The organism is Hathewaya histolytica, from assembly GCF_901482605.1.
GTDB lineage: Bacteria > Bacillota > Clostridia > Clostridiales > Clostridiaceae > Hathewaya > Hathewaya histolytica.
This window is the reverse complement of sequence record NZ_LR590481.1, coordinates 1,553,527-1,668,869: the sequence shown is the minus strand read 5'-3', so window position 1 is coordinate 1,668,869 and position 115,343 is coordinate 1,553,527. Positions and strand designations below refer to the sequence as shown.

Genomic DNA, 115,343 nt, shown 5'->3' with positions numbered 1-115,343 from the left:
ATGGGGAAATCTAAAAAGAATATTATACTTCTTATTTTAGTGGTTATTCTTGTTATCTCTCCATTAATAATTAATTCTAAGGCTGAATTTTTAGGAGCAGATGATAAAGCAGAGGAAGCTATAACGGAAATTAATCCTAATTATAAACCTTGGTTTGAAAACATTTGGGAACCACCTAGTGGTGAAGTTGAGAGCCTTATTTTTGCTGTACAAGCTTCCCTTGGTGCAGGAGTAATTTGCTACTTTTTTGGATATTTAAGAGGGAAAAAGAAAGTTATTGATACAGCCAAAAAAGGTTTGAAATGTGAAAAATAAAGAGTAACATAATTCTAGATTAGCCCATGAGTTTCTCATGGGCTTTTATATAGTAGGATGCTTCTTTGAAAATTAAAATATATAATGTATAATTCATATTAAATAATAAGTTATTCTAGTTAATAACTTTATTTAATAAATTAGGAGGTTTTTTTGTGGAAACGTTGATAGACAAAAAGGCTATTAAGAAAGATAGGTCAATAAGATTTTTTACAGTTTTATTAGGTACACTTATTTATTCAATATCGGTTAATATGTTTATAACTCCTCATAAGCTAATTGCAGGTGGTGTAGCTGGTATAGCGCTAATTATTCAATATATAACTAAGATTCCTTCAGGATATTTTGTATTTCTCATAAATATACCACTATTTATAATTGGAATTAAAGAGCTTGATAAGGAATTCGGTGTATATAGTTTAATTGGTATGATTTCTATGTCAATTTTCTTGGTTATAACTAAGGATATTACATCAGTATTTAAAGTTAACGATATATTAGTATCTACTATTTGCGGTGGAGCATTTTGTGGATTAGGCATGGGAATAATATTTAGAAGTAGAGCATCTGAAGGTGGTACAGATATAATATCTGTTATTGTAAAAAAACGTTATGGGGTTAAAATTTCAACTATAACATTTATTATAAATATTTTAATAGTATCAGTGGGTGGATTCTTAGGTACATTTGAGATTGCTGTATACACCATAATATCTATGTACTTAAAATCTATGGTTTTAGATAAAGTTATAGAAGGATTGGATAAGAAAAAACTTATATTTGTTGTGACAAGGGACCCAGAAGGGGTTAAAAAAATCATCTTAGAAAAACTAGGTAGAGGCGTAACTTTTCTTCATGGAGAAGGTGCTTATACAGGGGAAACTAAAAAAATGATATATTCTGTAATGAGTTCAAAACAATTGGCTAGATTCAAACTTCTTATAAACACAGTAGACTCTAAAGCAGTAATTACTATTATGGATGTATCAGAGGTAGAGGGGAAAGGGTTTAAAAAAGCTGCATTTTAATATATTGTAGTTTAATATGAGAAATTAAATAGTATTTTATACGAATTCTAAATAGCGCTATATTATTAGTGCTATTTTTATTTCTGGGACAATTATATTAAAGTTACATATTATATATAGAAATTAATTTTAGGGGGAAAAAATTTGGTGCTACAGAAAGAAAAGTTTAACTTTAAGACTGTAAAAGGAATATCTTTAAACCAATTAGATCAACATTATGAATTATATGGGGGATATGTAAATAAGACCAATGAGATATGGGGTATACTTGATACGGAAAAAAACTTTGGTGAAGGAAATCAGATATATAGCAAGATGCGCTCACTAATGAAAGGGCAAAGTTTTGCTTTAGATGGTGTAAAGTTACATGAATTATATTTTCAAAATATATGTGATAGCGGAAGGGGGATTTCTATTCAACTTTTAAGTAAAATAAAGAGGGATTTTGGAAGTTTTGAAAGATTTGAAGAAATTTTTAAAAAGACTGCACTTTCCGTACGTGGATGGTGTATATTAACTCTTGAACCAAAGGATTCTAAACTTCATGTGCTAGGGTTAGATGGCCATGATGAGGGCGTGGTTTTATGTTCCATACCTTTGATTGTGTTAGATGTGTATGAACATGCCTATATGATTGATTTCGGAATAAATAGAAAAGCTTATATAGATACCTTTATGAAAACTTTAAACTGGGACATTGTAAATAAAAGATTATTTATGGGAGAAAAAATTTTGAGTCACATGAGTATGATAAAATAGTATCATTTTAAATTCTTAAACATAGATTAATAGTGTAATTTATTTCAGGAGGGTTATGAATGAAAATAGATTTAGATAAATACGATAGCCTCGAGTTAAGTAATGAAGATTATGCCATGGTTCCTATTGAGATGGATATGGAGTTTAAAGTTGGGGAAGAAGAATTGGCTAGAAGTTCAGATGAAACATATGTAGAGGATTTTATGGAAAGTTATTTTGAACAAGACCTATATAGAGATGAAGACTCGGAAGAGTTTGATGAGGAAGAGTTTCAACAAGAGTATGATATGTGGAGTGAAGAAGAAGAGAGAATTTTTAATGAAGAATATATTAAAGTAGATGAGGAAAAATATGAGGAATTCGAAGATGAATTTTTTAGAACAGAAGATTCAATAAAACCTAATTTTGGTGTGCCTCTATTTATAGAAGAAAGATATTTAGTTAATGAGGAATATTATAGGAATGAAGAAAACATGATATCAGAAGAAAAAGAAGATATGGAGAGAGATAATCGAGTCGATAGAATATTTATGAGAATTGCGAGAAGTAATCCAGCAATAATAAGAAGGTTAGTTAGGTGTGGTATACCACGACGTGAAGCTGAAGCAATTGTTAAAAGTATTATTAGATTAACTTTGATGTATTCTTAAAAAGTATTTAGAGAAATAGTGCTTGTATAAATAGGTTTCTGTTATTACATAGAATACCTTTGTATAAGTGCTATTTTTTTATGTTTTTATAATTTAATAAATTAAAAGGAAAATATTAAAATGCGTAGAATTTTATTACTTAGAGGTGGTAAGGGCTATGTTGTATATGGATTTTGAAGCGGAAGGTATAAAGGTTAGAAATGTAGTGAAAGACGACATTAAAACAATTAATGATGAGATAATTAATAATAATTGTTTTATGCAAAATACTAATGTTTTAAAAAAAGAAGATTTATATGAAAGATTTTTAGAATACTATTTAACTGAAGGAGAAATATTTCTTAAATTTTTAAATAAAGAAGATGAATTCCTAGGATTTTTAAAAGGTAGAATAGAGTTTAAAAGTTGTAATATGGCATGGATTAATTGTCTTTTTATAAAAGAAATATATATAAAGAATGGACTTGCCAATAGTATACTAAAAAACATCATAAAATTTTTAAGGAATTATCATGATGTAAATACTATATACACTGGTGTTGCAAAGGATGAAAAAGAATATTTGGATTTTTGGAAGGGGAATGGATTTCAAGTTTTAAGGGTATCAAAAGAATTTTACAATATAAACGAACAAAAAAAAGATATGATTATTCTAGGAAAAAGTTTCATGGTATAAAGTAAAAACTTATATATATGTGAAATTGTATAATTTAGTAATAAAAAAAATTATCTCTCATAGAATTTAATAGAAATAACTTTTACAATGGAGGGATAAAAATGAAATATACTAGATATAACATAAAGGGAAATAAGAAACCTAAAAATTCTAATAACATAATTATTTTATTAATAATAAGCGTAATAATTGCTTTTTTATTAGCAACAATATTTAAAAGTTTTATATTTAATAAATCTGGGATTGGAGATAAGCTTCCGTCTATAAGTCTAGATAATTTAAAAAAAGAGTTTAATTTGAAAAAAGAGCAGAATAAAACTGACAAAGATATTAAAAGTAATATAGATAAAGATAAAAATAAATCAAAAGAGCAGGAAGTAAGTTCGAAAAATAGCACTAAGGTAAAAAACGGAAATGAGCATGAGAGTATTAATAGTAACGAAGGGTCGTATATGACATTTTATAGTGTTCAGTGTGGAGTTTTTAAAAGTGAGGAAAATGCAAAACACGTTCTAAGTTCTGTTAAAGAAGTTGGAGCTCCCTTTATATTGAAAGAGGGAGATTTATATAAGGTCATAAATGGAGTTTTTTTTCAAGAGGAATCAAATAAGGTTATAGAAGAACTTAAAAAAGGTAATATTGAAGGTGCCAAGTTCAAGATTACAATATCTAAGGATAATACTAATACAGAGCAAATAGGAAAATTGTCAGATGCATTATTAAAAGTATTAAATAAACTAAATGAAAGAAACATAAAAGAAATAAAAACGGATAATATAAAAAAGTGGACAGCCGACTTAAAAGAAGGAAATAAGAAAGAAAAGAATTATACTAATTTAGTGAGTTTGAAAAAGCATATAAATGAGCTTCCAAAAGAGTTAAAAAAAGATAATTTAAAAAGTAATTATGAATTTTTATTTAAACTTTTTAAAGATATAAAATAATATGTTACACATAAGAGGATGGCTTTGGCTATCCTTTAGTTTTCTTTAAAATTTCTTTAATAAAGAATTACAAAAGCTTTACAAATTTAAAAATTTTATAAAATGAATATATACATACTTGTTTATAAATTTATTAAATGATAAACTATATAAGATGTAAAAAGAAAAGAGTTTTTTGACAAATAACTCTATTTCTGTCTTAAAAAGACAACTAAGATAAAAAAGTTTAATACAAATATATATTAAATGTAATATTTTTGGCAATAATTTAATTAGGAGTGATACTGTGGAAATTATACTTGCCTCTGCTTCACAAAGAAGGCAGGACTTATTTAAAGAATTAGTAGATAATTTTATTGTAGTGAAAAGTGATTTTGATGAAGAGACCATAAGCTTTGAAGGTAACCCTGGAGAATACGTTAAAAAAGTATCTAAAGGAAAGGCTTTAAAAGTTTATGATAATTTAAACAATCCACAGGGAAAGGTAATTATTTCGTGTGATACAGTGGTTTATCATGAAGGTAGGATCTTGGGGAAGCCAAGGGGGGCGGAGGAAGCCTTTCACATGCTTGAAAGTTTGAGTGGGAGAACACATGAGGTTTACTCCGGATTTACTATATATAATTGTGAGTCGAATATAATAAAAGAAGATTTCCAGTGCACAAGAGTAACTTTTATGAATTTATCTAAAAATGAAATAAATGAGTACATTAATTCAGGAGAACCTTTTGATAAAGCGGGTGCTTATGGGATTCAAACTGGTGCATCCAAGTTTATAGAGAAAGTTGAAGGGTGCTATTTTAATGTGGTTGGATTACCACTAAATAAATTATATTTAACATTAAAGGGTATGGGGGTAATTGTATAATAGAAAGGTGATAAACTTTGAAAAATATAACCTTAAAAGAATTACCTCAAAATGAAAGACCTAGAGAGAGGCTCCTAAGATATGGGCCTGAGGCACTAACGAATAGTGAGCTTATAGCTATAATTTTAAGAACTGGAAGCAAGGATGAAAATGTGCTGTCTTTAAGTGCTAGGATAATAAAAGAAAGAGGCGGACTAAATGGTCTTTTAACATCCACAAAAGAAGATTTTACTGATCTTAAGGGAATAGGTAGTGCAAAAGCATCGCAGCTTATAGCTATAGCAGAACTATCTAAACGTTTTAGAAGTTATAGGTCTGGTGAGAATTATAAGATATGTTCTCCTAGAGATGCTGCAGAATATGTAATGGAGGAGATGAGGTACTTAAAACAAGAAATATTAAAAGTAATTATGCTTAATACTAAAAATAAAGTTATATATGAAAAAAACGTATTTCTTGGTTCTGTTAATTCATCCATTGTTCACCCAAGGGAGATATACAAGGAGGCGATTATTAAAAATTCAACTTCTATTGTAATCTTTCATAACCATCCTTCTGGAGATCCTACACCTAGTAGAGAAGATCTTAATGTTACAAATAGGATACAAGATAGTGGACGGATTTTAGGCGTAGATTTACTTGATCATATAATTATTGGAAATGGAACTTATATAAGTTTAAAAGAAAAAGGAATATTGTAAAACGAAAGGAGAAAGTTAATGGGATTATTTGGGATTTCAAGAGATATGGGAATAGATTTAGGTACTGCTAATACTTTAATATATGTTAAGGGTAAGGGAATAGTTTTAAGAGAACCTTCCGTGGTTGCAATAAATTTAGATACTAATAAGGTTTTAGCTGTAGGGAATGAAGCAAAGGAAATGATAGGTAGAACACCAGGAAACATTGTTGCTATACGTCCTATGAAAGATGGTGTAATTGCAGACTTTGACGTTACAGAAAAAATGCTTAGCTATTTTATAAAAAAGCTGTGTACAAAATCAGCATTTGCAAGTCCAAGAATAGTAGTTTCTTATCCTTCAGGTGTTACGGCAGTTGAAAAGAGGGCTATTGAAAGTGCTACTAAAAATGCAGGAGCTAGGGAAGTTCACTTACTGGAAGAACCTAGAGCAGCGGCTATAGGAGCTGGACTGCCAGTTAATGAACCAACAGGAAGTATGGTTGTAGATATTGGTGGAGGAACTACGGAAGTTGCTATACTGTCTTTAGGTGGAATTGTTACAAGTCAATCCTTAAGAATTGCAGGGGATGAACTTGATAATTCAATAATAGCTTACATAAAGAAAAATTACAGTTTAGCTATAGGTGAGAGAACTGCAGAACAGATTAAAATTAATTTAGGGACAGTATTTAAAGAAGCTGATTCTGAGGAAGAGATAAAAAGTATGGTTGTAAAAGGAAGAGATTTAGTTACGGGTCTTCCTAAGGATATAGAGATTACAGAGGAAAATGTAAAAGAAGCCTTAAGAGAACCAATAGAATCCATATTAGAAGCAATAAAAGTTACGCTAGAAAAGACGCCGCCAGAATTAGCATCAGATATTATGGACAAGGGAATAACCTTAACAGGTGGTGGTGCATTATTAAAGGGATTGGATAAATTAATACACTATGAGACACTTATGCCTGTAAGTATAGCAGAATCACCGTTAGACTGTGTTGTCATAGGTGCCGGGAAAGCCTTAGATAATATAGGTATACTAGATAAGAAAAGAAGATAAAAATGAAGTTTCTTAAAAAGAATAGGCTAATTATAATAATACTTATATTGTGTGTGGGGTTTTTAGTTCTTATAGCATATACAGGTAAAAGGGATAATATAAATATGGTTGGTAATGGTGTGGGCGTTATTTTAAATCCGATCCAAAGAGGTTTATATAAAATAAATTCAAAGATAAAAGGCACAGTTAATTTTGTTTTTAATTTTGGAAGTGTAAAAAAAGAAAATGAAATGCTATTGGAAGAAAATAATAAATTAAAGGCTAAACTTATTGAATATGATAATTTAAAAAGTCAGAATGAAAGATTAAGAAAAATGTTAAATTATAAAGAGAAAAATGACTATGATTATATCGGATGCGATATAACGGGGGTAGTTGGAAATAGTTATTTAGAAGGGTATATAATTAATAAGGGTTCTGATAGTGGAATAAAAAAAAGAATGGTTGCGATAACCCACGAAGGACTAGTGGGACAAGTGACTTCAGTTGGAACTAATTGGGCTATCGTGCAAACAATAGGAAACGAAAACGTATCTATAGCTGCATTTAATCAACGTTCTAAAGATAATAATGGAATAGTAAAGGGATGGAAGGATCAAGGTAACAATCCAATGGCTAAGATAGAAATGTCTAATTTAGAAGCTGACATAAAAGAAGGGGATAATATAATAACATCAGGTTTAGGTGGAATTTATCCAAAGGGCATTTCCATTGGCAAGGTTACTAAGGTGGAAGAGGATAAAGGGCAATTTGTTAAATATGGCATAGTGAATCCTTCTGTAAAGCTGAATAAACTAGAGGAACTATTTATAGTTGTTTCCAGGGAACAAAGAGAAATAGAAGAAGTGAAATATTAAGGAGAAATCACTATGAAAAAATTTTTTACAATAGCATTATGTGTAGTGGTATGTTTAATGTTGGATAATACATTAATGCCTTTTATAGCGATTAAAGGATATTTTCCAAGTCTTCTTTTAGTATTTGCCATATCCTATTCTATATTAAATGATATGGAGCATTCTATAATAATAGGAGTTACTACAGGATTGCTTCAGGATATTTATTTTAATGGAACACTTGGGGTAAATGCACTTTCAAATTTAATTGTTTGTATAATAGCAACTCAAATAGGAAGGGCTATTTTTAAAGAAAAGTTTTTGATGCCAGTTATATTCAATTTTGGATTAAGCTTATTAAAAGGAATTATACTTATTGCTATAACATTTTTTATAAAACAAACTATTACACTTAAGTCTGCTTTTTACATAAGTTTGTATAATTTTGTAGTAGCTATATTTATGTACCAATTTTTATTTAAGCTTTCAGAAAAGTCTTTTATGAAAAATTATTGGAAATTTTAAGGGTGGTATAAATGAAAAAGAAAAAAAGAGCTTTTAATAGGTTTAATGGTTTTTTAATATGCTTGGCATTTATATATGTTACTCTGATTTCAAGGCTTTTTTATCTTCAAATAGTAAAGGGTGATTTTTATAATGAAAAAGCCAACTTTAATACACATAAAATGGTACTTAAGTCTGCGCCACGTGGAGAAATTAAAGATAGAAATGGCAACATATTAGCTACAAGTAGGCAAAGTTCTATGCTTATATTTACTGAAACAGAGGAAAGTAAGAAGAATTTTTATCCTACAATGAAGAAAGTAATTAAAATATTAAAGGAGAATGGGGCTGGGCTTGAAGATGATTTTCCTCTTAAAATAGATCCTTATAGATTTGAATTCAATACATCTAATCAAAGCGCTATAGAATGGAATGAAACCAGATTTAAAAAAGATAGGGGTATTGATGAAGAAATTCTAAGAAAACATTTTGGAGATAAAAAACTTGCTGATTTAAAAGAAGACCAAAAAAAGTTAATAGATAATGAGCTTAAAAAATACACCGCAGAAGAAGTTTTTGATATTTTAGTAAAAAAAAGATATGAAATATATGATCTTGTAAAAGAAGATTATTTTAATGAAAAGATGAATAGTTTTTCTAGCAAATCTGATGTAAATAGAGAAAAAATTAATAAGGAATTAGAGAAGGAATGGAAAGGCTTATCACGAGAAGTTAAGACTCAGTATCTAAAGCAAAAGAGTGACTTGAAGACTATTAGAGATTTTGTTCTTATAAAGGACAAAATAAAAATGCAAAGTTTTTCGGGATATAAGCCAGTTATAATTGCTAATGACTTAAAAGAGGAAACTGCTTATATTTTTGAACAGTTACAATCAGAATTGCCAGGGGTATCCATATTAAAGCAACCAATTAGGGAATATCCTAATAAAGATCTTGCATCTTCTATTCTGGGATACATAAGAAAGATAAATTCGGATGAAGAAAATAAATATGCAGAAAAGGGCTATGATGCAAGTTCTGATTATATTGGAGCAGCTGGTATAGAGGAAAAGTATGAAGAACTTTTAAGAGGAACTAAAGGTGAAGAAAGTATAGAGACAAATAAGTATGGAAGAAAGGTAAAAAGTTTAGGAGAACAGACTCCTTATCCCGGAAATAATATACACTTATCCATAGATAAAGATGTTCAGAAAATAGCTGAAAAAGCCCTTGACGATCAACTAAAAAGATTACAACAGCTTAAAGATAGGAAACCTAGTGGAGAAAAGGACGATGTTGATAAGGGGAATGCAACTAGAGGCGCTGCTGCAGTTATAAATGTTAAAAATGGGGAACTCATAGCCCTTGTAAGCAGGCCTGGATATGATCCAAATTTATTTACAACTCCAGGAAAACTTTCTCCAGAGGAATACAAAAAATTCTTTAGTCCTGATTTAGAAAGTTTTGGTAGAAATTACATAAAAGAGAGAGGGTTACTTAGTCTAAGTACAATTAATGGAAAAAATATCTCTTCCATGAATCCAAAACAAAAAGAAGATTTTATATTAGATGAAATGTTCCCATTAGCTAAAGGAATAGAAGGAAACAAAACCATAAGAGAGGATATATATGATATATATCCAAAACCATTTTATAATTATGGTACAAAATCATTAATACCACCTGGTTCTATTTTTAAACCAGTTACGGCTGTTGCAGGACTTGAGGAAAATGTTATTACAGAAGGTACAAGGATATATGATGCTGGTCCATATAATAAAAGATATAGGCAGTATAAAGGTGCCAGTTGGAAATATAACTTGTATAAAGGAAGTCATGGAAATCAAAACTTGATTGAAGCCTTAAGAGATTCTAATAACTATTATATGTATGAAATTGGGGATAGACTTTTTAGTAAAGGCGGCGTAGAAACAAAACAAGGTTTAAACATGATTGCAAAATATGCTTGGCAATTTGGATTAGGGGCTGATCCAGATAAAAATCCTGTATATTCAACTGGAATTGAATTAGATGAGAACTTTGGACAGGTATATAATTTTGAAAGTGGTAGAAAGACCTTATCTGTTTTGTATATGTATAATTTATATGATTTTCTAAATAAGGGAACGGCTTCTATTTGGGGTATAAATTATAAGGGAATAAATATTGTTCCAAATTCTAAGGACGATTCTAATGTTAATGAGATAAAAAAGAAACTTAGTGATAAGATAAAGTTACAAATGATTAATAATAATAAAAATATGAAGAATGCGCAAGTAGAGATAAAAAAACTTTTAAAAGATTTAATTAAGTTTTCAAAGGATTTAAATTCAAAGAGATATACGGAGAAAGATATAGATGGTATGGTAAATGCTATTCAATCTTCTATAAATGATGCTGCTGGAGAAATAAAAAGTGGTACTAATCTTTACAATGCATCTATAGGACAAGGATTAAATCAATTTACCCCAGTACAACTTGCCAATTATGTAGCAACACTTGTGAATGGTGGTAATAGATATAAGGTTCACCTAGTGAACAAAATAACTGATCCTGATGGTAAGGTTATAAAAGATTATTCTAATAAGCCGGAAATAGTAGAAAAGACTAATATAAGTCCTGCTACTGTTGCTTCTGTAAAAAAGGGAATGCAAGAAGTTACTTCAGAAGGTGGTACAGCTGCTAATGTATTTAAAAACTTCCCAATTAATAATGGTGGTAAGACTGGTTCCTCTACTTTTAGTAATACTCAAAATGAAGTAGGAAGAACTTCTTATGGTAACTATGTAGGTTTTGCACCTTTTGATGAGCCAGAAATAGCAGTAGCAGTAGTCCTCTTTGACGGAGGACATGGAGCATACGCAGCGGAAGTAGCAAAAGCTGTATATGAGGGATATTTTAAGAATGAGATATTAAAGCAAAAGCCAAACTATAAATTTGAGTATCCTGATATTTTAGGATTAAAGAAAGATGAGCCTAAGAGAGAGAATAAAGAAAATAAAAACAACACAAAAAAGGAAGAAAAGTTAAAAAGATAATAAAAAATAGTCAAAACTAAGGATAGAAATAGCACTGTACAGTGTACAGTGCTATTTTATTTATTTTATTAGCTATATAAGAAGGATTTTAATTTTTTTTGTTGAAATATATTTATGTGGTTGTTTTGGAGGGCTTTTATGAAAAATAATGGAATTGTATTAAAAGGCAATCGTGAAGGTTTAAATATTATTATAAATATGAATGCTTTTAATGACTTTAGTGAAATGTCAGATATGCTTATTGAAAAGCTTTCGAAATCAAAGAGATTTTATAAAGGAAGCACTTTGAAAATTACTACAGAACTGAAATACATAAATGAAAAAGATTTGAGAAAGCTAAAAGACATATTGTTTGATGAGTTCTTAGTAAAGGATTGTGTTTTTGAAGATACTGAAGAAGAAGAAAATAAGGTTTTTAATGGAGTTATAGAAGGAAGAACAAAATTTATCACAGGAGCTATTAGAAGTGGTCAGATTATAAATTATCCTGGAAATATAGTCATTATAGGTGATGTGAACCCAGGCGCTGAAATATATGCAGAAGGCAATATTGTTGTATTAGGATCATTAAGAGGGCAGGCACATGCAGGAACAAGTGGCAATTTAAAAGCTTTTATTGCAGCTTTAAAGTTACAACCACAAATAATTCAGATTGCAAATATAGTGACGAGGGCACCGGAAGATGGTGTAAAACCTTCTTATCCAGAAATAGCTAAAATAAGACAAAAATATATAATTGTAGAACCTTATTTACCTAACAAATATTTTTAGAGTTGGAGGGAAGTTTAATGGGTGAAGTAATAGTTATTACATCCGGAAAAGGTGGAGTAGGAAAAACTACAACTACTGCTAATATAGGTACTGCATTAGCGTCTCTAGGGAAAAAAGTAGTAGTTATAGATGGAGATACTGGACTTAGAAACTTAGACGTTTTAATGGGTCTTGAAAATAGAATAGTATTTACCATTTTAGATGTGATTGAAGAAAGATGTGCTTTAAGAAAAGCTTTAATAAAGGACAAGAGGTTCGAAGGTTTATATCTTCTTCCTACAGCGCAATGCAGAGATAAAGATGATATAAAAGCAGATGATATGCTTAAAATAACTAATGAACTTAAACAAGATTTTGATTATGTAATTATGGACTGTCCTGCAGGTATTGAACAAGGGTTTGAAAATGCCGTAGCAGGTGCTAACAGAGCTATTGTAGTAGTAAACCCTGAAATAACATCTGTTAGGGATGCAGATAGGGTTATTGGGAAATTAGATTCTAAAGGTATTTCTAATAATTCTATTATAGTAAATAGATTAAATTACGAGATGACTAAAAATGGTGATATGTTAGGTGTAGATGATATAATTGAATGCCTTGCTATTAAACTTATAGGCGTAGTTCCAGAAGATAAATCTGTTGCCATTTCTACTAATAAGGGAGAACCTATTGTTTTAGATTCTAGTGCTAATGCTGGAATTGCATTTAACAATATAGCTAGAAGAATAATCGGGGAAGATGTTCCTTTCCAAGAATTTGGGCAAGAACCTCATTCAGGTTTTTGGGCAGCTATAAAAAAATTGTTTAAAGGAAAATAGGAGGTAATAAATGGATTTGCTGAAATTTTTTACAGGGAAGACTTCTACTAAGGATTCAGCTTCTAATAGATTAAAACTTATATTAATTCATGATAGGGCTAACGTTTCACCAGAACTTTTAGAAAGAATTAAAGTAGACTTATTAGAGGTTATTACTAAATATGTGGAAATAGATACTCAAGAGTTGGATGTAAAAGTCACAAGAACGGAAGAAATAGAAGGAAGTTCACCAGCCTTAATTGCTAGTATACCGATAAAGAGTATTAAAGAATAATAGTTAGACTGTGAATTCATTAATTTTAAATGAACTTCACAGTCTTTTTTATATAAGATAAAAATTTATGTTATAATCTATTTGTAAAAAAAATTGGAGGGGAAATTAATATGTTTGAGAGGCTAAAGATGAACTCGAGACTTTGGAAAGAACTAGATTATACTATGCTTATAACTAGTATTTTAATAGTTCTATATGGAGTTATAAGTATATATAGTATAGTAGGAACATTAAATGCAAAAAAACAGCTAATATGGCTTATATTATCATTAATAATTACATATATAATTTTACACTTTGATTATAGGGTTTTAAATAACTATATACCTATTTTTTATTGGGGATCTATAATTTTATTAATACTAAATAACTATGTTTTAGGGTCTGTAGTAAATGGAGCAAGGGGATGGATTAAGTTAGGGCCTATTAATATACAATCAGCAGAAGTTGCAAAACTAGCTTTAACTCTAATGTTAGCTAAAAAATTAGATGAGATGGATGGAGAGATAAATGATATAAAAAACTTTTTTATATTGACCGGATATGCTCTCATTCCAATGATTCTAATAGTGGTTCAGCCAGATATGGGGATGACCATGGTATGCTTTTTTATAGTACTTGGTATATTTTATGCAGCAGGGCTTAATTCAAAAGTTATATTAGGAGGACTTATAAGCTTAGTTTTATTGATTACCATGGTATGGAATTCTTCTCTAATGCCTAACTACTGGAAGGGTAGACTTTCTTCTTTTATTAACCCAGAAAAATATGAAAGCACATATGGTCACCAAATTATACAATCTCAAACAGCTATAGGGTCGGGTCAGGTATTAGGGACCGGATTTTTAAAGGGTAAACAACTAAAGTTTGTACCGGAAGCACATACAGATTCAATAAGTGCTGTTATTGGGGAACAATGGGGTTTTATTGGAATGTTAGTTTTATTAGGTCTATATGGAGTATTATTTTATAGAATAATAAAAATTTCAATTACATCTAAAGATATTTTTGGATCAATGATATGCGTTGGCATAGTTTCCTATTTCATGTTTGCAATAATAGAAAATTTAGGTATGAATATAGGCATAATGCCAGTTACTGGTATAACTTTACCATTGGTAAGTTATGGTGGTAGTTCTTTACTAACCAATTATATATCTTTAGCATTAGTTTTAAATGTAGGTATGAGAAAAAAGAAAATAAACTTTTAATAAAATATTTTTAGCATTATATATTATTATAAAGCCATGGTTAAATAATTTTTACGATTTAGCTATGACTTTTTTTATTTAAAGATATATGAGTTTACTATCTATCATATATGAAAAGCAAGTTAAATATAATAGATAGAGAAATATTTTGGGGGGATAATCTTGGGGAGTTATAATTCTTGTTATGAAAGATATTATAAAAATATAAAAAAAGGTAAATGTATATCTAAAAAAAATTTTATTAATAATGATATTAGTATAAATAATAAAAGATATTATGATTATGAGTTATATAGAAATAAGAAAGTTAGAAGATTTAGCAAGGCGTATATGCAAAAAATCCTAATAAGACATCTTTTTGGTACGTTCTGCCTTTTGATCATAAGTATATCATTTAAATTAAATGTGACACCTAATAGTGAAAAGATATATAAAACTATTAAGAAGGAAATACAGAAGGAGTATGGAGTGAATGATTTTTTAAATGGTGTAAGAAGTTTAGATTATGAATTAGTAGGAGATTGTATTAATAGAGAGATAGATAAGATAAAAGAACTTGATATAAAAGAAAGACTAGATTTTTTTAGTATAGAACCTTAAATATGAAATTAACAATATATAGTGGAGGTAGATTTGATAAAATTTACAAAAGCTTTTTTTATATATTTTTGCATACTTTCAATAATTGGATTTAAACGAGAGATACTATTTTCTCTCATTTTTGTTTTGATTCACGAATTTACCCACTATGTAGTTGCTAGGATGCTTAATTTTTCTGCATATGATATAAAAATATTACCTTTTGGGGCTGTACTTAATCTTAAAGATATAGATGACGCTGAACCATTAGAAGATTTAATAATTTCTATATCAGGACCTTTAATTAATATAATTCTATCTATAATATTTTATATATTATATTTTAAATTTAAAGTAGAAATATATTATAGTTTTTATATAAGCAATCTAGTTTTGGGTATATTCAATTTAATACCGGCATTTCCTCTAGATGGAGCTAGAGTGCTTAGAAGTATATTAAGTATGAAGACTATATACAAAATAGCAAATACTATAACTTTAAATATAAGTATTTTTTTGGGGAGTCTAATGTGTATTTTATACTTTATATGTTTCTTTAAAGGGGTAAATAGCATAAATCTAGGGTTAATTTCTCTACTTATAATAAGGACTTCTATAAAGGAAAAGGAAAGGGTGGCATATATAATTATGGGGGATATTATAAAAAAAAGAGTGAAGTTTTTCAAAAATGGATATTTACAAAACAGGAGTATTTCTATATTTTACAAGAAAGATTTGATTAAAGCCCTAGGTCTTATAGATAAAAATAAATATAATATGTTTTTAGTTTTAGATGAAGAATTAAGGTTAATTGGTACTATTTATGAGGATGAAGTAGTAGAGGCTTTGAAAATTTATGGTAATATAACTTTAGAGGATTATATCAATATGGAGAATTAATTGTTTAAACTAAATAACAGTTTTTTAAAATTATATAATGTGATAGAATTATAAGATGTAAAAGAACATAAGGAGGAATCTTGATGAACAAAATTTCTGACCACATTTTATATAAGGTAGAGAAACCTGCTAGATATACTGGTGGAGAGTTTAATTCCGTAGTTAAAGATAAAGAAAATATAGATATTAGATTTGCTTTTTGTTTTCCAGATGTTTATGAAGTTGGTATGTCACACTTGGGTAGTAAAATACTTTATTATACATTAAATCAAAGAGAAGACACTTATTGTGAAAGATGTTATGCTCCTTGGCCGGATATGGAGTTAGAACTTAGAAAAAATAATATACCATTATTTACTTTAGAAACAAAAGATTCTTTAAAGCAATTTGATATCATGGCTTTTACCCTTCAATATGAAATGAGCTATACTAATGTATTAAATATGTTAAATATGGCAGATATTCCTCTAAAATCTGAAGAGAGAGATGAAAACGATCCTATAATATTTTTTGGAGGACCTTGTGCATATAACCCTGAGCCTCTCTATGCTATAGCAGATTTTTTTGCTTTAGGAGAAGGGGAAGAGGAATTAAATGATGTTTTAGATATTTTTAAAGTTTATAAAAAAGAGAAAAAAAGTAAAAAGTGGTTTTTAAGAGAACTTTCAAAAATTCAAGGTATTTATGTTCCAAGTCTTTATGAGGTTACTTATAAGGAAGATGGAACTATAAAAGAATTTAAGCCTAAAAGTGATGAGGTTCCACAGGTTGTTAAGAAGAGAATTATTACAAATTTTTCTGAAGTAGAATTTCCAGATAAACTTATTGTACCTTATACAGAAATTGTTCATGATAGAATAACTATTGAAACCTTCAGAGGATGTACTAGAGGATGTAGATTTTGTCAAGCAGGAATGATATATAGGCCTGTTAGGGAAAAGTCTAAGGAGAAACTCCTAGAACAAGCTGAAATTCTTATTAAGAATACAGGATATGATGAAGTTTCTTTAATTTCATTAAGTATATGTGATTATTCTAATATAGAAAATTTAATAAAAGAGTTAGTAGAAAAGTATGGTGAAAAAAAGGTGGGAGTATCGCTTCCATCCATAAGAATAGATTCATCATTTGTAGATATATTAAATGAAATACAAAAGGTAAGGAAAACAGGACTTACTTTAGCACCTGAAGCAGGGACTCAGAGGATGAGAGACATAATAAATAAAGGAGTTACAGAGGAGGATTTAATAAATTCAGTCAGTGTAGCATTTAGATCTGGATGGGCTACAGTGAAACTGTACTTTATGATAGGATTACCTTATGAGACTATGGATGATGTTGTTGGTATTGCAAAACTTGGAGAAAAAGTTGTCGAACAATATTTCAATGTTCCTAAAGGAGAAAGAAAAAAAGGTTTAAGAGTGACCTTAAGTACTTCGATTTTTGTTCCAAAGCCTTTTACACCATTTCAATGGGCAGCTCAAGATAAGATGGAAGATGTAAAAGAGAAAATTACTTCTTTAAAAAGCAATATCAAAAGTCGTGCGATCTCTTACAATTGGCATGACTCTCCGGTAAGTTTTATGGAGGCTGTAGTTGCAAGAGGAGATAGAAGAATTTGCGATGTTATTATAAAGGCTTATGAAAAAGGTGCCAAATTTGATGGGTGGAATGAATATTTTGATTTTAGTATTTGGGAAGAATCCTTTAAAGAATGCGGGGTAGACCCAGAGTTCTATGCATATAGAGAACGTTCATATGATGAGATTTTACCCTGGGACTTTATAGATGTAGGGGTAACTAAAGATTTTTTAATTAGGGAGAATGAAAATGCTAAAAATGTAAACGTTACACCGGATTGTAGGGAAATATGTTCAAATTGCGGTATAAACAAAAACTTTAAAGAAGGGAAGTGCTTTGAAGGTGCGTTACTTGATAAAATTCACAAAAAATAGCGAAATAAAGTTTATATCCCATTTAGATTTAATGAGAACTATACAAAGAACTATAAGAAGAGCTGGAATAGATGTACAGTTTTCTAAGGGATTTAACCCTCGCATGAACCTATCATTAGCACAACCTTTGGCAGTTGGAGTATATTCTCATGGCGATTATTTAGATCTTAATCTTTTAAGTGAAGAAAATGAACAAATTATAATAGAAAAGTTAAATAAAAATGCACCAATTGGAGTAAAATTTTTAGAGGCTATAAACTTAGGGGATAGAAAGGTACCGCAATCTATGGCCACTGTAGAAGCTGCGGTGTATGTTGTAAGGTTTCAACTATTACATAAAAATATAATTGAAGAAGAGTTTAGGCAATTACTTGAAATGGAAAAGTGGGAAGTCATTAAAAAGGGAAAAAGTGGAGAAAGACTTGTAGATCTAAAGCCTATGCTAAAGGATATTAAATTCTATGAAGAAGAAAAAGAATTAATGTTAAAGATTTTGGTAAGTTGTGGTTCGAGAGAGAATTTATCTCCACAAATTTTAGGAAAATTTATAACCGAACATTGTAAATCTATAGATAAGGGTAAATTTATAGATATTAGAAGAGAAGAAACTTTTGCTATGAAAGAAAATAAATACATACCTCTTTCACAATTTTATAAAGAAGAAAAGTAAGTGATAATATGAAAAAGATATTTATAGAAAAAAATTTACAATACCTAAGAGTTTCTATGGTAGACCAAGGTGGAGAACTATCTCTTTTTATGATAGAAAAAGATGATGGCAATCCTAAAGTGGGTGAGATTTATCTTGGTGTTATAGAAAGTATGGTTCCGGGAATAGAATCTTATTTTGTTAATATAGGCAAAGATAGAAATTGTATACTTCCATTTAAAAAGTCTCATAAAAATCTAAAAATAGGTGACTATATTATAGTAGAAATACTTAAGGAAGAATTAAATGAAAAATGCGCAAAGGTTACATCTAAGTATTCATTAGGTGGAGATGCTATAGTTTTGACATTAGGTACGGGAAAAATTTTTTATTCAAGTAAGATAAGAGATATAAATTTTAAGAAGAAAACAAAGTCCCTTATAAAACCTCAAAATATGGATATAGTGTATAGAAGTAAGGCAGAAATATTAAGAGAAAATGAACTTTTAAAAGAGTATGGAGCTTTAAAAGAAAAATTAATTAGTATAGCAAAAAAAGGTGAATATTCAAATAGGAAGTGTTTACTATATAAAAGTCACGGTATTCTAAAGGAACTATTATCTATATTAAATTTTGAAGAGAAAAATGAGATTATATTAAATGATAAAGAAATTCAAAGCTTTTTTCAGGAATATAAATTAGATTTAAAGGATGAGTATAAACAAAATTTAAGTTTGAGTTATATTGAGGATGAGTGTCTTTTTAATAAGTTTTCAATAGAAGATAAGATTTTAGAATTAATTGATAATAAAGTTCTAACTAAAAGTGAAGGAAACATAGTAATTGATAGAACAGAAGCTATGACTTTGATAGATGTAAATTCTGGAAGAGAAGGCTTTAATGGTGCTATAGTAGGCAAAAACAATATAAACTATGAAAGTGCTGAAATAATACCAAAAGAAATAATAAAGCGAAATATAAGTGGCATTATAATAGTAGATTTTGTGAATACTAAGAGTGAGAAAGAAAAAGAAAAAATTATAAAAATACTTAAGCATGGATTCAAAAATGATAGAAATAAGGTTAATATATATGATTTTACTGAACTTGGACTAGTTCAGATAGTAAGAGAGAGAAGGGGTAAATCGGCTTATGAATATCTAATAAGTGATTATAGTGGTAAGCTTATTAGATATGAAAAGCTAGACTTTAATTATTTGTTATTTTATATAAGAAATAAATTAAAAAGTCTTTATATAATATCTGAAGAAGATTATATTTATATAGAAGTACCATCATATTATGAATTAGAATTTACAAATTTAAAGGATTACATAAGTAGTTATCTAAATTGTAAAAAAGCAAATATTTATATAGATTTTAAAGAAGAATTTCATGATATAAATATTAAAAGAATCTATTTAAATGAAGAAAAAAAATCTATGAGTGGGATGAAATTTTAGTAATAAATTATCTTTACAAAAAAATATATATATGATAAAATGGCTTTTGTAGGCCGCACACAATGGTTTTTTTAAACGTTAATATTAACGTACCTAAGTGGCGAGATTGGATAGAGGAGGTGCTTTCGATGTACGCAATAATTGCAACTGGTGGTAAGCAATACAGAGTTCAAGAAGGAGACGTTTTATACGTTGAAAAATTGAATGCTGAAGTTGAAGCTACTGTTGAATTAAATGAAGTTTTAGCAGTAGGTAAAGAAGAAGGTTTAGTTGTAGGTAAGCCTGTAGTTGAAGGAGCTAAAGTTGTTGCTAAAGTGTTAGAGCAAGGAAAAGCTAAAAAGGTTATAGTATTCAGATACAAACCTAAAAAAGACTACAGAAAGAAAAAAGGCCACAGACAACAATATACTAAACTTCAAATTGAGAAAATTGAAGCTTAATAATGATTACTGCAAACTTTAAAAGAAAGCATAATAAGATTTTTTCATTTAAAATTTCAGGCCATGCAGGATATAAGGATCCAGGTTATGATATTGTTTGTAGTGCTGTATCTGCTATATCCTTAAGTATAGCAAATGGAATTACAGATATATTGTACATAGAGCCTTTAATTAATACAGGTGATGGTCTTTTGAGCTTAGATTTAAGCCATGTATCTTGTGACCAAATTGAAAAGTGTCAAATTCTATTGGAGACAATGCTTTTAGGAATAAAGACTGTGGAAAATGAATACGGAAAGTATATTAAGGTAGTTGAAGAGGAGGTGTAACGTCATGTTATTAATGAACCTTCAGTTATTTGCTCATAAAAAAGGGGTAGGTAGCTCTAAGAACGGAAGAGACAGTGAATCTAAAAGATTAGGTGCTAAACGTGCTGATGGTCAATTTGTTCTTGCAGGTAACATTCTTGTAAGACAAAGAGGAACAAAGATTCATCCAGGTCTGAATGTTGGAAAAGGTGGCGACGATACTTTATATGCTAAAGTAGACGGCGTTTTAAAATTCGAAAGAGTTGGTAAAAACAAGAAAAAAGCAAGCGTTTACCCAGTTGAAGTTGAATTAGAAATAGCTGAGTAATATATGTTAATAAAGCACCCAATTATAGGGTGCTTTTTTAAAATTAAATTATAGGAGTGTTTATAGGTGAATTAGATTTTTAAATGGATATATTTTGGATTTAAGGCACTCGTGAGATGGCTATTTTCAATTTGCGTTGGAACTTTTTTTAGAAAATAAAAATGCTTCACACAAAAATACACCTTGATATGGGAATAGAGCAGTTTTATAATGTTCATTTTAAATACAACTTTTAAAATAAGTATATAGTTTTAAAAAACATAATTATGGATATATTAAAAGAAGATAGCACAAATTTTTATATTTATACATTAAGATAGGAAAGGTAATTTATTTGTGTATCTAGTTTTAGGGACTATGAAACTCACATAACCTTTTCTTGAGTCAATATATAATATAGTTTATGAAATAACTAAAAAAGAAAGATGATTTACCAATTAATTTTTAAAAATAAGTAAGGTAAGGTGAAAAAATGTTTATAGATACTGCGAGGATTTTTGTTAAATCAGGTGATGGAGGCGATGGTGCCATTGCCTTTAGAAGAGAAAAATATGTAGATTTAGGTGGTCCTGCTGGTGGTGATGGAGGAAAAGGTGGAAATGTAATTTTGGTAGCCGATAAAAATATGACTACACTAATGGATTTTACTTATAAAAAAAAGTATTTGGCTGAAAAAGGGGACAATGGAGCAGGTTCTAAATGTTACGGAAAAGATGGAGAAGATTTATATGTTAAAGTTCCAATGGGAACTGTTGTAATAGAGTATGATTCAAACAAAGTAATGAAAGACCTTTCAAATCATGGAGATACTTGCATAGTAGCTAAAGGTGGAAAAGGTGGAAAGGGAAATGCAAAATTTGCAACACCTACAAGACAAGCACCGCAATTTGCTGAACCAGGCATGCCAGGGGAAGAAAGATATATTAAGTTAGAACTTAAATTACTTGCCGATGTGGGCTTAATAGGATTTCCTAATGTAGGTAAGTCTACTTTACTGTCTGTAGTTTCTAAAGCTAGACCTAAAATAGCAAACTATCATTTTACGACCTTAAAACCTAATTTAGGAGTTGTAGCACTTAAAGGTATAGAAAGCTTTGTTATTGCTGATATTCCTGGATTAATTGAAGGAGCGGCTGAAGGTATCGGACTTGGAATTGACTTTCTGAAACATGTAGAGAGAACAAGACTTTTAGTACATGTGGTTGATATTTCAGGAATAGAGGGTAGAGATCCAGTAGAAGATGTTAAAAAAATAAATGATGAATTAAAGAAGTATAGTGTGAAGTTATGGGATAGACCTCAGATAATAGCTGCGAATAAGTCTGATATGCTTTATGATGAGGAATTATTTGAGAGTTTTGAGAAAGAGATAAAAAATTTAGGATATAACAGAGTATTCAAAATTTCTGGAGCAACAGGTGAAGGAGTAGAAGAATTAATGAAAGAGGCTGCAAGAGTTTTATCTACAATACCTGTTACAGAATTGGAGATATCTGAAGAAGATAAGTTTATTGAAGAGGAAAAGAAATTTACTTATGAAATAGATGATTCTGTTGAAGGTGTATACCAAATTACAGGAAGCTTTGTTGATAGGGTTCTTTATGCAGTTAATGTTAATGATCCTGATTCTTTAAGATATTTCCATAAGGTGCTTAAAAACAAGGGTATTTTTGAGGAATTAAAATCAATGGGAATAAAAGAGGGTGACCTCGTAAGAGTAAATGATTTTGAGTTTGAATATTTATTATAATTAGGAGGACTATGATGATAACTTCAAAAGAAAGAGCGTATTTAAGATCTCTTGCACATAATATAGATCCTATTTTTCAAGTTGGTAAATTAGGGATAGAAGATAGCTTTTTAAGCCAAGTAAGAGACGCTTTAGAGGCAAGGGAATTAATTAAAATAAACGTATTAAATAATAGTGGAATTACTGCAAGAGAAGCAAGTGAAATACTATGTGAAGAACTTCAATGTGAAGGTGTACAAATTATAGGTAATAAGGTTGTTATATATAAAAAGTCTACAAAAAAACCTAAAATTGAATTATAATATTAGTAAGTGCTAGATAACCTAGCACTTACTAATTATTTACCTAATTATGAAAAGGAGTAGTTCTATATGCTTAAAAAAGGTATTTTTGGGGGCACTTTTGATCCTATACATAATGGGCATTTAAATATAGCCTATGAAGCTTTACATAGATTAAAAATGGATGAAATATATTTTGTTCCTACCGGAAATCCTCCTCATAAGAATCTAGGTAATATAACATCAGCTAATTTAAGATACGAAATGGTTAAAATAGCTATAAGGGATGAAAAGGCTTTTAAGGTTTCAAATTATGAAATTAAAAAGACTAATAGGGGATACACGTATGAGACCTTAGAATATTTCAATAATAAAGAAAAGAATACTATATGGTATTTTATTGTTGGAGCTGATTGCTTATTTAATATAGAAGATTGGAAAAATACATATGATATATTCAATAAGTGCATTCTTGTAGTCTTTGGAAGAAAGGGGTATAATGAAAAAGAATTACTAGAACAAAAAAAACATATAGAAGATAAGTATAATACAAGTATAATATTTATTAATACACCACTTTTAGAGATATCATCCACGGAAATAAGAAATAAAATAAACGAAAATATCAGAGTAGATTTTTTAATGCCCAAAGGTGTATACAATACCATAGTTAATTTTAATTTATACAAGTAAGGCTTTAGGCGGTGAGGTTATATGTGGACAGAAAACGAAATACAGCAGTATCTTAAAAGATTTTTAAAAAAAGAAAGATATGAACATACTTTAGGTGTAGCAAAATCAGCAGAAGATTTAGCAAGAAGGTATGGGGCTAATATAGAAAAAGCTAGGTTAGCATCCTTAATCCATGATGTAGCCAAGTACAAAAGCAATAAAGAAATTCTTACTATCTTAAAAGAAGAAAATATCAATATAGATTATGTTATAGAAAAAAATCCTCAAATTATGCATGGGACTTGTAGTGCGTATATAGCAAAGCATGAAATGGGCATAGAAGATGAGGATGTTTTAAATGCTATAACCTATCATACTACTGGAAGAGAAAATATGTCTTTACTTGAGAAGATAGTCTATCTAGCTGATCTAATTGAATGTGGCAGAGATTATCCTGGAGTTGAAAGTATCAGAGAAGAATCAATAAAAGATTTAGACAGAGCTCTAATATTATCTTTTGATAATACAATTAATTTTGTTATTAAAAGAAAAGGATTAGTACATCTGAACACTATAAAAGCTAGAAATTATTTATTAAGCAATATTTAGTGAGGTTATCTATGAGAGAAAAAAATGTAAAAAAGAAAGATGTTAACAATAAAAAGACAGTTAGGAATAAAAAGAGAAGGAAAAAGAAAAAAGTATTTAGAAAAATTATTTTCCTATTAGTAATTTTTTTGTTAGGTATGGGAATATATACGTTATATAATATAAGTAAACTAAATAATAAGGCTGAAAAATTAGAATCAAGTATGCCTGAAAATAAGGATTTTGTTAATATCTTAGCAATGGGGGTAGACATAGGAGATCCTAAAAATCCAAATGATCCTAAAAGAACTGACACTATGATTTTAATTAATTATAACATTAAAAATGATAGACTTGCTATGATATCTATTCCTAGAGATACTTATATTGAAATTAATGGGCGACCTAAAAAAATAAATCAAGCCCATGCTATAGGTGGAGTTAAAACTGCTGTAAGTGAAGTAGAAGAACTTTTAGATCTTAAAATAGACTATTATGGAAAGATAGATTATTCCGGCTTTAGAACACTTATAGATGCTATGGGTGGAGTCGATATGGAGATTGAAAGAAATATGAAGTATGATGACGAAGGTCAAGATTTACATATTGATTTTAAAAAAGGCACTACAGTTCACTTAGATGGGAAAAAGGCAGAGGAGTTCTTTAGATGGAGAAAAAACAATGATGGTACAGGATTTGTTGATGGAGATATTGGAAGAATTAGAAATCAACATCAGTTTATGAATAAGGTTTTTGAAAAGATAAAAAGTCCTTCAATAATACCTAGAATTCCAAGCATAGTAAACACCTTACCTGAATATGTAGAAACTAATATGAGCTCTACAGATATTTTAGCTTATGCTATGAAATTTGCTAGGGTAAGCAAAGAAAATATGTATGTAAAAACTTTGGGCGGAGAAGGTAAATATATTAAAGGGATATCTTATTTTATCTATGACCCTAAAGCAAGTTCAGAAATACTAGGAATGATACATAATCCAGGGTATACCCACATTGTTAAAGATAAATTTAATATAAAAATATTAAACGAAACTAATAAAGTAGGATTAGCTAAAAATATGAGCGAAAATGTATCTAAAAAAGGATATAAAAATATAACCACAGGAAATATTACAGGTACAGATAAAACAAAGATTATTTTTTATGGTATAAATGAAGATACAGCAAAAATAATAATGAAAGATTTTAATATATCTAATGTTGAATTTAAAAAAGAAAAAGAAGGTGAGTTTGATGTGGTCGTGTATTTGGGACATGATCATGAATATATAAATAATTAACTTAGGGGGAATTTATAATGAAAGAAATTATTTCTACAGAGAAAGCACCAAAAGCAATAGGACCTTATGCACAAGGGGTAAAATTCCATGAATTTATTTTTACATCAGGTCAACTACCTATAGATCCAATAACGGGAGAAATGGAAGTTAATGATATACGAAGAGCTACAGAGTTATCCATAAATAATATTAAATCTATTTTAGAAGAAAAGGATAGCTCTTTAGATAAAATTATAAAAGTAACTATTTTTGTAAAAGATATGAATATGTTTACAGATATAAATGAGGTTTATGGAAAATTCTTTAGTGATAATTCACCAGCAAGATCTTGTGTTCAAGTAGCTAAATTACCTAAAGATGCTTTAATAGAGATAGAAGCAATAGCTTACGCATAGAAATATATATAGTTTTAACAATTTGGAAAGGAACTTTTAAAAAATAATGAGGAGCAATTTTTTACAAATAAGAGTAACGGAAGAACTGGATAAAGTAAAGCTTAGAAATTATCTCAAATACCATGTAGGCCTTTCTAGTAGACTTATAAAAAAGGCTGCTATGGAAAAAAGAATCTTGGTAAATGAAGAAATTATAAAGCTTAATTACGTAGTAAAAAAAGAGGATGAAATAAAGATTGATTTAAATAGAGAAGAAAGTCAAAATATAACTCCTCAGAATATTCCTATTAATATTATTTATGAAGATGAAGATATTATAGTAGTAGATAAAGAACCTTTTATGGTTGTGCATCCAACTAAAAGTCATAAAGAAGGTACTTTGGCAAATGGAGTTCTTTATCATTTTAAAGTGAATGGTGAAGGTTGTATAGTAAGGCTTGTAAGCAGACTAGATATGGACACTTCGGGGCTTGTAATAATAGCTAAAAATCAACATTCTCACATGAACTTAGCTAAAGATATGGAAAACAATAATATAGATAAAATTTATCTTGCTATTGTGCATGGTAAGTTAAGTGAAAAGAGTGGAAAAATTGACTTGCCTATAGGTAAGCCTTCTTTCGAGTCTATAAAAAGAGAAGTAATGAAGGAAGGTCAAACATCTATAACTCATTATGAAGTTCTTGAAGAGTATAAGGATGCTTCTTTGGTTAAGTTAAAGCTAGAAACAGGAAGAACTCATCAAATAAGGGTTCATTTAAGTCATATAGGTCACCCTATATATGGAGACGCCTTATATGGAAAAGAAGAAAATGAGTTAATTCAAAGACAAGCATTACATGCATATAAATTAAAATTTCTTCATCCTAAGAATAGAAATCAAATGAATTTAGAAGCTTCTATACCAAAAGACATAAACGATTTATTAAAAAAGCTTAAAGTTAGTAAAATTTAGTTTTACTAACTTTAAGCTAATTTTTTTGAATCTACCTACGACGTGTTTTTCTAAGATTTTTTTTATAGGAACTATTTAAAGTTCTTCTTGATCTTTTATATCTTTTACTATTTGATATTATAGTTAGTATGATTAGTACTGCTATAATGAATAGTATAAAGTATATAAGATATTTTAGTATTTTGTTTTTAAAAAATGAAGTGTTTTTAGATTGTGAAAATACAGATTTTATAGAAGTATGATCTTCATTGCTTACGAGCTTTATAGGATAATCTTTTCCTGCATAATTTAATTTTAAATCTGTTATAAAATCACCTTTTTTAATATCCTTATCTTTTAAGTTTAAGTCTCCTAAATTGAGAGTTGGTATGTTTAATTTTTCATCTTTGCCATTTAAAATGGAAGAAAAAACATCTCTATCGGATACTAAAGAAATATTTTCATTTTCACTGATTTTATAGTTATATAGTGGTTCATTTTTTGAAACTATTTTTTTTGTTGTAAAGTTATTAAAGGCATAGTTAAATAGAACGACAGAATCCTTGTAAAATTGTTTATCTTTATCATGAATTAAAGATACAATATACTGTTGATTTTCTTTTTTACTACTTACAACATAAGAATGTAGGGAATCAATAGTATAACCTGTTTTTGCAGCTTCACAAAATTCATAATATTGTTTTCCAGTTTTATGAATAAGTTTATTACCATTCCATAGAGGTCTTGGATTTTTAGATTTATTAGTGGGAGGTATATTATACTGAGGAGTTTTAGATATCTCTAAATATTCCTTATGCTTTGTAACCTCTTTCATTATTAAAGCTAAATCACGAGCTGTTGTTCTATGCTTAGGATCATAAAGCCCATGAGGATTAACAAAATTAGTGTTTGTACAGCCAAGTTCTTTGGCTCTTTTATTCATTATGTTAGCAAATTCTTCTTTACTTCCACCTATATGGTCTGCAAGGGCTGTAGCACAGTCGTTTGCAGATGATAAGAGCAGAGCATATAATAAATCTTTTACCTTGAATTTTTCACCTTCGAATATGTATATTTTAGAACCATCTACATTTTCACAGTTTTTCTTTACAATAACTTCATCATCTAATTTACAGTTCTCTAAAGTCAAAAGGGCAGTCATTATTTTTGTTGTAGATGCTGGAGCGTATCTAGCATCTATATTTTTCCCGTAGATTATTTCTCCAGTTGACCCATTCATTATTACAGCACCGTCTGCAGAGACAGTAGGTTCCTTAGGTAGTGGATTACCTAAGACTGTTGTTAAATTTAATCCTAAAACAGATAAGGATAAAAAACAACTAAGTAAAAAGTACAAAATATTTTTATGAAACCTTTTCATAAAGTCACCTCAGTTAATTAAAAGAATTATATATTAATTAGTATATCAAAAATATGTTAAGTTTACGAGGAGATTTAAGATATAAATTTAAGAAATTGGCAATAATTTTACTATATACTAATTAAATTATAGGAGGTAGTTATGAAAAATAAAGAAAAGATTTTTGGTTCTATTGGTATTCTCCTTATTTGTGTAATTTTATTTATTGGAGGATATTTCATTAATAATAATAAAAATAATCAATATAAAGACATTTTTGATGATTATGATATGGAAAAAACTGAAACAGTATATAAGTCTAAAAACCCTAAGGATATAAAGCAAAATAAAAATAATAAGGATAATCATAAAGACGGGAGCGAAGAAGTTTCAAATCATAAAGGTGAGGAAGTAAAAGGAGACGAAGATAGTACAATAAAAGTGGATATAAAAGGAGCTGTAAAAAAACCTGGAATATACACTTTAAGTGCAGAAAGTAGGATTTCTGACATTGTGAATATGGCTGGTGGATTCTTACAAGAGGCAGAACTTATAAAGGTGAATTTATCAAAAAGATTACAGGATGAAGATTTAATTTACATACCTAAAAAAGGTGAGAATATAGACCCTAGTATAGAAGCTGCTTTAACACAGGGGATAGATAATAAAGCAAATAAAGAAAATAGCCATAAGGCTAATGCTAAAGATAAAAGTGAAAAAATAAACATAAATAAGGCAAGCGTAGAAGAGTTAAAAACATTACCTGGTATAGGTGAGACACGAGCTAATAGTATTATCCAATATAGAGAAGAAAAAGGTGGATTTAAGTCTGCAGATGAACTTAAAAATATATCAGGCATTGGAGATAAAACTTTAGACAAATTTATACATAAGGTAGACATTAAGTAATTATTATTATAAAATATGCTTGAATACTCAAACTATATTTTTATATATAAAAGAGTGAACAAATGAGGTGATACTTATGAATAAAAGACTGACAGAACTTTCAAAAACTTCTGGATGAGCAGCTAAAATTGGGCCGGAGACCCTTTCAAAGATATTAAATAAATTACCTAAAATGGAGGATGAAAATCTTTTAGTTGGTATAGAAACAGCTGATGATGCTGCAGTGTATAAGCTAACTGATGAACTTGCAGCTATTCAGACTTTAGATTTTTTTACTCCTGTAGTAGATGATCCATATATGTTTGGACAAATAGCAGCGGCAAATTCCTTAAGCGATGTTTATGCAATGGGAGGCAAACCCTCTGTAGCTTTAAATATAGTATGTTTTCCTAATTGTCTAGACATAGATATTCTTGGTGATATACTAAAGGGTGGTGCTGATAAAGTTAAGGAATCTGGAGCGGTTGTAATAGGTGGACATTCAGTTTCTGATGATGAGCCCAAGTATGGTCTTTCAGTTATGGGAATTGTACATCCTGATAAAATATTAAAAAATTATGGCTCTAGGCCTGGAGATATCTTAATTTTAACTAAACCATTAGGAACAGGAATACTTAACACAGCAATTAAGGCAGGATTAGCATCAGATGATGCATATAATAAAGCTGTAAAGGTTATGAGCACCTTAAACAAATACTCTGCAGAAATTATAACTAAATATGAAATTTCAGCTTGTACTGATATTACGGGCTTTGGAATAATGGGACATTGCTATGAGATGGCTGAAGGGTCTAATGTCACACTAAAGATTTATAGTAGCAAGTTACCATACATAGAAGAAGCTGAAGAATATGCTAAAATGGGATTAGTTCCAGCGGGAGCATATAGTAATAGAAATTATTTAGAGGGAAAATATGAAATAAGAAGATCACAATCATGGATAGATGATTTATTGTTTGACCCACAAACTTCAGGAGGATTATTGGTTTCATGTTCTATGGACGAAGGGGAAAAGATAATTAAAGAATTAAATACCTTAGACATAAAGTCTTCTATTATAGGAGAGGTAACAGAACTTAAAGATAAATATATTATTGTGGATTAAAGGAGAATATGGGATATATATGAATAGGGAATTATTAAGAAGTCTACCTAAAACTGATGAGTTATTAGAAAATGAAAAGATAAAACAGGCATTAAAAAGCTCTATGAGAAATGTTGTTGTACAGTCTTTAAGGGATTCCATAGATTTTTATAGAAAAGAGATTTTAGAAGAGAAGATAGAAATCTTTACTACAGAAGAAATAATAGATAAAACTCTTGATATACTAGAAAGTAAAAATAGTAATAAACTTAAAAAAGTTATAAATGCTACAGGTACTGTTATTCATACTAATCTTGGCAGGTCTATTCTTTGTAAGAAGGCAATAGAGTCTGTAATAAGCGTAGCAGAGAATTACAATAATTTGGAGTATGAGCTTTCTACTGGGAAAAGGGGTTCTAGATATTCTCATATAGAGGAACTGTTAACTCAAATAACCGGAGCAGAATCTGCTTTAGTAGTTAATAATAATGCTGCAGCAGTAATGCTTGTTTTAGATACTTTATGTAAAGAGAAAGAAGCTATTGTATCTAGAGGAGAATTAGTAGAAATAGGAGGATCTTTTAGGGTTCCAGAGGTAATGCGTTATAGTGGAGCTACACTAGTGGAGGTAGGAACTACAAATAGGACTCATATCTATGATTATGAAAACAATATAACAGATAATACAGGTGTACTCTTAAAAGTTCATACGTCAAATTATAGAATTTTAGGATTTACCGAGACAGTACCTCTAGAAGAACTTGTTAAATTAGGTGATTCTAAAGAAATACCTGTAGTTGAAGACATTGGTAGTGGAGTTTTAATTGATTTTAGTAAATATGGATTTACATATGAGCCTACAATTCAAGAAAGCATCAAAAAAGGGGTTGATGTAGTAACCTTTAGTGGGGATAAGATGCTTGGTGGACCACAATGTGGTATTGTAGTAGGAAAGAAAAAATTTATAGAAAAAATGAAGAAAAATCAAATCACTAGAGCATTAAGAGTTGATAAGATGACATTAGCAGCCTTAGAAGCTACGATAAAATATTATCAAGAAGAAAAAGAGGCTATAGAAAATATACCAACTTTAAATATGTTACTTACGGATAAGTTGAAATTAAAAAAAGACTCTATGAGATTGAAAAGAAGATTAACAAATAAAATTAAGAAGATTCAATTTAAAGTAGAAGAAGACTATTCAATGGTAGGTGGAGGTTCTATGCCTACTGAAACTATAAGCACCTATGTAATAAAGGCTAATTCTGAGGAAATTAATGCAGAGAAAATAGAAAAGTTTTTAAGAGAATATAAAATACCTATAATCGTTAGAGTTTATGGTGGAGAAGTTATAATGGATATTAGAACTTTATTTGAAAAAGACTTTAGTACTATTGTTGATGCATATACAGAGTTAGAGAAAACAATTTAATAAGGATTTTATTTTAGAGGAGGGTGCTTATGAAAAATATAATTATAGGGACAGCTGGGCATATAGATCATGGAAAGACAACATTAATAAAAGCACTTACTGGTAAAGATACAGATACTTCAAAAGAGGAGAAAGAGAGGGGCATTTCTATTAATTTAGGATTCACTTACTTTGATTTACCCTCTAAAAGAAGAGCAGGAATTATAGATGTACCTGGTCATGAAAAATTTGTAAAAAATATGCTTGCAGGTATAAGTGGCGTAGATATTGTTTTAATGGTTATTGCAGCAGATGAGGGTGTAATGCCCCAAACAAGAGAACATTTTGAAATTCTTCAACTTTTAAATGTTAAAAAAGGCATAATAGTTTTAACTAAAACTGATATGGTTGATAGTGAATGGATTGAGATGATAGAAGAGGATTTGAGAAGTTATTTCAAAGGTACATTTTTAGAAAATTCACCTATTCATAAAGTGTCTTCTAAAACAAAAGAAGGAATTGATTTACTTATAGGAGATATTGATAAATTAACGGAGGAAATATCTGAAAAAGATGTGGAAGGACACTTTAGACTTCCAGTAGATAGAGCATTTTCTGTAAGTGGTTTTGGTACAGTAATCACGGGTACCATAATTAGTGGCTCTGTAAGAGTTGGAGATACAGTAGAAATTTACCCCAACAATATAAAAACTAAAATCAGAAGTATACAAATCCATGGGGAAAGTAAAGAAGTTGGAGAAGCAGGTCAAAGATGTGCACTTAATTTATCAAATGTTAAACTAAGTGAGGTTAAAAGAGGAGATGTTATATCTGGAGAGGGGCTTATGGAATCTTCAATGATCATTGATTGTAAGCTTTATTATTTAAAATCGATGGACAAACCTCTATTAAATAGACAAAGGGTAAGATTATATCATGGTACTAATGAGATTCTGTGTAGAGTAATAATTTTAGATAGAGAAGAATTAAATCCAGGTGAGAGTACATTTGTTCAATTAAGATTAGAGAGTGAGTTAACATCTCAGAGAAATGATAGATTTGTAATAAGAAATTATTCCCCTATGTATACTATTGGTGGTGGAATTATTATAAACCCTGTGAGTAAGAAGACTAAAAGATTTGATAAAGACTATATTGAAGAGTTAAAAATAAAAGAAAGTGGAAAAACAGAAGGAATATTAGAAAGTGCTATTAAAAAAATGAGCAAAGATTTTCCTGAGATAACTACACTTGTTAAGGCTTTAGGTAAGAATGAACAAAATATAGAAGGAAATATAGAAGAATTAGTAAGTCAGGGTAAGGTTATAAAACTAACTTCCGTAGATAATCCCATATATATTCACAAAGATTATATAGAAAGTAGAAAAAAAGATATAATTAATATTTTAAAAGCATATCATTTAAAGAATCCACTAAAGATAGGAATGGGAAAAGAGGAAGTTAAAAATAAAATATTTGGTATAAAACTAAAACAGAAGGCTTATGACGAGATTTTAAACATTTTAAAGGAAGAAAAGGCTGTAAGGTTTAGCGAGAATTTCTTGTTCTTATATGACTTTGATATAAAACTTAGTAAAGAACAAGAAGCAATAAAAAATAAAATAATATATGAATATAAAAAGGGTGAGTTTAATCCTCCTAAAATATCAGATATAATGAATGATGAAAAAGATAAGAAAACATTTAAAATGGTTTATGATATGTTAGTCGATAATGGAGCCTTAATAAAGCTTTCTTTAGATAGTATTCTTTTAAAGGAATACTATGATAGGGGTAAGGATAAAATAGTTAAGCATATAAAAGAAAAGGGGAAATTATCTACATCAGAAGGTAGGGAGATACTAAATACTAATAGAAAAACTGCGGTATCACTTCTTGAACACATGGATTCACTAAAAATCACTAAAAGAGTAGAAAATGACAGAGTTCTATTTTAGATTAGATTAAATAATACTTTAATCTACAAAACATACTAAAAAGAATGAAGAAGTTATCTAAAAATACAAAAAAATCATTGATTAATAACTATCTATATGATATACTAATGCTTGTGTTAAGGGAGTAGATAGGTGCTGGTGTGCCTGCCAGTCTTCAAAACTGAGTTGTCGTGCTAAGACCACGATGGGTGGGTTCGATTCCCACATACTCCCGCCAAAAAATGACATATAATGACGGGTTAGGATACATATTTTATTTGCTATCCGACCCGTCTTTTTAATTATATAGAAACTTATTATTTAAATATAATGGGAAGTCACAATTTATGTGACTTTTTATTTTTTTGGTATATATTTAATTTTTTTATATTTCGATGCAAAAGGTATATATTTTATTTATTTTAATTAAAAATAAAATTAAAATAAACTAAAATGTTTAATATGATGATATAATATAAAAAGATGTTTAATTAAATTATAATCATAATTTTAATATATTTATGAATTTTTATATTTATATAAAGGGTGGGGACTATATGAAAGATTGGTATAAAACTTCATACAAGAATGTATTGGAGGATTTACATTCAGATTTAGAATTAGGACTTAATTATGATAAAGTAGAAAGAAATCGAGAGGCTTATGGTAGAAATATTATAAGTAATCCTAATAGTACTTCCATGTTTAAATTATTTTTAAAAGAAATTTTTCAAGCATGGTTTATTTGTAGTATTATTCTTATGATAATTTTATATTATTTAAATCTTAGATATATATTTGTTATTTCATTTGGTTTAGTTGGTATTTTATTTTTATTTTTTTTAATTTTAGACTTAGAAGAAGAAAAAAAATTAAATTCTTTAGCGGTATTAAATGATGCTACTGCTAAGGTTATAAGAGAAGGAAAAGAAGAAATAATTAGGGTAGAAGATCTAGTTGTAGGTGATATAGTATTTTTATTCAAGAATAGTTATGTACCAGCAGACATAAGGGTAATTGAAGTTAATAAATTAAAAGTAAACGAATTGCCTATAACAGGAAAGGACTATTTAGTGGAGAAGTTCCCTGCAAAGTTAGAGGGAGACTTAAGTATAGATAAAATGAGTAATATGGTATTCAAATCGACTATAATAAAAGAAGGTAGCGGATTAGGAATAGTAGTTTCTACAGGAATGGATACTAAAATAGGTTCTTTTATGAAAACATTAAGCCTTCACGAGAATCATAAAGAGTTTTTCATAAATGAAGTAAGAAAAGTCATGAATAAATTTGCTTTAGCCGGGATAGGTTTAAGTTTATTATGCGGTGTTTTTGGATACACCTTAGGTGTAGAAAGACAGATACTTACAGAGATTATAGCTACTTTAATTTTTGTAACCTTACCTGTACAAAATATAATAGTGTTAGTTATCATATTATTTATATATATGAAAAAGAAAAGAACGGATGGAGTTTTTTTGAAAAATATTTCTTGTATAAAACATATAGCTAAAACTCAAACTTTATTTTTAAATAAATATGGTATATTAAGTAAAGATGAGATGATTATAAGAAAAATTTTTGTGGATGATAAGTTGTTGTTTATTAAATCTAAAGGTAGTTTTGAAATACAAAAAATATATAAGGACCAACAGGAAATAACTAAAAAAGATATTAATAATTTTAATTACGCTACTTTAGAGAGACTTATTAATATTTCTTTACTATGTAACGATTCCGATTATACAAGAGAAAATGAGGAGTTTAAGGGAGCTTCTAAAGAAATAGCAATGATAAAATTTGGACTTAATAATTATATAGATAAAAAAGAATTAAATAATAAATATAGTAGGATATTTAAAGTTCCTATAGAAGGAAATAATGGTATAAAAACTACAGTAAATAAGGTTGAAAATAATTATAGGGCAAATGTAGTTGGGAATCTGGATGTGATTTTAGAAAATTCAACCCATATATTAAAAAGTGGTATAGAAGTTGAACTTAAAAATGAAGATTTAGACAAAATAAAAGAAAGTGCACTAGATATGGCTATTGAGGGGATGGAAATTACAGCCTTTGCTTATAGAAACTTTAACTATGAACCTTCTAAGGATGAAAATATAGAAAGCAATCTTGTATTTGTAGGGCTTATAGGTTTTCTAAACCCTATAAAAATAGAAACATATAGTTTTAAAGATACCTGTAATGATTTAAATGTTAATCCTATAGTATTTACAGATGATAATAAAATGGTGGCGAAGGTATTTGGAAAAGAAATCGGTATTATAGGTGATACTAATGAAATTTATTCTGGCGTAGAATTTGATTTTATGTCTTTAAAAGAATTAAATAATGTTGTTTCTAAGGAAGTTTTATTTTCTAAATTAGATGAACATCATAAAGAGATAGTAGTAAAAGGCCATAAAGATAAAAAATATTATACTTTAGCCATAGGAAATAAATTAATTGATTTGCCTTATATGAGTAAGGGAGATATAAGTATTTCTATGGGGAAAAATAGTAGCAATATTGTTAAAAAAATAAGTGATGTGTTCATAGACGACTTAAATATAAATAAAATATTTAAATTAATATTTGAGAGTAGGTTCATAACTAGATTTTGTAAGACCTTAATCTATGAGACTTTCTTATGTTCTAGTATTTTTATTTTTTATTTAATTTTATCTTTAATTTTAAATAAGGGTAAAATATTATCTTTATATGAGGTGTTTTTGATTAATATTCCTTTAGTAATTACCAACTGTATAGTAATACTTATGGAAGATAAAAGGAGTATTTTTAATAGAGAAGAGCCTAGAACGTATTATGGTGAGAAAGATTATAATCTAAACCTTTCTTTTTTGTTAATGAAATCTATTGGTATAGCTTTGATATCATATGTTTTTTATAGTTATAGTGTGAGTAGGTTTATAGATATACCTAATAGTCTTATATTGTTTTTTAATTTGGGTATTGGAATAGTTTTTACACCATTAAATTTAATAAACAATGGAATTATATTTAAGAATCTTGTATCTAATATACTAGTTATTTTAAATATACTATTTATGTTTTTTATTACAAGTGTATTAGGAAGTATGAAAGGGTTTAGTTTTATTATGTTTAGTAAAGAACACTATGTTTTTATTACGGCAATATTAATCATTCACTATATATTCAGTCTTTCTTTTAAAAAAGTTTCTTATGCCATAGAGGAAATGTACATGGATTATTATTAATAAATATGCAATTTCAAAATTTTGCAACTTAAGCAGAATAGGAGTTTTTAAGAAAAGTGGCTTAGTAATTTACTAGTTATGGTTTATAAATATAACTGTAGGGGTATAATCTTACTATTATTATTTATTTGGAGATAATAAAATGAAGAATGAAAAAATATTAGTAGGAAACCCTATAGTTTATTATGCCATAGCTTTATTTTTAGGAAGTTTTAGTTTCACAATATTCTATGAAACTGTTATTATTTTTGTAGTCTTTACTACAATCTTTTTTTTGTTTATTTACTTTACTATTGATATAAAATTTTCCAATATAATAGTATTATTTTATATTTTAGGATATTTTTTTAATATATTTTATTTTTCTTATAATTTGCCTAAAAAACATAGTGAATTAGTTGTAGATATAACATACGATAGAGGATTTTTCAAAAGAGGAGCTTTAGATGGAAGATATGTTAATTTACTAGGTTGTAATAAGGAATTAAAAAAAGGAGATAAAGTATATATAAAAGGAGATTTTGAAAGAAATATAGATATTTCTGCAGGAGTAATAGGTGAAATTAAAGTAAACAGTTCAAGAAAAATAGGTGAAAGCAGACTTATAAAAATAAATAATATAAAAGATAAAATGTATAAAGAATTTAACAGTATATTAGGTGAGGAAAATACAAGCATATTAATGGCTCTTGCATTTGGAGAAGAGGATTATATATCTTTGGAAGATAAAGAAGATTTAAAGACCTTAGGGGTGGTTCACGCCATTAGTGTATCTGGTTTTCATATGATTATAATATTTAAAATTTTAGATTTTATTCCTATGCTAGGTATTAAAAGTTTTATAGCATTTTTATATGTTATTTTTACTGGAGGAAAACCATCTACCTTACGTGCTTTTCTAATGATATTAATTTTAAAACTTTCTCCCAAACTATTTAAAAATTATAGTGTGTTAGGAGCGCTAAGCTTTTCAAGTTTACTTATTCTATCTATACGACCATATTATGTAGTGAATCCAGGATTCGTACTCTCTTATTTATCTGTAATTGGAATAATTTTATTTAATAAAAAGATAAGTAAAAAACTATACGTTCTTCCTAAATATCTAAGAGAATCTTTAAGTTTAACCCTATCTAGTCAAAGCCTATCAGCACTATATTCTATAGTGTTATTCAAAGAATATTCTTTAGGTGGATTTCTGGGGAATATTTTCTTAATTCCTATATATTCTATACTAGTAATTTTGGGTAATATAGCCTTAATATGTAGAATGGTAACTCCTTTATTTAATTTTATATGTTATACTATCTTATCTTTAATGGAAGGGTATAACATTGTAAAAAAAGTTCTTCTTTTAATAGTACCTTCTAATATAAAATTAGATTATTTTCATGTGATTTCTATCGTAATTCTATTTATATCATATATTCTAATAAAAAAAGGGTATAAATATGCTAAGTTTAGCACAATATCAATTTTAATTTTTTATTTTCTTTCCACATTTAGCTTTACTCCAGAAATCCATTTTTACAATTTAGGCCATAAGGAATGTGCTATAATAAAATATAAATGGGATAAGATTGCTATTTGTAAGGATCTAGATGATTTAAAAAGAATAAAGGAAGTTGTAGATAAGAGTTTTATAATAGATAATGGAACTACAGAAGAGATAAGTTTAAATAACTATTTTATAAAGGGGAAAACTAACAAAGCTTGGGGTGACAACTTGGTTATAGAGGTAAACAGTGAAAAAAACAACTCTGTAATAAGCACATTACCACAAAAACCTTTGAAAAACTTCTATAATAATTGTAAAATAATTGAGGTTAAAGGTAAAAAACTTTATAATAATTATGGGAAGGTATATGCGAAATTATACTTAATAGAATAGACACCTTTAGGGAGGTAAAAGTTTTGATTCACAATAAGGAGTTTTTAAGGAACTTAAAAGAAGGGAAAATAAATAATTCCTATATATTCTGTGGAACAGATGAAAATATGATTAAAGAAAGTGTAGAAAAAATAAAGAAAAAAGTTTTAAGTACAGATTTTATGGATTTAAATTATGTGGCGTTCCATGGCGATAAGGTAACAGAGGATCAAATATTAAATGCTTGTGAAACGCTACCTTTTATGAGTGATAAAAAAATAGTTTTAATATATAGAGCTTCATTTTTAGATGATAAAGAAACTAAGGGTGAGGGTGAGAAGGTATATAAATTTCTTCAAAAATACATAAAATCTGTTCCGTCCCATTGTATGTTGATCATGTATTATGTGTTTGGGTCAGACAGAGATAAGCCAAGCACTAAAGTTAAGAGATTAGATGGGGTAGCGACCTTAGTAAGAATAGATAAGTTGAAGGGAGAAGAATTAAAGAATAAAGTTAATAAGATTTTTGAAAAAAAAGGAAAAATTATCGGTAAAACAGAGCTTGCTATATTTTGTAATGAAGTTCAAAGCAACTTGTATATAATAGAGAATGAAGTTGAAAAGTTATGTACATATACAGGAGAAAGAGAAATAAAAAAAGAGGATATATATATATTAACACCTCAAAAAAATGAGAATGATATTTTTAATTTAGTAGATGCCATATCCCAAAATAATATAAAGAAATCATTAGAAATATTAAATGAATTAATATTTCGGGGGGAAGTACATTCTCACATATTATATATGATACAAAGGCAGTATAAACTACTTTTAGACGTTAAGTTAAGAGTCCTAAATGGAGAACATAAAGATAAAATAGTTGCTGAGTTAAGGCTAAACCCTTTTATATGTGAAAAGCTTATTTCACAGTGCAGAAGTTTTTCATTAAATTACTTGAAATCTATGGTAGAAGAAAGCTTGAGATGTGAAAAAAATATGAAGACAATGTCTTTAGATTTGAAGACGGAAATAGAAATGCTTATAGTAAAAGGTGCTATTATAAAAAAAGATGCTTAAGGAAAACATATAAGTTATAATTTATAGCTTATATGTTTTTATATTTATAAAATAATAACCGGTGGATTCCACCGGTTTTTAATTATGCCATTGCGTTTAATTTAATTGCAAGTCTAGATTTTCTTCTAGAAGCTTTGTTTTTATGTAGTATGTTTTTTGTTGAAGCCATATCTAAAGCTTTAACTACTTCATTAAACTTAGCTGTAGCATCTTCTTTGTTCCCAGCTATAACAGCAGCTTCAAATTTCTTTATAGTTGTTTTTAAAGCAGACTTAACCATTGTATTTGCAAGAGCCTTATTTTCACTTACTCTTATTCTTTTTTTAGCAGATTTAATGTTTGCCATTCCTTTCACCACCTTATCATCTAATCACATGAATATAACTATACAGCTTATAAAACTGTTTAATAGTTCATATTAACACGTGATATTATAGCATTATTTTGCTATTACTTCAAGTATTAATTAAAACTTATTAAATTGGAATACTAATATATTTTTAGGAAAACATATTTATAAGAAAAGAAAACTTGAAATATAAAAAATATTTGTTTTATTATAATAAGGAGTGATATCGTGTTAAAAAATATTAGAACAGATTTAGCCCTAGAAGCCCAAGAAATGTATAAGGAAGAAAACAAAAATTATATTCCTGGGACTGAAGTTAAGGAATATATAGAAGATGGTATTAAAATTACTGATGTTAGAGTTGTAAGTGAAGAAGGGGAAGAAATAATGGGAAAACCAAGAGGATCATACATAACTATAGAAATTCCCGATTTTGTTTATTATGATAACAATTCTATGGAAGATATAAGTAAGGTTATGGCGAAGACTTTACAGCCCTTAATTAAACTTGAAGATAGTATGACTGTACTTGTAGTTGGTCTTGGAAATTGGAATATCACCCCTGATGCTGTAGGGCCTAAGGCGGTATCTAAGCTTATGATAACAAGGCATTTAAAAGAACTTGTTCCAGATAGTATAGATGAAGGCGTAAGACCAGTTTGTGCCATAGCACCTGGAGTTCTAGGTATAACAGGAATAGAAACTAGTGAAGTTATAAAAGGCGTAGTAGAAAAAATTAAACCTAATTTAGTTATATGTATAGATGCATTAGCATCAAGAAGAACTGAGAGAGTTAATAAGACTATTCAAATAAGTACTACAGGCATATCACCAGGGGCTGGTGTTGGGAATAAAAGAACGGAAATAAGTGAAAAAACATTAGGAGTACCCGTAATTGCTGTGGGGATACCGACAGTAGTAGATGCGGCTACACTAGCCAATGATACTATAGATCTTGTGTTAGATCAGATGATAATGAAAGCTGAAAAAGGCGGGAAGTTTTATAGTCTTTTAAAAAGTATAGATAAAAATGAAAAAGAATTAATGATAAAAGAAATATTATATCCATATGTAGGAGATCTTATGGTTACACCTAAAGAAGTAGATATGGTAATAGAATCCATAGCAAAAATTATTGCAACCGGGGTTAATATAGCTCTTCAACCTGCACTTGAATTAGAAGACATAAATAAGTATATAAATTAAACAGTAATATTGGAAAAAACCTCCTCATATACTATATAGAAAGTTATATATGGGGAGGGGTAAAATGAGTAACAAAGGCGTTAAGTATAATATAAGAAAAGGTAAGAATAATAGATGCGTTTTTAACAGAAACATAAATATTTCACAGAAGAAAAAAATATATTCTTTTTTTATTCTAAGTATATTTGTTGTAAGTATTTTAATTCCAAACAGAATCAATGCAAGTACGGGAAAGGGAAAAAATGATTTTCTATATACAAATTTAATAAAGTTTACTTTTCCGAATATAAAGATTATAAGTAAGGATAAAAATGTTAATCTCCTAGGGTTATTGTTGGGAAAAAAAGACTCTGAAGATTTAATAAAAAATGAGGTTTCTTACTTGAAGAATTATAAACAAAATAAGGGTGCTTTAGATAGTGCGGAACAACATAATTCAGATGAAGATGATAAAGATAGTGAGGCGCTTTTTATTCTGGATGATAAATCTGTCACAAAATTTAAAGATAATGTACAAGAAAAAGAGATAGTTACTCAAGATAGTAAGAATTTTAAAAACTCTCCATTTAAAAATGAAAAAAGGCCTGAAAAACCTCAAGTATTAATATATCATTCCCATACACATGAAGGTTTCATTCCAGGGAAACCACAGGAGAATAATAATGAATATAATATAGTTGCTGTAGGCGAGACATTGAAGAATAATTTAGAACAAAACTTTAATGTAAATGTAATTCATGATAAAAGTGTCCATGATACCACCTACACGAGAAGTTACCAAAATTCAGGAGCGACTTTAAGTAAATATCTAAAACAATATGGGGATTTTGATTTGATAATAGATTTGCATAGAGATTCCTTAAACTCTAAAGAACCAGTAGTATGTAAAGTCAATGGAGAAAATGCTGCTCGTTTTATGTTTGTTGTAGCTACAGAAAATCCGAAATACGCTACAGGGAATAAAAAAGTAGTAGAAAACTTAGTTAATATATCAAATAAAAATTATCCAGGACTTATTAGAGGTAAATCAATATTTGCATATAGAAGAGGTATGGGATACTATAATCAAAACAAAAGTTCAAATTCAGTTCTAATAGAAATGGGTGCACAATGTAATAATATCAGTGAAGTTAAAAATACAGCAAAATATTTATCTCCTATAATTGCGGAATATCTTAAAACAAAAAAATGATATTTAAATGAATAAAATTAATAAAAAAGTACATCCTTATAATGATAAGGAGGTGCTTTTTTGTTAGCTAGAAAAAAGAGGAATGTAACATTTTTAATTGTAGTTTGTATATTTGTGATAGGGTTTTTAAAGATTAATTTTGAAATAACTAAGACTTTAGGTGAAAACAATACTTCACCGATAAAAACATATTATAATCAAAATCCACTTGCGCTAAAAATAGATTTTAAAAAATATAAAATACAACTAAGTAAAGATATTATGTTACAATTTAAAGAAAACCTACAAAATATCATAAAGTAATTGACAAATACTCTCTATTTTATGATATAATTTTAACTGTCAATTCTAAAGAAAAGTAAGCCTTCTAAGTAAAAAGAAGGTTTTAATTTTATTATTGGGGGTAAAAATATGGAAAGTAATAGACAGAAATATATAAGAAATTTCTGTATAATAGCTCATATAGATCACGGAAAATCAACACTAGCAGATAGATTATTAGAAAAGACTGGAACTTTAACTCAAAGAGAAATGGATAATCAAGTATTAGACAATATGGAACTTGAAAGAGAAAGAGGAATTACAATAAAATCACAAGCTGCTAGATTAGTATATAAGGCTAAAGATGGAAATGAGTATATATTAAATTTAATTGATACTCCGGGGCATGTAGACTTTAATTATGAAGTTTCAAGGAGTCTTGCTGCTTGTGAAGGTGCTCTACTTGTAGTAGATGCAACTCAAGGAATTCAAGCACAAACCTTAGCGAATTGCTATCTTGCAGTAGATAGTGATTTAGAGATTTCACCGGTAATAAATAAAATAGACTTGCCAAGTGCAAGACCGAATGAAATAAAAGAAGAGATTGAAGATGTAATTGGTATAGAAGCTAGCGATGCACCACTTATATCTGCAAAAACAGGACTAAATATAGAAGATGTATTAGAAAACGTAATAGAGAAGATACCAGAGCCTTCTGGTGATGAAAATGCACCTCTTAAAGCCTTGATATTTGACTCTTACTATGATAGTTATAAAGGTATTGTAAGCTATGTTAGAATAAAAGACGGTGTTGTAAAAAAAGGTTCTACTATAAAGCTAATGGTTACAGATAAAACCTATGATGTTGTTGAAGTAGGTGTTTTTACACCTGGATATCTTCCAGTAAATGAATTAAGGGCTGGAGATGTTGGTTATATCTGTGCATCTATTAAGAATGTAAAAGATGCTAGAGTTGGAGATACTATAACTGATGCAAAGAATCCTACAAAAGAGGCATTAAAAGGTTATAGACCAGCTATGCCTATGGTGTATAGTGGTATTTACCCATTAGATGGTGCAAAGTATGATGAATTAAGAGAATCATTAGAAAAACTTCAGTTAAATGATGCGGCTCTTGCCTTTGAACCTGAAACATCAATTGCTTTAGGATTTGGATTTAGATGTGGGTTCCTTGGGTTACTTCATATGGAGATAATTCAGGAAAGAATTGAAAGAGAATTTGGTATAGATATTATAACCACTGCTCCATCCGTTGTTTACAAAGTTTATAAAACCAATGGAGAAGAACTTGAGATTACAAATCCAACTAATATGCCAGAACCATCTGAGATAACTCATATGGAAGAGCCTATAGTAAAGGCATCTATAATTACACCTTCAGAATATGTAGGAGCCATTATGGAACTTTGCCAAGATAGAAGAGGGAATTTTATAGATATGCAGTACATAGAGACTACAAGAGTTGTTTTAAACTATGATATTCCATTAAATGAGATCATATATGATTTCTTTGATGCCTTAAAGTCAAGAACTAAAGGATATGCATCTTTTGATTATGAATTAAAAGGATATAAAGAGACCAAACTTGTTAAGCTTGATTTATTACTTAACAAAGAAAAGGTAGATGCACTTTCTTTAATAGTTCCAGAGGAAAGAGCATATATGAGAGGTAGAATAATTGCAGAAAAATTAAAGGAATTAATACCAAGACAGTTATTCGAAATACCAATACAAGCTACTGTAGGTGCTAAGGTAATTGCAAGAGAGACTATAAAGGCTATGAGAAAAGATGTTCTTGCAAAATGCTACGGTGGTGATATATCAAGAAAGAGAAAACTTCTTGAAAAGCAGAAAAAAGGTAAGAAGAGAATGAGACAGTTAGGAAACGTTGAGGTACCACAAGAAGCATTCATGGCAGTGCTTAAAACAGATGATTAAATTAATTTAAATGAGGTAAGAATATGAAGGAAAAATCATTGTATATTCACATACCATTTTGCCCTAAGAAATGTCTATACTGTGACTTTAGTTCCTTTGCTAACATAGAGTATTTAATGGATGATTATGTAGATGCACTATGCAAAGAAATACTTTTCTATAAGAATATTTATAAGTTTAAAACTATATTTATAGGTGGGGGAACTCCCACCTTTTTAAATATACAAAATTTAGAGAAGTTAGGCGAATGCATAAAGGAATTAGATTTAAGTAAAGATTTAGAGTTTACTATGGAGGGTAATCCGGGAACTTTCAACTTACAGAAATTAAAAGCAATAAAAGGAATAGGAGTAAATAGATTAAGTATGGGTGTGCAATCTTATGATAACAATCTATTGGATAAGATCGGAAGGATTCACACTGCAGAAGAATTTGAAAAGAATTATTTTTTATGTAGAGAAGCTGGATTTGATAATATAAATTTAGATTTAATGTTTGGATTACCATCACAAAAACTAGAACATTGGAAAACTACATTGCAAAAAGCAGTTTTACTAAATCCAGAACATTTATCTTGTTATAGCCTGATAATTGAAGAAGGTACACCTTTTTATAAAATGTATAAAGATAGAAAGGGATTACCTACAGAAGAAGAAGAAAGAGAGATGTATAATTATACATTACAATTCTTAAAGCATAAAGGTTATAAACAATATGAAATATCTAACTTCGCTAAAGAAGGTAAGAAGTGTAAACATAATCTAGCTTACTGGGACCTAGAAGATTATTTAGGGTGTGGAACTGCTGCACATTCTTTTATAGAGGGTAATAGAATGGAGAATGTTACATCAATAAAAGATTATATAGACAGAATCAATTCTGAAGAGTGTTCTATAGGCCATAAGCATGTAAACTCAAATACTGAAACTATAGAAGAATTTATGTTTATGGGACTTAGAAAGATAGACGGGATAGACAAAAATATTTTTAAGAACAAATTTAATATTGAAATTCATGATATATATAATAAAGTAATTGAAAAATATAAGAAATTAAATTTATTATATGAGGATGAAAATAAATTAGCTTTAACTAAAGAAGGTATAGAATTTTCAAACACAGTAATGGCCGAATTTATTTTAGACTAAAAAGCATATAACGTAGTAAAACAAAGAAAAATCTATATTTATTGCATAGTAGGCAGAGAAATTCATTTAATAGGTTATAATGATAAAATATGATATATAAATTATATTGACAAAAAAAAATACTAGTGTTATTTTAAAAACATAGTCATTAGCACTCAAAGTTGATGAGTGCTAATAAAGAGGTGATAATGATGGAAGATAGAAAAATAAAAATTCTAGAAGCCATAATTAGGGATTATGTTGTAACAGGAGAACCTGTAGGCTCCAGAACAATTGCTAAAAAGTATGATTTAGGAGTTAGCTCAGCTACAATTAGAAATGAAATGGCTGATTTGGAGGAATTAGGTTATCTACAGCAATTACATAGTTCTTCCGGTAGGATACCATCAGACCTTGGATATAGGCTATATGTAGATAAGTTAATGCAATTAACAAAACTTACAGATGAAGAAAAGTTTTTAATTCAAAATAAGCTTATAGATAGGGCTATATACGAACTAGATAAAGTTGTTAATGAGGCAACAAGAATTTTAACTAGTCTAACTGATATGGTGTGTATAGTAAAGACACCGTCACTGAAAAAAAGTACAATAAAGCAAATTCAGCTGATTAGTATAGATAGAAATACTATACTTGTGGTAATAATAACGGATAGCGGACTTATTAAAAATGATATAATAAGAACGCAAAAACCTATAGAATCACATATACTATTAAAGTTAAATAATTTAGTTAACTTAAGACTATCAAATCTTTCTATAGAAGATATGGACCTTGAAGTTATAAACAATTTAAAAAATGACTTGACCGGTCATGATGATATTTTTAATGCGCTTATTCCTACTTTATATTCAACCCTTAAAAATATGGAATCTTCTAAAGTTTATGCAGAGGGAACCGTAAATATATTAAATTATCAAGAGTATAGTGATATAGAAAAGGCTAAGGAATTTTTTGAATTTGTAAATAATGAGGAGAATTTAAGACGATTATTAAATTTAGACGATAAAAGTAAAAAAATAAGAATAAATATAGGTATGGAAAATAATTTACAGCAAGCAAAAGAGTATAGCATAATAACGGCTTTTTATGGATTTAAAGATAAACCTCTTGGTACTATAGGGGTAATAGGGCCAACTAGAATGAATTATGATAGAGTTATTTCATCTATTATAAGTCTTGTAGAAGAATTAAATATTAATATTTTAAAAATATATAAATAGGTTCTATTATAGAAAATGAATGGAGGAATGATGTTTTGGTTATAAATAATGCTGATGAAAACATAAATAAAGAATCAGTAGATTTAGATGAACATATAGAGAGTGAAGAGTGCTGCTCTAACTGTGAAACTCAGTGTGAATGTGACAAAGAGGAAGCTAAAACAGAGCAATCTAAAGAAGAATTATTAGAGAAAGAATTGGAAGAACTTAGGGTGGAACATTCCAAACTAAAGGACGAGAATAAATTTACAGCAAATAGGCTTAAAGTTGTAGAGGATAAGTATTCAAGTCTTTTTAATGAATATGAAAATTATAGAAAAAGAACTGCAAAAGAAAAGGAAAACATCTTCAATGATTCTTGTGGAGATGTACTAAAAGAATTTTTACCTGTTTTAGATAACTTAGAAAGAGCAATAGATGCTGGTGGTTCTTTAGAGGAACTTAAGATAGGTGTGGAAATGACTTTGAAAGGTTTTAAAGCTGCCTTTGAAAAGTTATCAGTTGAAGAAATATCAACTAATGAAGGATTTGATCCAAATTATCATAATGCAGTAATGCATGTTGAAGATAAAGAGTATGGTCAAAATCAAATAGTTGAAGTTTTCCAAAAAGGATACAAAAGAGAAGAAAAAGTTATAAGACATAGCATGGTAAAAGTTGCAAATTAGCTAAATTACTAAAATCTTAATATATTGAATAAAATTTCGTAAACTAGGAGGTACAAAAAATGGCAAAAATTATAGGTATTGATTTAGGTACAACAAATTCTTGTGTATCAGTTATGGAGGGTGGAGATCCAGTAGTAATTCCTAACGCAGAAGGAGCTAGAACAACTCCATCAGTAGTTTCTTTTCAAGCAGATGGTTCAAGATTAGTGGGGCAAGTTGCAAAGAGACAATCAATTACAAACCCAGATAAAACAATAATTTCTATTAAAAGATATATGGGAACTGACCATAAAACAGTAATAGATGGAAAAGAATATACACCTCAAGAAATTTCAGCAATGACTCTTCAAAAATTAAAAGCAGATGCTGAAGCATATTTAGGAGAAAAAGTTACAGAAGCAGTTATTACTGTTCCAGCATATTTTAATGATAGTGAAAGACAAGCAACTAAAGATGCTGGTAAAATCGCAGGATTAAATGTAAGAAGAATTATAAATGAACCAACAGCAGCAGCACTTGCATATGGTCTTGATAAAATGGATTCAAACCATAAAATATTAGTATATGACTTAGGGGGAGGAACTTTTGACGTATCTATTCTAGAATTAGGAGATGGAGTTTTCGAAGTTCTTGCTACTAATGGAGATACTAAATTAGGTGGAGACGATTTCGACCAAAAAGTTATAGATTATATAGCAGACACATTTAAAGCAGAAAATGGAATTGATTTAAAAGGAGATAAAATGGCTCTTCAAAGATTAAAAGAAGCAGCTGAGAAAGCTAAGATTGAATTATCTTCATCAAATCAAACAAATATTAACCTTCCATTTATAACAGCTGATGCTACAGGACCAAAACATATAGATATGAATATAACAAGAGCTAAGTTTAATGAACTTACAGCTGACTTAGTTCAAAGAACAATAGAACCTATTAAAAAAGCTTTAAGTGATTCAGGCTTAAGTATTAATGACATAGAGAAAGTTATATTAGTTGGTGGTTCTACAAGAATACCAGCAGTACAAGAAGCTGTTAAGAACTTTACAGGAAAAGAACCTTCAAAAGGAGTTAACCCAGATGAGTGTGTTGCAATGGGAGCAGCAGTTCAAGCAGGTGTACTTACAGGCGAAGTTAAAGATATATTACTTCTTGATGTAACACCATTAACTCTTGGAATTGAAACTCTAGGGGGAGTAGCAACTCCTCTTATTGAAAGAAATACAACAATACCAGCTAAGAAGAGTCAAATATTCTCAACAGCAGCAGATAGCCAAACTTCAGTGGAAATTCATGTAGTTCAAGGTGAAAGACAAATGGCTACAGATAATAAAACATTAGGAAGATTTACTTTATCAGGAATAGCTCCAGCACCAAGAGGAATTCCTCAAATCGAAGTAACTTTTGATATAGATGCTAACGGTATAGTTAATGTTTCTGCAAAAGATAAGGGAACAGGAAAAGAGGCTAACATAACAATTACAGCTTCAACAAATCTTTCAGATGATGATATAAATAAAGCTGTAGAAGAAGCACAAAAATTTGAAGAAGAAGATAAGAAGAGAAAAGAAGCAATAGATACTAAAAACAATGCTGATCAAATAGCATATCAAACAGAAAGCACTTTAAAAGAATTAGGTGATAAGGTATCTGCAGAAGATAAGAGTAAGGTAGAAGCTAAGCTAGAAGAATTAAAGAAAGTTAAAGATGGAGAAGACATAGAAGCTATAAAGAAAGCTACAGAAGAGTTAACTCAAGAATTCTATGCTGTATCATCTAAAATGTATCAAGCAGCTAACCCAGAAGGTGCCCAAGGTTTTGATCCAAATGCGCAAAATGCAACAGGAGCAGACCAAAATACAGATAAAAAAGATGATAATGTAGTAGATGCAGATTATGAAGTAAATGACGATAAATAAAATATAAATAAACAATTTAATTAAGGGAAGGGTTCTTACCCATCCCTTAATTTTAGGGTAAAATTATTTAAAAGTTTTAGTAGGCATTATATAGTATAAACTTGATTTTGTAATTAGGTGGTGAAAAGCATGGCAAGAGACTATTATGAAGTATTAGGAATAGAAAAAGGTGCTGATGATGCACAGATAAAAAGAGCCTTTAAAAAGCTTGCTTTAAAATACCATCCAGATAGAAATCCAGAAGACAAGGAAGCAGAAGAAAAATTTAAAGAAATAAATGAGGCTTACCAAGTTTTATCAGATTCAGAAAAAAGAGCTAGATATGATCAATTTGGAACAACTGATTTTTCTGGCGGATTTGATGGAGGTTTTGGTGGCGCCGGATTCGACTTCTCAGACTTAGGCGATATTTTTGGAGATATATTTGGTGGAGGTTTTGGTGGTTTTGGGGGTGGTAGAAGAAACCCTAACGCACCAAGAAAAGGTGAAGATTTAGAAACTACTATAAATTTAACTTTTGAAGAGGCAGTATTTGGATGCGAAAAAGAACTTAAAATAAATAAGCATGAACACTGTACCACATGTAAGGGGAATGGAGCGAAGCCAGGAACTTCACCGAAAACTTGTGATAAGTGTGGTGGGACAGGTAGAATAACCATTCAAAAAAGAACTGCATTTGGTGCTTTCTCAACTCAAACTACCTGTGATAAATGTAGTGGATTAGGTACTTATATAGAAGAAAAATGTACAACATGTAGGGGAACTGGAAGACTTAAAAAGCAAAAGAAAATTTCAATAAAAGTTCCTGCAGGAGTTGATACAGGAAATATAATACCTATTAGAGGACAGGGTGAACCTGGTGATAATAAGGGTCCTTCAGGTGATTTATATGTTCATATAAGGGTGTCAAATCATAATATTTTCGAAAGAAGAGGTTTTGATATTTATATAGACCAACATATAAGTGTAGGCAAGGCTATTTTAGGAACAGAACTTAAAGTTCCTACGGTAGATGGTGAAGTTATATATAAAGTACCAGAGGGAACTCAATCTAATACGGTGTTTAGACTTAAAAACAAAGGAGTTCCTAAAGTAAATGGAGTTGGTCGTGGTGATCAATATGTTAAGGTTATAGTTGATATACCTAAAAAGTTAAGTGAAGAACAAAAAAAGGCACTACTTAACTTTATGGAAGCTTCAGGTGAAGAAGTACAAGTGAAAAAAGAAGAGCATAAAGGTTTATTTGATTCTCTTAAGAGAAAAAAATAGATTTCTTAAGGATGGTTTAATTATTAGTTTTACTAATAATTAAAAAACCATCCTTTTTATTTTATAATGATTTAAATGTTTTTATAAAGTTTATTGATGCAAAAGTGTATTAATGGTATAATACATTTAAAAGTATGTATTAATACGTTAATACATAAATATTTACATAAAGGGGTGGGGTTATGATCCAAGTTAAAAATGCAACTAAAAGGTACAAAAAAATAATGGCAATGGATGGATTAAGTTTTGATGTAAAGGAGGGGAAGATTACAGCGCTTTTGGGTTTAAATGGTGCAGGGAAATCTACTTCTATAAAAGCTATTATGGGGATTGTCAAATTGGACTCAGGGGAGATTTTATTAGATGGTGGACCTGTTAATTATAAGACTTATGATAAGTTGGCATTAATACCGGATGTAAGTATTCATTATCCTAATATGACTATAAAAGAAATGTTTCAGTATATGGAAGTTTTTTATAAGAATTGGGATATGAAAAAAGCTTATAAAATGTTAGAAAAATTTAAATTAGAGGGCAATAGAAAGATTTCCGAATTATCCAAAGGAAATTTAGCTAGGGTAAAACTTATATCAGGTTTTGCTCAATGTCCAAAATACTTATTAATGGATGAACCTTTTTCGGGCATAGATATATTTGCAAGAGAAGATTTTATAAGTTCTATGATAAATTACATGGAGGATGGTATGGCTATTCTTTTAACTACCCATGAAATTAAAGAAATAGAACATATAGCGGAAGAAGTTATATTAGTAGATGAAGGTAAAGTTGTAAAGCACTTTGATGTAGAGAAAGTAAGGGAAGAAGAAGGTATGTCTATAGTAGATAAACTAAGGGAGGTATATAGGGGTGAATAGTAAGGGCGAAAATAAATTTTTAGTTCTATTAAATAATGAAGTTTCCCGAAGCGTAAAATTTATGATTCCAGGATTTATATTATTTTTTATAGCACACATATTAATAGTGGTTAGAGGGATAAATTATTTTAATAATGAAGTAAAGGGGTTTATTGGAGAGGGGAAAAGCATATCAGAGTATGTTAGCACAAGGGGGCTAATAAGTCTTAATAAAGTTTTTGAGAATAATCTTATTTTATTTTTGATTTGCTTTGGTGTTGCATTGATTCTTGTATATGCTATAGCTATATGGCTTAGAGAGTGGTACGGAAATAATAAAACTATATACACTTTATTAGTTTTACCAATATCCAAGCATAAGATTATTTTATCTAAATTCTGTGCTATATTTTTGTTGGGAACAACTTTTATATCAACTCAAATAGCGACTTTATTTGTAGATAATATAATTTTTAAAGCTTTTCTTAATAAGGAAGTAATGCAAAAAAGTAATCCTATAGAGGCTTTTTTAAATGGAAGTCGCATGCGAATTTTCCCCAAAAACCTTATAGAAATGAGTATTTATATACTAATTATTATAGCTATAGTAATGTTTATATTTAATGGAGTTTTAATAGAGAGAAGTTTTAAATTCAAGGGGATAATTTTAGATATAATATTATGTGCTGTAATTATAGCAGTATATATTATGCCAAGAACAAAAATGCATTTTTTTCTTGATGAATATTTGCTATATATAATTTTAATATCCATAATTATAGTTTTATTTAATTATTTTTCTGCTTATTATCTGCTAAGAAAAAAAATCAATATTTAAGGGGGGAGTAGAATGAAGAAGATTTATACCAGAATATTTCTTATATTTTCTATAGTGGTTATGGGTATTTATGTGGTTAATATTAAGGGGCAAGCAAGTAAAGATCCAAAGATATCAAAATTAGCTGGGGATATAAGTGTCTTGGGAAATAAAAAAATTAAAGTTATTAGTAGCAGTTCTATACTTAGGGGAAAGGAGCTATTACTATCTAAAAATGATGAAAAAGTAAGAAATGTGAAGATAGATTTTATGAACGTTAATTCAGAAAGGATTTTAAAAGACAGAAGTTTTTATAGAGGAAATGTTGATAACTCTGGAAATAAAACCTATGAAGATGATAAAGTAAAAATATTTATAGATAGTAAATTTCAATATGTTAGTTCGACAGGTAAGAGGTTTGAAACCATAAAAGTATCTTATAGAAATAAAGGGGAAGATTTACTTAAAAGATTTAAGTTTGATATACCTATTAATAATGGTTATTTACAAGTTTTAGATTTTAAGCCTGAAGGAAATAATATAAGGCTTGCTTATATTGTTAGGGGAGAGATGAATAAGTTAATAATAACGACCATTGATCCTATAAAGGAAAGTATTAAAGAGGATAAATCCATTTTACTTGAAGATATTGTGAATGAAAAGTCAGATTATAGTGTATCTGGTTATATATACAATAATAAACTTTACATAAGTACATCTATTTCAAAAGAAGGTAAGGATGAAACTTATATAATGTCTATATTAGATTTAAAAGATTATAGTATTAAAAAGCATAACTATAAACCTAAAAGTGAAAAGATAATTCACTCTAAGACGGAATTAGGAAATGTCCATATAGATAATACTAAGATAAATAATAAAATTTATTATACAAAAAATCAAGGTTATAATATATATCTATGGAATTTTAATATGGATAATAATAAATTTGAAGAGGGTAGAGAAATTACTTTAGATACAAAGATTATAGAAAAGTTAAAAAGTGAAAAAGAGAAAACTGATATGTATATAAGATTAATAGAGGTAGATGGAAATAAGGCGTATTTTATAATTTCAAAATGTAGTAATGATGGTGTAACTATATTAAGTAAATATATTAATATAGTTGATACAGAAACAAATAAGAGTTTATATTTAGGGGAAATTAGTGCTTCTCAAGATAATAGTATTGAAGTTCTTAAGTAAATATAAAATAAAATTATAAGAGGGAGATATGACTATGAATATTAAAATTAATGATAAACAACCTATATATCTCCAAATAATATCTCATATTAAAAAAGAGATAATTGCTGGTAACATAAAATTAGGAGAAACAATACCATCTAGAAGGGAGCTTGCTGACATGATAAAAGTTAATCCCAATACAGTTCAGAGGGCGTATAAGGAGATGGAGATTATGGGACTGATTACTACTATGAGAAATTCTCAAAGTGAAATAACCTTAAACAAAGATTTGCTTAATGATATAAAAACTCAGTATATAGAAGAAAAATTTGAAGAATTTATAGAGAGTATGAAATCTATAAATATGGAAAAGAAAAAGGTGTTAGAGATCATAGATAAAAAATATTAAATATATTTTTAAACTGGAAAAATCTTTTTGTGAAAATTTATTGACAAAAAGATTTTTTTATCATAAGATAGTTTGCATAGAAACTAAAAGGTATGCATGCAAACTATTATAAGCTTATTAGGAGATAATAATATCATAATGTAAAATATACTGCTTTCTTTAAAAGTGTATTTTTAATAAATTAATTTTAACTTAAAATCTTTAAATACAATTTAATTAATAATTATTAGGAGTAAGCAATGAGAAATGATTCTTTTGAAATAGCAATGCTAATTAGGGAAATATATTCAAGTACTATGTGTATAGTTAGTGAGAGCTTAAAAGGTAGTGGTCTTACGCATCAGCAAATTATGGTGCTTAAATTAATCGCTCATAATGGACCAGTTAACATATCTCAATTATGTAGGGAGATGTCTTTAACAAAGGGAACTGTGTCAGGGATAATTTCAAGGTTAGAAGAGGCCGAATATGTAAGAAAAATTAAAGACGAAGATGATAAGAGGAATACTTATGTTACATTTTCAGGTAAGGGAAAAGAATTTGTAAATTCTTTTAGAAATAAAATAAATGAAAGCTTTGATAAAATATTTGAAAACTTCACAGAAGAAGAAATAAAGGAATTGAAAAATAACTTAATTAAATTTAAAAAAAAAATAAAATAAAGAATAGGAGATACGAAAGAAAATGGATAGTAAATTAATTTTTGCGATTATTACAATAACATTAGCACTTGTGTTTTATACAGTAGGTGTGTTTGGAGAGAGAAAAGCAAGAAGTCTTAATAAAAAGCATGTAATAATATTTTGGCTAGGACTGGTATGTGATACCATAGGTACAGTTACAATGAGCAAGATAGCAAACTCAGGCACGGCAGAGGTTACCCAAAATGGCTTAAATATTCATGCATATACAGGACTTGTAGCTATAGTATTAATGTTATTTCATGCAGTATGGGCAACTTGGGTCTTATATAAGAAGGACCAGGCTAAAAAAGAAACATTTCATAAATTCAGTTTCATAGTTTGGACTATTTGGTTAATTCCATATGTAATAGGTATGATAGTTGGTATGTCTTAAAGTTATATATTATAATTTAATGGGTTAAACTCTAAGTCGAGTTTTACCCATTTTTCTTTAATGTAAAGGTTTTTAAGAGTTTTAATTTTATGTGGAGAATTTGGGTAAGTTATTTTAAGTTTAAATTGAAGGAGTCTTATTTTACTTGTATAATTATTTGTAGACATAAAATGATTACAAGTGTAAAATATAAAATTAGTCGAAGAGTTATCAGAAAGGATTGATATACATGGAAGGAACTTGGAGAGAAGTTAGAGTAATAACTAAAAGTGAGGCTCTAGAGCCAGTATCAGGTATATTTTATGGATTAGATTGTAAAGGTGTTGCTATAGAGGACCCTAATGACATATTAGATAGGGAACAAGGCCCTTTAACTTGGGATTTTGCAGATATAAATATATTGGAGTATAAAGGGAATGCTGCTGTTGTAAAAGGTTATTTTGCAAAAGATGATGATATTAAAAGTATTATATCTTACATAGAAGGAAAAATTAACGAACTTAAAGATATGGGTATTGATGTTGGGAACGGTAAGGTAGAAGATAGGGAAATTTATGAACAAGACTGGGCAAATAACTGGAAAAAATATTATAAGCCAACAAAGATAAGTGAAAGAGTAGTAGTAAAACCTACTTGGGAAAGTTATGAAAAAAATCAAGATGAACTTATAATAGAGTTGGACCCAGGAATGGCCTTTGGAACTGGCACTCATGAAACTACTAGAATGTGTATAAAAGCACTAGAAGAAAATTTAACAAAAGAGAGCGAAGTATTTGATATAGGAACAGGGTCAGGAATACTTGCGATTGGTGCTAAAATATTGGGAGCTAAAGAAGTTAAAGCGGTGGATTTAGACCCAGTAGCTGTAGATGCGGCAAAGAAAAATGTAGAGATTAATAAAATAGATGGAATAGAAGTTTTAGAAGGGAACCTAATGGATGTTATTCATGGTAAGGCTGATATAGTAGTAGCTAACATTATAGCAGATATAATCTTATTTTTATGTGAAGACGTTAAAAGTTTCTTAAAGCCAGGTGGAAAGTTTATATCTTCTGGTATAATACTAGATAGAAAAAATGATGTAGAAGAAAAACTTAAAGAAGTAGGTTATAAAATATTAGAAGTTAAAAATGAAGGGGAATGGGTTTGCATAGTAGCTACATTATAATTTCGTTTTAGGAGAGGAGAAAATATGCATAAATTTTTTGTTCCTATAGAAAATTTTAATGAAAACGAAGTTGTCATTTTAGGTGATGATGTTAAACATATATATAAAGTTTTAAGACTTTCAGAAGGGCATACTGTAAGTATAAATAATTGCAATGGAAAAGAATACTTAGGTGAAATAAAAGAAATTTCTAAAAAAGAAGTAAGGGTTAGTATAATAGATGAATTAGAATCCTCTTTTGAAAGTCCTATAGAAGTTTATTTATTTCAAGGATTACCTAAAAGTACTAAAATGGACTTGATAGTTCAAAAGAATACGGAATTAGGGGTAAAAGAAATAACTCCTATTATAACAGGAAGAGTTGTTGTTAAGGCAGAACTAAAGGAGTTCAAAAAGGTTGAAAGATGGAATAGAATAGCACTAGAGGCTTCAAAACAATGTAAAAGAAGCATAGTTCCTAAGATAGGAGATCCTATAGAAATTAAAGAATTGATATCCTCTTTAAAGGACTATGACCTTGTTATTGTGCCTTATGAAAACGAAGAAAATCATGGGTTTAAATATGTTATGTCAAAGATTGACAAGAGTACTATTAAAAAGGTTGCTATAATAATTGGACCTGAGGGTGGATTTGAAGAAGATGAAATTAATAGCTTAAAAGAGATGGGAAGTTATATCGTAACTTTAGGGCCTAGAATATTAAGGACAGAAACAGCAGGATTTACTGCAGTGTCTCTAGTTTCTTATGAATTAGGTGACTTAGGAGGAATAGTATAATGAAGGTAGCTTTTTCAACCCTTGGCTGTAGAGTTAACGTATATGAGTCTGAGGCCATGGCAGAAAAATTTATAAAAGAAGGATATGAGCATGTTTCTTTTGAAGAATTTGCTGATGTTTATGTTATAAATACATGTTCAGTTACAAATATGGGTGATAAGAAGTCTAGGCAGATGATAGGAAGAGCAAGAAGAATTAATAAGGATGCAATAATTGCAGTTGTTGGATGCTACTCTCAAATATCTCCAGATGATATAAAGCAAATAGAAGGTGTCGATGTAGTCTTAGGCACAAGGAATAAAAGTGAGATAGTATACTGGGTAAATAGATCAAGAGAAGAGAAAAAACAATTTGTAGAAGTAAACGATGTTTTAAAAAATAAAAAATTTGATGAACTTGACATAGAAGAATATCAAGATAAAACAAGGGCATTTCTAAAAATACAAGATGGGTGCAATAGATTTTGTTCATACTGTTTAATACCATATGCTAGAGGTGCCGTTTGTAGTAAAGAGCCTAGTAAAGTGATAGAAGAGTGCATGAAACTTGCATCTCATGGCTTTAAGGAGATTATTTTATCTGGTATACATATTGCATCGTATGGGCTTGATTTAAAAGAAGATATAGACCTTGTTAAAATTATAAGAAAAATAAATGAAATAGATGGCATAGAAAGAATTAGAATTGGTTCTGTAGATCCTAGCTTTTTTAAGGAAAATGTTATAGAAGAAATAGCTAGTTTTGAAAAGCTTTGCCCACACTATCACCTTTCTCTTCAAAGCGGATGTGATGAAACCTTAAAAAGGATGAATAGACCATATAATATAGATGAATACAGAATAACAGTAGAAAACTTAAGAAAATATATAAAAGATGTTTCCATAACTACTGATATAATAGTTGGATTCCCAGGAGAAACTGAAGAAGAGTTTAATAAGACCTATGAATTCTTAAAAGACATAAAATTATCCAAAATGCACATATTTAAATATAGTAATAGAAAAGGAACTAGAGCTGATAAGATGGAGAATCAGGTTTATGGTAATAAAAAGGAAGATAGAAGCTCTAAATTGATAGAACTTAACTCTAGGTTAGAAAACGAATTTATGGAGAAGTTTATAGGTAGGGAGTCAAAAGTTTTATTTGAACAAAAACTAAAGGGTGAAGAAAATGTATACGAAGGATATACTAGAAACTATTTGAAAGTTATTTGTAATAGTGATGAGAATATACAGGGTAAAATTTTGGATGTAAGATTAAGCAAGATTGAAAATGATTATATATATGGTATTATTATATAATATATCCCTTGTTTTTTAAGGAGGTGAAATCGGTGACAGATTGTATTTTTTGCAAGATAGTAAAAGGTGAAATACCATCAGAAAAAATCTATGAAGATGAATTAGTCTACTGTTTTAAAGATATTACTCCTACAGCACCAATTCATTACTTAGTAATTCCTAAAAGTCATATTGCTAATTTGAATGAACTTACAGAAGAAAATAGTAAGGTTATATCAAATATTTATATGGCAATAAAGAAAATAGCTGAAGAGTGTGGAATTAGTGAAAATGGGTATAGAGTGGTTACTAACTGCGGAGACCATGGCGGACAAACAGTTCATCATATTCATTTTCATTTAATAGGTGGAAGAAACCTAAATTGGCCACCAGGATAAGCTAAAATCAACGCAATTTTATATTGACATATTCTTTGAAAATGTTGTATAATTTATACCGTGCTATTTATTCCCACAATAGTTCTAAATTATGCATTAAAACAAGCGGAGGGAGGGATATAGATGTCAGAAATAAAAGTAAGAGATAACGAGTCATTAGAAAGTGCTTTAAAAAGATTTAAGAGAGAATGCGCTAAGTCCGGTGTTCTTGCTGAAGTAAGAAAGAGAGAACACTACGAGAAACCAAGCGTAAGGAGAAAGAAAAAATCAGAAGCTGCGAAGAGAAGAAAGAGAAAATAGTTTGTTTTGAAAGAGGGTAAGTTTCAATGTCCTTAAAGGAAGTATTGCAACAAGATTGGAAAGACGCTGTAAAAGCTAAAGATAAACTTAAAACTAGTGTAATTAGTATGGCAAAAGCAGCTGTTCTGCTTTATGAAAAAAGTAGTGCTTCAAGTGAGGTTACTGATGATATAGTAATTGATATTATATCTAAAGAAATAAAACAAAGACGTGAAGCTATTGTAGAGTTTGAAAAAGGAAACAGAACTGATTTAATTAAAGCAGCCCAAGAAGAAATCGAAATACTTTTAAAATACCTTCCTCAGCAGTTGACAGAAAATGAAATAAAAGAAATTATTGAAAAATCAGCTACAGAAGTGGGAGCAAGTAGTATGAAGGATATGGGAAAACTAATGTCTGCCTTAGTTCCTAAAACTAAAGGAAAAGCAGATGGTAAATTAGTCAGTACCTTGGTAAAAGAATACTTAAATAAATAAAAAAGCAGAGGCTCAGAGAAATCTGAGTCTTTTTATTTTATACAAAATTATCTGAATCTATCATTAAATTAAGGAATCTTTCATAAATTTAATATGAAAATTTCTTTTGTGAGGTGATTGTTTTGGGGAAGTTAATAAAAAATTCTAAAATGAAGATAGCAAAAACTTTTGATATGCCAAGAGAAGCTCTTTTTGATATTCCTAGGTTCACTATAACTGCAAATAAAGAGATAACAGTAGAGAATCACAAAGGTATACTTAGTTTCAAGAAAGAAAAGATAAAGCTTAAAACATCTATAGGAGATATATCTATAAAAGGAAATGATTTTGAAATACTGTTTCTTGGGGCTAATACTATAACATTAAGTGGTAAATTTACATCTCTTGACTATGAAAGAAGTGATATGGAAAATGAATAGAGGTAAGATTAAATTAGAGATAGTATGTATTTCTCCGGAAAACTTTTTAAATCTTCTATGGAGAGAAGGTGTATTTATAGAAGATGTTAAGAAACACAGCATAGCTTCCTATAGCTTTAAAATAAATGCTAAAGATTTTAATTACTTAAAACAATTATCAGAAGAAAATAAGGTTAGGATAAAAGTTATAAAATCTTTTGGATTATTTAATTTAATAGGAAAAATAAAAAAAAGAAAGGCTTTTGTTTTAGGTATATTTTTATTTTTATTTATAATTTATTATTTTTCTCAATTTATATGGTTGATAGATATTAATACTGAGAACAATGTATCTCCTTATGAAATTAGAACTAAGTTAAATGAAGTAGGGGTTAAGCCAGGTATAAGAAAAAAAGATTTAAATATATTTAATTTAGAGAACATCATTTTAAATAGCAATAAAAGCGTAGTTTGGACTAGAGTAAGGATAGAGGGAACAAAATTAAAAGTTGAGATTTCAGAGAGACAAAATCCACCTAAAATTAAAGAAGATAATATTCCATGCGATATAGTTGCAAAAAAAGATGGTGTAATTCAAAGGGTATATACTAAATCAGGGACAGCAATTGTAGAAGAGGGACAGGTTGTGAAAAAAGGAGATATATTAGTTAAAGGGGAACAGGGGAAAGAAGATAGCAAATATGAAGTAAAAGCAGAGGGAGACGTAATAGCGAAGACTTTTTATGAAAATACTAAAAAGATCAAGATTCCAATTGTAAAAAGAACTAGGACAGGGAAGACTTTCACTAATAGATATATAAAGATTAAGAATAAAAAAATTTATATTAAAAACGATTTAAATAAGTTTAAGAAGTATGATAAAATAGAAGATAATAATGGAATAATAAAAAAAGAAGTATATTATGAAGTGGAGGAAACTAAGTTTACAAGACAAGATGAGAAGAAGATGGTAAGTGAAGAACTTATTAAATTATATTCGGATATAAGAATAAACTTCAATAATGATATTAAAGTTATCCAAAAGATAGATGATTCAAATAGGGAATCTGATTACTATGATTTAAGGGTGCTTGTTATTGCTGAAGAGGACATAGGAGAAGACAAAGCAATCGAAAGAGAGAAGATAGAAGAGAAAAATCATGAAGAGATAGAAAATCAAAATTAAAATATACCTAAATAAAAGGTGGGAAACTGTATGATTAAAAAAGAAGGGTTAAGAGAGTTTTTTAGTGGCAAAAGAAAAAAGGCCTTAATCTTTTTAATTAACTTTATATTAATATATGGAATATTGATAACCGCTGTATTACCCGAGAAGTACTCTTTAAAAGAAGGAGATATTGCTAAAATAGACATAAAGGCACCTAGGGATGTTGAAGACCAATTGTCTACAAAAGAAAAGAAAAAGGAAGCTATTATGTCTGTACCAGATCAATATACCATAGATAGCGATGTTAAAAATGCATCAAAGAAAAATATAGATTCTATTTTCTCTAAAGTTATGGAGAAAAAGGGACTTGTTAAAGATTCTAAAAGTAATACTGAAGAAGATATAAAGGAATCTGAAAAAAATAAAAAGGAAGTTATGAATAATTTAAAAGGTGAAATAGGGATAGATATAAATGATTCAGAGTTAAATACTTTAATAAAATCTACGCCTAAGGAAATGGAAAATTTAAAAGATATTATTACAAAAACATTAAATAAGCTTTATGATGAATATCAAATTAATGCTATAACACCGAAAGAAGTTAGTGAAAAACTGAATGAAGTAGAATTTTATGACAATAATAAAGATAAAAGTGAAAATACTAAAAAACCATATGATAAAATTAATACTCAAAAACAAAAAATAAGAGATGATGATAGAAAAAAGGCTATATATTTCATAGATGTAGAATTAAGCAAATATGATCTAAATAGAGCTGAAAGAAATGTTTCAAAAACTCTAATCTCCTCACAGATTAGAGCTAATGTATTTTATGATGAAGAAAAGACAAGATCTTTAAAACAGGAGGCATTGACAAAAGTTGAATCTATTAAGATAAAAAAAGATCAAACAATTGTGAAAGAGGGAGAACCAGTTACTAAATATCAGGTAGAACTTTTAAGAGAACTTGGATTTCTTGATGATAAAAGTAACTTCCAATGGTATGTTTTCCTTGGACTTGCACTTTTAATAGCATTGATTCTTTTGATACAAGGGGCCTATTTATTCAAATATCATAAGGACTCTTATGAGAAAGATAAGATGTTGATATTAGTCAGTATAATTAATATTTTATCCATTATACTAGCTAGGAGTTTAAATTTTATAACACCTTATTTAATACCTTTAGCCTTTGCACCAATGATTTTGACATTACTTATAAATTACAAATTGGCTACTACAATTAGCATTTTAAATGGGATATTTTTAAGCATAGCTGTTAAATTTAATCCGCCTGTAGTGATTTTAATAATGTTAAATGCAGTAATATGTTCTATATGTATAAAAAAGATGGATGAAAGAAGCGATATTTTATATTCTTCACTCTATATTGCTATAATAAACTCTTTGGCAACTTTTAGCCTTGGAGTATTACAATCAAATAATAATATATTAGATTCTTTATATAAGTCTTCAGCCATGCTTATTGCAAGTATCTTATCGGGTATATTTACTATAGGTTTTTTACCAGTGTTTGAAAGTGCATTTGATGTGGTAACAACTATAAAACTCTTAGAACTTGCAAATCCAAATAATCCATTATTGAAAAGACTTTTGACTGAAGCACCAGGAACATACCATCATAGTATGTTAGTTGCTAATTTATCGGAACTTGCAGCTGAGGCTATAGGTGCAAATTCAGTTTTTGCAAGGGTAGCATGTTATTACCATGATGTAGGAAAGTTAAAGAGGCCATATTTTTTTAGAGAAAATCAAATGGGTGGAATTAATCCACATGATAAAATTGGTCCCACATTAAGTACTCTTATAATTACTTCTCATGTTAAAGATGGAGTGGAGCTTGCTAAGGAGTATAAGATTCCAAAAGCGATACAAGATATAATAATCCAACATCATGGTTCTTCTTTGGTAAAATATTTTTATATAACTATGAAGAATAGCACAGATAAGCCAGAGGATGTGTTGGAGGACGATTTTAGATATCAAGGTGCAGATCCTTTATCCAAAGAAGCAGGAATTATTATGTTGGCGGATGGAGTTGAGGCAGCAGTTAGGTCTATAAAAGAACCTAATAAAGAAAAAATAGAAAAAATGGTGGATAGCATAATAAAAGCTAGATTAGATTCAGGACATTTAGATAATTCAGATCTTACCCTTAGAGATTTAAAAGATATTAAAGAAGCTTTCTTAAAGGGATTGTCAGGTATTTATCATGAAAGAATTGAATATCCTAAATTATCTAATATGGTTAAAGGAAAGAATAACAAAAAATAGCTAGAGAGGTAGAATTCATGTTATTAGTTGATAACAGACAAAATAAACTATTAATACAAGAAGATATAGTAGAATTAATAGAAAAAATGATTCACTATACTTTACAAGAAGAAAAAGTAACATTGGATTATGAGATAAGTTTAATATTAGTAGATAATAAGGAGATAAGAGATATAAACAGGGAAACTAGGGGTAAAGATTCTATTACAGATGTACTATCCTTTCCTATGCTAGAATACCCCAATCATAAAGTGTTTAAAGACGTATATAAGGATTATGGTTTTAATGATATGGATTTGGATGAGGGTAAATTAGTTTTAGGAGATATAGCACTCTCTTTAGAAAGAGCAAAGGAGCAATCTGAAGAGTTTAATCATTCTTTTAAAAGGGAAGTGTGCTATCTTATAATTCATTCCATATTACATCTCCTAGGTTATGATCATATAGAAGATAATGATAAAGAGGTAATGCGAAAGAGAGAAGAAGAAATATTAAATAGTTTTAATGTTATTAGAGACCTATAGAAGTTAGTTTTTATATGTGACAGTAATTACTGTCACATATTTTATATATAAGAGTTTTAAAAGGATGGTAAGTATGAAGAATAAAAACTTAGTTGAAAGCTTTAATTGTGCTATTATGGGGATCATAGCGGCTATTAAAAAGGAAAGAAATATGAAAATTCATATTGGTATAGGAATATTAGTTTTAATTTTTAGTCTTTATTCTAATATTACAAAGACAGAATTATTTATGGTTTTATTTGCAATTACCTTAGTTATAGTAGCAGAAATGATAAATACCTCAATAGAACATGGCTTGGATGCTTTAATGGATAGTTATCATCCACTAATTAAAATATCTAAGGATGTATCTGCGGGAGCGGTTTTAATAGCAGCTATCAATTCTATTGTAGTAGGATACATAGTATTTTGGGATAAAGTAAAACCTATAACAGAAAGTATAATGGATAGAGTTATTGAATCCAATCCACATACTATATTTTCAATCTTAGTTATAGTAAGTATAACTACTGTACTTTTAAAAATAAGAACAGGTAAAGGGACACCATTAAAAGGAGGAATGCCTTCAGGACATAGTGCTATTGCTTTTTCTATAGCTACTATAATTGGCTATCATTCTAAGATGGCATTAATTACTTTACTTGGATTTGTTTTAGCATTCATTGTGGCGCAAAGTAGAGTCGATTCAGAAGTACATTCCATATTAGAGGTAATACTAGGATGCATTTTAGGGTTTTTAGTAACTTTATTAATACTTATATTAATTTAAAATACATGATATAATATAAAATAAATATAATGGAGGTTCTTTATGGATTTGAAGGAATTAATTCGTAGTGCGATAGAAGCAAGAGAAATTGCATATGTACCATATTCAAAATTTAAAGTTGGAGCAGCATTAATCACAGAGGAAGGAACCGTTTATACAGGATGCAATATTGAAAATGCATCTTATGGTGCCACAAATTGTGCAGAAAGGACAGCCATATTCAAAGCAGTATCTGAAGGGAATACAAGAATAAGGGCTTTAGCTGTAGTAGGAGATCCTAAGTATTATACCTTCCCTTGCGGAATATGTAGGCAGGTAATTTCAGAATTTTGCACAGATGATTTTAAATTTATAATTGTAAAAAATGAAAATGATTATATGGTAAAAACTATGGAAGAAATTTTACCAAATGCTTTTACTAAGGAAAGTTTAAAATAGTAAATTTATATATAAATTATAAAAACAAAATGCAAATTAGAGGTATATTTGCTTTAGGAGGAAAAATGTTTAAATCAGGATTTGTAACGATTATTGGAAGACCAAATGTAGGAAAATCAACTTTAAATAATTTTATAATGAAGGAAAAGTTATCTATAGTATCTAGTAAGCCTCAAACTACTAGGAATAATATTCAAACTATATTAAATGAAAAAGATTATCAAATAGTATTTGTAGATACTCCAGGTGTTCATAAACCAAGACATAAACTTGGAGAATATATGGTAAAAGTTGCAATAGATGCTTTAAAAGAAGTGGATTTAGTTCTTTTTATAACAACCCCAGAAGGAGAAATAGGAAAAGCTGATCAACATATCTTAGAACAATTAGAAAATGTTAAAGTACCAAAATTTTTACTTGTGAATAAAATAGATGAGTATGAAGAGATAAAGTTAGCACAGACCATACAAAAGTACTCCGAAAAGTATAAATTTGAAGAAATTATTCCTATATCTGCCTTGAAAGGTAAGAATATTGATGTATTAATAGAAGAAATGAAGAAATATATACCTGAAGGACCAAGATATTATCCAGAAGATATGGTAACAGATAGGCAAGAAAGATTTATAGTTATGGAAACTATAAGGGAAAAAGCTTTGAGATTATTAGATAAGGAAGTTCCTCATGGTATAGCAGTAGAGATACTTTCTATGAAGCAAAATGATAAAGGGATATATCATATAGAAGCTAACATGCTTTGTGAAAAAGCATCACATAAAGGAATAATAATAGGGAAAAATGGTGCTACTTTAAAAAGAATATCTCAGTATGCTAGAGAAGATATCGAAAAGTTTTTAGGAGTAAAAGTTTATTTAAGAGTATGGGTTAAAGTAAAAGAGGACTGGAGAGATAGTGCAAACTTGCTAAAGGAACTCGGATATAAAGAATAAATGAACTAGAATTAATTAAAAATTCATATGTTTTTTGTAAAAAACATTGGAAAATAATTTATAATAGAACTAGGAGATGATTTCTCTGAGCACATTTAAAACTAGAGGAGTAGTTTTAAAAACTCAAGATTATAAAGAAAATGACAAATTACTTTGGATTTATACAGAAGACTTTGGAAAAATTTCTGCCATTGCTAAGGGTGTAAAAAAGAGAACAAGCAATCTTGCATCTTCAACATTAACATTTTGTTTCAGTGATTATATACTGTATAAAGGAAGAAGTCTTTATATAGTAAATGAAGGACAGCTAATACACTCTTTCCAAGAGTTCATGCATGATTTAGAAACTCTTACATACTGCTCCTATTTAAATGAACTTGTGGATATAGCATTGGTAGAAGAAGAAAAGAATTTCAAAATTTTTAAGGATTTAGTTACAGCATACTATTTAATAAAAAATAAAGTAGGAGACATAGAAGTTTTAATACGAACCTTTGAGATAAAACTACTATTTAATACAGGGTATGCTCTAAACCTAGACCGTTGTACTAATTGTGGTGAACAACTAAAAATGTCAAACAATATCAGTGCGGAAAATTTTGGGGTTACTTGTAGAAAGTGTAGGAGAGAAAATAGTATTAAAATTTCAAATTCTACTTATAATATATTAAGATACGTTATTAATCTTCCTCTAGAGAAAATCCATAGATTAAATGTAAATAAGAGTGGTAAAAAAGAATTATATACATTAACTAAATCTTTTATTTTAGAAGTTTATTCTAGAAAACCGAAAAGTTTAGAAATGTTTAACTATATTATTAAGGAGTGATTTAAATGGAAAATATAACTCTTGAAAAAATAGACATAATTAGGGAAAGAACAGGTGTTAACTATTCTGAAGCTAAAGAAGCACTTGAACTTTGTAATGGAAGTGTAGTAGATACCTTAGTTTATTTAGAACAACAAACTAAAAACAATTCAAAAGAAAAAATAAGTGAATTTTTAGGGACAAAAGATGAATTTAAGCAATGGCTCAATGATATGATACAAAAAGGAAATGTTACTAGAATTAAAGTTAAAAAGGATTCTAGAGTAATTGTTGATATACCGGTTAATGCTGGAATAGCAGCTGGAATAGTTAGTATGATATTTCCTGCCATATTAGGTATAGGGGTTATAGCAGCAATTGCAACTAAAGTTACCATAGAAATTACAAAAGAAGATGGCACTGTAGAAGTTGTAAATACTGTAATTAAAAATGTAGTTGATGATGCAAAAAATAAGATGAATGAGTTTACAAAGGATATTAAAGGAAAATTCAATGATGATGAGAACAATACTGAAGGAAACAAAACATATTCCTATACAGTGAATTTTGATGAAGATCCAATCCCGGAAAACAAGGGTGAAGTAAAAGTAGAACCAGTAGAAAATAGTTCTACGAAAAACAATGAATCTTCTTTAGACGATGAAAAATAATATCTAAATAATAAAAGAAAGGACTGATCATAAAGGTTCCTTTCTTTTTATTTTATTTTAGTTTGTTTAAAGTATGCAATAAAAATAAAAAAAACTTTATTATGTTACATTATTAACTTAATATTGTATATAATATATATTGTAATATGAGTAATAATACATTATAATAAAATTAAATACAAAACAAGCAATAAATATTAAGAAGCTTCCGTGGAAGAGGGTGAAAAAGATTAAATTAACAGATAGGCAAGAAGAAATAATTAGATTAGTAAAAGAAAATCAGCCAATTACTAGCGAAAAAATAGCTGGGAAATTAAATGTAACTAGAGCTGCACTAAGACCAGACTTAGCTATTTTAACTATGACAGGTATATTAGAGGCGAGACCTAAAGTTGGATATATATACTCAAAAAAACCCTCTTATAGTATAATTTATGATCATTTAAAAGGTGTGAAATCTAAAGAGATTATGAGTAATGTATCTTTAGTCCAGGAAGAATGTAGTGTTTATGATGGCATAGTTCAATTATTTTTAAATGATGTTGGTACATTATTTATTGAAAATGAGGAAGAGGGCTTAGTTGGAGCTGTATCTAGAAAAGATTTTCTTAAAATAGCTATGGGGGGAACTGATATGCATAAAGTCCCTATAGGAATAATAATGACTAGAATGCCAAATATAATTTTTATATCAGAAGAAGATTGTGTATATGATGCTGCAAAAAAAATAATAACACATGAAGTTGATAGCTTACCAGTGGTAAGAGTATCTAAAAAGGATGGAAAGGATTTCAACAAAGTGGTTGGAAAAGTTTCTAAAACTAATATTACTAGATTTTTAATTAATTTAAGTGAGAATGGGTAAAATTTAATTTGGGTGGGGCAAATATGTTCCCTGGGTTTGGGCTAAATTCTCTTAATTTATCATAATAAACTATGAATAAAATAAGGAGTTGGCACTATGGAAAAAAATAAGTATGTGTATCTATTTAGTGAGGGAAATGCATCTATGAAGGACCTTTTAGGTGGAAAAGGAGCGAACCTTGCTGAAATGACTAAGTTAGGTATACCAGTACCAGAAGGATTTACTGTAAGTACAAATGCTTGTATGAAATATTACGAAGATGGAAAACAATTATCAGAAAACATAGTAGAAGAAATTAAAAATGCTATGAAAAAGATAGAAGAGGTTACAGGTAAAATATTTGGCTCAAAAACTAATCCTTTGTTAGTTTCTGTTCGTTCTGGTGCTAGAGTTTCTATGCCAGGAATGATGGATACTGTGTTAAATTTAGGATTAAATGACGAAACTGTAGAAGCTATAGTTGGACTTACAGGAAATAAAAGATTTGCATACGACTCTTATAGAAGATTTATTCAAATGTTTTCAGATGTTGTAATGGGGCTTGAAAAAAGTTCTTTTGAAAGAATTATAGATAAAGTAAAAGAAGAAAAAGGTGTTCAATTCGATACAGAATTAAATGAAGATGATCTTATAAAATTAACTATATATTTTAAAGAATTATATAGAAGAGAAGTTGGAGAAGAATTTCCACAAGATCCTATGAAACAATTAATAGGCGCAGTTAATGCGGTTTTTGAATCATGGAATAATGCAAGAGCTATAGTGTATAGAAGGTTGCATGATATACCTGGTGATTGGGGTACGGCAGTAAATGTTCAAAGAATGGTATTTGGAAATATGGGTAACAACAGTGGTACAGGAGTTGCATTTACAAGAAATCCTTCTACGGGCGAGAATATAACTTTTGGTGAGTATTTAATAAATGCTCAAGGTGAGGATGTTGTTGCAGGTATTAGGACACCAGAACCTATTTCAAAACTAGAAAGAGATCTTCCACACTGTTATGAACAGTTTATAAATATATCTAAGTCTTTAGAACAGCACTATAAAGATATGCAAGATATGGAATTTACCATTGAACAAGAGAAACTATATTTTTTACAAACAAGAAATGGTAAAAGAACAGCTCAAGCAGCTTTAAAAATAGCCGTAGATTTAGTAGAGGAAGGGCTTATTTCAAAAGAAGAAGCTATATTAAAAGTTGATCCAAGATCTTTAGATAGCTTACTACATCCAAACTTCGCTAAAGAAGAGTTAGAAAATGCTAAATCTATAGCAAAAGGTTTACCTGCATCACCGGGGGCTGCTTATGGTAAGGTGTATTTTACAGCAGAAGATGCAAAGATGCACCATAATGCAGGGGAAAAGACTATACTTGTAAGGCTTGAAACCTCTCCAGAGGATATAGAAGGAATGATAGCTGCAGAGGGGATATTAACTGTAAGAGGTGGTATGACATCACATGCAGCAGTAGTAGCAAGAGGTCTTGGGATTTGTTGTGTTGCTGGATGTGGAGCTATAAGAGTTAATGAAAAAGAAAAATTCTTTGAAGTAAACGGTGAAATCATTAAAGAAGGCGATTATATTTCTTTAGATGGAAGTACAGGCAAAGTGTATCCTAAAGCCATAAAAACTAAAGCACCAGAGATTAGTGGGTATTTTGAAACATTTATGTTTTGGGCAGACAGCATAAAAAAACTTTCCGTTAGAACTAATGCTGACACACCAAGAGATTCAAGACAAGCTATAAAGTTTGGTGCAGAGGGTATAGGACTATGTAGAACAGAGCACATGTTCTTTCAAGAAGATAGAATCGCTGCTGTTAGAGAAATGATATTATCCAAAACAGAACAACAAAGAAGAAAAGCTCTAGAAAAAATTCTTCCAATGCAAAGAGAAGATTTTATTGGAATATATGAAGCTTTAGAAGGAAGACCAGCCACCATTAGATTCTTAGATCCACCACTACATGAATTTCTACCAACAGAGGATGAAGATATTGCAAATGTAGCAAAAGAACTAGGAGTTACTTTTGAAGAACTTAAAGGAACTATAAGTTCACTACATGAATTTAATCCGATGATGGGTCATAGAGGATGTAGGCTTGCAGTATCATATCCTGAAATTGTAGAAATGCAAACAAGGGCTATAATAGAAGCAGCTATTATAGTAAAAAAAGATAAAGGTTATAATATAGAACCTGAAATCATGATTCCTCTTATAGGAGAATTACAAGAATTGAAATATATAAAAGCTATTGTATGTCAAGTTGCAGATAATATTATAAAAGAAGAAGGCGTAACTCTTAAATATAAGGTAGGTACAATGATAGAAATACCTAGAGCAGCATTAACAGCTGATGAGATAGCGGAGGATGCGGAATTCTTCTCTTTTGGAACTAATGATTTAACTCAAATGACTTTTGGTTTCTCTAGGGATGATGCAGGTAAATTCTTAGTAGATTATTATGATAAGGGAATTTACGAGCAAGATCCATTCCAAAAAATAGATCAAAATGGAGTTGGGAAACTTGTTGAAATGGCAGTTGAATTAGGTAAGAAGCAAAGAGAAGATATAAAGTTAGGTATTTGTGGGGAGCATGGAGGAGATCCAAGTTCTATAGAATTCTTCCATAAAACAGGACTTCATTATGTATCATGTTCGCCTTATAGAGTTCCTGTAGCTAGACTTTCAGCAGCTCAAGCACAAATTAAAAATCCAAGATAGTATATAAGAACAGTCCATTGAGGCTGTTCTTATATTTTTTCACCAAATTTATCTTCTATATAAGATTTTAAATTTAAAGAGAATTCTAGTTGATCTGCACCATATAATACAGATTTTTTTAAAATTTTATAGAAGGATTTCTTGTTACATTTTTTTATATTTCTATAATAATCTCTAGATATTTTCCAGTATTTTTGCGGAAAGCTTAAATAAGCTAAAATATATCTATAATCATCTATATTTAACTTGTTTTTGGCGTTGTATTGGCTTAAAAGAGATATAGCTAGAGAAGTATTCCACTTAGTACTATCTCGTTTTAGTATTCTTCTTAGAGCATAGGAAATATCATGAGCAACATAATCAAGGGATACTTTATCAAAATCAATTACCCATAGGTCCTCAGGGGAATTTCCATAAAAAATTATGTTTTTATTTACATAATCTCCATGACATAAGCTTTTAGTTAAGTTTAAATTGTTTATTCCATAAGAAATAGAAGAAGATATTTCTCCAAGTTTACTAAAAGTATTAAAGTGTTCAATATATAGTTTTGAAAAAGAGTCTTTATAATTAAAAGCTAAATTGGAGTACTGCAAAATATTTTGCCAATGTTTATGGAGTGAGTTGTAAAGAATGTTGCAAGAGTTTATTATTTGGCTATTGGGTATAGGGAAAAAATCATAGGCAACATGGTGCATTTTACCTAGATTAGGCATAATGGAATTTATATGATCATTGTTATCATAGTTGCATTTTTCACCCTCAATCCATGGAGTTAAAATAAATAGCATATCGTTATAATTTACATATCTTGAATTGTTTTTGGTGGGAAGTATTCTAGGTACATTAATATTAAATTGATACCACCACTCTATAGCTGAATAAACAAAAAGAAGCCTTGATGAATTATAATAAACTTTTTTTAAGCAATACGTATTTTGGTCAGATGTAACTTTATAAACTGCTCTTTGTTTATCAGTATTTTTAAATTTAATATCTTCTATAGTTGATCCTTCTAAGTTATATAAGGGGAGAATTCTTCTACCTATGTTCTCTGGAGATAATATGGAACAGGTAGTGTATAATGAAGCCTTATGAGGCATATAATCAACTCCTTTAAACAATATCTATATAAGCATATTATATAAGCAGGTGGATTATCACAAATTATAAAAAGGAATTTTTATTTGGTATATAGAATAAGATATCTAAGCTAGAATAAATATAGTACGATTAATTAAGTTAACCCATAAAACATTTAATTTATATAAAAAAATTGCATAGTATTTAGGAAAAAAGGGAAAGAATAGAAAGAAAATAATTATAAAAATAAAGGTTTTTTTAATAAGACAAAGAATATATATATACGACAAAGAGTTTTAATTTAAATTAGAATAAAAGAAGGGAAATCACTTTTTTTGTCGAATATATTATAAATCACACTAATATTAATATATTAAAGGCTAGGTGGTAGTTTTTTGCTTATTCAAGAGGATATAATTGAAAAAATAAAAGAAGAGAATGATATAGTTGATATTATTTCTGAAAGTATAAGGCTTAAGAGGGCTGGGAGAAATTATATAGGACTGTGCCCTTTTCATCATGAGAAAACTCCATCTTTTACAGTTTCACAAGATAAACAAATATTTAAATGCTTTGGATGTGGTGAGGCTGGTAATGTAATTACTTTTTTAATGAAGACGAAGAATTTATCATTTCCAGAGGCTTGTGAAGTATTAGCTGATAGGGCTAATATACAAATTTCATTTTCTAACGGAGGAGAAGTCAAGAATACTAATAAAAAACTCTACGATATAAATGTCGAATCTGCAAGGTATTTTTTCCAAAACCTAAAAAATAATAAAAGAATTATATCATATTTGAATGAAAGAGGATTATCGGGAAAAACCATTGCAAAATTTGGGCTTGGGTATTCAAAAGATAGTTGGAGCTCTTTATATGAGTATCTTAAAGGTAAGGGGTATTCTGAATCAGATATATATTCATTAGGACTTATAATTAAGAGTAAGAATAATAAGTTTTTTGATAGATTTAGAAATAGAGTCATCTTTCCAGTATTCAATGCAACAGGAAAAGTTATAGGATTTGGTGGTAGAGTTTTAGATGATTCAAAACCTAAGTATTTAAATTCTCCAGAATCTAAAGTTTTCAATAAGGGCACAAATCTATATGGGCTTAATTTTGCTATAAAAAATAATAGTAAAAGAAGTTTAATTATAGTAGAAGGATATATGGATTGTATATCTCTACATCAGGCTGGGATTACAAATGTAGTGGCATCTTTAGGGACAGCATTAACTACTGGGCAAGCTAAATTAATGAAAAAATACGCAGATAAAATATACATAGCATACGATGCAGACGTAGCAGGTGAAACTGCAACTTTAAGGGGACTTGATATATTATTAAATGAAGGTTTTAGTATTAAAGTAGTGCACATACCAGAAGGAAAGGATCCAGATGATTATGTGAGGCGTCATGGAAAAGCAGGCTTTTTAGAACTTATACAAAATTCAATTCCTTTAGTTCAATATAAAATTGATAAAGCAAAAGAAAAAACAAATTTTAAAGATGAGAAATCACTTTCAAATTTTATAAAAGAAATTAGCGAAATTTTAATTAATTTAGATCCTGTAGAGAGAAATCTATATATAAAAAAGATTGCTGATGAAACTTATATTAGTGAAGATGCTATTTATGATTTTTTAAACGAAAAATTACATAAAGACACAAAAAATACTAAATATGTGAATAATTCTAGTGATGTTAGAGCAAAATTATATAAAGAAGAACCTTATATGAGAGCGGAGAGAGCATTATTGAAGTTGATGGTTAATAAGGTAGGTTTAGACTACATAATTAACAATTTAAATGCAGAAAATATAATTAATAATGCTCATAAAAGAATTTTTAATATTGCATTAGAAAATAAAGATTTAGAGTCTGAAGAATTAAAAAGAAGGATAGAACTTTCATGTCAAGATGCAGAAAGTGCTAAAGAATGGATTAATATTATTGAACTTAAATTCTTACCATTAGAAGATGAGGAAAGTAAGAAGATTTTCATAAATGATTGTTTGAAAGAAATAAAAAAATCAAAGTTAGAGGAGTCGAAGGGGCAAGTTATGGGTAAAATTAAACATTTTGAGGAAAGTGGAGCTTTTGAAGAAACACTAAAGTATGTTGAAGAACTTTCAAAAATCGATGAAGAACTTAGAAGATTATAAATCTACGAAAGGAGGGAACTGCATGAAGGATAAGACAGAAAAAATGAAAGTTGTTAAAAGTCTTATAGAAAAGGGGAAGAAAAAAGGAAGTCTCACATATCAAGAAATAGTAGATGAATTAGAAGAAGTAGATATAACACCTGAACAGATAGAAAAAATATATGAAGTCTTAGAAAGTATGAATATAGATGTTGTAGGTAATGTAGAAGAGGAAGAAGAGGAAATAGATATTTCTATACCAGAAGGAATAGCAATTGATGATCCAGTTAGAATGTATTTAAAAGAAATAGGAAAGGTTCCTTTACTTAGTTTAGAAGAAGAGATATCTCTTGCTAAGAAAATAGAAGAGGGAGATCAATATGCTAAGAAAAAACTAGCAGAGGCAAATCTTAGGCTTGTAGTAAGTATTGCAAAACGATATGTAGGAAGAGGCATGTTATTCTTAGATTTAATACAGGAAGGGAATTTAGGTCTTATTAAAGCTGTAGAAAAATTTGATTACAGAAAAGGATTTAAATTTAGTACCTATGCAACATGGTGGATAAGGCAAGCAATTACACGAGCTATAGCAGATCAAGCTAGGACTATTAGGATACCAGTTCATATGGTAGAGACTATAAATAAGCTTATAAGAGTTTCAAGGCAATTACTACAAGAACTAGGAAGAGATCCTGTAGCAGAAGAGATAGCTACAGTAATGGAAATGCCTGTAGAGAAAGTAAGAGAAATAATGAAGATAGCACAAGAACCGGTTTCTCTTGAAACACCAATAGGTGAGGAAGAAGATAGCCACTTAGGTGATTTTATACCAGATGATGATGCACCTGCACCAGCAGAAGCGGCAGCTTTTACCATGTTGAAAGAACAATTAATTAATGTTTTAGATACATTAACTCCAAGAGAAGAAAAAGTGTTAAGACTTAGATTTGGACTTGATGATGGAAGAGCTAGAACTTTGGAGGAAGTTGGAAAAGAGTTCAATGTAACGAGAGAAAGAATAAGACAAATTGAAGCAAAAGCATTAAGAAAGTTAAGACATCCAAGTAGGAGCAAGAAATTAAAAGATTATTTAGATTAATAAAAGCACCATCAATAGTGGTGCTTTATTTACTTTTATTTACAAAAGCTATTAAAACTACTTGAAATAAAGATACAAATATTGTAAAATTAGAATGTAACTTTAAAAGGTAGGTGTTGAGAATGTATAAACCTAAGAAAAATTTTATGAGTTATTTTATGATTATGACTCTTATAATACTAAATATCATATTAATTTATATTACAAAGAATTTAGCATCCTACACCTTGTGGACGATAATTAAGATATCATTAATTATATTTGATTTGTATGAAATTTACTATATAATTTTTGGTATGACTTTAAATTATGAAATAAATGAGAAATCTGTAATAATAAAAGGTTATTCTGGAATTAAAAAAATTACCATAGATTTTAAAGACATAATAGGATATAAAGTTGAAAAGGAAATAGATGGTATAAAATTATCAGGAGTAATTTTTAGTGATTTTGCAATAGGTAGATGTTATATAGAAAGACTAGGTACTACTAGAATGTATATAACTTCTAAAGATGAGGTTATATACATTTTAACAAAAGAAATGAATTTTGCTATAACCCCAAAAGAAGTGGAAGGATTTCGAAAAGCATTAGAGAATAGTAATGTTAAGTATATTGATCATGATGTGAAAAGTTCAGTTCAAGAAGTAAGTTTACACAAGGATAAAATATTTATGATTCCTTTAGTAATTACATCTATATTATCTTTTATTATGATTATAGTTCCTTTTATATATTATTTAAAAGGCGGTATATCTTATACTATGCCAATTGGATTTGACGCAAGATTTAACCCCACAAAATTTGGTACGGGGAAACAGTTTGCTTTTCAACAGATGATTTATGGTTCCTTAAATTTAGCATTATTATTTTGTATGTATTTTGCATCTAGTATAAATGCAAAATATGATAGGAAGTCTTCATACAAATATATATATATTGCATTAGTAGTTGCAATTACATTTACAGTAATGCAATTTAAAATATTATCATTATATTTATAACTTGAAGGTGATTAAATGGAACTTAGCAAAAGATTATATGCTATAGCAAGCTTTATAGAAAATGTAGATTCTATAGTAGATATAGGAACAGATCATGCCTATATACCAATTTATCTTATTAAAAATGATATATGTAAATTTGCTATAGCTGGAGATATAAATATAGGACCTATAGAAAAAGCAGTTAAGAATATTAAAAGAGAAGCCTTGGATGGAAAAATAGCAACTCGTCTTGGAGGCGGTTTTAAAGTTATTAGTAAAGGAGAAGTTCAATGTGCCATAATAGCTGGCATGGGTGGGGATTTAATAAAAGATATAATACAATGTGATCTTGAAAAATTTAAATCTTTAGATTATGCAGTAGTCCAACCAGTACAAAATGCAGACGTATTTAGGAAGTATATCTATGAAAAGGGCTTTAAAATTATAGATGAACAGATTTGCTATGAAGAAGGTAAATTTTATGAAGTACTAAAAATAAAATATGCAGAAGATATTATACAAGTTGATCCTATATACTATGAAGTAAGTAAATTTTTATTAGATAAAAGAGATAATACAGTTAAGGAATATGTAGAGTATTTGATTAAAAAATATGAAGAGATTGCAAGCTATATAAAAAGTGATACAGAAAACTCAAAAAAAAGATGTAAAGAATTATACCTTAAAATAAGTAAATTAAGGAGTTGTTTATATGACTTTGACCATTAGAGAGTTAATTAAGATTATGGAAAAGTATGCACCAACTAACTTAAAAGAGGATTATGATAATGTGGGACTTATGGTAGGAGATACTGATATGGAAATACAATCTATTTTGATTTCATTAGATTGTACCATGGAAGTTATAGAGGAGGCTATTGAAAATGGTTGTAATCTTATAATATCACATCACCCATTGCTTTTTATAAAACCTAAATCTATAACTTCAGAAACAGTAAAGGGGAGAAAAATAATAAAGCTAATAAAAGAAAATATAGCGCTGTATTCTGCCCACACTAATCTAGATTCCGTATCTGACGGATTAAATGATTTTGCTATGGAATTACTAGGTTTTAAAAAATACTCAATAATAGAAAAAAATGATTTAAGAGAAAATTCTGGTATCGGGAGATTGGTAGAATTAGATAAAGAGATTTCTTTAAAAGAAATTTGCGAAAAGGTTAAAATTGCATATAATATAGAAACTTTAAAATATAGTGGTAATTTAGACAAAAAAATAAGAAGTATAGCTTTAATAAATGGAAGTGGATCAGATTTCTTTTATAAGGCTAAATCATTAGGTGCAGAATGTATAATAACTGGAGATACAACTTATCATAATGTACTTGATCTTTGTGAAGAGGGTGTATCAGTAATAGATGGAGGTCATTTTAATACAGAATGGCCAGCTATGGCTGTTGTAAGTAAAATTCTTCAAAAGAATTTAAAAAAATTAGGATATGAAAATAAAATTATATTATCTGAAAAGACAAAAGATACGTATAAGTATATATAACTTCAATATATATACAAAAAAACAAAAACAAACCTTTTGATTTTTTAATCTTTATATGATAACATAGTTAGTGCGAGTAAACCAGACAGTCGCTGCTGCTATCTTAGCAGGAGAGGAAAGTCCGAGCTCCATAGGGCAGGGTGCTGGGTAACTCCCAGTGGAGGCGACTCTAAGGAAAGTGCAACAGAGATATACCGCCTAGTTTTCTAGGTAAGGATGGAAAGGCGAGGTAAGAGCTCACCAGCACATAGGTGACTATGTGGCTATGTAAACCCCATCTGGAGCAAGATCGAATAGGGAGACATTATGGGGCGGCCCGTCCCGTCTCCGGGTGAATCGCTTGAGCTTATTGGTAACAATAGGCCTAGATAGATGACTGTTTAATACAGAACTCGGCTTATAGGGTTACTCGTACCATTGAGAACACTAGGTTTTATACCTGGTGTTTTTTTATTTTGCCATACTTTCCCCATACCCTAAAACCTTAATAAATTATTTAATTTATGAGTGTCATCTTTTTTATTATAATTGTATTTTCTTTAAAATTTACATTTGACTATTCTAAGCACCTAATTCACCACGTGGCAAACCAAGTTCTAATGGTATTTCCCCTATTGTTAAAACATATGGAATAAATTTATCACGTTTAGGCCGTTCTATATATTTACAAGGATTATCTTTTATTAATTTAAGTTTTAGTGTTCTATTAAATATTGTATTTAGAATAGTATAAATCATCTGTAGAGTCTTATATGTCTAAATAAAAATAAGTTAATATAACTCAAATTGAAAAGTTTTAGCTATTTTAAGGAGGAGATATATGGATTTAACAAGTATTGGTTTGGTGGTAGCAATAGTAATGAGATTATCAGAAGTATTTAAGCGTTTAGAGCTTAATTCTAAGTTAATACCAATATTAAATTTAATTTTAGGAATAGTTACTAGAATTGTTTATAGTGGATTAGGAATTAAGGAGGGAATTGCAGGTGAATTCTATTCAGAGACTAAAAATACAATAGAAAATTTTAAGGGATAATTAAAAGAATAGTTTATAGTTAGTTATTGTAAATTACTCTTGTCTTTTTATTTATTACAAAATAATATGTAAATATACAATACTTGTCTTATTTTTCATGATATTGTACAATAAAAAAAGAACCTAAGTGTTGTAGAACTGGTTCTGTAAATTTAATATTATGCTTTAAAGAAAGTTTATTTTTTATATGATCATATGATATCAATTTATTTCTAGCAATAAAACTCAGCAATAAGGTCATAGAATTAGAAAAGAAAATAATATCAATAAAAGTGGTTTTGGAGTAAGTAATGTATATAAAAGAGATAAATTTATTGACTATATAAAAGAGGAATATCATATAATGGTTTAGTTTTCACTATTTCTTAGTATTTATCATTATAGGTATATATGAATTAAATATTTTTACATTAGGGGTGGAATTATGAAAAGAGGAAGCAAGCTTTCATCATTGTTGTTAGCTATTTTTATGGTATCTTCCATATTTTTAGGTGGATGTGCTACGAAAGATAAATCTGTTAGCATAAACAAGAATGCAGAGCATAGTAACGCTGCAAAAGAACTCAAAGTTCATTATATAAATGTTGGACAGGGTGATAGTATATTAATTCAGCAAGGTGATAAGAGTATGCTAATTGATGCTGGTAACAATGGTGATTCAGAGTTAGTAAAGTCTTATATAGAAAAACAAGGTGTAACTACTTTAGACTATGTAATTGGGACACATCTACACGAAGATCATATAGGTGGTTTAGATTATGTTATAAATTCTTTTAAAATAGGTAATATATTTATGCCTAAAAAAACTGCAACAACTAAAACCTTGGAAAGTATATTAAATGCAGTTAAAAATAAGGGATTAACAATTAAACAACCACAAGTAAATGAAAGTTTTCAGTTAGGAAATGCTAAATTTACTGTGTTAGCTCCTAAGCAAATTTATGATAATGAAAATGATTGCTCTATAGTTATTAAATTAACTTATGAAAAAAATTCTTTCTTATTTACTGGAGATGCTGAAGGTACTTCAGAGATGGATATGATAAAGGGGAGGCTTGATTTAAAGGCTGATGTACTGAAAGTTGGATATCATGGAAGTAAAACTTCAACAGCTGCTAATTTTTTAAGGAAGGTTAATCCTAAGTACGCTGTAATCTCTGTTGGCAAAAATAATAAGTATAGACACCCCAATCAAGGAGTTATGAATACGCTTAAATATAAGGATATAAAAGTTTATAGAACTGATGAAAATGGAACAGTAGTAGCAATATCTAATGGGAAAGATATAAAATTTAATTGTAATCCTGGAAGTTATACTGGATATACTATTAAGGCTAATAATAGTTCTAAACAACAAGATAGGAACGACACTACAGTAGTAATACCAACTATATCTAAAAAAGATACTCTTGAAAATAAGTCAGAAGAAACAAAGCCTACACCTAAAGCTATGGTGTGGGTATCAAAAAGTAGTGACAAGTATCATTCAAAACCTAAATGTAGAAACATGAAGCCTAAAAAAGCTAAAAAGATATCACTTAAAAATGCTAAAAAGCAAAAATATACCCGTTGTAGGAAGTGTTTTAAATAAGGTGTTTTTGTGAAAAAAAGAAATAAGATTAAATAATATATTATAATTCGATATATGCTCTAAAGATATAATTACCAACATTTAAATAGATAATAATATATAGCTGAATATAAACTTTTTATAAAACATAACCTGGCTTATAGGGTTACTCGTATCATTGAGAACACTAAGTTTTATACTTGGTGTTTTTTGTTTTGCCATAATTTTGTCGTCGTATATTAAATTATAAAAATGAATATTTTATTAATAGCAATAGTTTTAAAATTTTCTTAGCTTGTTAGGATAAAATATAGGAAGAATAAAGATGATAAAATAAGCCTTATAACGCCTTATATTTTCTTTATTGAACAGTTTTATTATTTTAGCTGTCTATTATAAAGGGAGAATATAGTATCAGTAAATTTAAAAAACATTTTTAATTTATAAGTCAGAAATAATTTTCAATAAAAGAATTAGAGGTACTTTTCAGAAGGGGGACATTTTTACATAAATTAATTATTTGATTAGCCAATTTTTTATCACAATAAATAATAATAATAATATAATAAAAACACTACTTTATTTTAATTTGTAGTACTTTTTATTATATTAATTTATATTTGGGGTGATAAAAGTGAATAATCAAAGAATCTATTGGGAAAAAGAGATCGAAACCCTGAAGAGAGATGAACTAGAAAAGTTACAACTTAAATATTTAAAAGATGAGATAAACTTTGCTTATGAAAATTCTGAGTATTATAAGCAAAGTTTTAATAAATCAAATATTAGACCAGAAGATATACATTGTCTAGAAGATATAAGAAAATTCCCTTTTATTAATAAGAGAATAGAAAGGGAAAGTCAGATGGGAAAACCCTTATTAGGAGATTTGGTGGCAGTAAGTGAAGAAGATGTGGTGTTTATATCATCTTCTAGTGGCTCTACAGGGCTTCCAACTATAAGTCCTTTTACTAAAGAGGATTTTGATGAGTTTCAAAATATAGAAAGTAGACTATTTTATGCAATGGGAATGAGAAAGGACGATAGATATATTCATGCTTTAAACTTTTCTTTATTTGTTGGAGGGCCAACTGTAATAGGAGCGCAAAATCTAGGAGCATTATGCATTTGGGTAGGCACTGTACCTTCCGATAGACTTTTATTTATATTATCTCAATATAAACCTACAATTATTTGGACGACTCCATCCTATGCTTGGTATTTAGGAGAAACTGCAAAAAATAAGGGAATAAATCCAGCTAAGGATTTAAGTATAAGAAAAATAATAGTAGCAGGAGAACTAGGGGGTTCCATAGAGTCTACAAGGGAAGCTATCGAGAAATTATGGGGAGCAGAAGTATATGATTTTTATGGAATATCAGATATATTTGGAGCTTGTGCTGGTATGTGTAGTGAAAAAAATGGTCTTCACATAGCTGAAGATCAAATACTGGTAGAAGTACTAGATACTAATACTTTAGAACCGGTATGCCCTGGAGAAAAGGGGGAGCTAGTTTTAACAACTTTAAAGAAGAAAGCACGTCCAATGATTAGATTTAGGACAGGAGATATAGTAACTTATAATAATGATGTATGTAAATGTGGTAGAACTCACAAAAGGATCAGGATTATAGGAAGATTAGATGATGTCTTTACTTGTTCTGGGGTGAATGTGTTTCCAAGTGATATTGAATATATCGTAAGAGAATGTGAAGGATTAACTGGGGAATATCGAATAAGGGTTTTCACGGAAAATCATATGACCAAATTTAGCGTTGAAGTAGAAAAATCTGACGATGTAGGTCTAGATAAGAAATATTTAAGTGAAAAAATAAATAGTAAAATTAAGGCTCATCTAGGTATAAGACCCAAAGATGTAGTGGTTCTAGATAAAGGTAAACTTCCAAGAGTAGTGCATAAGGCTAAAAGAGTAATTGATTTAAGAGATTAAATAATAAATACATTTTATGTAAAAGGATTAAGAAGTTTGGAATAAAAGGTTACAATCTGCATACAACTTGTGTAATTTATAGAAATATAAATTCATATATACTATAATGTATAGTGAAATTTTAATTATTTTTATAAATTAGGAGTGTGCTATGAAAAAGATATTTAAAATACTAATTCCAGTGATAACCGTTTTAGGAATTAGTATAGGACTAATTTATTATGAAAAAGATACTGTGGCATCAGAAGTATCAACATTCAAAAAAACTTATGATGAAAAAAAATATGATGAAGCTAAGAAAATATACAATAATAAACACAATAAGTTTTTTTATAAAAGATTTAAATTCCATAAAGATGTTTTGTCTTATTTAGAGGTGAATTTAAGTAACTTACAAGATCAGTATTTAAATGATAAGATAAAGGCTGATGAACTTAACAAAACTATTAATGATCTTAAAGGGTACAAAAATATTGATTTAAATAAGATAAATAATTTAGAAAAAAGTATTAAAAATAAGGAAGAATCTAAGAAGGCTTATTTAGAAGCAGAAAAATTTCTTAACAAAAAAGAATTTAAAAATGCCTTGAAAAGTATAGACCAATCTATTTCTTTATATGAAAGTAACAAGAATAAATCATTTAAAGAAAAGTTATTAAATGATTATAAGTTATACACTCTTAAAAAGGTGGACAAACTTATAAAATCAGAAGATGTAAATGATGCTATGACTTATTTAAGAGAAAATAAAATTCCACTTTCTGAGAAAGAATTGAAAGATAAAGAAAAAGAAATAAATGAAGCAAAAAAAAGAATTGAAGAAGAAAGGAAAAGAAGAGCAGCAGAAGAAAAGGCTAGGAGGAAACTGGAAGCTGCAAGTGGTGTTGGAAACGTTCAAGAATTTGTAAATTCTAACGAACTTATCAGTGGTTCAAATTATTTGTTGTTTGTGGATAAGGGAAAACAAGAGGTAAGTGTGCTTAATAGAAGCGGAAATACGTGGAGTGTATCAAATACTATGAAATGTAGTACAGGACTTAGTGGTACTCCAACCCCTAGTGGAGTATTTAGAGTTAGCTCTAGAGGAAATTGGTTTTTTACAAAAAACTTTAAAGCAGGTGCTAAATATTGGGTAAGTTTTTATGGGAACTACTTATTTCATTCTTATCCAATGAATCCAAGCCATCAGGTTTTAGACTATACATTAGGTAGACCAGCCTCTCATGGGTGCATTAGATTAGCTACAGAGAATGCAAAGTGGATATTCGATAATATACCAAATGGAACTAATGTTTATATAAAATAAGAATTTTAAAATAAGAGAATCGCTATACTTTATGGTGATTTTCTTATTTTTTAGCATAATTAGATGTATATATAAATTAACTTATAACTAGGGAATTTTATTAATATAAACAAAAAGTTAAGTGTAATTATGTGTATAGTAATTAGATTTTTCTATAACTTCAGGCTTATTAATAAATTATTAATATTGAAAATAAAGTATTAATATAATATAATATAATATAAATCATAACAATAGGTAATGTAAACAAGTTAAGGGGGATTAGTGATGATGAGTAAAAGTTTACCATCTAATAAAGAAATTAAGGCTAGTGCAAGAAAAGCATTAAAAGGCAAATGGGGCATATCTATCTTAGTTTGCTTTTTGTATTTTTGTTTTACTGCATCTCTTAATATTGGGATGAGTATAAATAAGTATATAAATTCTAGCAACACTACAACACCATCAAGTTCAAGTGGTTCATTAATAGTTAGTATAATTAATCTGTTTATTGCAGGTGCATTTTCTTTTGGAATATGTCATTTTTTTCTTAATATATTAAATGAAAAAGAAACTAGGGTATCTGATCTATTTAGAGGATTTAAACATTATGGAGGTACTTTTATTGCTAATCTATTAGTTACAATATACACAATATTATGGTTTATATTATTTTCTATACCAGCATCTATATTGATAATATCTGCTTTAGTGAGTACTGGTGGTGGTCTTACTAGCTTAAATATTACGTCTATTATAATAATTGCATTAGTTATATTGTTAGTTTCTGTTATTTTTAGTATTGTAATCTTAAGATACTCTATGACATACTTTATATATGCAGATAACCCTGAAATAGGGGGCGTAGATGCTATAAAAGAAAGCGTTAGCATGATGAAGGGGAATTGCCTTAAATTATTTACTTTAATGTTAAGTTTTATAGGATGGGGAATCTTAGCATGTTTAACCGTTGTAGGTATTCTTTTCTTAATACCATATATAAATGCTTCTTTAGCAGCTTTTTATGAAGAGTTAAAAGAAGATGAAGAAGATATAGAAGTAATCGATACTTTATAATAATAAAACCTCAATGAAATTTCATTGAGGTTTTATTATTATAAAAATTTCATGAGTTTTAATCTAACAACTTAATATGTTACCTTAATTTTATCATTGTATGAAAATTAAGGTATTTTTAAGGTATATTTAATAGAAATGATATAATATTTTTTGTGAAAAGAGTTAAAATAATAAGTAATAAGGAGGGGTATATATGATAGATAAAAAACAGGATGAATGTAAGGTAAGTGGATTAACTAAAGAAGAGGTAGATGTACGGGTTAGAGAAGGAAAAATTAATACGCCCCCAAAGAATCCCTCTAGAAGTTTTGGCGAAATTGTAAGAGCAAATTTATTTACTATATATAACGCTATAAACTTAGTTTTAGCCATAATTGTTATTATTGCTGGGTCTCCTAAAAATGCACTTTTTGCCGGAGTTATACTGAGTAATACTGTAATTGGAATAGTTCAGGAGGTGCGAGCAAAAAAGACCTTAGAGAAAATGTCATTGGTTAATGTTGCAAAAGCTAAGGTTTTAAGAGATGGAAAAGAAGAAATTATTTTAGCAGAACACTTAGTCTTAGATGATATTATCTTACTTACTCCAGGAATACAACTTTTAGTTGATGGAGAATTAATTCAAGGAAATAATGTGGAGATGAATGAATCCATGCTCACTGGTGAGTCAGATAGGGTTATAAAAAAAGATGGAGATGATTTATTTTCAGGAAGTTTTGTAGAAAAAGGTTCTGGTTATGCAAGGGTTACAAAGGTTGGATCTAATACATATGCTGCTAGTTTATCTATTGAGGCTAAAAGATTTAAACGTATTAATTCAGAAATTTTATATTCTGTAAATAAAATACTTAAAATGATAATATGGTTTATACTTCCCATTGGAATATTACTTTTAACGATGCAAATTATGTTTAATCAAAAAAGCTGGCAAGATGCAGCTATAAGCTCTGTAGCAGGAATAATTGGAATGGTTCCGGAAGGGCTTATACTTCTTACAAGTCTTACTTTAGTTATGGCTGTAGTTAGACTTTCCAAATGGAATACACTAGTACAAGAATTACCAGCTACAGAAGTCTTAGCAAGAGTAGATATTCTATGTCTAGATAAAACAGGAACTATAACAGAAGGAAGATTGAAGATGAATAATTTAATACCTCTTATTAATAGTAAAGATATAAATTATATTGAGGATATGTTAAATGGGTTTATTCATTCTTTTCCTAATGAAAATCAGACTTCTGACGCTATTTTAAATAGGTATAATAATAAGAATAATATAGAAGTATTAAGCAAAATTCCATTTACATCTGATAAAAAATGGAGTTCAGTTACTTTTTTAGATGAAGGAATTTGGATTCTTGGGGCACCAGAATCTATTCTAGGTGATAATTACGATTTAGTAAAATCAAAAGTTGAGGAAGCTGCCACAAAGGGGAATAGAGTATTACTTTTTGCGAGGTATAATAGTGACAATATTGAAGAGATCTTAGATAATGATAAAGTAGAAGCTGCTGCTTTAATTTTAATAGATGATGTTATAAGAAAAGAGGCTCCGGAAACCCTAGAATATTTTCATAAGCAAGGTGTAGAAGTGAAGATTATATCTGGAGATAATCCAATTACTGTATCAGAAGTAGCAAAAAAGGCTGGAGTTAGAAATGCAGAAAGATATATAGATGCTAGGGAATTAGGTAATGATGAAAAAAAGCTTTCAGATATATTAGATAGTAACACTGTCTTTGGGAGGGTTACTCCTCACCAGAAAAAAAAATTTGTAAAGGCGCTTCAAAGTAAAGGTCATACTGTTGCTATGACTGGGGATGGTATAAATGATGTTTTAGCTTTAAAAGAGTCTGATTGTGGGATTGCTATGGCAAATGGTTCAGATGCAACTAAGGCTGTGGCTCAGTTAGTATTATTAGATTCTAACTTCTCAGCTCTTCCTAAGGTAGTTTTGGAGGGAAGAAGAACTATTAATAATTTAGAGAGGGTGGCTAATTTATATCTTTCTAAAACAGTATATTCATTATTGTTAGCTATATTATTTTGTGTTTTATTTCTTCCATATCCAATTATGCCAATACAGCTGGGATTAATAGGATCTGTATCTATTGGAATTCCATCCTTCTTTTTAGCTTTGGCACCCAATAATTCTATAGTTAAAAAAGGATTTTTAAAAAGAGCCATAAGTCTTGCCATACCTAGTGGTATATATATAAGTCTTATAACTGTACTTATATTTATCCTTGCGAAGAATAAAGGACTTAATTTAGAGCAGTGTAGAACTTTATCTACTATAGTTATAGGAGGGTGTAGTTTAATGTTACTTTTAGAAATATCAAAACCTTTAAATAAATTTAAAGTTATTTTAAATTCCTTAATGAGCATTCTTTTTATAGCACCGTTTTTTATTTCTATAGGTAGAAGATTTTATATGTTGGAAAAATCACCGATTTTATATATTAGTATAGCAATAGTTTTAATTTTAATATATCCTTTCAGTATAAAAATCTTAAGTAAGCTTTTAGGAGATATAAAACTTCCATTTTTAAAGGTTGAAGAATAATTCTAAACATAGGGTTGTACGTTATAAAAAGTTAATAAATAGTATAAAACACTGTTATGAGTTGTTAAAAATTTAAATAGCTCCTAACAGTGTTATTATTTTGTTATTCATTATTTCCATAAAATTGATTTGATTTTTAAATAATATGCCTTAGGTGTTCAGCTAAATCTTCTTTGAATTTTCTTGTTTTTTAACAGTTTAGTAAGAGTTATAATTTTTTTGTAATTAATTAAATATATATTGATTTATTACAGAATATATAATTATAATTTTACAAATAAATCCATAAGATATATATTTGATTATTTTATCTACATAATTTATAATTTAAATGAAATTATTTCATATATAACATATAAAAATATGTAAATAATAGTTATTCTTATTAAGAAATATTTATATATACATTGTGAACTGAAGATTAATCATTTTAACACTAAGGAGGAATAATAATGAATAAAAAAACAACATTAGCATTAACCGCACTAGTAGCCTTGGGTGCTAATAATTGTATAAGTAAAAATGTACAAGCAATAAATTATAGAAGCAGTAATTACACTAACCAAAAAAACCACTTTTCTTATGGACCAACTATAAATGGTGTACCTGTTAAAAAACAACTTATTACAACAAATTATGATAAAGGAGTTAATATTACACCTAAGTATATAGTTATACATGATACAGATAATACGGATGTAGGTGCAAACGCCCAGGCTAATAGGGATTACTTTGAAAACCATCCAAATGTAAAATCTTCAGCACATTATGTAATTGATGAGGCTAATATTATCCAAGCATTAAATGATACATCTAAAGGATGGCATTCCGGAGAAGTATATAATCCTAAAAGTAATAATTCTAATTCTATTGCCATTGAATTATGTGTAAATAAGGATAATGATTTTAATAAGACATTAAAAAATGGTATAGCTTTAACTAGATATCTTATGAATAAGTATAATATTCCTGCAGAAAATGTTATACGACATCATGATGTAACAGGAAAGATATGTCCTAAAGTTATGATGAAAAATGGTGCTGAACTTTGGAACTATTTTAAGAAGTCTATAGAAATTGGTACAAACACATCTTCTTTTAAAGCGAATGCAAAAATAATTGGAGTTAAAACAAATCTAAACGTTAGAAATACACCAAACATAAAGGGTACCATATTAGGATATATATTAAACAATGACAAGATTGAAGTTATTAGTTCTGGGCAAAATTGGTATAAGGTTAAATATAATACTTACTCAGGAATTAGGACAGGCTATATAAGTGCTGATTATGTAAGATTTCTTTAACCATATTAATTTTATAATAAATATAAATATGTCAAAATAAGTGGAATTTCAGCACTCTTAAATTAAATAGGAGTGCTTTTTAAAATTCATATAAATATTAGAAAATTTATATGAATGTGTTATAATCATAGTGAAAGGAGGTATTCCAAAGCTTTTATTAATATTTTAGTTTAAATTACATATTAATATTTTACATATGCAATCATTATTTAGTAATTATACGCGAATATAAGGGGTATTTTTAAAATGAAAAATATAATAAGAAATATATTAATTGCTTTTGTTGGATTAGCTTTAGTATTTTATGGGGTAGGGAAAGTTGCCAATATTTTTACTAAGAAGGAGAGCTTTAAGAAGATTGCGGCGACAAAAAAACTTAATCCAAAAGACTCTTTAATTGAAACAGTAAAAGTTAATATAACTAACAGTAAATTTAATTGGGCTGAGTTAAAGAAAAAAGAAGGTAACGATAAAAAAGAGACTTTATTTATAAATATAAATACTAAAAGTAAAGAGAATATAGAAAAAGATATTTTGAAAGTAATTACAAAACTTCAAAAGTCTAAATTAAAAGATAATTTACAAGGAGTAAACTTTGAAATAAATAAAATTGAAACTAATGATAAAGGGGAAGATTTAGAATTAGGGAAAGTGGGAGTGTTTTATATATCCGCGAGAGAGTTAAATAAATTATCTTTAGATGAGTTAAAAGAAAAAGGAGCATTTAATCTAAAGAATGTTTATAAATACTGGGATAAATCTAAGTAGTTTTTTATATAAGAATCATATATAAAGAGGAACATAGTAAATATAAATTAAATTATTTTACTATGCTCCTCTTTTTTTAATTTATTTCACGGCTCTTTTTAAAGGCGAAACCTGATAGTACTGTAGCAATTATAATAAATATTAAAGGTAGTATAAATTTAGCAGAAAAGGGACTTAAAATGCTTTCACCCATAAGGGAGTAACATAGAGTTTCAGGAATTACTCCTAATAAAGAAGCTAGTATAAACGCTGAATAGCTGATTTTGGTAAGTCCACAGGCGTAACTCAAAGGGTCGTATGGGAGTACTGGAGGAAGTCTTAATAAAAATAATATCTTAAAACCTTTTTTTCCCATGTTATTATTTAAGGCTAAAGCTTTTCCTTTTAGCATCTTGTCCACAAAATTTTTACCAAGGGATCTAGAGAGGTAGAATGCTAAAGTTCCCGAAATAAAGAAGCCTATCATATTTATTATAAAACCTTTAACTGGACCAAATAGTATTCCACCAGCTATGGATAACATTGCGGCAGGGATAAAAATGGCAAATGGTTTTAATGAAAAAATAAGAATAAAAGGTATTATGGCATATTTACCATAACTTTTTATAAAAGATACAAAGTCTTTTAAATTGGTATATTGTATCCAATATTTTTTAGTACACAATAAAGTAATAATTATAGTTATAAATATTACTATTAAAGTCATATTTTTAAAATTAAATTTTGTTTTCATATTGATTTCAACCTTTCACAAATTAGTGAACATCTTCACATTATTAAATATATACACTATTGTATTAGAAACATATGTTTTAATCAATTTAACTTTATAAAAAAATGTCAAAAATATGATTACAATTTTGTAATATTAGATTATAGTTTAAATTTGTTGAAAATATAATCATAATAATATAAACTTTTTGTTATATTATCTCTTAATCTTAATTTAAATACTAAAAAGAGTTATAATATATTAATAAGATGCTTTCTTGGAGGTATAGTTATGGATGAAAGAATTATAGATTTTAATGAACTTAAAACCAAAGCAAAGGATAAAGATATTGATAAATTTGAGCAGTATATATATTCCCTATATTATTCTTTCGCGCAAGGGGGAATTACTATGGCGGATTTATCTAAAAAGATAATGGACTATATGCAAGAAAATAATATATCTAACGAGAAGTTCTTTAATATACAAAAAGAACTTATGAAAAGATATGGATTTGACATAGAGAATATGTCAGAAGAGATGAAAAAATTAGGAGTAGATTTGGCTGGTTTTCAATCTCCCAATTCATATGGTGACGCAAGAAAGTTTATGAGTTTTGAAGAAAAGTATAAAAGCAGAATAAAAAATGGAGTAATAATTAGTTATTTAATAAATAATGAAAAAAATGATTTAGAAATTATTATAGAAAATGAAAAAGTTACTTTGAAGAGTGAAAAGTCTATAGACTTAAATGATTTAGAGTTAAATGAGTTTTTATGTTCTTATAAAAAGGTTATAGAAAATAAACCTTTGGCTGTATATATTTGTGAAAATGTTAGATATTACACTTATTAATGAGAAAAATATTACCTTTACAATACAAATATATAATAATATAATCAAATTGTAATTAAATAAAAAATCCATGTAAGTGGTAGAGGTTCGTAACCATCCCTCTATAAAAAACTAGGGATGTAAGCTAAGAATAATTATATCTTGGCTTTTTTCCAGTACCTTTACTTAGAAATGGTTTGTTTCTAAGTTTTTTTATTTTTTGCATATGAGGAGGAAATATGAAAGATAAAAAAATACAAAGTATAGTAATTATAGCTTTTGGAGTAAGCATGAACTTTATTGGAACTCTTATTGCGTTTACCTTTAAGTTACCTATATGTCTAGACTCTATAGGAACTATAATGAATAGCTTTTTGTTAGGGCCTTTAAGTGGAATTGTAACTGGAATTATGGGTAGCTTTATATGTGGAATAACCTTTGATATATATTCCTTATATTTTGCTCCAGTTCAAGTAGCTACAGGTTTTTTTGCAGGTTATCTATATAGAAAAAGTTATTTAAAAGGAAGAATACTTCCAATTAGTATACTAGTAATATCTCTATTTTCAGCTTCTATAGGTGCTGTAATTTCCGCTTATGTTTTTAATGGAATAACTTCATCAGGATCTTCTATTATAGTAATTTTTCTTAGAAATATAGGATTAAATAAGGTCTTATCTGTATTTATAGTTCAATATCTAATAGATTATATAGACAAATTTATATCATGTGCATTAATTATAACTATACTAAACAGAATATCTAAAAACTCAATAATAAGAAGTTGCGGAGGGGAAAATGGAGAGATATAACGTTATACATAATAAAAATAATAGAGAAATAGTATTGTTAAAAGGGCTTCCATGCGTATGGGGGAAATGTGCCTTTTGTGATTATATTACGGATAATAGTGATGATGTTGAGGAGATAAATAATATTAATTTTAATATTTTAGATAAAGTCACAGGGGAGTATGGTGTATTAGAAGTTATAAACTCAGGGAGTTGTTTTGAACTTCCCAAAGAAACCTTAGAAAAAATTAAGAATATAGTAAAAGAAAGAAATATTAAGAAGTTGTTTTTTGAAAGTCACTGGTGTTATAGGAAGAGGCTTAAAGAAATGAGAGAATTCTTTAATATTCCAATAATATTTAAGATAGGTATAGAAACTTTTGATGATTTTTTTAGAAATGAGGTTTTAAACAAGAATACAAAATTTGAAAACTATGAAGATGTTGTTAAAGAATTTAAATCTGTTTGTTTACTTATAGGAATAAAAGGCCAAACAAAAGAGATGATTAAAAAAGATATAGCTATTGTAGAGGAGAATTTTCCATTTGCTACGATAAATATATTTACAGAAAACTCAACATCATTAAAGAGAGATGAAGAACTGATTAAATGGTTTTTAAAGGAATATAATTATCTAGAAGAAAAGAATAATATTGAAGTTCTTTACGAAAATACAGACTTTGGAGTAGGAGATTAAATATAGAATTTAGTACTAAGTTTGGTCCAATGTTTCATAGTAAATCTTTTTAAATTTAATATTAAAAAGGGATTTATTATATTAGTTTTTATAATAAATCCCTTATATAAATTTTATCTATCTTTTTAAATTTTTACGAGCTGGTTCTAAATCTCTAAATTTATACCCGCTAATGGAATTTCTACTTTCCTCTTCAGTCTCTAATAAAGCATTAAAATGAGAAAAGTCATTTGTTGGGACCTCTTTTTTTCTTTTGTTGGACATAATAAAAACCTCCTTTTTATAAAATGAAGTATTTATATAATTATTATGTGCAAAAAAATAGTTTATAAACTCAGATTAAATTTCCTATACAAGTTTCATTTTTATAAAAAGCTTATAGACTATATAAATATTATGTGAAATTTGTATAGTTTGTATAGTTTTTTCATAAACATTATGTGATTAATCTAAAATATGTAAGCCCCCTTACATTAATATAACTTTTATAGTAGAATTAAATCGTAAAGAGTAATATTACAAGTTTATATATGAAAAGGAAGTGATCCCAATGAGGTTTGAAGAATTATTTAAATTAGGTGGAAGTTATAATGAGTTTTTATTAGAAAAAGAGGGAGAGTATAAGGAAAAATTGGAATCCTTAGTTAATGAGATTAATATAACTTTAGAACTAAAAAAAAGGATTGAAAATATAAGTGAAAATATAAATATATTAGCTGTAGCTGAATTATGGTGCCCTGATTGCATAGTAAATGTTCCATCTATTGTATATATATCGGATTTAAACTCAAAAGTAAGCATTAGTTTTGTAAAAAGAGAGGGTAATGAGGAATATTTAAATAATTTTTCTGTCGAGGGAAAAGTTAAAATACCTACCTTTATAATTATGGATAGGGACTTTAAACTTAAAGGGGCATTTATAGAAAGACCAAATAGTATAAAGGATTTAGAAAATGGAGATGACCAAGTTAAGCGAATTGTAGGAATGAAAAACTACAGGCAAGGAAAATGTTTAGAAGAAGTTATTGAGGAAATATTAGATATAATAGAAAGTTAAGGAGTGGTAAGAATGAAACCACTAGCGGATAAAATAAGACCAACTACTTTAGAAAATGTAGTTGGTCAAGAACATATTTTAGGTAAAGATAAGATTTTAGAAAGAATTATAAATTCAAAGAATATAACTAGTATGATTTTTTATGGACCTCCTGGAGTAGGGAAAACAACTGTAGCTAACATAGTTGCAAAGAAGGCTAACAAAAATTTTTATAAGCTAAATGCGACTACAGCCTCTATAAAAGATATTCAAGAAATTATAAAAGAGTTAGATACCATAGAAAATATAAATGGAGTTGTACTTTACCTAGATGAAATTCAAAACTTTAATAAAAAACAACAACAATCTATGTTGGAATTTATGGAAAGCGGAAGGATAACATTAATTGCAAGTACAACAGAGAATCCTTATCATTATGTATATAAGGCTATTTTAAGCCGCTCTTTGGTGTTAGAATTTAAACCTATAGAAAAAGAAAACATTATAAAGGCATTAAAAAGAGCTATAGAGAACTCAAATAATGAATTGGGAGGAGACTTAGTTTCAGTTAGTGAAAATGCTTTTGAACATGTAGCAATAATATGCAGTGGAGATCTTAGAAAAGCATTAAATATATTGGAAGTTGCCTTAGTTTCTACACCAAGAGATTTAAACGGTAAGATAAATATAACTTTAGATACAGTAGAAACATGTAGTGGTATAAAATCTTTAAATTATGATAAAAATGGGGATAGTCATTATGATATTTTAAGTGCTTTCCAAAAATCTATAAGAGGAAGTGATGTTCATGCGAGCATACATTACCTTGCAAGGTTAATTAAATCAGGAGATTTAATATCTATATGTAGAAGACTTTTAGTAATTGCTACTGAAGATATAGGACTCGCATATCCAAATGCAATAACTATTGTGAAGGCCTGTATAGACTCTGCCGTGCAACTGGGATTTCCAGAGGCAAGAATCCCTCTTTCTCAAGCGGTGATATTGCTTGCCACAGCACCAAAATCTAACTCTGCATATAAAGCTATAGATAAGGCTCTATTTGATCTTGAAAATAAAAACATAGGAGATATTCCGCTATATTTAAAAGATGCACATTACGGAGGATCCAGTAATTTAGATAGAGGAAATGGATATAAATATCCTCATGATTATCCTAATTCTTATGTAAAACAGCAATACCTACCTTCAGAAATAAAAAATGAACAGTACTATTTTCCAGGAAATAACAAGATGGAAAATGCTATAAAAAATTATTTGAAGTTTCTCATTTGATATTGACAATGATAATATGTTTTGCTATTATTAATCCAGAGTAAAACACTCGACTTTAAGGATGTGATTAAATGAAATTATCCACTAAAGGAAGATATGGTGTAAAGGCTATGGTAGACCTTGCTATAAATAATGAGAGTAGGGAACCAATTTCTATAAAGTCTATAGCGGAACGACAAAATATTTCTGAATACTATTTAGAACAGCTTTTTGGAAGTTTAAGAAAGGCTGGTTTAATAAAGAGTATTAGAGGTGCTGCGGGAGGATATGTCTTAAATAAACCTCCTCAAGATATTACAGTACATCATATTATGGAAGTTTTGGAAGGACCAGTTGAGATTTCTAATTGTCTAGTAGATGATTGTTGTGACAATATAGAAGGTTGTCCTACAAGACTTTTGTGGAAGAAACTAAAAGAAAGTATAGAGGAAGTTACATCTTCTATAACTTTACAGGACATGGTAGATGATTATAATAGTATGAATACGGTTAAAATAGAGATTTGATTTTAGATATGTGAGAGAATATTTAATATTATTCAAGGGAGAGAAAGATATGAAAAAACAGGTGTATATGGATCATGCGGCAACCACTTATACAAAAAAAGAAGTTTTGGAAGAAATGTTACCATACTTTACAGAATATTATGGCAACCCATCTTCTATCTATTCACTATCAAGAGAAACTAAAAAGGCAATTGATAATGCAAAAGATAGGGTATCAAAAGCTATAAATTCAGAAAATAGTGAAATATACTTTACTGGTGGAGGTTCTGAAGCAGATAACTGGGCAATAAAAGGAATTGCTTTGGCTCACAAGAATAAAGGAAATCATATAATAACAACTAAAATTGAGCATCATGCAGTATTACATGCTTGCGAGTATTTAGAGAAACATGGATTTGAAGTTACTTATCTACCAGTTAATGAAGAAGGGCTAGTTGAAATTGAAGAATTTAAAAATGCTATAACAGATAAAACTATACTAGCAACTATTATGTTTGCTAATAATGAGATAGGTTCAATTCAACCTATAAAAGAAATAGGAGAAATATGTAGGGAGAGAAAAATCATATTCCATACAGATGCAGTGCAGGCTGTAGGTCATATTCCCGTAGATGTAAAAGAAATGAACATAGATTTACTTTCTATGGCAGCACATAAGTTTTATGGACCAAAGGGAGTGGGTGCCCTTTACATTAGAAAAGGTATAAGAATTGATAATTTGGTTCATGGTGGTGCGCAAGAAAGAGGAAGAAGGGCAGGAACAGAAAACATAGCAGGTATAGTAGGACTTGGTAAAGCTTTAGAACTTGCATGTGAGCATATGGAAGAAAATAATAAGAGAATCAAATCTTTAAGAGATAGATTAATGGAAGGTTTATTAAAAGTTCCACATAGCAGATTAAATGGACCTAATGATAATAGAAGGTTACCTGGAAACTTAAATATTTGTTTTAAGTTTATTGAAGGAGAATCTGTACTTTTATTATTAGATGCTAAGGATATTTCTGCATCTAGTGGAAGTGCTTGTACATCAGGTTCATTAGATCCATCACATGTATTATTAGCTATTGGACTTCCACATGAAATAGCTCATGGTTCTTTAAGATTATCATTAGGCGATGGAACTACAGACGAAGAAGTGGACTATGTTTTAGAAATTATTCCTGAAGTTGTTCAAAGATTAAGAGATATGTCACCATTATGGGATGACTTTTTAAAGAAAGGGGATAAATAATTATGATATACAGTGAAAAGGTTATGGATCATTTTACTAATCCAAGAAATGTGGGAGAGATTCCTGAAGCTAATGGAATAGGAGAAGTTGGAAATGCTAAGTGTGGAGATATAATGAAAATATATCTAAAAGTTGAAGATAATATAGTTAAAGATGCTAAATTCAAAACTTTTGGATGTGGTTCCGCAATAGCATCTTCAAGTATGGCTACAGAATTAATTATTGGTAAGAATTTAGAAGAAGCGTGGGAACTTACTAATAAAGCTGTTGCTGAAGCTTTAGATGGACTTCCAACAGTTAAAATGCACTGTTCTGTATTGGCTGAAGAGGCAATTCATAAGGCTATAAATGATTATAGAGTAAATTCTGGCTTAGAGCCTTGGGATTATAAAGAGCATCATGATATTCATGATGAGGTACATGGTCATTAAACACTTTACATAAGCTCCTTTAAAAGGGGCTTTATTTTTATAAAACTTATGTTGAAAAGGTGAGAAATTATGAAGAAAAAAGTAGTCATTGGAATGAGCGGAGGAGTAGACAGTTCTGTTGCAGCATATCTTTTAAAAGAGCAAGGATATGATGTTATAGGTATTATGATGAAGCTTGCTCCAGACGATGAAGAATATACTCTAAATGAGGGAGGCTGTTGTTCGCTTTCTGCAGCTACAGATGCGAGAAGAGTTGCAGATACATTAGATATTCCATTTTATGTAATGAATTTTAAACAATCTTTTAAAGAGAATGTTATAGATTATTTTATAGATGAATATTTAAAAGGACAAACACCTAATCCCTGTGTCAGATGTAATAAAACTATTAAATTTGCTGAATTTTTAAGAAAGGCTAAAGCTTTAGGCGCGGACTATATAGCTACAGGCCACTATGCTGAGATAATAAAAAAAGAGGATAGATATTTACTTAAAAAATCAGAAGATCAAAAAAAAGATCAAACTTATATGTTATATAATTTAACGCAAGATCAGTTAGCTCATACTCTAATGCCTTGTGGAGGTTATGAAAAAACAGAAATAAGAAAAATAGCTGAAAAAATAGGACTTGATGTATTTAGAAAGAAAGATAGCCAAGAAATTTGTTTTATACCAGATAATAATCATGGAAAGTTTATATTGGAAAGTGCAGGACCTAATAAAGTTAAAGAAGGCAATTTTGTAGATAGAGATGGAAATGTTTTAGGAAAGCATAAGGGAATTGCCTATTATACAATAGGACAAAGAAAGGGGCTTGGATTATCTCTAGGTAAACCTTCATTTGTAACTGATATTATTCCTTGGAAAAACCAAGTTGTAATCGGAGATGAAAATGAGTTATTTAAATCAGAACTAATAGCGAAGGATATCAATCTTATTTATACAGACGTGTTACAAGAGCCAATGGAAGTAGGAGCAAAAATAAGATACGCAGCAAAAGAATCTCCAGCTATTATATATCCCATGGGAGAAGGTAAGCTGAAAGTCAAATTTAAAGAAAAACAAAGGGCTATTACAAAAGGTCAATCAGTTGTGTTTTATAAAGATAATTTTGTAGTAGGTGGAGGTATTATAGAAGAAATTTTATAATAGGGTTTAAATATAATTATAGAAGATTTATAATATATAGTATATTTCATATATATTAAGGGGATGAATTTTATGATGGAATATAGTGATAAAGTATTGAACCATTTTTATTGTCCGAGAAATGTAGGTGTCTTAGCCTCTGCTAATGGCGTTGGAGAAGAGGGAGATGCTAACTGTGGAGATGTTATGAAAATTTATCTTCAAATAGAGGATAATAAGATTATAAATGTTAAATTTAAAGCTTTTGGTTGTGGATCTGCTATAGCATCTGCAAGTATTGCAACAGAGCTTATTAAGGGGAAAAATATAGAAGAGGCTTGGAAGATTACTAATAAATCCGTTATTGAGGCATTAGATGGACTTCCATCAGTTAAAATACATTGTTCTGTATTAGCTGAACAAACTATTCATAAAGCTATAAATAACTATAGATTATCCAAAGGACTAGAACCGTGGAAAAATGATAATTTGCATCACAATTAATTGAATATAAAAATTTTAAAGAATAGCACATTAAATTTAGTGCTATTCTTTAATTTTTTGAATATGAATACTATTTTTAGGTTATATATAAATTGAAAGAATATATTTACTATAGTTAAGAAGGGAACTTTATGTATAGAATAAGAGATTTTTACGGTAAAAATATTATAAATGAAAAAGGTAAGATTATAGGTAAAGTAGTAGATATAATTATAGATATTAATAATTGTAATATTTGTGGTTTTAGTGGAAAAAAGAATGGGTTGTTTTCTAAAGAGTTTTATGTTCTAAAGAAAGATTTAATATATATAGGTGAATCTATAGTTACAAGACGCTTATGCAAAAAGGAGATGTTTACTTTCAATAAAATAAAGGGTATGGAAGTTGTAAACCTTAAGGGAGATGTTATAGGTATACTAGAGGATATTTTATTTTGTGAAGAGGAGTTTAAAATTTTAGGACTAATGCTATGTGAAAATTTTTTTAAAAACTATGTCGTGGGAAAAAGAATAGTGTTACTTAAAGATATTATCTTAGGAGAATCAGAGGTTTTGTTTATTAATAAACAACCATATTATTTTTATAGTAAGTTAAATTTTTCAAAAGATAAAGGTGAATGTGATGAAAAAAATTAATAAAAATAGGTTAGTAAAAGTTTTAATAATAATATTAGTATTAATTGTAGTTTATTTTTTACTTAAAGTTACCTTTATACATACATTATTAAAAGTAATTATATATTCCTTATTATTTACATATGCATTAAAACCCATATATCAATATATGATAAAAAGGGGAGCAAAAAAGCAGATATCAGCATTGGTTTTGGTGTTACTACTCTTTATGTTAGGAATTGTATGGATGGTAGTTTTAGTTCCACAATTTATATCAGAAGTAGTGAGCCTTAAAAGTAATTTTTATAAGGTATTTGAATATATCAATAATTTACTAAGTAATATAAAGTTTCTTCAAAATAATTACTTATTTAATAATATAATAAAAAAATTATTTAGCTTTGGCAGAAAATTTATTGAGGATATCATTTTTTATATTATGGCTATAGGTCAAAATATTGCTACATATCTAATTATACCCGTCTTCGTCTATTATTTTTTAGTAGACAGTGAACTATTTTTAGAGAAGGGGCTATATTTTGTTAGTTGTAATAAGAGAAGAATTATAAGGCGGGTTATAAATCATATTGATTGTATCTTAAGTAAGTATATTTTAAGTCAGATTTTTTTGAGCATACTAACCGGTATACTGACCTATATAATTTTATATTTTCTTAAGGTAAAAAGTCCTTTAATGTTGGCTATATTTAATGGAGTCATTAATATAATACCCTTTTTTGGGCCGGTAATTGGAGCTATACCATCTATTATAATTGCCTGTGCTACTTCTTTAAAACAAGGTTTATGGGTTACCTTTTGGATTGTGATAATGCAACAAATAGAAGGCAACTTTCTTTCGCCTAAAATTGTAGGAGATCTTGTTAACATACATCCTGTATTGGTTATATTTTTACTTATAATAGGTGGCGAGATAGGTGGCTTTATAGGAATGTTGGTTGCAATTCCTATAGGAGTGATAGTCAAGGTTATTTTTGAAGATATAAACTACTACTTTTATTAAGATTAATTATATGTAATAGAGTATATAGAAAATATAAAAAACTTTACTTAAGTATACTATTACAGAGTAATATTGACATACGTCACGATTTTCCTTATAATCAAACTAAAATAATAGGCAAATACTAGAGATTAAAGTTGATAAATTTCTTAATATAAGGCTTTTATCTCTTTTAGAGGAGATAAAGGTTTTTTATTTCTTAATTAATGGTTAAGCTAAGGTTGGAGGAGATTAGAATGAAGCAAATGGGATTAAATGAGTTAAGAGAATCCTATCTTAAATTTTTTGAAGGAAAGTCGCATTTAAGGTTACCAAGTTTTTCATTGGTACCTCAAAATGATAAAAGTTTATTACTTATAAATGCAGGGATGGCTCCTATGAAAGCCTACTTTACAGGACTACAAACACCACCAAGCAAAAGAATAACTACTTGTCAAAAGTGTATAAGAACAGGAGATATTGATAATGTAGGAAAAACATCAAGGCATGCTACCTTCTTTGAGATGTTAGGAAACTTTTCTTTTGGTGATTATTTCAAAGAAGATATAATTCCGTGGTCTTGGGAATTTATAACAAAAGAATTAGAAATACCTAAAGATAAACTTTATGTTACTATCTATTTAGATGATGATGAAGCGTATGATATTTGGACTAAAAGCACAGATATTGACCCTAATAGAATATTTAGATTAGGTAAGGAAGATAACTTTTGGGAACATGGAACAGGTCCTTGTGGACCTTCATCAGAAATTCATTTTGATAGGGGAAATAAAGTAATAAGTTCTGCAGAAGAATTTTTAGAATCAAGCGAAAAAGATATTGTAGTAGAATTTTGGAATCTAGTATTTACTCAATTTAACAAAGAAGAGAATGGAGAGTATAGTAAACTTAAAAATCCTAACATAGATACAGGCATGGGACTTGAAAGAATAGCTACTATAATGCAAGGAGTTAACACTATATTTGAAATAGATACTATTAAGAGTATTTTAGAAGAAGTTTCTAAAGTTTCTGGAGTTAAATATGGAGAACAAAAGGAACAAGATATATCTCTTAGAATTATAACGGATCATATAAGAAGCACTGTATTCATGATAAGTGATAATATTCTTCCATCTAATGAGGGAAGAGGTTATGTTTTAAGACGATTAATTAGAAGGGCAGCAAGGCATGGAAGACTTTTAGGATTAAAAAATCCTTTCTTAAATGGATTATGTGAAGTAGTAATAGAGAATTCAAAAAATGCATATCCAGAATTAGAACAAAAGAAAGATTATATTAAGAAAATAATTAGACTAGAAGAAGAGAGATTTTCAGAAACTATTGACTCAGGTATGGATATTTTAATTTCATATATAAATGAATTAGAAGAAAATGGACAAAAAGTATTAAGTGGAACTAGAGCGTTTAAGCTTTATGATACTTATGGATTTCCATTAGAACTTACTGAAGAAATTCTTGCAGAGAAATCATTGGATCTAGATACTGAAGGCTTTAAACTTGAAATGGATAGACAAAGAAAAGTTGCAAGAGAAGCTAGAACAGAATCTAATTATATGGGGACAAAGCTTACTGTAGCAGACCAAATTTCAAGGGATTTAACTACTGAATTTAAAGGATATAATAAAACTTCTCTAGAATCTGAGGTTGTTCTTATAATAAAAGAAGAAGAGTTTGCAGAGAGTGTAACTAAAGGAGAAGAAGCTATCATTGTTGCCTCTGAAACACCTTTTTATGCAGAAATGGGTGGACAAATTGGTGATAAAGGAGTGTTTGTAGGTAACTCAGCTAGTGGTAGTGTTTTCGATTGCCAAAAGAATATATCAGGTAAAATAATGCATTTCATTAAGATCGAAGAAGGGAAATTGAATAAAGGTGATAAGATAAAACTTTCTGTAGATACTGAAAGAAGGGAAAGGATTTGTAAAAATCATACTGGCATCCATTTAATACATTCAGCGCTAAGAAAGATTTTAGGAGAACATGTTCATCAATCAGGCTCCTATGTAAATGAAAATAGACTAAGATTTGACTTCACGCATTTCCAAGCATTAACAGAGAAGGAGATTAAAGCTGTAGAAAAGCTTGTAAATGAGGAGATAATGAGTGCAAATAATGTTGTAACAGATGTAATGACTATTGAACAGGCTAAAGAAAGTGGAGCAATAGCTTTATTCGATGATAAATATACAGATGAAGTTAGGGTTGTATCTGTAGGAGAATTTAGTAGGGAATTATGCGGAGGAACTCATGTTAATAATGTAGGTGAACTTGGCGGATTTAAGATTGTTTCTGAATCAGGGGTAGCTGCAGGTGTTAGAAGGATAGAAGCAATAACTGGAAAATCAGTTATTGAGTACATGGAAGAGAAAGAAAACATTTTAAAAGAAGTTTGTAATCTTATGAAATGTTCTGAAAAAGACTTATTAAATAAAATTCAAAATCAAATTGATGAAATGAAAGAAAAAGAAAAAGAATTACAAAATCTAAAAAATGAAATGTCAAGATCTTTGGAAGAAGATTTCTTAAAAGAAGTTAGCGAAGTAAAGGGTATTAAAGTAATTTATAGTGTTGTATCAAATATGGATAATGATATTTTAAGAGAATTAGTAGATAGATTAAGAGCCAAATTAGGCTCAGGAGTAGTTGTCTTAGGTACTGAAAATGAAGGGAAAGTAATGTTCACAGCTATGGCTACTAAGGATGTAATATCACTTGGAGTTCATTGCGGAAAAATTATAAAAGAAGTTGCAACTATAGCTGGTGGCGGTGGTGGCGGAAGACCAGATATGGCTCAAGCTGGAGGGAAACTACCAGAAAAATTAGAAGAGGCAATAAGTGCAGTGCCACAAATTATAGAGAAACTTGTAAATTAATTTAATAATAAATTAATTTTTAAAATTTTTCAATTTATGATAAAATGTATATATAATCTATCATACTAAGATGAATTGAGGTGATCTAAGTGGTAGATGATAGAACTTTACAGTTTAATACAGTTAGAGATAAAAGTGCAGTAACTAAAGAAATACTAACAGAAGTATTTAACTCTTTGCAAGAAAAAGGATATAACCCTATAAATCAGTTAGTAGGTTATTTTATATCAGGTGATCCTAGTTATATTACTAATTATAACGGAGCAAGGGCCACGATAAATAAGTTAGAGAGAGATGAGATACTAGAAGAAGTATTAAAACATTATTTAGATGTTAAATAAAAATGCCCTCTTGGGCATTTTTATTTTTAGTTTATAAATAATCGGTGAAATAGTTTACATATAAATTTTTAGTTTGAAGGAGATTGAAATATGAGAATTCTAGGATTAGATATAGGTGATAGAACTATAGGTGTTTCAATAAGTGATCCCTTAGGTTTTACAGCTCAGGGAATAACAACTATTAGAAGGAAAAATGAAAAATATGATTTAGAAGAACTTAGGATAATTTGTAATGAATATTCAGTAGAGAAAATCGTATCTGGATTACCTAAAAATATGAATGGTACATTAGGTCCACAGGGTGAAAAAGTTAAAGAATTTGCAGAAAAAATAAGAGAAACTTTAAATATAGAAATTATATATTGGGATGAAAGATTGACTACAGTAGCAGCACATCGTGCTATGCTAGAAGCGGATTTATCTAGAAAGAAGAGAAAAAAAATTGTGGATAAAATAGCATCAACGTATATTTTACAAGGTTATTTAGATAGTATACAGAAATAAAACGAATAAACATTAAAAAAAGATGTACAATAATAAATGTTGAGAGGTGTTAAAAATGGAGAAAAAAATTGAAACTATATTATTAACTGATGAAAATGGAAATGATGTAGAATTTGAAGTTGTAGAAAAGGTATTAGTAAGGGATGATAAGTATTTAATTGTATCTTCAATAGATGATGATTCAGATGAAGCCATAGCACTTAAGATGGAAGATGCTAAAGATGGAAATTGTATTTTTAAAATGGTTGAAGATGAAAAAGAGTTGCAATTGGTAGAAGCAGCTTATGAAGAGACCTTTGAGGAAAATTAAATAGAAATAACTAGAGTTTTACATTATCATATATATTATCAATTGACAATTATTCTTTATTATATTAAACTATAGATAAACTTAGAATGAAAATCCAAATTTAATATATTTAATATATAGTTTAAAGGAAATGAGGGAAAATAAAATGTCTAAATTGTCTCCTAATAAGTTAGTTGAGTTAAAAGATGTTCTAAAAAACAAAGGATATAAATTAACTCCGCAAAGAAGAGCTATTTTAAATTCAATAATTGAAAATGATGGTAAACATTTAACTGTAGAGGAGTTATATGAAGAAGTAAAAAGGGATTGTCCTGAAATAGGTCTTGCTACAGTTTATAGAACAGTTCAATTATTAGAAGAAGTAGGATTTATATGTAAGTTAGACTTCGATGATGGATGTAGTCGTTATGAACTTGTAAACGAGAATGAAGAGCACCATCATCATCATTTAATATGTAATGATTGTGGTAAGGTTATAGAGGTAGAAGGGGATTTATTAGGGGAACTAGAGGATAATATAGAAAAGAACTATAATTTTAAGATAATGAACCATAGTGTGAAATTTTATGGTTTATGTGATGATTGTAGCGAACATGAGAATGAATAAAAGGTAAAACTTTTATTTATAAATAAATTTACGTTTAAATAAAATTTAAACAAAGGAGGGTAGGACTTTGCGAAAAGAGAAAGATAAAATTAGAATTATACCTCTTGGGGGACTAAATGAAATCGGTAAAAATCTTACTGCTTTTGAGTATAAAAACGAAATTGTAGTTATAGATTGTGGGTTGAAGTTTCCTGATAATGATATGCTAGGTATAGATGTAGTTATACCAGATGTAACATATCTCGTTAAAAATAGAGATAGGGTAAAAGGTATATTCCTAACTCATGGTCATGAGGATCATATAGGAGCATTACCATATGTATTAAAACAAATAAATGTACCGGTGTTTGGAACAAAGTTGACTTTAGGAATGGTGGAATCTAAATTAAAGGAACATGGATTATTGAGTTCTACAATATTAAGAAGGGTGAACCCTAAGGATGTAGTTAAACTTGATAGCATATCGGTGGAATTTATTAAAACAAGTCATAGTATAGCTGACTCTGTAGCTATAGCTATACATACACCTATAGGCATAATATTCCACACAGGAGATTTTAAAATTGATTTTACTCCTATTGATGGTTCGGTTGCAGATTTTGCTAGGTTTGCAGAACTTGGTAAAAAGGGTGTTTTGGCAATGCTAGCTGATAGTACAAATGTAGAGAGACCGGGATATACTATGTCAGAAAGGACTGTTGGAGAAGCCTTTGAAAATATTTTTATGAAAGCTAAGGGGAGAATTATAGTTGCTACTTTTGCATCTAATGTTCACAGAATCCAACAGGTATTTTCAGCAGCTCAAAAATATAGAAGAAAAGTAGCAGTTTCGGGAAGAAGTATGGATAATATAATATCTGTTGCAACAGAACTTGGATATTTAAAAGATACAGAAGATACCTTAATAAGTATAGATGATATTAGTAAGTACCAAAATGATAGAATCATTGTAATTACAACAGGTAGTCAGGGTGAACCAATGTCAGCTCTAGCTAGAATGGCTGCATCGGAGCATAGAAAGCTTAATATTGAAAAGGGAGATATGGTTATAATATCAGCAACTCCTATACCAGGTAATGAAAAATTGGTATCTAAAGTTGTAAACCAACTATTTAAAAAAGGTGCGGATGTTATATATGAGGCATTGGCTGATGTCCACGTATCAGGTCATGCTTGTCAAGAAGAATTAAAATTAATCCATACTCTTATTAAACCAAAATTCTTTATTCCTGTTCATGGTGAATATAGACACTTAAAACAGCATGGAGAACTTGCTATGAAACTTGGAATGAATGAGGAAAATATTCTTTTAGGTGAAAATGGAGACATTATTGAAGTTGGAAATGATGGTATAAGAAAAAATGGTTCTGTAATAGCAGGTCAAGTATTTGTAGATGGACTAGGTGTTGGTGATGTAGGAAATATAGTATTAAGAGATAGAAAGCATTTATCTCAAGATGGAATATTAACCGTGGTAGTGACTATTGAAAGAGAAACTGGCAAAGTAGTAGCAGGGCCGGATATTATATCTAGAGGCTTTGTATACGTAAGAGAATCAGAAGATCTTATAGATGAAGCTAAAGAACAAGTAAGAATTGTTCTTAGACAGTGTGAAGAGAAACATATTAAAGAATGGGCCACCATTAAATCTAATGTTAAAGACGTCTTAAGGAATTTCTTATATGAAAGAACAAAAAGAAATCCAATGATTTTACCTATTATAGTAGAAGTTTAGTCGCTTTTATTTGACATTTCATAAACATGATATTAGAATAAAATAAGGCTTAAATTTTAAATTGGATACTCTAGTGTATCCAATTTTTGTTTGGGAAAAATTTAAAAGACACAAATGAATAACTTGGAGGAGTTTTTATGAATATATTCGAAAGAAATGATATAAGAAACATAGCTATTATAGCTCACGTTGACCATGGCAAAACTACTTTGGTTGATGCACTTTTAAGACAAAGTAATGTCTTTAGAGAAAACGAGAGGGTAGAAGAAAGGGTAATGGATTCGAATGCCCTTGAAAAAGAAAGAGGCATTACTATACTATCAAAAAATACCTCAGTAATGTACAATGGAATAAAAATAAATATTATAGATACTCCAGGACATGCTGATTTTGGTGGAGAAGTTGAACGTGTACTTAAAATGGTAGATAGTGTTCTTCTTGTAGTTGATGCATATGAAGGTGCTATGCCTCAAACAAAGTTCGTTCTAAAAAAGGCTTTAGAATTAAACTTAAAACCAATCGTTGTTATAAATAAGATTGATAAACCTAATGCAAGAGCAGAAGAAGTTATAGATGAAGTTTTTGATCTATTTGTAGAATTAGGTGCTAATGATGAACAACTAGACTTCCCTATATCTTATTGTTCAGCTAAATCTGGCATTGCAAAACATAATCTTTCAGATGAAGATAAAGATATGGTACCTTTATTCGAAACTATAGTTAAAAATGTTAAAGCGCCTGAGGGATACTTAGACGAACCAGTACAGTTACTAATATCAAGTATTGACTATAATAATTTTGTAGGTAAGATTGGTATAGGCAAAATAATAAGAGGAAAATTAAAGAAAAATCAGCAAGTAGCTCTTATGAGAAAAGATGGCAGTCAAAAAAGTGTTAAAATATCCAACTTATACGTTTATGATGGATTAAACAGGGTTGAAACCGAAGAAGCACTTTTAGGTGATATAGTTGCAGTATCAGGAATTCCTGACATAAATATTGGAGAGACTATAGCAGATATAAATAATCCAGAAGCATTACCTTTTGTAGAAATTGACGAACCAACTTTAAGTATGAATTTCTTGGTTAACAACTCTCCTTTTGCAGGTAAGGAAGGGGAATTTGTAACATCAAGACATTTAAGAGATAGATTAATGAAAGAACTTGAGACAAATGTTAGTCTAAGAGTTGAAGAAACAGATTCTGCTGATTGCTTTAAAGTAAGTGGTAGAGGAGAGCTACATTTATCTATTCTTATAGAAACTATGAGAAGAGAAGGATATGAATTCCAAGTTTCAAAACCAAGTGTTATATATAAGCATGAAAACGGTAAGAAACTTGAGCCAATGGAAGAATTAACAATAGATGTACCAGAAGAATTTATGGGAGTAGTTATGGAAAAACTAGGACCTAGAAAAGCTGAGATGAAGAATATGACGTCAGCTGTAAATGGATACGTAAGATTAGTATTTGAAATACCTTCAAGAGGGCTAATTGGATTTAGAAATGAATTTATGACAGATACTAAAGGTAATGGTATCATGAATCATGTTTTAACAAGCTATGAATCATATAAAGGAGATATTCCAGAAAGAAGCAAGGGATCTCTAACTGCTTTTGAACAAGGTACAGCTATTACTTATGGATTATTTAATGCACAAGAAAGAGGAGTGCTATTTATAAATCCAGGTGTAGAAGTATATGAAGGTATGATTGTTGGAGAAAACTCAAGACCTGGAGATATAGAAGTAAATGTATGTAAGAAAAAACATTTAAGTAATACAAGATCTTCTGGTTCAGATGACGCTTTAAAATTAATAACTCCTAGACAAATGAGTTTAGAACAATGTTTAGAATTCGTTGCATCTGACGAACTTGTGGAAGTTACTCCAATCAATATTAGATTAAGGAAGAAAATATTAGATACAGCTCAAAGAAAGAGATTATCTAATAGAAATAAATAATATAACCCTTTAAAAATGGAGGGAAACCATATGAGTGGAATAATGCATGATTACATGGAGACTTATATTAGAAGCCTCATAAATGAAGATGATAACATACTATTAGAAATTGAGAAATATGGGATAGAAAATAAGGTTCCTATAGTTCAAAAGGAAACTGCAAACTTTCTAAAATTTATGGTGCATGTAAAAAAACCAAAGAGAATATTAGAACTCGGTACAGCAATAGGTTATTCTGCCATACTTATGGAAAGAGCTTCTACAGAAAATATTTATATTACTACTGTAGAAAGAGATGACAATATGGTTATAAAAGCAACTGAAAATATAGAGAAATATGGATATGAGGATTACATAAAGATAGAAAAGGGCGAATGCGAAGAAATCCTAGATAAGTTATGTAAAGAAAATACAGAACCATATGATATTATATTTATGGATGCAGGAAAGGGACATTATAGTCACTTTCTTCCTTATTGTCTTAAATTATTAGACAAAGAAGGCATAATAATAGCTGACAATGTGCTTTTTAGAGGTATGGTGGCATCTAAAGAGTTGATAGTTAGAAGAAAGATTACTATAGTAAAAAGAATGAAAAAATATTTAGAAGAAGTAAGTAATGGCGAATTTATAACATCTATCCTTCCTATGGGGGATGGTATTGCTATTACTATAAGGAGGAACTAAAAGTGAAGAAACCTGAATTGCTAGCTCCAGCAGGTAACTTAGAAAAGTTAATGACTGCTATAGATTTTGGAGCTGATGCTGTTTATTTAGGGGGCAGTAAATTAAACTTAAGAGCTTTTGCTAATAACTTTAATTTAGATCAGTTAAAAGAAGGTATAGAATATGCACATACTAAAGGAAAACGAGTTTATGTAACCTTAAATGTTTTTCCTCACAATGAAGATTTAAATGGGCTTGAGGAATATCTTACTGAACTATATAACTTACGTGTAGATGCAGTTATTGTGTCAGATCCAGGAATTATAATGACAGCAAGAGAAGTTGTTCCAAATTTAGAACTTCACTTAAGTACACAAGCTAATAATGTAAACTGGAAGGCTGCCCAATTTTGGTACAAACAAGGTGTAAAAAGGATAGTTCTTGCAAGGGAATTATCAATTGAAGAAGTAAGTGAAACGAAGAGAAGAATTTCAGAAGATATGGAAATAGAAGCTTTTGTTCATGGTGCTATGTGTATGTCTTATTCCGGAAGATGTCTTCTTTCAAATTATATAGTTGGAAGAGATTCTAACAGGGGTCAATGTGCTCAACCATGTAGATATAAATATTATTTAATGGAAGAGAAGAGACCAGGTGAATTCTATCCTATAATAGAAGATGATAGAGGTACATATATAATGAATTCTAAAGATTTATGTATGATACAACATATACCAGAGCTTGTACAGGCAGGTGTGGATTCTTTTAAAATTGAAGGTAGGATGAAAAGTGTATTTTATGTAGCATCTGTTACAAAAGCATATAGAGAAGCTATTGATACATATTTTGAATCACCTGAAAACTTTAAATTTAAGGATAGATGGTTAGATTATTTAATGAAACCAAGTCATAGAAAATACTTTACGGGATTTTATTTCCATGAAGAAGATAAACAGGTATACGATAATTCAGCCTATGAAAAGAAGTATGATATTATAGGGGTAGTTGAAAGCTTTGATAAAGAAACTATGACAGCTACAGTAAAACAGAAGAATAAAGTAAAAGTAGGAGAAACACTAGAAGTTTTAAAGGCTAAGGGTGAAAATGTAGAAGTTACTATAGAAGTAATGAAGAATGAAAAAGGTGAAAATATAGAAGCTGCAGCTGCTGCTCAAATGATTTTCACTATTAAAATAGATAAAGAACTTAAAGAAAAAGATATTTTAATAAAATCACATGATATTATAAATATCTAAGGAGGATAAGTGATGGAGCAGCCACTTGTTATTGGAATTACTGGAGGATCTGGTTCAGGTAAAAGTACGATTGCTAAAGAGATATGCGATAAATTTGGAGAAGAGTCACTTTCAATTTTAGAGATGGATTCTTACTATAAAGATCAAAGTTTTCTTTCTTTTGAAGAAAGAAAACTTACGAATTATGATCATCCAGACGCTTTTGATATGAAACTATTAATACAACATGTAAAGGATCTTATTAAAGGTGAAGAAGTACAAAAACCTCTATATGATTTTGAAGTTCATAACAGAAAACAAGAAACCTTAACTATAAAACCTAGAAAGATAATAATTGTAGAAGGTATATTAGTTCTTTTAGAAAAAAAACTTAGGGAGCTGCTAGACATAAAAATATATGTAGATACAGATCCAGATGTAAGATTTATTAGACGTCTTGTGAGAGATATAAATGAAAGAGGAAGAACTATAGACTCTGTCATAGAACAATATCTTGGGGTTGTAAGACCTATGCATATGCAATTTACAGAGTATACTAAAAAATATGCAGATATTATAGTTCCAGAAGGTGGGCATAATAAAGTAGCTATAGATTGTTTATCTTCTAAAATAGAAAGCATTCTTCAAGAGGAAAGATAATTTCATATAATTTGTATAAAGCACCTCATTTTGGGTAGAATTTTACCTAAAGTGAGGTGTTTTTATGTTAAAAGAAAAAAAATCTATACTGTTTTTTTTACCTCCTAGAAAATATGAAAATAGACTTATAACGGTATCTATAATTTTAATTATGGTTTTTCTATTCTTTATAGGAAGGTATGCTTATATAGTTATTATAGAAGGAGAACAGCTTAAGAGTAAAGCTAATAACCAATTTTATTATTCAGAAAGCATAATAGATAGAAACTATAAATTATTAGATAGGAATGGTAAGGATCTTATAAGTTATGATAAAAAGTATTTTGCGGTAATTGATCCAAGCTTTTATATAAGATTTAATCCAGACAAAAATAATGATAATATAAAGAAAGCTAAATATATTCTAAGGGATTTTAATAAAACATATAATTTTCCTGATGAATTAAAAAAATTGGATTATGGAAAAAAATTAAAATACGAAGTGGATGAGGAGACATATGATAAATTAAATCAAATAACTTCTATAAAGGGATTTTATATGTATTCTTATGACAAATCTAAGTTAGAGAAGGATTGGAATATATTAAGTATAATGGATAATGCTAACAATTATTTAGATAGTTCTCCAAAAAGTTCTGGAACCTTAGAAAAAACTATGTTTGATATAAGGAAGGAAAATAGAAGCGATAGAGTACTAGTACAGAAAGAGGTAGATAACAAGCTGTATAAAGAAGTTGTGAAAAAAGAGGAGAACAATTTAAACTTTAGGCTTACCTTAGATAAAGATATTCAAAAGGTAGTGGAAGGTGTTATAAGAGAAAAGGGTCTTGAAACTTATAAGGATATAGGTGTAATACTCATGGAAAGTAGTACAGGAAAAATACTATCAATGGCACAAAAAGACGATAAGAGACCCAATATTAATATAGGAGCTGCATCTAATCATGGATATTTTCCAGGCTCTATTTTTAAAATCATAACGGCTGCAGCAGGGATAGATAAAAATATAACATCTATTAATAAAGTTTATAAAAGAGATAAAAACATAAAAGAATATAATGGATTTAATAGCTTGTCTCTAAAGCAATCTATAATACAATCTTCTAATGATATTTTATATCAATTGGGCGAAGAAGTAGGATTTAAGAATATATATGATTACTCAAAAAAGTTTGGATTATTAACACCTATGTTAGGCCTCCAAGATGAAGTTTCTGGAGACTTTGAAGTAGATTTAAACCATGTATCAAGAGATGAAGTAAGACACAGTGCCATAGGACAAAAAATAAGGATAACTCCTCTACAAGCTATAAATATACCTAATATAATAGTGAACAAGGGGAATTTCGTTAGACCTTATATTATAGATTCTATAGTGGATGATAACAATAAGGAAGTAAAGGAAATACACACTGTAGCGGAAAAGGTAATAAAAAACAGCACTGCAAAAACACTAGAAAATACAATGATACAAGTTGTTGAAGCTGAAAATGGTACAGGTAGAAATGCAAAAGTAAAAGGTGTAAAAGTTGGAGGAAAAACAGGAACATCAGAGTATTACGAGATAAAGGATGGAAAAAGAATAAAACATTCAGATGGGTGGTTTGCTGGTTTTTTTAATTTGAAGGGCAAGAATTATTCTATGGTAATTTTAGTAAGAGATATAGATTGGATGAAAAAAAGTTCTGGTGGTAAGGAAGAAGATGGAGGAAGCGTTGCTGCACCAATATTTAAAGATATTGTAGAAATTTTAAAGGAAAAAAATTTATTAAAATAATTAAATAGGTTAACATTTCGGGAAATAATTCATACTATAGTAATAAGCACTAATAGGAGGCACTACTTTGGTATTAGCACAATGCTTATTGCAATTTTTAGGTAATTTAACTTTCTTTACTGCTTATGTTTCAGGAAATAATTCCTTTCCTCAACCACTAGATGAAAAAGAAGAAAAATACTACTTAGAAAAGTTAAGTAATGGAGATGAACTATCAAAGAATATATTGGTTGAAAGAAATTTACGGCTAGTTGCCCATATAGTAAAAAAATATTCTTTTACGGGAAAAGAAATGGATGATTTAATATCTATAGGAACTGTAGGACTTATAAAAGCTATAGATTCCTTTGATACATCAAAGGGTACAAGACTTGCAACATATGCTGCTAGATGTATAGAAAATGAGATATTAATGTTAATTAGAAATAATAAAAAGATAAAGTCTGAGGTGTATTTACAGGATCCTATAGGTATTGATAAAGAAGGAAATGAAATATCTTTGATGGATGTTTTAAGCAGTGACGATGATTCTATTATTGAGATAGTAGAGATGAAAATACAGGTTAAAAAGTTATACGAAAAAATTCAAACATCTCTTTCTGAACGCGAAAATATTATAATAAAAGAAAGATATGGACTTTTCGATGGTAAACCAAAGACCCAAAGGGAGATTGCAAAGTCCCTTGGTATATCTCGTTCTTATGTATCTAGAATAGAAAAAAGAGCTTTGAAAAAATTGAATAAGGCTTTAAATGCTAAATAATTTATTTAAAATACAAAATACTAATTGTCTGAAATGTTTTGTAGGAAAATAAGGAAAAATGTTGAACTAAATATTAATTCATGGTAAATTTAAGAGAGAGAGAAACTTTTACTGTAGAGTTAGGAGGAGCAAAATGATAAATTTAGATCAGTTATTGGAAATGGCTGTAAATAAAAATGCTTCGGATGTACATTTAACTGTAGGAACATACCCTTATATAAGAGTAAATGGAGAATTAGTTCAAGCATATCATGAGAAGTTAACTGTAGAGAATACAAAAGAGTACTCACAATTAATTTTAGGAGAAGACTACAAAATATATGAAGAAAACGGAGAAATAGACAGTACTTATTCCTTATCAGGTATAGGAAGGTTTAGAGTAAATATATACAAACAAAGAAATAGTGATGCTCTTGCTATTAGAACAGTTGGTGGGAAGGTACCTTCTTTAAAAGAATTAGATTTACCTGCATCAATCAAAGAACTAGCTAGCAAGAAAAGAGGATTAATATTAGTAACTGGTCCAACTGGTAGTGGGAAAAGTACTACTTTAGCTGCCATGATAAATGAAATAAATAATGCTAGGTGTGGACATATTATTACTTTAGAAAATCCTATAGAGTTTTTACACAAACATAACAAATCTATTGTAAATCAGAGAGAGATAGGAAAAGATAGTAAAAGTTTTGAAAGTGCACTTAAATCTCTTTTAAGAGAGGACCCAGACGTAGTTTTTGTAGGAGAACTGGATAGTTTAGAAACTATTACAGTTGCTTTAAGGGCAGCTGAAAATGGACATCTAGTTTTATCATCGCTCCATACTATAGGAGCATCGAATACTATCCATAGAATTGTAGACGTATTTCCACCATACCAACAAGAGCAAGTTAAATCTCAATTAGCAGCAGTGTTACAAGGTGTAATTTCACAACAATTAGTACCGAGAGTTGATGAAAAAGGAAGGATAGCTGCTTTAGAAATAATGCTTTCTACACCAAGCATTCAAAATCTCATAAGGGAAGGAAGAATATCCCAAATAGAGTCTATTATACAAACAGGAAATAAATTAGGTATGAAAACTATGGACATGTCTTTAGTTGAACTATATAAAAAGAAAGTTATATCAAAAGATACTGCAATTACATATGCGGTTGATAAAGAGATAATTACTAGAATGATGTTATTATAATCAAAAAAATAATATTAAAGTTGACTAGCCTAAAATAAAAATTTATGTTAAAGTTATTTGCATAAATTAAAATTTTTAGGCTTTTTCTATAATTAGGTTTTGTT

At 28.9% G+C, this 115,343-nt stretch carries 114 protein-coding genes, 1 tRNA gene, 1 other RNA gene and 1 riboswitch (1 of these 117 running past the window's edge); of the genes, 111 read left to right on the top strand and 5 right to left on the bottom strand.

Annotation, left to right across the window (positions count from 1 at the left end; genetic code table 11):
- Positions 1-14, top strand: partial view of an energy-coupling factor ABC transporter permease gene (locus FGL08_RS08210; RefSeq protein ID WP_138210327.1) — the 3' end only. 718 nt of this gene lie to the left of the window's left edge; the window shows 14 of its 732 coding nt (coding positions 719-732); its start codon lies beyond the left edge, outside the window; its stop codon occupies positions 12-14.
- Positions 1-315 (top strand): energy-coupling factor ABC transporter substrate-binding protein, encoded by a 315-nt coding sequence (locus FGL08_RS08205; protein WP_138210326.1) that lies wholly within the window; start codon positions 1-3, stop codon positions 313-315. The genes FGL08_RS08210 and FGL08_RS08205 overlap by 14 nt, the downstream gene beginning before the upstream one ends.
- Before the next feature lie 155 nt (positions 316-470).
- Positions 471-1,343: a YitT family protein gene (locus FGL08_RS08200; RefSeq protein WP_243117961.1), complete on the top strand. Its 873-nt coding sequence runs from the start codon at positions 471-473 to the stop codon at positions 1,341-1,343.
- Between the two features lie 147 nt (positions 1,344-1,490).
- Positions 1,491-2,102, top strand: coding sequence for a superoxide dismutase (locus tag FGL08_RS08195; protein WP_243118012.1), 612 nt, complete (start codon positions 1,491-1,493; stop codon positions 2,100-2,102).
- Positions 2,103-2,161: 59 nt separating this feature from the next.
- Positions 2,162-2,752 carry a hypothetical protein gene (locus FGL08_RS08190; protein ID WP_138210324.1) on the top strand — a complete coding sequence of 197 codons (591 nt, stop codon included), beginning with the start codon at positions 2,162-2,164 and terminating at the stop codon, positions 2,750-2,752.
- Positions 2,753-2,909: 157 nt separating this feature from the next.
- Positions 2,910-3,428: a GNAT family N-acetyltransferase gene (locus FGL08_RS08185; protein ID WP_138210323.1), complete on the top strand. Its 519-nt coding sequence runs from the start codon at positions 2,910-2,912 to the stop codon at positions 3,426-3,428.
- Between the two features lie 101 nt (positions 3,429-3,529).
- Positions 3,530-4,372, top strand: coding sequence for an SPOR domain-containing protein (locus tag FGL08_RS08180; RefSeq protein WP_138210322.1), 843 nt, complete (start codon positions 3,530-3,532; stop codon positions 4,370-4,372).
- Positions 4,373-4,658: 286 nt separating this feature from the next.
- The gene (locus FGL08_RS08175; protein ID WP_138210321.1) at positions 4,659-5,240 is read left to right on the top strand and encodes a Maf-like protein; all 582 of its coding nucleotides are present in this window, start codon (positions 4,659-4,661) and stop codon (positions 5,238-5,240) included.
- Positions 5,241-5,257: 17 nt separating this feature from the next.
- Positions 5,258-5,941 (top strand): RadC family protein, encoded by a 684-nt coding sequence (gene radC, locus FGL08_RS08170; protein WP_138210320.1) that lies wholly within the window; start codon positions 5,258-5,260, stop codon positions 5,939-5,941.
- 18 nt (positions 5,942-5,959) lie between these two features.
- Positions 5,960-6,982 (top strand): rod shape-determining protein, encoded by a 1,023-nt coding sequence (locus FGL08_RS08165; RefSeq protein ID WP_138210319.1) that lies wholly within the window; start codon positions 5,960-5,962, stop codon positions 6,980-6,982.
- 2 nt (positions 6,983-6,984) lie between these two features.
- Positions 6,985-7,839 carry a rod shape-determining protein MreC gene (mreC, locus tag FGL08_RS08160; RefSeq protein WP_138210318.1) on the top strand — a complete coding sequence of 285 codons (855 nt, stop codon included), beginning with the start codon at positions 6,985-6,987 and terminating at the stop codon, positions 7,837-7,839.
- Positions 7,840-7,851: 12 nt separating this feature from the next.
- Positions 7,852-8,343, top strand: coding sequence for a rod shape-determining protein MreD (gene mreD, locus FGL08_RS08155; protein ID WP_138210317.1), 492 nt, complete (start codon positions 7,852-7,854; stop codon positions 8,341-8,343).
- An 11-nt stretch (positions 8,344-8,354) separates the two neighbouring features.
- A complete protein-coding gene (locus tag FGL08_RS08150) occupies positions 8,355-11,360 on the top strand; it encodes a penicillin-binding transpeptidase domain-containing protein (protein WP_138210316.1) in 3,006 nt (1,001 codons plus the stop codon).
- Positions 11,361-11,498: 138 nt separating this feature from the next.
- Positions 11,499-12,131: a septum site-determining protein MinC gene (minC, locus tag FGL08_RS08145; protein ID WP_138210315.1), complete on the top strand. Its 633-nt coding sequence runs from the start codon at positions 11,499-11,501 to the stop codon at positions 12,129-12,131.
- A gap of 17 nt (positions 12,132-12,148) precedes the next feature.
- A complete protein-coding gene (gene minD, locus FGL08_RS08140; protein ID WP_138210314.1) occupies positions 12,149-12,949 on the top strand; it encodes a septum site-determining protein MinD in 801 nt (266 codons plus the stop codon).
- 10 nt (positions 12,950-12,959) lie between these two features.
- Positions 12,960-13,223 (top strand): cell division topological specificity factor MinE, encoded by a 264-nt coding sequence (gene minE, locus FGL08_RS08135; protein ID WP_138210313.1) that lies wholly within the window; start codon positions 12,960-12,962, stop codon positions 13,221-13,223.
- 110 nt (positions 13,224-13,333) lie between these two features.
- Positions 13,334-14,434, top strand: a complete 1,101-nt coding sequence (gene rodA, locus FGL08_RS08130; protein WP_138210312.1) for a rod shape-determining protein RodA — start codon at positions 13,334-13,336, stop codon at positions 14,432-14,434.
- Positions 14,435-14,596: 162 nt separating this feature from the next.
- Positions 14,597-15,034 carry a hypothetical protein gene (locus tag FGL08_RS08125; RefSeq protein WP_138210311.1) on the top strand — a complete coding sequence of 146 codons (438 nt, stop codon included), beginning with the start codon at positions 14,597-14,599 and terminating at the stop codon, positions 15,032-15,034.
- Between the two features lie 33 nt (positions 15,035-15,067).
- Positions 15,068-15,913 (top strand): M50 family metallopeptidase, encoded by an 846-nt coding sequence (locus FGL08_RS08120; protein ID WP_138210310.1) that lies wholly within the window; start codon positions 15,068-15,070, stop codon positions 15,911-15,913.
- An 83-nt stretch (positions 15,914-15,996) separates the two neighbouring features.
- Complete coding sequence (locus tag FGL08_RS08115; RefSeq protein WP_138210309.1) at positions 15,997-17,868, top strand: TIGR03960 family B12-binding radical SAM protein; 1,872 nt, start codon at positions 15,997-15,999, stop codon at positions 17,866-17,868.
- Positions 17,837-18,538, top strand: coding sequence for a TIGR03936 family radical SAM-associated protein (locus FGL08_RS08110; protein ID WP_243118011.1), 702 nt, complete (start codon positions 17,837-17,839; stop codon positions 18,536-18,538). The genes FGL08_RS08115 and FGL08_RS08110 overlap by 32 nt, the downstream gene beginning before the upstream one ends.
- Before the next feature lie 8 nt (positions 18,539-18,546).
- Positions 18,547-19,980 (top strand): ribonuclease E/G, encoded by a 1,434-nt coding sequence (locus FGL08_RS08105; RefSeq protein WP_138210307.1) that lies wholly within the window; start codon positions 18,547-18,549, stop codon positions 19,978-19,980.
- A 128-nt stretch (positions 19,981-20,108) separates the two neighbouring features.
- Entirely contained in the window at positions 20,109-20,420 is a 312-nt protein-coding gene (gene rplU, locus FGL08_RS08100; protein ID WP_138210306.1) for a 50S ribosomal protein L21, read from the top strand.
- A gap of 2 nt (positions 20,421-20,422) precedes the next feature.
- The gene (locus FGL08_RS08095; RefSeq protein ID WP_138210305.1) at positions 20,423-20,749 is read left to right on the top strand and encodes a ribosomal-processing cysteine protease Prp; all 327 of its coding nucleotides are present in this window, start codon (positions 20,423-20,425) and stop codon (positions 20,747-20,749) included.
- A 4-nt stretch (positions 20,750-20,753) separates the two neighbouring features.
- Positions 20,754-21,056, top strand: coding sequence for a 50S ribosomal protein L27 (rpmA, locus tag FGL08_RS08090; RefSeq protein WP_138210304.1), 303 nt, complete (start codon positions 20,754-20,756; stop codon positions 21,054-21,056).
- A 472-nt stretch (positions 21,057-21,528) separates the two neighbouring features.
- Complete coding sequence (gene obgE / locus FGL08_RS08085) at positions 21,529-22,806, top strand: GTPase ObgE (RefSeq protein ID WP_138210303.1); 1,278 nt, start codon at positions 21,529-21,531, stop codon at positions 22,804-22,806.
- Between the two features lie 14 nt (positions 22,807-22,820).
- Positions 22,821-23,108, top strand: a complete 288-nt coding sequence (locus FGL08_RS08080) for a YhbY family RNA-binding protein (RefSeq protein ID WP_138210302.1) — start codon at positions 22,821-22,823, stop codon at positions 23,106-23,108.
- 69 nt (positions 23,109-23,177) lie between these two features.
- Complete coding sequence (gene nadD / locus FGL08_RS08075) at positions 23,178-23,780, top strand: nicotinate-nucleotide adenylyltransferase (protein WP_138210301.1); 603 nt, start codon at positions 23,178-23,180, stop codon at positions 23,778-23,780.
- 21 nt (positions 23,781-23,801) lie between these two features.
- Positions 23,802-24,368, top strand: coding sequence for a bis(5'-nucleosyl)-tetraphosphatase (symmetrical) YqeK (gene yqeK / locus FGL08_RS08070; protein ID WP_138210300.1), 567 nt, complete (start codon positions 23,802-23,804; stop codon positions 24,366-24,368).
- 11 nt (positions 24,369-24,379) lie between these two features.
- Positions 24,380-25,648, top strand: coding sequence for an LCP family protein (locus FGL08_RS08065; protein WP_243117960.1), 1,269 nt, complete (start codon positions 24,380-24,382; stop codon positions 25,646-25,648).
- A gap of 14 nt (positions 25,649-25,662) precedes the next feature.
- Positions 25,663-26,043 carry a RidA family protein gene (locus FGL08_RS08060; protein WP_138210299.1) on the top strand — a complete coding sequence of 127 codons (381 nt, stop codon included), beginning with the start codon at positions 25,663-25,665 and terminating at the stop codon, positions 26,041-26,043.
- Between the two features lie 46 nt (positions 26,044-26,089).
- Positions 26,090-26,998 carry an RluA family pseudouridine synthase gene (locus FGL08_RS08055; protein ID WP_138210298.1) on the top strand — a complete coding sequence of 303 codons (909 nt, stop codon included), beginning with the start codon at positions 26,090-26,092 and terminating at the stop codon, positions 26,996-26,998.
- 31 nt (positions 26,999-27,029) lie between these two features.
- On the opposite strand, the gene FGL08_RS08050 is transcribed toward FGL08_RS08055, so the two are convergent.
- Entirely contained in the window at positions 27,030-28,358 is a 1,329-nt protein-coding gene (locus tag FGL08_RS08050; RefSeq protein WP_138210297.1) for a D-alanyl-D-alanine carboxypeptidase family protein, read from the bottom strand.
- Positions 28,359-28,499: 141 nt separating this feature from the next.
- Between FGL08_RS08050 and FGL08_RS08045 the strand changes: the two genes are divergently transcribed.
- The 8 genes from FGL08_RS08045 (at position 28,500) to holA (ending at position 39,869) form a co-directional block, all read left to right on the top strand.
- Positions 28,500-29,246, top strand: a complete 747-nt coding sequence (locus FGL08_RS08045) for a helix-hairpin-helix domain-containing protein (RefSeq protein WP_138210296.1) — start codon at positions 28,500-28,502, stop codon at positions 29,244-29,246.
- A gap of 76 nt (positions 29,247-29,322) precedes the next feature.
- Positions 29,323-30,351: a selenide, water dikinase SelD gene (selD, locus tag FGL08_RS08040; protein ID WP_138210295.1), complete on the top strand. Its 1,029-nt coding sequence runs from the start codon at positions 29,323-29,325 to the stop codon at positions 30,349-30,351.
- 19 nt (positions 30,352-30,370) lie between these two features.
- On the top strand, positions 30,371-31,762 hold the full coding sequence (gene selA, locus FGL08_RS08035) for an L-seryl-tRNA(Sec) selenium transferase (RefSeq protein WP_138210294.1): 1,392 nt from the start codon (positions 30,371-30,373) through the stop codon (positions 31,760-31,762).
- Between the two features lie 29 nt (positions 31,763-31,791).
- A complete protein-coding gene (selB, locus tag FGL08_RS08030; protein ID WP_138210293.1) occupies positions 31,792-33,699 on the top strand; it encodes a selenocysteine-specific translation elongation factor in 1,908 nt (635 codons plus the stop codon).
- Between the two features lie 120 nt (positions 33,700-33,819).
- Positions 33,820-33,916, top strand: a tRNA-Sec gene (locus FGL08_RS08025).
- Positions 33,917-34,235: 319 nt separating this feature from the next.
- Positions 34,236-36,917, top strand: a complete 2,682-nt coding sequence (locus tag FGL08_RS08020; RefSeq protein ID WP_171012021.1) for a P-type ATPase actuator domain-containing protein — start codon at positions 34,236-34,238, stop codon at positions 36,915-36,917.
- A 142-nt stretch (positions 36,918-37,059) separates the two neighbouring features.
- Positions 37,060-38,808: a ComEC/Rec2 family competence protein gene (locus FGL08_RS08015; RefSeq protein ID WP_138210291.1), complete on the top strand. Its 1,749-nt coding sequence runs from the start codon at positions 37,060-37,062 to the stop codon at positions 38,806-38,808.
- A 23-nt stretch (positions 38,809-38,831) separates the two neighbouring features.
- The gene (gene holA / locus FGL08_RS08010; RefSeq protein ID WP_138210290.1) at positions 38,832-39,869 is read left to right on the top strand and encodes a DNA polymerase III subunit delta; all 1,038 of its coding nucleotides are present in this window, start codon (positions 38,832-38,834) and stop codon (positions 39,867-39,869) included.
- Between the two features lie 82 nt (positions 39,870-39,951).
- Here holA and rpsT read toward each other — a convergent pair whose 3' ends face one another.
- On the bottom strand, positions 39,952-40,215 hold the full coding sequence (gene rpsT, locus FGL08_RS08005; protein WP_138210289.1) for a 30S ribosomal protein S20: 264 nt from the start codon (positions 40,213-40,215) through the stop codon (positions 39,952-39,954).
- 231 nt (positions 40,216-40,446) lie between these two features.
- On the opposite strand from rpsT, the gene gpr reads away from it, so the two are divergent.
- The 32 genes from gpr to ppdK all read left to right on the top strand — a co-directional run bounded on the left by gpr (position 40,447) and on the right by ppdK (position 71,417).
- The gene (gene gpr / locus FGL08_RS08000) at positions 40,447-41,424 is read left to right on the top strand and encodes a GPR endopeptidase (protein WP_279232949.1); all 978 of its coding nucleotides are present in this window, start codon (positions 40,447-40,449) and stop codon (positions 41,422-41,424) included.
- Positions 41,425-41,488: 64 nt separating this feature from the next.
- Positions 41,489-42,616 (top strand): stage II sporulation protein P, encoded by a 1,128-nt coding sequence (locus FGL08_RS07995; protein ID WP_171012020.1) that lies wholly within the window; start codon positions 41,489-41,491, stop codon positions 42,614-42,616.
- Positions 42,617-42,676: 60 nt separating this feature from the next.
- Positions 42,677-42,919: a sporulation-related protein NgaS gene (locus FGL08_RS07990; protein ID WP_138210287.1), complete on the top strand. Its 243-nt coding sequence runs from the start codon at positions 42,677-42,679 to the stop codon at positions 42,917-42,919.
- Between the two features lie 108 nt (positions 42,920-43,027).
- On the top strand, positions 43,028-44,836 hold the full coding sequence (gene lepA, locus FGL08_RS07985; protein WP_138210286.1) for a translation elongation factor 4: 1,809 nt from the start codon (positions 43,028-43,030) through the stop codon (positions 44,834-44,836).
- A 23-nt stretch (positions 44,837-44,859) separates the two neighbouring features.
- Positions 44,860-45,984, top strand: coding sequence for a radical SAM family heme chaperone HemW (gene hemW, locus FGL08_RS07980; RefSeq protein ID WP_138210285.1), 1,125 nt, complete (start codon positions 44,860-44,862; stop codon positions 45,982-45,984).
- A 191-nt stretch (positions 45,985-46,175) separates the two neighbouring features.
- Positions 46,176-47,207: a heat-inducible transcriptional repressor HrcA gene (gene hrcA / locus FGL08_RS07975; protein WP_243117959.1), complete on the top strand. Its 1,032-nt coding sequence runs from the start codon at positions 46,176-46,178 to the stop codon at positions 47,205-47,207.
- Positions 47,208-47,242: 35 nt separating this feature from the next.
- On the top strand, positions 47,243-47,875 hold the full coding sequence (gene grpE, locus FGL08_RS07970) for a nucleotide exchange factor GrpE (protein ID WP_243117958.1): 633 nt from the start codon (positions 47,243-47,245) through the stop codon (positions 47,873-47,875).
- A 59-nt stretch (positions 47,876-47,934) separates the two neighbouring features.
- Entirely contained in the window at positions 47,935-49,791 is a 1,857-nt protein-coding gene (dnaK, locus tag FGL08_RS07965) for a molecular chaperone DnaK (RefSeq protein WP_138210283.1), read from the top strand.
- Between the two features lie 129 nt (positions 49,792-49,920).
- Positions 49,921-51,060, top strand: a complete 1,140-nt coding sequence (gene dnaJ, locus FGL08_RS07960; protein WP_138210282.1) for a molecular chaperone DnaJ — start codon at positions 49,921-49,923, stop codon at positions 51,058-51,060.
- A 182-nt stretch (positions 51,061-51,242) separates the two neighbouring features.
- Positions 51,243-51,935 (top strand): ABC transporter ATP-binding protein, encoded by a 693-nt coding sequence (locus FGL08_RS07955; protein WP_138210281.1) that lies wholly within the window; start codon positions 51,243-51,245, stop codon positions 51,933-51,935.
- Positions 51,928-52,752, top strand: a complete 825-nt coding sequence (locus FGL08_RS07950) for a hypothetical protein (protein ID WP_138210280.1) — start codon at positions 51,928-51,930, stop codon at positions 52,750-52,752. The genes FGL08_RS07955 and FGL08_RS07950 overlap by 8 nt, the downstream gene beginning before the upstream one ends.
- A 12-nt stretch (positions 52,753-52,764) precedes the next feature.
- Complete coding sequence (locus FGL08_RS07945; RefSeq protein ID WP_138210279.1) at positions 52,765-53,937, top strand: hypothetical protein; 1,173 nt, start codon at positions 52,765-52,767, stop codon at positions 53,935-53,937.
- A gap of 34 nt (positions 53,938-53,971) precedes the next feature.
- The gene (locus FGL08_RS07940; protein WP_138210278.1) at positions 53,972-54,328 is read left to right on the top strand and encodes a GntR family transcriptional regulator; all 357 of its coding nucleotides are present in this window, start codon (positions 53,972-53,974) and stop codon (positions 54,326-54,328) included.
- Between the two features lie 239 nt (positions 54,329-54,567).
- The gene (locus FGL08_RS07935) at positions 54,568-54,990 is read left to right on the top strand and encodes a MarR family winged helix-turn-helix transcriptional regulator (RefSeq protein ID WP_138210277.1); all 423 of its coding nucleotides are present in this window, start codon (positions 54,568-54,570) and stop codon (positions 54,988-54,990) included.
- A 22-nt stretch (positions 54,991-55,012) separates the two neighbouring features.
- Positions 55,013-55,405 (top strand): HsmA family protein, encoded by a 393-nt coding sequence (locus FGL08_RS07930; protein ID WP_138210276.1) that lies wholly within the window; start codon positions 55,013-55,015, stop codon positions 55,403-55,405.
- 229 nt (positions 55,406-55,634) lie between these two features.
- The gene (gene prmA / locus FGL08_RS07925) at positions 55,635-56,573 is read left to right on the top strand and encodes a 50S ribosomal protein L11 methyltransferase (RefSeq protein WP_138210275.1); all 939 of its coding nucleotides are present in this window, start codon (positions 55,635-55,637) and stop codon (positions 56,571-56,573) included.
- A gap of 24 nt (positions 56,574-56,597) precedes the next feature.
- Positions 56,598-57,350, top strand: a complete 753-nt coding sequence (locus FGL08_RS07920) for a 16S rRNA (uracil(1498)-N(3))-methyltransferase (RefSeq protein ID WP_138210274.1) — start codon at positions 56,598-56,600, stop codon at positions 57,348-57,350.
- Positions 57,350-58,651: a tRNA (N(6)-L-threonylcarbamoyladenosine(37)-C(2))-methylthiotransferase MtaB gene (gene mtaB, locus FGL08_RS07915; RefSeq protein WP_138210273.1), complete on the top strand. Its 1,302-nt coding sequence runs from the start codon at positions 57,350-57,352 to the stop codon at positions 58,649-58,651. The genes FGL08_RS07920 and mtaB overlap by 1 nt, the downstream gene beginning before the upstream one ends.
- Before the next feature lie 32 nt (positions 58,652-58,683).
- Complete coding sequence (locus FGL08_RS07910; RefSeq protein ID WP_138210272.1) at positions 58,684-59,028, top strand: histidine triad nucleotide-binding protein; 345 nt, start codon at positions 58,684-58,686, stop codon at positions 59,026-59,028.
- 123 nt (positions 59,029-59,151) lie between these two features.
- On the top strand, positions 59,152-59,328 hold the full coding sequence (gene rpsU, locus FGL08_RS07905; RefSeq protein ID WP_138210271.1) for a 30S ribosomal protein S21: 177 nt from the start codon (positions 59,152-59,154) through the stop codon (positions 59,326-59,328).
- 26 nt (positions 59,329-59,354) lie between these two features.
- Positions 59,355-59,804 carry a GatB/YqeY domain-containing protein gene (locus tag FGL08_RS07900; RefSeq protein WP_138210270.1) on the top strand — a complete coding sequence of 150 codons (450 nt, stop codon included), beginning with the start codon at positions 59,355-59,357 and terminating at the stop codon, positions 59,802-59,804.
- A gap of 122 nt (positions 59,805-59,926) precedes the next feature.
- Positions 59,927-60,223, top strand: coding sequence for a sporulation protein YqfC (yqfC, locus tag FGL08_RS07895; protein ID WP_243117957.1), 297 nt, complete (start codon positions 59,927-59,929; stop codon positions 60,221-60,223).
- A complete protein-coding gene (gene yqfD, locus FGL08_RS07890) occupies positions 60,216-61,388 on the top strand; it encodes a sporulation protein YqfD (RefSeq protein WP_171012018.1) in 1,173 nt (390 codons plus the stop codon). The genes yqfC and yqfD overlap by 8 nt, the downstream gene beginning before the upstream one ends.
- A gap of 30 nt (positions 61,389-61,418) precedes the next feature.
- The gene (locus tag FGL08_RS07885; RefSeq protein WP_138210268.1) at positions 61,419-63,665 is read left to right on the top strand and encodes an HD family phosphohydrolase; all 2,247 of its coding nucleotides are present in this window, start codon (positions 61,419-61,421) and stop codon (positions 63,663-63,665) included.
- Positions 63,666-63,682: 17 nt separating this feature from the next.
- Positions 63,683-64,189, top strand: coding sequence for an rRNA maturation RNase YbeY (gene ybeY / locus FGL08_RS07880; RefSeq protein WP_138210267.1), 507 nt, complete (start codon positions 63,683-63,685; stop codon positions 64,187-64,189).
- Positions 64,190-64,262: 73 nt separating this feature from the next.
- Positions 64,263-64,958: a diacylglycerol kinase gene (locus FGL08_RS07875; RefSeq protein WP_138210266.1), complete on the top strand. Its 696-nt coding sequence runs from the start codon at positions 64,263-64,265 to the stop codon at positions 64,956-64,958.
- 42 nt (positions 64,959-65,000) lie between these two features.
- The gene (locus FGL08_RS07870) at positions 65,001-65,396 is read left to right on the top strand and encodes a cytidine deaminase (RefSeq protein ID WP_138210265.1); all 396 of its coding nucleotides are present in this window, start codon (positions 65,001-65,003) and stop codon (positions 65,394-65,396) included.
- Positions 65,397-65,461: 65 nt separating this feature from the next.
- Positions 65,462-66,346 (top strand): GTPase Era, encoded by an 885-nt coding sequence (era, locus tag FGL08_RS07865; protein WP_138210264.1) that lies wholly within the window; start codon positions 65,462-65,464, stop codon positions 66,344-66,346.
- A gap of 76 nt (positions 66,347-66,422) precedes the next feature.
- Positions 66,423-67,175: a DNA repair protein RecO gene (recO, locus tag FGL08_RS07860; protein WP_138210263.1), complete on the top strand. Its 753-nt coding sequence runs from the start codon at positions 66,423-66,425 to the stop codon at positions 67,173-67,175.
- Positions 67,176-67,180: 5 nt separating this feature from the next.
- Entirely contained in the window at positions 67,181-67,825 is a 645-nt protein-coding gene (locus tag FGL08_RS07855; RefSeq protein ID WP_138210262.1) for a DUF4342 domain-containing protein, read from the top strand.
- A gap of 220 nt (positions 67,826-68,045) precedes the next feature.
- A complete protein-coding gene (ccpN, locus tag FGL08_RS07850) occupies positions 68,046-68,690 on the top strand; it encodes a transcriptional regulator CcpN (RefSeq protein ID WP_138210261.1) in 645 nt (214 codons plus the stop codon).
- 96 nt (positions 68,691-68,786) lie between these two features.
- Positions 68,787-71,417 (top strand): pyruvate, phosphate dikinase, encoded by a 2,631-nt coding sequence (ppdK, locus tag FGL08_RS07845; protein WP_138210260.1) that lies wholly within the window; start codon positions 68,787-68,789, stop codon positions 71,415-71,417.
- A gap of 29 nt (positions 71,418-71,446) precedes the next feature.
- Here ppdK and FGL08_RS07840 read toward each other — a convergent pair whose 3' ends face one another.
- Positions 71,447-72,520 (bottom strand): CotS family spore coat protein, encoded by a 1,074-nt coding sequence (locus FGL08_RS07840; RefSeq protein ID WP_138210259.1) that lies wholly within the window; start codon positions 72,518-72,520, stop codon positions 71,447-71,449.
- A 375-nt stretch (positions 72,521-72,895) separates the two neighbouring features.
- Here FGL08_RS07840 and dnaG point away from each other — a divergent pair, with 375 nt between their 5' ends.
- The 14 genes from dnaG to FGL08_RS07770 all read left to right on the top strand — a co-directional run bounded on the left by dnaG (position 72,896) and on the right by FGL08_RS07770 (position 89,808).
- A complete protein-coding gene (gene dnaG, locus FGL08_RS07835; protein WP_138210258.1) occupies positions 72,896-74,665 on the top strand; it encodes a DNA primase in 1,770 nt (589 codons plus the stop codon).
- 22 nt (positions 74,666-74,687) lie between these two features.
- Positions 74,688-75,743 carry an RNA polymerase sigma factor RpoD gene (rpoD, locus tag FGL08_RS07830; protein ID WP_138210257.1) on the top strand — a complete coding sequence of 352 codons (1,056 nt, stop codon included), beginning with the start codon at positions 74,688-74,690 and terminating at the stop codon, positions 75,741-75,743.
- A 122-nt stretch (positions 75,744-75,865) separates the two neighbouring features.
- Entirely contained in the window at positions 75,866-76,747 is an 882-nt protein-coding gene (locus tag FGL08_RS07825) for a PH domain-containing protein (RefSeq protein WP_138210256.1), read from the top strand.
- 15 nt (positions 76,748-76,762) lie between these two features.
- Positions 76,763-77,458, top strand: a complete 696-nt coding sequence (locus tag FGL08_RS07820; RefSeq protein WP_138210255.1) for a tRNA (adenine(22)-N(1))-methyltransferase — start codon at positions 76,763-76,765, stop codon at positions 77,456-77,458.
- Positions 77,442-78,245 carry a Nif3-like dinuclear metal center hexameric protein gene (locus FGL08_RS07815; RefSeq protein WP_138210254.1) on the top strand — a complete coding sequence of 268 codons (804 nt, stop codon included), beginning with the start codon at positions 77,442-77,444 and terminating at the stop codon, positions 78,243-78,245. The genes FGL08_RS07820 and FGL08_RS07815 overlap by 17 nt, the downstream gene beginning before the upstream one ends.
- 73 nt (positions 78,246-78,318) lie before the next feature.
- Positions 78,319-78,661, top strand: an RNA gene (gene rnpB, locus FGL08_RS07810) — RNase P RNA component class A.
- Between the two features lie 404 nt (positions 78,662-79,065).
- Positions 79,066-79,281: a hypothetical protein gene (locus FGL08_RS07805; RefSeq protein ID WP_138210253.1), complete on the top strand. Its 216-nt coding sequence runs from the start codon at positions 79,066-79,068 to the stop codon at positions 79,279-79,281.
- Between the two features lie 424 nt (positions 79,282-79,705).
- On the top strand, positions 79,706-80,872 hold the full coding sequence (locus FGL08_RS07800) for a ComEC/Rec2 family competence protein (protein ID WP_138210252.1): 1,167 nt from the start codon (positions 79,706-79,708) through the stop codon (positions 80,870-80,872).
- A 613-nt stretch (positions 80,873-81,485) separates the two neighbouring features.
- A complete protein-coding gene (locus FGL08_RS07795; protein ID WP_197733546.1) occupies positions 81,486-82,802 on the top strand; it encodes a phenylacetate--CoA ligase family protein in 1,317 nt (438 codons plus the stop codon).
- Between the two features lie 151 nt (positions 82,803-82,953).
- A complete protein-coding gene (locus FGL08_RS07790) occupies positions 82,954-84,108 on the top strand; it encodes a L,D-transpeptidase (RefSeq protein WP_138210251.1) in 1,155 nt (384 codons plus the stop codon).
- 267 nt (positions 84,109-84,375) lie between these two features.
- Positions 84,376-85,164, top strand: a complete 789-nt coding sequence (locus tag FGL08_RS07785) for a DUF975 family protein (RefSeq protein WP_138210250.1) — start codon at positions 84,376-84,378, stop codon at positions 85,162-85,164.
- Between the two features lie 196 nt (positions 85,165-85,360).
- A complete protein-coding gene (locus tag FGL08_RS07780) occupies positions 85,361-87,733 on the top strand; it encodes a cation-translocating P-type ATPase (RefSeq protein ID WP_138210249.1) in 2,373 nt (790 codons plus the stop codon).
- A gap of 452 nt (positions 87,734-88,185) precedes the next feature.
- Positions 88,186-89,040, top strand: coding sequence for an N-acetylmuramoyl-L-alanine amidase (locus FGL08_RS07775; protein ID WP_138210248.1), 855 nt, complete (start codon positions 88,186-88,188; stop codon positions 89,038-89,040).
- Between the two features lie 246 nt (positions 89,041-89,286).
- Positions 89,287-89,808 (top strand): hypothetical protein, encoded by a 522-nt coding sequence (locus FGL08_RS07770; protein WP_138210247.1) that lies wholly within the window; start codon positions 89,287-89,289, stop codon positions 89,806-89,808.
- Between the two features lie 76 nt (positions 89,809-89,884).
- On the opposite strand, the gene FGL08_RS07765 is transcribed toward FGL08_RS07770, so the two are convergent.
- Positions 89,885-90,541: a TVP38/TMEM64 family protein gene (locus FGL08_RS07765; RefSeq protein WP_138210246.1), complete on the bottom strand. Its 657-nt coding sequence runs from the start codon at positions 90,539-90,541 to the stop codon at positions 89,885-89,887.
- Between the two features lie 270 nt (positions 90,542-90,811).
- On the opposite strand from FGL08_RS07765, the gene FGL08_RS07760 reads away from it, so the two are divergent.
- The 3 genes from FGL08_RS07760 (at position 90,812) to FGL08_RS07750 (ending at position 92,842) form a co-directional block, all read left to right on the top strand.
- Positions 90,812-91,375, top strand: a complete 564-nt coding sequence (locus FGL08_RS07760) for a DUF3867 domain-containing protein (protein WP_138210245.1) — start codon at positions 90,812-90,814, stop codon at positions 91,373-91,375.
- A 76-nt stretch (positions 91,376-91,451) separates the two neighbouring features.
- A riboswitch (PreQ1 riboswitch) is annotated at positions 91,452-91,496 on the top strand.
- 97 nt (positions 91,497-91,593) lie between these two features.
- On the top strand, positions 91,594-92,166 hold the full coding sequence (locus FGL08_RS07755) for an ECF transporter S component (protein WP_138210244.1): 573 nt from the start codon (positions 91,594-91,596) through the stop codon (positions 92,164-92,166).
- Positions 92,153-92,842 (top strand): radical SAM protein, encoded by a 690-nt coding sequence (locus FGL08_RS07750; RefSeq protein WP_138210243.1) that lies wholly within the window; start codon positions 92,153-92,155, stop codon positions 92,840-92,842. Before FGL08_RS07755 ends, FGL08_RS07750 begins: the two co-directional genes overlap by 14 nt.
- A gap of 117 nt (positions 92,843-92,959) precedes the next feature.
- Here FGL08_RS07750 and FGL08_RS13410 read toward each other — a convergent pair whose 3' ends face one another.
- Positions 92,960-93,106: a hypothetical protein gene (locus tag FGL08_RS13410; protein WP_171012017.1), complete on the bottom strand. Its 147-nt coding sequence runs from the start codon at positions 93,104-93,106 to the stop codon at positions 92,960-92,962.
- Between the two features lie 286 nt (positions 93,107-93,392).
- On the opposite strand from FGL08_RS13410, the gene FGL08_RS07745 reads away from it, so the two are divergent.
- The 22 genes from FGL08_RS07745 (at position 93,393) to FGL08_RS07640 (ending at position 115,239) form a co-directional block, all read left to right on the top strand.
- Positions 93,393-93,899, top strand: coding sequence for a thioredoxin family protein (locus FGL08_RS07745; protein WP_138210242.1), 507 nt, complete (start codon positions 93,393-93,395; stop codon positions 93,897-93,899).
- Between the two features lie 12 nt (positions 93,900-93,911).
- The gene (locus tag FGL08_RS07740) at positions 93,912-95,174 is read left to right on the top strand and encodes a replication-associated recombination protein A (protein WP_138210241.1); all 1,263 of its coding nucleotides are present in this window, start codon (positions 93,912-93,914) and stop codon (positions 95,172-95,174) included.
- Positions 95,175-95,245: 71 nt separating this feature from the next.
- Positions 95,246-95,680, top strand: a complete 435-nt coding sequence (locus FGL08_RS07735; RefSeq protein ID WP_138210240.1) for an RrF2 family transcriptional regulator — start codon at positions 95,246-95,248, stop codon at positions 95,678-95,680.
- A gap of 49 nt (positions 95,681-95,729) precedes the next feature.
- Positions 95,730-96,914, top strand: coding sequence for a cysteine desulfurase NifS (gene nifS / locus FGL08_RS07730; RefSeq protein WP_138210239.1), 1,185 nt, complete (start codon positions 95,730-95,732; stop codon positions 96,912-96,914).
- A gap of 2 nt (positions 96,915-96,916) precedes the next feature.
- Positions 96,917-97,345, top strand: a complete 429-nt coding sequence (gene nifU / locus FGL08_RS07725; RefSeq protein WP_138210238.1) for a Fe-S cluster assembly scaffold protein NifU — start codon at positions 96,917-96,919, stop codon at positions 97,343-97,345.
- A 69-nt stretch (positions 97,346-97,414) separates the two neighbouring features.
- Positions 97,415-98,494: a tRNA 2-thiouridine(34) synthase MnmA gene (mnmA, locus tag FGL08_RS07720; RefSeq protein ID WP_138210237.1), complete on the top strand. Its 1,080-nt coding sequence runs from the start codon at positions 97,415-97,417 to the stop codon at positions 98,492-98,494.
- Positions 98,495-98,569: 75 nt separating this feature from the next.
- Positions 98,570-98,977 (top strand): Fe-S cluster assembly scaffold protein NifU, encoded by a 408-nt coding sequence (gene nifU, locus FGL08_RS07715; protein WP_138211300.1) that lies wholly within the window; start codon positions 98,570-98,572, stop codon positions 98,975-98,977.
- A 131-nt stretch (positions 98,978-99,108) separates the two neighbouring features.
- Entirely contained in the window at positions 99,109-99,612 is a 504-nt protein-coding gene (locus FGL08_RS07710; RefSeq protein WP_138210236.1) for a PRC-barrel domain-containing protein, read from the top strand.
- Complete coding sequence (locus FGL08_RS07705) at positions 99,599-100,612, top strand: AI-2E family transporter (protein WP_138210235.1); 1,014 nt, start codon at positions 99,599-99,601, stop codon at positions 100,610-100,612. The genes FGL08_RS07710 and FGL08_RS07705 overlap by 14 nt, the downstream gene beginning before the upstream one ends.
- 236 nt (positions 100,613-100,848) lie before the next feature.
- Positions 100,849-103,488, top strand: a complete 2,640-nt coding sequence (alaS, locus tag FGL08_RS07700; protein ID WP_138210234.1) for an alanine--tRNA ligase — start codon at positions 100,849-100,851, stop codon at positions 103,486-103,488.
- Positions 103,489-103,577: 89 nt separating this feature from the next.
- Positions 103,578-103,829 (top strand): IreB family regulatory phosphoprotein, encoded by a 252-nt coding sequence (locus tag FGL08_RS07695; RefSeq protein WP_138210233.1) that lies wholly within the window; start codon positions 103,578-103,580, stop codon positions 103,827-103,829.
- Between the two features lie 90 nt (positions 103,830-103,919).
- Complete coding sequence (gene ruvX, locus FGL08_RS07690; protein ID WP_138210232.1) at positions 103,920-104,333, top strand: Holliday junction resolvase RuvX; 414 nt, start codon at positions 103,920-103,922, stop codon at positions 104,331-104,333.
- Positions 104,334-104,388: 55 nt separating this feature from the next.
- Positions 104,389-104,643, top strand: coding sequence for a DUF1292 domain-containing protein (locus FGL08_RS07685; protein ID WP_138210231.1), 255 nt, complete (start codon positions 104,389-104,391; stop codon positions 104,641-104,643).
- Positions 104,644-104,788: 145 nt separating this feature from the next.
- Entirely contained in the window at positions 104,789-105,250 is a 462-nt protein-coding gene (locus FGL08_RS07680; RefSeq protein WP_138210230.1) for a Fur family transcriptional regulator, read from the top strand.
- Positions 105,251-105,317: 67 nt separating this feature from the next.
- Complete coding sequence (locus FGL08_RS07675; RefSeq protein ID WP_138210229.1) at positions 105,318-106,985, top strand: ribonuclease J; 1,668 nt, start codon at positions 105,318-105,320, stop codon at positions 106,983-106,985.
- 137 nt (positions 106,986-107,122) lie between these two features.
- Positions 107,123-108,949: a translational GTPase TypA gene (gene typA, locus FGL08_RS07670; RefSeq protein ID WP_138210228.1), complete on the top strand. Its 1,827-nt coding sequence runs from the start codon at positions 107,123-107,125 to the stop codon at positions 108,947-108,949.
- 30 nt (positions 108,950-108,979) lie between these two features.
- A complete protein-coding gene (locus FGL08_RS07665; protein ID WP_138210227.1) occupies positions 108,980-109,636 on the top strand; it encodes an O-methyltransferase in 657 nt (218 codons plus the stop codon).
- A gap of 2 nt (positions 109,637-109,638) precedes the next feature.
- Positions 109,639-110,871, top strand: a complete 1,233-nt coding sequence (locus FGL08_RS07660) for a peptidase U32 family protein (RefSeq protein WP_138210226.1) — start codon at positions 109,639-109,641, stop codon at positions 110,869-110,871.
- A gap of 12 nt (positions 110,872-110,883) precedes the next feature.
- A complete protein-coding gene (udk, locus tag FGL08_RS07655) occupies positions 110,884-111,510 on the top strand; it encodes a uridine kinase (protein ID WP_138210225.1) in 627 nt (208 codons plus the stop codon).
- Positions 111,511-111,574: 64 nt separating this feature from the next.
- On the top strand, positions 111,575-113,287 hold the full coding sequence (locus tag FGL08_RS07650; protein WP_138210224.1) for a penicillin-binding transpeptidase domain-containing protein: 1,713 nt from the start codon (positions 111,575-111,577) through the stop codon (positions 113,285-113,287).
- A 67-nt stretch (positions 113,288-113,354) separates the two neighbouring features.
- Complete coding sequence (sigK, locus tag FGL08_RS07645; protein ID WP_138210223.1) at positions 113,355-114,050, top strand: RNA polymerase sporulation sigma factor SigK; 696 nt, start codon at positions 113,355-113,357, stop codon at positions 114,048-114,050.
- A 133-nt stretch (positions 114,051-114,183) separates the two neighbouring features.
- Complete coding sequence (locus FGL08_RS07640) at positions 114,184-115,239, top strand: type IV pilus twitching motility protein PilT (protein WP_138210222.1); 1,056 nt, start codon at positions 114,184-114,186, stop codon at positions 115,237-115,239.
- Positions 115,240-115,343: the final 104 nt, after the last annotated feature.

Excerpts from the sequence above, each read along its gene's own strand:
- FGL08_RS08205 (WP_138210326.1), top strand. The coding sequence starts at position 1 with ATGGGGAAATCTAAAAAGAATATTATACTTCTTATTTTAGTGGTTATT.
- FGL08_RS08190 (WP_138210324.1), top strand. The coding sequence starts at position 2,162 with ATGAAAATAGATTTAGATAAATACGATAGCCTCGAGTTAAGTAATGAA.
- FGL08_RS08185 (WP_138210323.1), top strand. The coding sequence starts at position 2,910 with ATGTTGTATATGGATTTTGAAGCGGAAGGTATAAAGGTTAGAAATGTA.
- FGL08_RS08180 (WP_138210322.1), top strand. The coding sequence starts at position 3,530 with ATGAAATATACTAGATATAACATAAAGGGAAATAAGAAACCTAAAAAT.
- FGL08_RS08165 (WP_138210319.1), top strand. The coding sequence starts at position 5,960 with ATGGGATTATTTGGGATTTCAAGAGATATGGGAATAGATTTAGGTACT.
- mreC (WP_138210318.1), top strand. The coding sequence starts at position 6,985 with ATGAAGTTTCTTAAAAAGAATAGGCTAATTATAATAATACTTATATTG.
- mreD (WP_138210317.1), top strand. The coding sequence starts at position 7,852 with ATGAAAAAATTTTTTACAATAGCATTATGTGTAGTGGTATGTTTAATG.
- FGL08_RS08150 (WP_138210316.1), top strand. The coding sequence starts at position 8,355 with ATGAAAAAGAAAAAAAGAGCTTTTAATAGGTTTAATGGTTTTTTAATA.
- minC (WP_138210315.1), top strand. The coding sequence starts at position 11,499 with ATGAAAAATAATGGAATTGTATTAAAAGGCAATCGTGAAGGTTTAAAT.
- minD (WP_138210314.1), top strand. The coding sequence starts at position 12,149 with ATGGGTGAAGTAATAGTTATTACATCCGGAAAAGGTGGAGTAGGAAAA.
- minE (WP_138210313.1), top strand. The coding sequence starts at position 12,960 with ATGGATTTGCTGAAATTTTTTACAGGGAAGACTTCTACTAAGGATTCA.
- rodA (WP_138210312.1), top strand. The coding sequence starts at position 13,334 with ATGTTTGAGAGGCTAAAGATGAACTCGAGACTTTGGAAAGAACTAGAT.
- FGL08_RS08115 (WP_138210309.1), top strand. The coding sequence starts at position 15,997 with ATGAACAAAATTTCTGACCACATTTTATATAAGGTAGAGAAACCTGCT.
- FGL08_RS08105 (WP_138210307.1), top strand. The coding sequence starts at position 18,547 with ATGAAAAAGATATTTATAGAAAAAAATTTACAATACCTAAGAGTTTCT.
- rplU (WP_138210306.1), top strand. The coding sequence starts at position 20,109 with ATGTACGCAATAATTGCAACTGGTGGTAAGCAATACAGAGTTCAAGAA.
- FGL08_RS08095 (WP_138210305.1), top strand. The coding sequence starts at position 20,423 with ATGATTACTGCAAACTTTAAAAGAAAGCATAATAAGATTTTTTCATTT.
- rpmA (WP_138210304.1), top strand. The coding sequence starts at position 20,754 with ATGTTATTAATGAACCTTCAGTTATTTGCTCATAAAAAAGGGGTAGGT.
- obgE (WP_138210303.1), top strand. The coding sequence starts at position 21,529 with ATGTTTATAGATACTGCGAGGATTTTTGTTAAATCAGGTGATGGAGGC.
- FGL08_RS08080 (WP_138210302.1), top strand. The coding sequence starts at position 22,821 with ATGATAACTTCAAAAGAAAGAGCGTATTTAAGATCTCTTGCACATAAT.
- nadD (WP_138210301.1), top strand. The coding sequence starts at position 23,178 with ATGCTTAAAAAAGGTATTTTTGGGGGCACTTTTGATCCTATACATAAT.
- yqeK (WP_138210300.1), top strand. The coding sequence starts at position 23,802 with ATGTGGACAGAAAACGAAATACAGCAGTATCTTAAAAGATTTTTAAAA.
- FGL08_RS08065 (WP_243117960.1), top strand. The coding sequence starts at position 24,380 with ATGAGAGAAAAAAATGTAAAAAAGAAAGATGTTAACAATAAAAAGACA.
- FGL08_RS08055 (WP_138210298.1), top strand. The coding sequence starts at position 26,090 with ATGAGGAGCAATTTTTTACAAATAAGAGTAACGGAAGAACTGGATAAA.
- FGL08_RS08050 (WP_138210297.1), bottom strand. The coding sequence starts at position 28,358 with ATGAAAAGGTTTCATAAAAATATTTTGTACTTTTTACTTAGTTGTTTT.
- FGL08_RS08045 (WP_138210296.1), top strand. The coding sequence starts at position 28,500 with ATGAAAAATAAAGAAAAGATTTTTGGTTCTATTGGTATTCTCCTTATT.
- selA (WP_138210294.1), top strand. The coding sequence starts at position 30,371 with ATGAATAGGGAATTATTAAGAAGTCTACCTAAAACTGATGAGTTATTA.
- selB (WP_138210293.1), top strand. The coding sequence starts at position 31,792 with ATGAAAAATATAATTATAGGGACAGCTGGGCATATAGATCATGGAAAG.
- FGL08_RS08020 (WP_171012021.1), top strand. The coding sequence starts at position 34,236 with ATGAAAGATTGGTATAAAACTTCATACAAGAATGTATTGGAGGATTTA.
- FGL08_RS08015 (WP_138210291.1), top strand. The coding sequence starts at position 37,060 with ATGAAGAATGAAAAAATATTAGTAGGAAACCCTATAGTTTATTATGCC.
- rpsT (WP_138210289.1), bottom strand. The coding sequence starts at position 40,215 with ATGGCAAACATTAAATCTGCTAAAAAAAGAATAAGAGTAAGTGAAAAT.
- FGL08_RS07995 (WP_171012020.1), top strand. The coding sequence starts at position 41,489 with ATGAGTAACAAAGGCGTTAAGTATAATATAAGAAAAGGTAAGAATAAT.
- lepA (WP_138210286.1), top strand. The coding sequence starts at position 43,028 with ATGGAAAGTAATAGACAGAAATATATAAGAAATTTCTGTATAATAGCT.
- hemW (WP_138210285.1), top strand. The coding sequence starts at position 44,860 with ATGAAGGAAAAATCATTGTATATTCACATACCATTTTGCCCTAAGAAA.
- hrcA (WP_243117959.1), top strand. The coding sequence starts at position 46,176 with ATGGAAGATAGAAAAATAAAAATTCTAGAAGCCATAATTAGGGATTAT.
- dnaK (WP_138210283.1), top strand. The coding sequence starts at position 47,935 with ATGGCAAAAATTATAGGTATTGATTTAGGTACAACAAATTCTTGTGTA.
- dnaJ (WP_138210282.1), top strand. The coding sequence starts at position 49,921 with ATGGCAAGAGACTATTATGAAGTATTAGGAATAGAAAAAGGTGCTGAT.
- FGL08_RS07955 (WP_138210281.1), top strand. The coding sequence starts at position 51,243 with ATGATCCAAGTTAAAAATGCAACTAAAAGGTACAAAAAAATAATGGCA.
- FGL08_RS07945 (WP_138210279.1), top strand. The coding sequence starts at position 52,765 with ATGAAGAAGATTTATACCAGAATATTTCTTATATTTTCTATAGTGGTT.
- FGL08_RS07940 (WP_138210278.1), top strand. The coding sequence starts at position 53,972 with ATGAATATTAAAATTAATGATAAACAACCTATATATCTCCAAATAATA.
- FGL08_RS07935 (WP_138210277.1), top strand. The coding sequence starts at position 54,568 with ATGAGAAATGATTCTTTTGAAATAGCAATGCTAATTAGGGAAATATAT.
- FGL08_RS07930 (WP_138210276.1), top strand. The coding sequence starts at position 55,013 with ATGGATAGTAAATTAATTTTTGCGATTATTACAATAACATTAGCACTT.
- prmA (WP_138210275.1), top strand. The coding sequence starts at position 55,635 with ATGGAAGGAACTTGGAGAGAAGTTAGAGTAATAACTAAAAGTGAGGCT.
- FGL08_RS07920 (WP_138210274.1), top strand. The coding sequence starts at position 56,598 with ATGCATAAATTTTTTGTTCCTATAGAAAATTTTAATGAAAACGAAGTT.
- mtaB (WP_138210273.1), top strand. The coding sequence starts at position 57,350 with ATGAAGGTAGCTTTTTCAACCCTTGGCTGTAGAGTTAACGTATATGAG.
- rpsU (WP_138210271.1), top strand. The coding sequence starts at position 59,152 with ATGTCAGAAATAAAAGTAAGAGATAACGAGTCATTAGAAAGTGCTTTA.
- FGL08_RS07900 (WP_138210270.1), top strand. The coding sequence starts at position 59,355 with ATGTCCTTAAAGGAAGTATTGCAACAAGATTGGAAAGACGCTGTAAAA.
- yqfD (WP_171012018.1), top strand. The coding sequence starts at position 60,216 with ATGAATAGAGGTAAGATTAAATTAGAGATAGTATGTATTTCTCCGGAA.
- FGL08_RS07885 (WP_138210268.1), top strand. The coding sequence starts at position 61,419 with ATGATTAAAAAAGAAGGGTTAAGAGAGTTTTTTAGTGGCAAAAGAAAA.
- ybeY (WP_138210267.1), top strand. The coding sequence starts at position 63,683 with ATGTTATTAGTTGATAACAGACAAAATAAACTATTAATACAAGAAGAT.
- FGL08_RS07875 (WP_138210266.1), top strand. The coding sequence starts at position 64,263 with ATGAAGAATAAAAACTTAGTTGAAAGCTTTAATTGTGCTATTATGGGG.
- FGL08_RS07870 (WP_138210265.1), top strand. The coding sequence starts at position 65,001 with ATGGATTTGAAGGAATTAATTCGTAGTGCGATAGAAGCAAGAGAAATT.
- era (WP_138210264.1), top strand. The coding sequence starts at position 65,462 with ATGTTTAAATCAGGATTTGTAACGATTATTGGAAGACCAAATGTAGGA.
- recO (WP_138210263.1), top strand. The coding sequence starts at position 66,423 with ATGATTTCTCTGAGCACATTTAAAACTAGAGGAGTAGTTTTAAAAACT.
- FGL08_RS07855 (WP_138210262.1), top strand. The coding sequence starts at position 67,181 with ATGGAAAATATAACTCTTGAAAAAATAGACATAATTAGGGAAAGAACA.
- ppdK (WP_138210260.1), top strand. The coding sequence starts at position 68,787 with ATGGAAAAAAATAAGTATGTGTATCTATTTAGTGAGGGAAATGCATCT.
- FGL08_RS07840 (WP_138210259.1), bottom strand. The coding sequence starts at position 72,520 with ATGCCTCATAAGGCTTCATTATACACTACCTGTTCCATATTATCTCCA.
- rpoD (WP_138210257.1), top strand. The coding sequence starts at position 74,688 with ATGAAGGATAAGACAGAAAAAATGAAAGTTGTTAAAAGTCTTATAGAA.
- FGL08_RS07825 (WP_138210256.1), top strand. The coding sequence starts at position 75,866 with ATGTATAAACCTAAGAAAAATTTTATGAGTTATTTTATGATTATGACT.
- FGL08_RS07820 (WP_138210255.1), top strand. The coding sequence starts at position 76,763 with ATGGAACTTAGCAAAAGATTATATGCTATAGCAAGCTTTATAGAAAAT.
- FGL08_RS07815 (WP_138210254.1), top strand. The coding sequence starts at position 77,442 with ATGACTTTGACCATTAGAGAGTTAATTAAGATTATGGAAAAGTATGCA.
- FGL08_RS07805 (WP_138210253.1), top strand. The coding sequence starts at position 79,066 with ATGGATTTAACAAGTATTGGTTTGGTGGTAGCAATAGTAATGAGATTA.
- FGL08_RS07800 (WP_138210252.1), top strand. The coding sequence starts at position 79,706 with ATGAAAAGAGGAAGCAAGCTTTCATCATTGTTGTTAGCTATTTTTATG.
- FGL08_RS07790 (WP_138210251.1), top strand. The coding sequence starts at position 82,954 with ATGAAAAAGATATTTAAAATACTAATTCCAGTGATAACCGTTTTAGGA.
- FGL08_RS07785 (WP_138210250.1), top strand. The coding sequence starts at position 84,376 with ATGATGAGTAAAAGTTTACCATCTAATAAAGAAATTAAGGCTAGTGCA.
- FGL08_RS07780 (WP_138210249.1), top strand. The coding sequence starts at position 85,361 with ATGATAGATAAAAAACAGGATGAATGTAAGGTAAGTGGATTAACTAAA.
- FGL08_RS07775 (WP_138210248.1), top strand. The coding sequence starts at position 88,186 with ATGAATAAAAAAACAACATTAGCATTAACCGCACTAGTAGCCTTGGGT.
- FGL08_RS07770 (WP_138210247.1), top strand. The coding sequence starts at position 89,287 with ATGAAAAATATAATAAGAAATATATTAATTGCTTTTGTTGGATTAGCT.
- FGL08_RS07765 (WP_138210246.1), bottom strand. The coding sequence starts at position 90,541 with ATGAAAACAAAATTTAATTTTAAAAATATGACTTTAATAGTAATATTT.
- FGL08_RS07760 (WP_138210245.1), top strand. The coding sequence starts at position 90,812 with ATGGATGAAAGAATTATAGATTTTAATGAACTTAAAACCAAAGCAAAG.
- FGL08_RS07755 (WP_138210244.1), top strand. The coding sequence starts at position 91,594 with ATGAAAGATAAAAAAATACAAAGTATAGTAATTATAGCTTTTGGAGTA.
- FGL08_RS07750 (WP_138210243.1), top strand. The coding sequence starts at position 92,153 with ATGGAGAGATATAACGTTATACATAATAAAAATAATAGAGAAATAGTA.
- FGL08_RS13410 (WP_171012017.1), bottom strand. The coding sequence starts at position 93,106 with ATGTCCAACAAAAGAAAAAAAGAGGTCCCAACAAATGACTTTTCTCAT.
- FGL08_RS07745 (WP_138210242.1), top strand. The coding sequence starts at position 93,393 with ATGAGGTTTGAAGAATTATTTAAATTAGGTGGAAGTTATAATGAGTTT.
- FGL08_RS07740 (WP_138210241.1), top strand. The coding sequence starts at position 93,912 with ATGAAACCACTAGCGGATAAAATAAGACCAACTACTTTAGAAAATGTA.
- FGL08_RS07735 (WP_138210240.1), top strand. The coding sequence starts at position 95,246 with ATGAAATTATCCACTAAAGGAAGATATGGTGTAAAGGCTATGGTAGAC.
- nifS (WP_138210239.1), top strand. The coding sequence starts at position 95,730 with ATGAAAAAACAGGTGTATATGGATCATGCGGCAACCACTTATACAAAA.
- nifU (WP_138210238.1), top strand. The coding sequence starts at position 96,917 with ATGATATACAGTGAAAAGGTTATGGATCATTTTACTAATCCAAGAAAT.
- mnmA (WP_138210237.1), top strand. The coding sequence starts at position 97,415 with ATGAAGAAAAAAGTAGTCATTGGAATGAGCGGAGGAGTAGACAGTTCT.
- nifU (WP_138211300.1), top strand. The coding sequence starts at position 98,570 with ATGGAATATAGTGATAAAGTATTGAACCATTTTTATTGTCCGAGAAAT.
- FGL08_RS07710 (WP_138210236.1), top strand. The coding sequence starts at position 99,109 with ATGTATAGAATAAGAGATTTTTACGGTAAAAATATTATAAATGAAAAA.
- FGL08_RS07705 (WP_138210235.1), top strand. The coding sequence starts at position 99,599 with ATGAAAAAAATTAATAAAAATAGGTTAGTAAAAGTTTTAATAATAATA.
- alaS (WP_138210234.1), top strand. The coding sequence starts at position 100,849 with ATGAAGCAAATGGGATTAAATGAGTTAAGAGAATCCTATCTTAAATTT.
- ruvX (WP_138210232.1), top strand. The coding sequence starts at position 103,920 with ATGAGAATTCTAGGATTAGATATAGGTGATAGAACTATAGGTGTTTCA.
- FGL08_RS07685 (WP_138210231.1), top strand. The coding sequence starts at position 104,389 with ATGGAGAAAAAAATTGAAACTATATTATTAACTGATGAAAATGGAAAT.
- FGL08_RS07680 (WP_138210230.1), top strand. The coding sequence starts at position 104,789 with ATGTCTAAATTGTCTCCTAATAAGTTAGTTGAGTTAAAAGATGTTCTA.
- typA (WP_138210228.1), top strand. The coding sequence starts at position 107,123 with ATGAATATATTCGAAAGAAATGATATAAGAAACATAGCTATTATAGCT.
- FGL08_RS07665 (WP_138210227.1), top strand. The coding sequence starts at position 108,980 with ATGAGTGGAATAATGCATGATTACATGGAGACTTATATTAGAAGCCTC.
- udk (WP_138210225.1), top strand. The coding sequence starts at position 110,884 with ATGGAGCAGCCACTTGTTATTGGAATTACTGGAGGATCTGGTTCAGGT.
- FGL08_RS07650 (WP_138210224.1), top strand. The coding sequence starts at position 111,575 with ATGTTAAAAGAAAAAAAATCTATACTGTTTTTTTTACCTCCTAGAAAA.
- FGL08_RS07640 (WP_138210222.1), top strand. The coding sequence starts at position 114,184 with ATGATAAATTTAGATCAGTTATTGGAAATGGCTGTAAATAAAAATGCT.